This is a genomic window from Methylobacterium nigriterrae (assembly GCF_037106235.1).
GTDB classification, from domain to species: Bacteria; Pseudomonadota; Alphaproteobacteria; order Rhizobiales; family Beijerinckiaceae; genus Methylobacterium; species Methylobacterium nigriterrae.
In genome coordinates, this window is sequence record NZ_JBAWTG010000017.1 from 1 (window position 1) to 93028 (window position 93028).

General features: G+C 72.3%; 95 protein-coding genes and 1 pseudogene. 45 read left to right on the top strand and 51 right to left on the bottom strand.

All coding sequences use genetic code 11. The annotated features are described in order from the left end of the window. The coding region (locus tag WDW90_RS11495) for a beta/alpha barrel domain-containing protein (RefSeq protein ID WP_488803307.1) at positions 1 to 438 on the bottom strand (438 nt) is incomplete at its 3' end. Then, complete coding sequence (locus WDW90_RS11500; protein WP_336487517.1) at positions 435 to 1628, bottom strand: CaiB/BaiF CoA transferase family protein; 1194 nt, start codon at positions 1626 to 1628, stop codon at positions 435 to 437. The genes WDW90_RS11500 and WDW90_RS11495, both read right to left, overlap by 4 nt. A gap of 276 nt (positions 1629 to 1904) precedes the next feature. On the opposite strand from WDW90_RS11500, the gene WDW90_RS11505 reads away from it, so the two are divergent. The 4 genes from WDW90_RS11505 (at position 1905) to WDW90_RS11520 (ending at position 6801) form a co-directional block, all read left to right on the top strand. Continuing rightward, positions 1905 to 2729, top strand: a complete 825-nt coding sequence (locus tag WDW90_RS11505; RefSeq protein WP_336487518.1) for a DeoR/GlpR family DNA-binding transcription regulator — start codon at positions 1905 to 1907, stop codon at positions 2727 to 2729. Positions 2730 to 2821: 92 nt separating this feature from the next. Continuing rightward, positions 2822 to 4354, top strand: a complete 1533-nt coding sequence (glpD, locus tag WDW90_RS11510; RefSeq protein WP_336487519.1) for a glycerol-3-phosphate dehydrogenase — start codon at positions 2822 to 2824, stop codon at positions 4352 to 4354. A 73-nt stretch (positions 4355 to 4427) separates the two neighbouring features. Beyond that, entirely contained in the window at positions 4428 to 5933 is a 1506-nt protein-coding gene (gene glpK, locus WDW90_RS11515; RefSeq protein ID WP_336487520.1) for a glycerol kinase GlpK, read from the top strand. Positions 5934 to 6069: 136 nt separating this feature from the next. Further along, positions 6070 to 6801, top strand: coding sequence for an MIP/aquaporin family protein (locus WDW90_RS11520; RefSeq protein ID WP_336487521.1), 732 nt, complete (start codon positions 6070 to 6072; stop codon positions 6799 to 6801). A 102-nt stretch (positions 6802 to 6903) separates the two neighbouring features. On the opposite strand, the gene WDW90_RS11525 is transcribed toward WDW90_RS11520, so the two are convergent. Next, positions 6904 to 7122: a molecular chaperone-like protein gene (locus WDW90_RS11525; protein ID WP_336487522.1), complete on the bottom strand. Its 219-nt coding sequence runs from the start codon at positions 7120 to 7122 to the stop codon at positions 6904 to 6906. 300 nt (positions 7123 to 7422) lie between these two features. On the opposite strand from WDW90_RS11525, the gene WDW90_RS11530 reads away from it, so the two are divergent. Beyond that, complete coding sequence (locus WDW90_RS11530) at positions 7423 to 9138, top strand: AMP-binding protein (protein ID WP_336487523.1); 1716 nt, start codon at positions 7423 to 7425, stop codon at positions 9136 to 9138. Between the two features lie 156 nt (positions 9139 to 9294). Here the strand turns inward: WDW90_RS11530 and WDW90_RS11535 are convergent, their stop codons facing one another. Beyond that, complete coding sequence (locus WDW90_RS11535) at positions 9295 to 10545, bottom strand: EAL domain-containing protein (protein WP_336487524.1); 1251 nt, start codon at positions 10543 to 10545, stop codon at positions 9295 to 9297. Between the two features lie 179 nt (positions 10546 to 10724). Here WDW90_RS11535 and WDW90_RS11540 point away from each other — a divergent pair, with 179 nt between their 5' ends. The 3 genes from WDW90_RS11540 (at position 10725) to WDW90_RS11550 (ending at position 16454) form a co-directional block, all read left to right on the top strand. Further along, positions 10725 to 12935 carry a CHASE2 domain-containing protein gene (locus tag WDW90_RS11540; protein ID WP_336487525.1) on the top strand — a complete coding sequence of 737 codons (2211 nt, stop codon included), beginning with the start codon at positions 10725 to 10727 and terminating at the stop codon, positions 12933 to 12935. A gap of 320 nt (positions 12936 to 13255) precedes the next feature. Further along, complete coding sequence (locus WDW90_RS11545; RefSeq protein WP_336487526.1) at positions 13256 to 16042, top strand: matrixin family metalloprotease; 2787 nt, start codon at positions 13256 to 13258, stop codon at positions 16040 to 16042. Positions 16043 to 16202: 160 nt separating this feature from the next. Further along, a complete protein-coding gene (locus WDW90_RS11550; RefSeq protein WP_336487527.1) occupies positions 16203 to 16454 on the top strand; it encodes a hypothetical protein in 252 nt (83 codons plus the stop codon). A gap of 82 nt (positions 16455 to 16536) precedes the next feature. On the opposite strand, the gene WDW90_RS11555 is transcribed toward WDW90_RS11550, so the two are convergent. After that, complete coding sequence (locus tag WDW90_RS11555; RefSeq protein WP_336487528.1) at positions 16537 to 17922, bottom strand: AcvB/VirJ family lysyl-phosphatidylglycerol hydrolase; 1386 nt, start codon at positions 17920 to 17922, stop codon at positions 16537 to 16539. Beyond that, positions 17919 to 20549, bottom strand: a complete 2631-nt coding sequence (gene mprF / locus WDW90_RS11560) for a bifunctional lysylphosphatidylglycerol flippase/synthetase MprF (RefSeq protein WP_336487529.1) — start codon at positions 20547 to 20549, stop codon at positions 17919 to 17921. The genes WDW90_RS11555 and mprF overlap by 4 nt, the downstream gene beginning before the upstream one ends. Before the next feature lie 406 nt (positions 20550 to 20955). On the opposite strand from mprF, the gene WDW90_RS11565 reads away from it, so the two are divergent. Beyond that, on the top strand, positions 20956 to 21702 hold the full coding sequence (locus tag WDW90_RS11565) for a hypothetical protein (RefSeq protein WP_336487530.1): 747 nt from the start codon (positions 20956 to 20958) through the stop codon (positions 21700 to 21702). A gap of 12 nt (positions 21703 to 21714) precedes the next feature. Here WDW90_RS11565 and WDW90_RS11570 read toward each other — a convergent pair whose 3' ends face one another. From WDW90_RS11570 to WDW90_RS11580, 3 genes are all read right to left on the bottom strand, one after another. Next, the gene (locus WDW90_RS11570) at positions 21715 to 24282 is read right to left on the bottom strand and encodes a sensor domain-containing phosphodiesterase (RefSeq protein WP_336487531.1); all 2568 of its coding nucleotides are present in this window, start codon (positions 24280 to 24282) and stop codon (positions 21715 to 21717) included. 327 nt (positions 24283 to 24609) lie between these two features. Further along, positions 24610 to 25419, bottom strand: coding sequence for a Crp/Fnr family transcriptional regulator (locus WDW90_RS11575; protein WP_336487532.1), 810 nt, complete (start codon positions 25417 to 25419; stop codon positions 24610 to 24612). A gap of 163 nt (positions 25420 to 25582) precedes the next feature. Further along, positions 25583 to 26449: a Crp/Fnr family transcriptional regulator gene (locus WDW90_RS11580; protein WP_336487533.1), complete on the bottom strand. Its 867-nt coding sequence runs from the start codon at positions 26447 to 26449 to the stop codon at positions 25583 to 25585. A 741-nt stretch (positions 26450 to 27190) separates the two neighbouring features. Between WDW90_RS11580 and WDW90_RS11585 the strand changes: the two genes are divergently transcribed. Then, entirely contained in the window at positions 27191 to 29323 is a 2133-nt protein-coding gene (locus WDW90_RS11585; protein WP_336487534.1) for a TonB-dependent receptor, read from the top strand. Positions 29324 to 29512: 189 nt separating this feature from the next. Here WDW90_RS11585 and WDW90_RS11590 read toward each other — a convergent pair whose 3' ends face one another. Next, on the bottom strand, positions 29513 to 29893 hold the full coding sequence (locus tag WDW90_RS11590) for a DUF6481 family protein (RefSeq protein WP_336487535.1): 381 nt from the start codon (positions 29891 to 29893) through the stop codon (positions 29513 to 29515). A gap of 812 nt (positions 29894 to 30705) precedes the next feature. Between WDW90_RS11590 and WDW90_RS11595 the strand changes: the two genes are divergently transcribed. Together WDW90_RS11595 and WDW90_RS11600 are read left to right on the top strand one after the other, a co-directional pair. Next, the gene (locus WDW90_RS11595) at positions 30706 to 32658 is read left to right on the top strand and encodes an autotransporter assembly complex protein TamA (protein WP_336487605.1); all 1953 of its coding nucleotides are present in this window, start codon (positions 30706 to 30708) and stop codon (positions 32656 to 32658) included. Next, positions 32658 to 37010, top strand: coding sequence for a translocation/assembly module TamB domain-containing protein (locus WDW90_RS11600; protein WP_431311021.1), 4353 nt, complete (start codon positions 32658 to 32660; stop codon positions 37008 to 37010). Before WDW90_RS11595 ends, WDW90_RS11600 begins: the two co-directional genes overlap by 1 nt. An 84-nt stretch (positions 37011 to 37094) precedes the next feature. Here the strand turns inward: WDW90_RS11600 and lanM are convergent, their stop codons facing one another. Both lanM and WDW90_RS11610 read right to left on the bottom strand, forming a co-directional pair. Next, entirely contained in the window at positions 37095 to 37508 is a 414-nt protein-coding gene (gene lanM / locus WDW90_RS11605) for a lanmodulin LanM (RefSeq protein ID WP_336487607.1), read from the bottom strand. 205 nt (positions 37509 to 37713) lie between these two features. Next, positions 37714 to 37959, bottom strand: a complete 246-nt coding sequence (locus WDW90_RS11610) for a hypothetical protein (protein ID WP_336487536.1) — start codon at positions 37957 to 37959, stop codon at positions 37714 to 37716. A gap of 182 nt (positions 37960 to 38141) precedes the next feature. Here WDW90_RS11610 and WDW90_RS11615 point away from each other — a divergent pair, with 182 nt between their 5' ends. The 6 genes from WDW90_RS11615 to WDW90_RS11640 all read left to right on the top strand — a co-directional run bounded on the left by WDW90_RS11615 (position 38142) and on the right by WDW90_RS11640 (position 41379). Then, positions 38142 to 38648, top strand: a complete 507-nt coding sequence (locus WDW90_RS11615) for a peptide deformylase (protein WP_336487537.1) — start codon at positions 38142 to 38144, stop codon at positions 38646 to 38648. Between the two features lie 72 nt (positions 38649 to 38720). Continuing rightward, a complete protein-coding gene (locus tag WDW90_RS11620) occupies positions 38721 to 39143 on the top strand; it encodes a hypothetical protein (protein ID WP_336487538.1) in 423 nt (140 codons plus the stop codon). Positions 39144 to 39230: 87 nt separating this feature from the next. Continuing rightward, on the top strand, positions 39231 to 39590 hold the full coding sequence (locus tag WDW90_RS11625; protein ID WP_336487539.1) for a hypothetical protein: 360 nt from the start codon (positions 39231 to 39233) through the stop codon (positions 39588 to 39590). Positions 39591 to 39928: 338 nt separating this feature from the next. Then, positions 39929 to 40198 carry a hypothetical protein gene (locus tag WDW90_RS11630; protein WP_336487540.1) on the top strand — a complete coding sequence of 90 codons (270 nt, stop codon included), beginning with the start codon at positions 39929 to 39931 and terminating at the stop codon, positions 40196 to 40198. 115 nt (positions 40199 to 40313) lie between these two features. Next, a complete protein-coding gene (locus WDW90_RS11635) occupies positions 40314 to 40760 on the top strand; it encodes a dCTP deaminase (protein ID WP_336487608.1) in 447 nt (148 codons plus the stop codon). Positions 40761 to 41064: 304 nt separating this feature from the next. Then, on the top strand, positions 41065 to 41379 hold the full coding sequence (locus tag WDW90_RS11640) for a hypothetical protein (RefSeq protein ID WP_336487541.1): 315 nt from the start codon (positions 41065 to 41067) through the stop codon (positions 41377 to 41379). Positions 41380 to 41439: 60 nt separating this feature from the next. On the opposite strand, the gene WDW90_RS11645 is transcribed toward WDW90_RS11640, so the two are convergent. Further along, complete coding sequence (locus WDW90_RS11645) at positions 41440 to 42213, bottom strand: VOC family protein (RefSeq protein WP_336487542.1); 774 nt, start codon at positions 42211 to 42213, stop codon at positions 41440 to 41442. A 300-nt stretch (positions 42214 to 42513) separates the two neighbouring features. Further along, on the bottom strand, positions 42514 to 42927 hold the full coding sequence (locus WDW90_RS11650; protein WP_336487543.1) for a VOC family protein: 414 nt from the start codon (positions 42925 to 42927) through the stop codon (positions 42514 to 42516). A 70-nt stretch (positions 42928 to 42997) separates the two neighbouring features. On the opposite strand from WDW90_RS11650, the gene WDW90_RS11655 reads away from it, so the two are divergent. Beyond that, a complete protein-coding gene (locus WDW90_RS11655; protein WP_336487544.1) occupies positions 42998 to 43687 on the top strand; it encodes a winged helix-turn-helix transcriptional regulator in 690 nt (229 codons plus the stop codon). Positions 43688 to 43766: 79 nt separating this feature from the next. Here WDW90_RS11655 and WDW90_RS11660 read toward each other — a convergent pair whose 3' ends face one another. From WDW90_RS11660 to WDW90_RS11690, 7 genes are all read right to left on the bottom strand, one after another. Continuing rightward, positions 43767 to 43964 carry a hypothetical protein gene (locus WDW90_RS11660; RefSeq protein ID WP_336487545.1) on the bottom strand — a complete coding sequence of 66 codons (198 nt, stop codon included), beginning with the start codon at positions 43962 to 43964 and terminating at the stop codon, positions 43767 to 43769. Positions 43965 to 44191: 227 nt separating this feature from the next. Then, complete coding sequence (locus WDW90_RS11665) at positions 44192 to 44872, bottom strand: HAD family hydrolase (RefSeq protein ID WP_336487546.1); 681 nt, start codon at positions 44870 to 44872, stop codon at positions 44192 to 44194. A 17-nt stretch (positions 44873 to 44889) separates the two neighbouring features. Next, entirely contained in the window at positions 44890 to 45177 is a 288-nt protein-coding gene (locus tag WDW90_RS11670) for a hypothetical protein (RefSeq protein ID WP_336487547.1), read from the bottom strand. Between the two features lie 167 nt (positions 45178 to 45344). Further along, positions 45345 to 45761, bottom strand: coding sequence for a DUF2934 domain-containing protein (locus WDW90_RS11675; protein WP_336487548.1), 417 nt, complete (start codon positions 45759 to 45761; stop codon positions 45345 to 45347). 142 nt (positions 45762 to 45903) lie between these two features. Beyond that, positions 45904 to 46164, bottom strand: coding sequence for a hypothetical protein (locus tag WDW90_RS11680; RefSeq protein ID WP_336487549.1), 261 nt, complete (start codon positions 46162 to 46164; stop codon positions 45904 to 45906). A gap of 209 nt (positions 46165 to 46373) precedes the next feature. Continuing rightward, positions 46374 to 46778, bottom strand: coding sequence for a hypothetical protein (locus WDW90_RS11685; protein ID WP_336487550.1), 405 nt, complete (start codon positions 46776 to 46778; stop codon positions 46374 to 46376). Beyond that, complete coding sequence (locus WDW90_RS11690; protein ID WP_336487551.1) at positions 46775 to 47203, bottom strand: hypothetical protein; 429 nt, start codon at positions 47201 to 47203, stop codon at positions 46775 to 46777. The genes WDW90_RS11685 and WDW90_RS11690 overlap by 4 nt, the downstream gene beginning before the upstream one ends. A 491-nt stretch (positions 47204 to 47694) precedes the next feature. Between WDW90_RS11690 and WDW90_RS11695 the strand changes: the two genes are divergently transcribed. Beyond that, entirely contained in the window at positions 47695 to 47949 is a 255-nt protein-coding gene (locus tag WDW90_RS11695) for a hypothetical protein (RefSeq protein WP_336487552.1), read from the top strand. Between the two features lie 56 nt (positions 47950 to 48005). After that, positions 48006 to 48176 carry a hypothetical protein gene (locus WDW90_RS11700; protein ID WP_336487553.1) on the top strand — a complete coding sequence of 57 codons (171 nt, stop codon included), beginning with the start codon at positions 48006 to 48008 and terminating at the stop codon, positions 48174 to 48176. Between the two features lie 428 nt (positions 48177 to 48604). Here WDW90_RS11700 and WDW90_RS11705 read toward each other — a convergent pair whose 3' ends face one another. The 8 genes from WDW90_RS11705 to WDW90_RS11740 all read right to left on the bottom strand — a co-directional run bounded on the left by WDW90_RS11705 (position 48605) and on the right by WDW90_RS11740 (position 54538). Then, the gene (locus WDW90_RS11705) at positions 48605 to 49918 is read right to left on the bottom strand and encodes an NTP/NDP exchange transporter (protein WP_336487554.1); all 1314 of its coding nucleotides are present in this window, start codon (positions 49916 to 49918) and stop codon (positions 48605 to 48607) included. 220 nt (positions 49919 to 50138) lie between these two features. Continuing rightward, positions 50139 to 50873 (bottom strand): NADPH-dependent F420 reductase, encoded by a 735-nt coding sequence (locus WDW90_RS11710; RefSeq protein ID WP_336487555.1) that lies wholly within the window; start codon positions 50871 to 50873, stop codon positions 50139 to 50141. Then, positions 50863 to 51798: an aldo/keto reductase gene (locus WDW90_RS11715; RefSeq protein ID WP_336487556.1), complete on the bottom strand. Its 936-nt coding sequence runs from the start codon at positions 51796 to 51798 to the stop codon at positions 50863 to 50865. The genes WDW90_RS11710 and WDW90_RS11715 overlap by 11 nt, the downstream gene beginning before the upstream one ends. A gap of 130 nt (positions 51799 to 51928) precedes the next feature. Next, positions 51929 to 52267, bottom strand: coding sequence for a hypothetical protein (locus tag WDW90_RS11720; protein WP_336487557.1), 339 nt, complete (start codon positions 52265 to 52267; stop codon positions 51929 to 51931). 52 nt (positions 52268 to 52319) lie between these two features. After that, entirely contained in the window at positions 52320 to 52553 is a 234-nt protein-coding gene (locus WDW90_RS11725; protein WP_336487558.1) for a hypothetical protein, read from the bottom strand. Between the two features lie 234 nt (positions 52554 to 52787). After that, complete coding sequence (locus WDW90_RS11730) at positions 52788 to 53744, bottom strand: collagen-like protein (RefSeq protein ID WP_336487559.1); 957 nt, start codon at positions 53742 to 53744, stop codon at positions 52788 to 52790. A 158-nt stretch (positions 53745 to 53902) separates the two neighbouring features. Beyond that, positions 53903 to 54079, bottom strand: coding sequence for a hypothetical protein (locus WDW90_RS11735; RefSeq protein ID WP_336487560.1), 177 nt, complete (start codon positions 54077 to 54079; stop codon positions 53903 to 53905). 189 nt (positions 54080 to 54268) lie between these two features. After that, positions 54269 to 54538, bottom strand: a complete 270-nt coding sequence (locus WDW90_RS11740; protein ID WP_336487561.1) for a helix-turn-helix domain-containing protein — start codon at positions 54536 to 54538, stop codon at positions 54269 to 54271. 275 nt (positions 54539 to 54813) lie between these two features. On the opposite strand from WDW90_RS11740, the gene WDW90_RS11745 reads away from it, so the two are divergent. The 4 genes from WDW90_RS11745 (at position 54814) to WDW90_RS11760 (ending at position 58025) form a co-directional block, all read left to right on the top strand. Next, on the top strand, positions 54814 to 55308 hold the full coding sequence (locus WDW90_RS11745) for a DUF992 domain-containing protein (RefSeq protein WP_336487562.1): 495 nt from the start codon (positions 54814 to 54816) through the stop codon (positions 55306 to 55308). Between the two features lie 58 nt (positions 55309 to 55366). Continuing rightward, positions 55367 to 56257, top strand: a complete 891-nt coding sequence (locus tag WDW90_RS11750) for an NAD(P)H-hydrate dehydratase (RefSeq protein ID WP_336487563.1) — start codon at positions 55367 to 55369, stop codon at positions 56255 to 56257. 204 nt (positions 56258 to 56461) lie between these two features. Beyond that, complete coding sequence (locus tag WDW90_RS11755; RefSeq protein ID WP_336487564.1) at positions 56462 to 57772, top strand: alpha-amylase family glycosyl hydrolase; 1311 nt, start codon at positions 56462 to 56464, stop codon at positions 57770 to 57772. 73 nt (positions 57773 to 57845) lie between these two features. Then, positions 57846 to 58025, top strand: coding sequence for a hypothetical protein (locus WDW90_RS11760; protein ID WP_336487565.1), 180 nt, complete (start codon positions 57846 to 57848; stop codon positions 58023 to 58025). On the opposite strand, the gene WDW90_RS11765 is transcribed toward WDW90_RS11760, so the two are convergent. Continuing rightward, positions 57984 to 58397: a DUF4186 domain-containing protein gene (locus tag WDW90_RS11765; RefSeq protein WP_336487566.1), complete on the bottom strand. Its 414-nt coding sequence runs from the start codon at positions 58395 to 58397 to the stop codon at positions 57984 to 57986. The two genes, WDW90_RS11760 and WDW90_RS11765, sit on opposite strands and share 42 nt — an antisense overlap. Positions 58398 to 58492: 95 nt before the next feature. Here WDW90_RS11765 and WDW90_RS11770 point away from each other — a divergent pair, with 95 nt between their 5' ends. Then, positions 58493 to 59230, top strand: coding sequence for a DUF72 domain-containing protein (locus tag WDW90_RS11770; protein WP_336487567.1), 738 nt, complete (start codon positions 58493 to 58495; stop codon positions 59228 to 59230). Positions 59231 to 59399: 169 nt separating this feature from the next. Here the strand turns inward: WDW90_RS11770 and WDW90_RS11775 are convergent. Next, positions 59400 to 59885, bottom strand: a pseudogene (locus tag WDW90_RS11775) (Ros/MucR family transcriptional regulator); the annotation flags it as partial. Positions 59886 to 60657: 772 nt separating this feature from the next. Here WDW90_RS11775 and WDW90_RS11780 point away from each other — a divergent pair. The 3 genes from WDW90_RS11780 to WDW90_RS11790 all read left to right on the top strand — a co-directional run bounded on the left by WDW90_RS11780 (position 60658) and on the right by WDW90_RS11790 (position 61613). Further along, a complete protein-coding gene (locus WDW90_RS11780) occupies positions 60658 to 60906 on the top strand; it encodes a hypothetical protein (protein WP_336487568.1) in 249 nt (82 codons plus the stop codon). Positions 60907 to 61116: 210 nt separating this feature from the next. Continuing rightward, entirely contained in the window at positions 61117 to 61269 is a 153-nt protein-coding gene (locus WDW90_RS11785; RefSeq protein ID WP_336487569.1) for a hypothetical protein, read from the top strand. Between the two features lie 80 nt (positions 61270 to 61349). Beyond that, positions 61350 to 61613, top strand: coding sequence for a hypothetical protein (locus WDW90_RS11790; RefSeq protein WP_336487570.1), 264 nt, complete (start codon positions 61350 to 61352; stop codon positions 61611 to 61613). A 35-nt stretch (positions 61614 to 61648) separates the two neighbouring features. On the opposite strand, the gene WDW90_RS11795 is transcribed toward WDW90_RS11790, so the two are convergent. Then, complete coding sequence (locus tag WDW90_RS11795) at positions 61649 to 62545, bottom strand: amidohydrolase family protein (RefSeq protein WP_336487571.1); 897 nt, start codon at positions 62543 to 62545, stop codon at positions 61649 to 61651. Positions 62546 to 62549: 4 nt separating this feature from the next. Then, positions 62550 to 63839 carry an MFS transporter gene (locus WDW90_RS11800; protein WP_336487572.1) on the bottom strand — a complete coding sequence of 430 codons (1290 nt, stop codon included), beginning with the start codon at positions 63837 to 63839 and terminating at the stop codon, positions 62550 to 62552. 263 nt (positions 63840 to 64102) lie between these two features. On the opposite strand from WDW90_RS11800, the gene WDW90_RS11805 reads away from it, so the two are divergent. Further along, positions 64103 to 64840, top strand: a complete 738-nt coding sequence (locus tag WDW90_RS11805) for a Crp/Fnr family transcriptional regulator (RefSeq protein ID WP_336487573.1) — start codon at positions 64103 to 64105, stop codon at positions 64838 to 64840. Positions 64841 to 65175: 335 nt separating this feature from the next. Here the strand turns inward: WDW90_RS11805 and WDW90_RS11810 are convergent, their stop codons facing one another. The 5 genes from WDW90_RS11810 to WDW90_RS11830 form a co-directional block, all read right to left on the bottom strand. Continuing rightward, complete coding sequence (locus WDW90_RS11810) at positions 65176 to 65385, bottom strand: hypothetical protein (RefSeq protein ID WP_336487574.1); 210 nt, start codon at positions 65383 to 65385, stop codon at positions 65176 to 65178. 410 nt (positions 65386 to 65795) lie between these two features. After that, complete coding sequence (locus WDW90_RS11815) at positions 65796 to 65957, bottom strand: hypothetical protein (RefSeq protein ID WP_336487575.1); 162 nt, start codon at positions 65955 to 65957, stop codon at positions 65796 to 65798. 95 nt (positions 65958 to 66052) lie between these two features. Beyond that, a complete protein-coding gene (locus WDW90_RS11820; protein ID WP_336487576.1) occupies positions 66053 to 66289 on the bottom strand; it encodes a hypothetical protein in 237 nt (78 codons plus the stop codon). Between the two features lie 408 nt (positions 66290 to 66697). Then, a complete protein-coding gene (locus WDW90_RS11825; RefSeq protein WP_336487577.1) occupies positions 66698 to 66970 on the bottom strand; it encodes a hypothetical protein in 273 nt (90 codons plus the stop codon). A gap of 103 nt (positions 66971 to 67073) precedes the next feature. After that, complete coding sequence (locus tag WDW90_RS11830; RefSeq protein ID WP_336487578.1) at positions 67074 to 67382, bottom strand: hypothetical protein; 309 nt, start codon at positions 67380 to 67382, stop codon at positions 67074 to 67076. 376 nt (positions 67383 to 67758) lie between these two features. Between WDW90_RS11830 and WDW90_RS11835 the strand changes: the two genes are divergently transcribed. From WDW90_RS11835 to WDW90_RS11850, 4 genes are all read left to right on the top strand, one after another. Further along, positions 67759 to 67932 carry a CsbD family protein gene (locus WDW90_RS11835; RefSeq protein ID WP_336487579.1) on the top strand — a complete coding sequence of 58 codons (174 nt, stop codon included), beginning with the start codon at positions 67759 to 67761 and terminating at the stop codon, positions 67930 to 67932. Between the two features lie 584 nt (positions 67933 to 68516). After that, positions 68517 to 69089 carry a response regulator gene (locus tag WDW90_RS11840; protein WP_336487580.1) on the top strand — a complete coding sequence of 191 codons (573 nt, stop codon included), beginning with the start codon at positions 68517 to 68519 and terminating at the stop codon, positions 69087 to 69089. 509 nt (positions 69090 to 69598) lie between these two features. Next, complete coding sequence (locus WDW90_RS11845; protein ID WP_336487581.1) at positions 69599 to 69916, top strand: DUF6894 family protein; 318 nt, start codon at positions 69599 to 69601, stop codon at positions 69914 to 69916. Between the two features lie 147 nt (positions 69917 to 70063). Then, positions 70064 to 70327, top strand: a complete 264-nt coding sequence (locus WDW90_RS11850) for a hypothetical protein (protein WP_336487582.1) — start codon at positions 70064 to 70066, stop codon at positions 70325 to 70327. A gap of 98 nt (positions 70328 to 70425) precedes the next feature. Here the strand turns inward: WDW90_RS11850 and WDW90_RS11855 are convergent, their stop codons facing one another. Beyond that, positions 70426 to 71229, bottom strand: a complete 804-nt coding sequence (locus WDW90_RS11855; protein ID WP_336487583.1) for an IclR family transcriptional regulator — start codon at positions 71227 to 71229, stop codon at positions 70426 to 70428. A 212-nt stretch (positions 71230 to 71441) separates the two neighbouring features. Between WDW90_RS11855 and WDW90_RS11860 the strand changes: the two genes are divergently transcribed. Next, the gene (locus WDW90_RS11860; protein ID WP_336487584.1) at positions 71442 to 72734 is read left to right on the top strand and encodes an ArgE/DapE family deacylase; all 1293 of its coding nucleotides are present in this window, start codon (positions 71442 to 71444) and stop codon (positions 72732 to 72734) included. Positions 72735 to 72781: 47 nt separating this feature from the next. Then, positions 72782 to 74092 carry an MFS transporter gene (locus WDW90_RS11865; protein WP_336487585.1) on the top strand — a complete coding sequence of 437 codons (1311 nt, stop codon included), beginning with the start codon at positions 72782 to 72784 and terminating at the stop codon, positions 74090 to 74092. Positions 74093 to 74102: 10 nt separating this feature from the next. Here WDW90_RS11865 and WDW90_RS11870 read toward each other — a convergent pair whose 3' ends face one another. The 5 genes from WDW90_RS11870 to WDW90_RS11890 all read right to left on the bottom strand — a co-directional run bounded on the left by WDW90_RS11870 (position 74103) and on the right by WDW90_RS11890 (position 75801). Beyond that, positions 74103 to 74504 (bottom strand): hypothetical protein, encoded by a 402-nt coding sequence (locus WDW90_RS11870; protein WP_336487586.1) that lies wholly within the window; start codon positions 74502 to 74504, stop codon positions 74103 to 74105. A 142-nt stretch (positions 74505 to 74646) separates the two neighbouring features. Then, a complete protein-coding gene (locus tag WDW90_RS11875) occupies positions 74647 to 74778 on the bottom strand; it encodes a hypothetical protein (RefSeq protein WP_336487587.1) in 132 nt (43 codons plus the stop codon). A gap of 178 nt (positions 74779 to 74956) precedes the next feature. Continuing rightward, positions 74957 to 75145, bottom strand: coding sequence for a hypothetical protein (locus tag WDW90_RS11880; protein WP_336487588.1), 189 nt, complete (start codon positions 75143 to 75145; stop codon positions 74957 to 74959). A 126-nt stretch (positions 75146 to 75271) separates the two neighbouring features. Continuing rightward, positions 75272 to 75445 carry a hypothetical protein gene (locus tag WDW90_RS11885; RefSeq protein ID WP_336487589.1) on the bottom strand — a complete coding sequence of 58 codons (174 nt, stop codon included), beginning with the start codon at positions 75443 to 75445 and terminating at the stop codon, positions 75272 to 75274. Between the two features lie 170 nt (positions 75446 to 75615). Further along, the gene (locus WDW90_RS11890; RefSeq protein ID WP_336487590.1) at positions 75616 to 75801 is read right to left on the bottom strand and encodes a hypothetical protein; all 186 of its coding nucleotides are present in this window, start codon (positions 75799 to 75801) and stop codon (positions 75616 to 75618) included. Between the two features lie 195 nt (positions 75802 to 75996). On the opposite strand from WDW90_RS11890, the gene WDW90_RS11895 reads away from it, so the two are divergent. Further along, positions 75997 to 76179: a hypothetical protein gene (locus WDW90_RS11895; RefSeq protein ID WP_336487591.1), complete on the top strand. Its 183-nt coding sequence runs from the start codon at positions 75997 to 75999 to the stop codon at positions 76177 to 76179. Between the two features lie 43 nt (positions 76180 to 76222). Here WDW90_RS11895 and WDW90_RS11900 read toward each other — a convergent pair whose 3' ends face one another. Next, complete coding sequence (locus WDW90_RS11900; protein WP_336487592.1) at positions 76223 to 76537, bottom strand: hypothetical protein; 315 nt, start codon at positions 76535 to 76537, stop codon at positions 76223 to 76225. Positions 76538 to 76801: 264 nt separating this feature from the next. Here WDW90_RS11900 and WDW90_RS11905 point away from each other — a divergent pair, with 264 nt between their 5' ends. Beyond that, positions 76802 to 77395, top strand: coding sequence for a BA14K family protein (locus WDW90_RS11905; protein WP_336487593.1), 594 nt, complete (start codon positions 76802 to 76804; stop codon positions 77393 to 77395). Between the two features lie 78 nt (positions 77396 to 77473). On the opposite strand, the gene WDW90_RS11910 is transcribed toward WDW90_RS11905, so the two are convergent. Next, positions 77474 to 77650, bottom strand: coding sequence for a ribosome modulation factor (locus WDW90_RS11910; protein WP_336487594.1), 177 nt, complete (start codon positions 77648 to 77650; stop codon positions 77474 to 77476). 401 nt (positions 77651 to 78051) lie between these two features. Between WDW90_RS11910 and WDW90_RS11915 the strand changes: the two genes are divergently transcribed. Together WDW90_RS11915 and WDW90_RS11920 are read left to right on the top strand one after the other, a co-directional pair. Continuing rightward, positions 78052 to 78831 carry a bestrophin-like domain gene (locus WDW90_RS11915; protein WP_336487595.1) on the top strand — a complete coding sequence of 260 codons (780 nt, stop codon included), beginning with the start codon at positions 78052 to 78054 and terminating at the stop codon, positions 78829 to 78831. A gap of 308 nt (positions 78832 to 79139) precedes the next feature. Further along, positions 79140 to 80243, top strand: a complete 1104-nt coding sequence (locus tag WDW90_RS11920; RefSeq protein WP_336487596.1) for a tlde1 domain-containing protein — start codon at positions 79140 to 79142, stop codon at positions 80241 to 80243. A gap of 81 nt (positions 80244 to 80324) precedes the next feature. On the opposite strand, the gene WDW90_RS11925 is transcribed toward WDW90_RS11920, so the two are convergent. The 3 genes from WDW90_RS11925 to soxC form a co-directional block, all read right to left on the bottom strand. Continuing rightward, a complete protein-coding gene (locus WDW90_RS11925) occupies positions 80325 to 81167 on the bottom strand; it encodes a TIGR01458 family HAD-type hydrolase (protein WP_336487597.1) in 843 nt (280 codons plus the stop codon). Between the two features lie 109 nt (positions 81168 to 81276). Next, positions 81277 to 81831, bottom strand: coding sequence for a c-type cytochrome (locus tag WDW90_RS11930; RefSeq protein WP_336487598.1), 555 nt, complete (start codon positions 81829 to 81831; stop codon positions 81277 to 81279). Further along, positions 81812 to 83101 (bottom strand): sulfite dehydrogenase, encoded by a 1290-nt coding sequence (soxC, locus tag WDW90_RS11935; RefSeq protein WP_336487609.1) that lies wholly within the window; start codon positions 83099 to 83101, stop codon positions 81812 to 81814. Before soxC ends, WDW90_RS11930 begins: the two co-directional genes overlap by 20 nt. Positions 83102 to 83375: 274 nt before the next feature. Between soxC and WDW90_RS11940 the strand changes: the two genes are divergently transcribed. Next, positions 83376 to 84497, top strand: coding sequence for a carboxylate-amine ligase (locus WDW90_RS11940; RefSeq protein WP_336487599.1), 1122 nt, complete (start codon positions 83376 to 83378; stop codon positions 84495 to 84497). A gap of 830 nt (positions 84498 to 85327) precedes the next feature. Then, positions 85328 to 86245: an outer membrane protein gene (locus WDW90_RS11945; protein WP_431311022.1), complete on the top strand. Its 918-nt coding sequence runs from the start codon at positions 85328 to 85330 to the stop codon at positions 86243 to 86245. 486 nt (positions 86246 to 86731) lie between these two features. On the opposite strand, the gene WDW90_RS11950 is transcribed toward WDW90_RS11945, so the two are convergent. Then, a complete protein-coding gene (locus WDW90_RS11950) occupies positions 86732 to 87127 on the bottom strand; it encodes a hypothetical protein (RefSeq protein ID WP_336487600.1) in 396 nt (131 codons plus the stop codon). Positions 87128 to 87428: 301 nt separating this feature from the next. Beyond that, a complete protein-coding gene (locus WDW90_RS11955; protein ID WP_336487601.1) occupies positions 87429 to 87818 on the bottom strand; it encodes a hypothetical protein in 390 nt (129 codons plus the stop codon). A gap of 365 nt (positions 87819 to 88183) precedes the next feature. Between WDW90_RS11955 and WDW90_RS11960 the strand changes: the two genes are divergently transcribed. The 3 genes from WDW90_RS11960 to WDW90_RS11970 all read left to right on the top strand — a co-directional run bounded on the left by WDW90_RS11960 (position 88184) and on the right by WDW90_RS11970 (position 92989). After that, positions 88184 to 89035, top strand: coding sequence for a S1 family peptidase (locus WDW90_RS11960; protein ID WP_336487602.1), 852 nt, complete (start codon positions 88184 to 88186; stop codon positions 89033 to 89035). Between the two features lie 529 nt (positions 89036 to 89564). Further along, complete coding sequence (locus tag WDW90_RS11965; RefSeq protein ID WP_431311023.1) at positions 89565 to 91274, top strand: arylsulfatase; 1710 nt, start codon at positions 89565 to 89567, stop codon at positions 91272 to 91274. A gap of 122 nt (positions 91275 to 91396) precedes the next feature. Next, positions 91397 to 92989: an arylsulfatase gene (locus WDW90_RS11970; protein WP_336487604.1), complete on the top strand. Its 1593-nt coding sequence runs from the start codon at positions 91397 to 91399 to the stop codon at positions 92987 to 92989. Positions 92990 to 93028 lie beyond the last annotated feature (39 nt).

The following is a 93028-nucleotide window of genomic DNA, read 5'->3' on the forward strand; positions in this document are numbered from 1 at the left end:
GGCGGTGGCGACCGTGGCGTTGGTGGAGACCGGCGCGCCCCGCACCGTCTCCATGATCCGGGCGAAGCCCTCGATCGAGGCGGCCGGGCTCATGCCCATATTGGCGCGGTTGTGGGTCTCGCTCACCGAGGCGACGAGGTTGATCTCGTCGACCTTGGCCGCCAGCGCCCGCTCGGCGCCCTTCGGGTTCGGCACGAGCGCCACGTAGACGGTGCCGGGGCGGCGCCCGATGCCGGCGAAGACCTCCGCCGCGTCGCGCAGGGCCGGCACGGCCTTCGGCGAGACGAAGGAGGAGACCTCGATGCGGCTGAAGCCCGCGGCCGAGAGCGCGTCGATGAAGGCGATCTTGTCGGCCGTCTCCACGTAGGCGGGCTCGATCTGGAAGCCGTCGCGGGGCGCGACCTCCTGGACGATCAGGCTGTCGGTATCGGGCGTCATCGCACCGCTCCCGCGTCGCGAAGGCGCCGAATCGCGGCCGGATCGTAGCCGAGATCGGCCAGCACCGCGTCCGTGTGGGCGCCGAGCGCCGGGCCCGGCCAGCGCACCGCGCCGGGGGTCTCGGACAGCTTCGGCACGATGCCGGGCATCCGCACATGCGTGCCGCCCGGAAGCTCGGTGTCGAGGATCATGTCGCGGGCGGCGTAGTGCGGGTCGTCCACGATGTCGGCCACCGAGTAGATGCGGCCGGCGGGCACGTCCGCGGCGTCGAGGGTGGCGAGCGCCTCCTCGATCGTGCGCCCCCGCGACCAGTCGCTGATCGCCCCGTCGAGGAGCGCCGCCTCCGCCGAGCGGCCGTCGTTGCTGCGGAAGCGCGGGTCCTCGGCGAGGTCCGGGCGCCCGATCGCGCCCATCAGGCGGCGGAAGATCGGGTCGCTGTTGCCCGCGATGACGACGTAGCCGCCGTCCCGCGTCGGGTAGGTGTTCGAGGGCGTGATGCCCGGCAGCGCGCCGCCCGAGCGGGTGCGGACATGGCCGAGCAGGTCGTATTCGGGAACGAGGCTCTCCATCACGTTGAACACGCTCTCGACGAGCGACACGTCGATGACCTGTCCCGTCCCCTGCCCCATCTTGACCCGCAGGAGCGCCATCAGGGCCCCGATCACCCCGTGCAGCGAGGCGAGCGTGTCGCCGATGCTGACCCCGACGCGGGCGGGCGCCCCGTCCGGCTCGCCGGTGGTGTAGCGGATGCCGCCCATCGCCTCGCCGATGGCGCCGAAGCCCGGCCGGTCGCGGTAGGGCCCGGTCTGGCCGTATCCTGAGATCCGCACCATCACGAGGTTGGGGTTGAGGGCCGAGAGGTCGGCCCAGCCGAGGCCGAGCTTCTCCAGGCCGCCGGGACGGAAGTTCTCGATCACGACGTCGGCGCTCGCCGCCAGCGCCTTCACGATCGCGGCGCCGTCGGGCGCCTTCAGGTCGACGGCGATCGACTTCTTGTTGCGCGATTGCAGGTACCACCAGAGCGAGGTGCCCTCGTGGAGCTTGCGCCACTTGCGCAAAGGATCGCCGCCCTCGGGCGATTCCACCTTGATGACCTCGGCGCCGAACTCCGCCATCAACCTCGCCGCGAAGGGCGCGGCGATCAGCTGGCCGAGTTCGAGAACGCGGATTCCGGCGAGCGGGCCGCTCATGGGCATCCTCCTGTGTGTCGCTGGTCCTCGATACCCGAGAACGGGGGACCGGATCCAACCGTCATTCGCCGATCCGCGTTCACGAAGCGCGCGAGCCGTCACTCCGTCCCCGCCGGCCGGGCCGGAGGGGAGCCGGGGCGGGGCGCCCCCGCCCTCGCGGTCCTGAGTTCGCGACGCGCGATCGCCGGGGAGAAAGGTTCGGAAACGAAAGAAGGCGCTGCCCACCGGGCGCCGTCGGCACTATCCTGCGGTTGTCCCGCCACGAGGCCGCCCGCCGTGACACGCGCATCCGACAAGAGCTTGCCCGACCGCAAACCCGCCGACCGCGCCGAGGCGACGGGGGTCGAGGCCCGCCGCGGCGCCATCGTGGCCGCCGTGCGCCAGCGCGGCTTCGTCACCATCGAGGCTCTGGCCGGCCAGTTCGGCGTCACCGTGCAGACGATCCGGCGCGACCTCAACGCGCTGAGCGCGGGCGGGCGCCTCGAGCGCTACCGGGGCGGGGGCGGCCTGCCCTCCAGCGTCGAGAACATCGACTACGCCGACCGGCAAGTCACCCTCTCGGCCGAGAAGACGCGGATCGGGCGGCTCGCGGCGAGCCGGATCCCGTCGCACTGCTCGGTCTTCATCAATATCGGCACCACGCCCGAGGCGGTGGCGCGCGAGCTGATGCGGCACGACGATCTGAGCGTCATCACCAACAACCTCAACGTGGCGATCTCGCTGGCCGAGGCCACGGATTTCCGCATCGTCGTGGCGGGCGGCACCGTGCGCAACCGCGACGGCGCGGTACTGGGCCAGCTCACCTGCGACACGCTCAGCCAGTTCCGGGTCGACGTCGCGGTGATCGGCACGAGCGGCATCGACGCCGACGGGGCCCTGCTCGACTACGATTACGAGGAGGTGCGGGCGACCCAGGCCATCCTGGCCCAGGCCCGCAGGACCTTCCTGGTGGCCGACCACAGCAAGTTCAGCCGCCGCCCGATGGTGCAGGTGGGGCGCCTCTCGCAGATCGACACCTTCTTCACCGACCGGCCGCCTCCCCCCGGGATCGCCGCCCTGCTGGAGCGGCAGGGGGTCGCGCTGGCCATCGCCGACGAATGATCGATACAGAAAATTGAGATTTTCGCTTGCGAAAATCTTGCGGGGCGCAATATCCTTCCGCTCGGCGAATCGATCGGGACGGGAGGTGAACCTTGGCGGCAGCTTCGCACGCGCGCGGTCCGTCCGACCTGCTCGACCTGCTCGTCATCGGCGGCGGCATCAACGGCACCGGCATCGCCCGGGACGCGGCCGGGCGCGGCCTCAAGGTCCTGCTCTGCGAGCGCGGGGACCTCGCGGAATTCACCTCGTCGTCGAGCACGAAGCTGATTCACGGCGGGTTGCGCTATCTCGAATATTACGAGTTCCGCCTGGTGCGCGAGGCGCTCGCCGAGCGCGAGCGCCTGCTCCGGCTCGCCCCCCACATCATCTGGCCGCTGCGCTTCGTGCTGCCGCACGACCGCGGCCTGCGCCCGGCCTGGATGCTGCGGCTCGGCCTGTTCCTGTACGACCACTTGGCGCGGCTGCGAACCCTGCCCGGCTCCAAGATGGTTCGCTTGCGAACCTCGCCCGAGGGCGCGCCCCTGCAGGAGCGCCTGACCCGGGGCTTCGTCTACTCGGATTGCTGGGTGGAGGACAGCCGCCTCGTGGTGCTGAACGCCATGGATGCGCGGGCCCGCGGCGCCGAGATCCGCACGCGCACGGGCGTCGAATCCGCCCGCCGCGAAGAGGGCGGCTGGACCGCCGTGATCCGCGACGCGGCGACGGGGCAGTCCGGGACGGTGCGGGCGAAGGCGGTCGTCAACGCCGCCGGCCCCTGGGTCGGCGCGACGCTCGGCGGCACGCTCGGGCTCGGCAGCCGGGCGGCGGTGCGGCTCATCAAGGGCAGCCACATCGTGGTGCGCCGGCTCTACGAGGGCGAGCAGGCCTACATCCTGCAGCAGCCCGATTCGCGCATCGTCTTCGCGATCCCCTACGAGCGCGACTTCACGCTGATCGGCACCACCGACGTGCCCTACGGGGACGAGCCCGGTCCCGTCCGGATCTCGGCGGAGGAGACGCAGTATCTCTGCGACTGCATCAACCGCTCCTTCGCGCGGCGCATCGGCCCGGCCGACGTGGTCTGGAGCTACTCGGGCGTGCGCCCGCTCTACGACGACGCGGCCGCGGACGCCTCGGCGGTCACCCGCGACTACGTGCTCGACCTCGATGACGCCGCCGGCCGGCTGCCCGCGCTCTCGGTCTTCGGCGGCAAGATCACCACCTACCGGCGCCTCGCCGAGCACGCGATCGAGAAGCTGCGGCCCTATTTCCCCGGCCTCGGGCCCGCCTGGACCGGCGCGGCGCCGCTGCCCGGCGGCGCGATGCCGGGGGCCGATCCCGAGGCCTTCCTGGCGGAGCTGTCCCGCGAGGCGCCCTACCTCCCGGCCGAGACCGCGCGGCGGCTCGCGCGCGCCTACGGCACCGAGGCCCGCACGATCGTGAGGGGCGCGCGCAGCCTCGCCGACCTCGGCGAGGCCTTCGACGGCGGCCTGACCGCGGCGGAGGTCGACTACCTCGTGCAGCGCGAATGGGCCCGCACCATCGACGACATCCTGTGGCGCCGCTCGAAGCTCGGGCTGCGCACGTCGCCCGAGAGCGTGGCCCGGCTCGCGGCCTACCTGACCCGCAGGGCGCAGGCCGCCTGACCCCGCGACCGGGAGCCGGCGCCAAGACCGGCCCCTCGACCCACACGACGAGCCTTCGAAGGGAGGGTGACCCATGAGCCAGTATGTCGGCGCCATCGACCAGGGCACGACCAGCAGCCGCTTCATCGTGTTCGACCGCGCCGGGCGCATCATCGCCTGCCGGCAGCGCGAGCACGCCCAGATCTATCCCCGCCCCGGCCATGTCGAGCACGACCCGCTGGAGATCTGGGAGAACACGCAAGGGGTGATGCGCGAGGCCCTCGACGCGGCGGGGCTGAGCCCGCAGAGCCTCCTGTCGATCGGCATCACCAACCAGCGCGAGACGACGCTGATCTGGGACCGGCGCACCGGCCGGCCGCTCCACAACGCCCTCGTCTGGCAGGACACCCGCAACGACCGGCTGGTGGCCGAGTTCGCCCGGGACGGGGGACGCGACCGCTTCCGGGCTCTCACCGGCCTGCCGCTGGCGAGCTACTTCTCGGGGCTGAAGCTGCGCTGGCTCCTCGACCACGTCGAGGGCGCCCGCGAGAAGGCGCAGGCCGGCGACGTCCTGTTCGGCAACATCGACACCTGGCTCGTCTGGAACCTCACGGGCGGGCCCGAGGGCGGGCTCCACCTCACCGACGTGACGAATGCGAGCCGCACGCAGCTCATGTCGCTCGAGAGCCTCGCCTGGGACGAGGGTATGCTCTCGGCCTTCGGCATCCCGCGCGCGATGCTGCCCGAGATCGTCTCCTCCGCGCAGGTCTACGGCGAGACCAGGGCGCCCTTCGCGGGCGTGCCGATCGCCGGGATCCTCGGCGACCAGCAGGCGGCCCTGTTCGGCCAGACCTGTTTCCGGCCGGGCGAAGCCAAGAACACCTACGGCACCGGCTGCTTCGCGCTGATGAACACCGGCGAGGCGCCCGTGCCCTCGACCTGCGGGCTCGTCACCACGGTCGGCTACAAGCTCGACGGCAAGCCCGCGGTCTACGCGCTCGAGGGCTCGATCGCCATCACGGGCGCCCTGGTGCAGTGGCTGCGCGACAATCTCGGGATGATCCGCGAGAGCGCCGAGGTCGAGTCGCTCGCCGCCACTGTCGAGGATAACGGCGACGTCTACTTCGTGCCGGCCTTCTCGGGGCTCTACGCGCCGCACTGGAACGAGGGCGCCCGCGGCCTGATCATCGGGCTGACCCGCTACGCCAACAGGGGCCACATCGCCCGCGCCTGCCTGGAGGCCACCGCCTTCCAGACCCGCGAGGTGCTGGAGGCGATGGAGAAGGATTCCGGCATCCCCGTGCGCGAGCTGCGCTCGGACGGCGGCATGGTCGCCAACACCACCCTGATGCAGTTCCAGGCCGACATCCTCGACGTCGCCGTCGTGCGCCCGCAGGTCACCGAGACGACGGCGCTCGGCGCGGCCTACGCGGCCGGCCTCGCCACCGGCTACTGGAACAGCCTCGACGACCTCGTCGGCAACTGGGGCGTCGACCGCCGCTGGGAGCCCGCGATGGATTCCGCGCAGCGCGGCCGCATCACGGCCGCCTGGGGCCGGGCGGTGAAGCGCTCGCTCGACTGGGCCCGGCCCGAGGATTGAGGGCGCCCCGGGGCGGGATCCGCGGCCGGCCCCCTCGCCCGCAGGCGCGAAGGGGGCGCCCGAGCCGGCATCGATACGGCGCCGGCCGGCCCCGCGCGAGCAACGACGAACCACACGGACAGCGGAAGGACAGGCCATGACGTCGCCGTTCCTGGGCGAGCTTCTCGGTACGATGGTGCTGATCATCCTGGGCAACGGGGTGGTGGCGGGCGCGCTCCTGCGCGGCTCGAAAGCCGAGGGGGCGGGCTGGATCGCGATCACGGCGGGCTGGGCCTTCGCGGTGCTCGCCGGCATCTTCGTGGCGACCGCGACGGGCAGCGCGGACGCCCACATCAACCCGGCCGTGACGCTCGCCGCCGCCATCACCTCGGGCGACTGGGGCAAGCTGCCGGTCTACGTGCCGGCCCAGATGATCGGCGCGTTCCTGGGCGCCACGGTGGTCTGGCTGCACTACCTGCCGCACTGGGACGCCACCGAGGACCAGGGCCTCAAGCGCGCCTGCTTCTGCACCGACCCGGCGATCCGGCGGGCGCCGGCGAACTGGCTCTCTGAGATCATCGGAACCTTCGTGCTGATCCTGATCATCAGCGCCCTGCTGTCGCGGGCGGTCGGGGCGGCGGGCAGCATCCCCACGGGCCTCGCCCCCTACCTCGTCGGCATGGTCGTCTGGGGCATCGGCCTCTCGCTCGGCGGCACCACCGGCTACGCCATCAACCCCGCCCGCGATCTCGGGCCGCGGCTCGCCCACGCGGTCCTGCCGATCGCCGGCAAGGGCCATTCGGACTGGGGCTATGCCCTGATCCCGGTCGCGGGCCCGGCGGTCGGCGCCGTGGCGGCCGCGCTGGCCGTGCGCCTCCTCGGGATCTGATCGGGATCTGAGCGGTCAGGGCGTGCGCGCGGCCTGCGGGCATTCGTGCAGGCATTCGGGGCTGGCCGTGCGCCCCTCGGGATCTGATCGGGATCGGACCGGTCAGGGCGTGCGCGCGGTCGGCGGCGCGGCCTGCGGGCATTCGGGGGAGCGCTCGCCCTTGATCTGGCCCGGCGGGTCGCAGGGGGCGATGGCCGGCTTGCCGGCGGCGTCCTCGGAGGCGCTGCGCAGGGTGCCGGCGGAGCGCAGCGTCACCGCCGCGACGATCACGCCCGCCAGGAGGACGACCGCCAGGAGCGCGATCCAGCGAAATCCGGTCATGGCGGCCTCCTCGGGCGATGCGGGCGTCGGGTCAGGAACGGAAACGCCCGAACCCGTCCGGCAGTGCCCGGGGCGGCCTCCCGCGACGTCCGGGCGGTCGCGGATGTCGGCCTCGCCCAAGCCCCCCAATTCCCCAGGGCTCCCAGGCCCCCGGGGCCCGCGCGCCGCGCAGATGTCGCGGGCGCCTTATACCAGTCTTTCGACGGCAAGGGGCCTCGATTGACAGTCGCTCGCGCGGCTGCCTTATCAGATCGTCGAGAACCGGAACGGTGCTTCGACCGGGCGCGAGGGAGGTTTCGCGTGGCGAGGAGCGCGGGCCGCGGACCGGAGCCGGACGCCGCGGCGCCCTGGCGGCGGCATTTTCCCGACGTGGCGGCCTGGGACGGCCCGATCGAGATCGCGACGATCCCCGGCCTGCTGGCGGCGGGCCTCGCGCGTGCGGGCGACCGGCCGCTCATCGCCTTCCGGGACCGCGCGATCGCCTTTCCGGACTTCGCGGCCCGCGTCGAGCGGCTCGCCGCCGGACTGATCGCCCTCGGACTGACCCCGGGGACCGTGCTCGGCCTTCACCTGCCGAACACGCCCTTGCACCCCCTCGCCTTCTTCGCCGCCGCGCGGGCCGGGCTCACGGTGATGCACCTGTCGGGCCTCGACGCGCCGCGCGAGCTCGACCACAAGCTGAGGGCGAGCGGCGCCCGCATCCTCGTCACCACGAACCTGCCGGGCTTCCTGCCCGCGGCGACGCGGCTCCTCGACGCGGGCGCGGTCGACACGGTCCTCATCGGCGACGACGCGGAATGGGGGCCCTCGGCGGTCGCCGAGCCCCTCCCCGTCCCGGAGCGCGCGGGGCTGGTCCCGCTGGCGCGCCTCCTCGCGGCCCCCGCCCCCGCGGCCTGGCCCGAGAGCCGGCCCGACGACGTGATGCTCCTGCAGTTCACCGGCGGCACCACCGGCCTGCCCAAGGCCGCGATGCTGACCCACGCCAACCTGACCGCCGCGGTCTCGATGTACCGCCTCTGGCACGGCGACCTCGCGCCCGGCGAGGACCCGGACGCGGCCGACGCCGCCGCCCGCATCCTCGGCGTGCTGCCGCTGTTCCACATCTACGCCCTCACCACGGTGCTGCTGCGCGCGGTGCGCGGCGGCAGCCTGATCCTCCTGCGCCAGCGCTTCGACGTGGAGGAGTTCGTCGCCGACATCGCCGTCGGGCGCGCCACCACCGTGCCGGCGGTGCCGACCATGTGGATCGCGCTCCTGAACCGGCCGGGCGTCGAGGCGGCCGACTTCTCCTCCCTGCGGAGCTGCATGAGCGGAGGCGCGCCCCTGCCCGCCGAGCTGCGCGAGCGGCTGTGCCGGCTCCTCGGCCGCGATCTCTCGATCGGCTGGGGCATGACCGAGACGGCTCCGGCCGGCACGCGCCTGCCCCGCGCCGCGCCGCGGCGCCCCGGCATCATCGGCGTGCCGCTGCCAGGCCTCGCCATGCGGATCGTGTCCCTCGACGATCCCGGGCGCCCCCTGCCCCCGGGCGAGACCGGCGAGATCGCGATCCGCGGCCCCAACGTCTTCGCGGGCTATCACGGCCAGCCCGAGGCGACCGCCGCGGCCTTCCGGGACGGCTGGTTCCTCACCGGCGACATCGGCCGGATGGACGAGCACGGCCTGTTCGACCTCGTCGACCGGCGCAAGAACATGATCATCTCCGGCGGCTTCAACGTCTACCCGGTGGTGATCGAGGGGGCGATCTACGAGCACCCGGACGTCGCCGAGGTCATCGTCATCGGCATCGCGGATGCCTACCGGGGCGAGGTGCCGAAGGCTTTCGTGACCCTGAAGCCCGGCGCCGAGCCCTTCGGCCTCGAGGCGCTGCAGGCCTTCCTGGCCGAGCGGGTGGGCCGCCACGAGGTGCCGCGCGCGCTCGAGTTCCGCGACAGCCTGCCCCGCAGCCCGGCCGGCAAGCTCCTCGCCAGCGCCCTCGTGGCGGAAGAGCGCGCGCGAGCCGGATCCGGGGCGCCGTGACCGCGAGGGGAGCCGGGGGCGCGTGAGAACGTTCCCGGTGCTCGTCGCGACGTTCGGGCGACGCTCGGGCGACGCGCGTCCGGCCCGGACAGGCCGTGCCTCCCGGGCGGGCTCCGGGCGGCGGCCACCCTGGAGGGGCCCCGCGCGGGGCCGGGCTCACCCGGCCGCGGCGCGCCGCGCTCCGGGCCCGGCATCGGCGGGCCGCCAGTCGCGGGCGACCTGCAGGGCCGTCAGGAGCGGCGCCGGGCGGCCGAATAGGAAGCCCTGGCCGCAGGCGCAGCCGAGCGCGGCGAGCTGCGTGGCCTGGGGCGCCGTCTCGATCCCCTCGGCCACCGCCGGGATCCCGAGATCGCGGGCGAGGCGGAGGATCGTGCCGACGATCCGGGTGCTCTTGGCGTCGCTGCCCAGCGCCTGCACGAAGGCGCGGTCGATCTTGAGGGTCGAGATCGGCAGGGTGCTGAGATGGCTCAGCGACGAGTAGCCGGTGCCGAAATCGTCGATGGCGATGCCGATGCCCCGGCGGCGGCAGGCGTCCAGCACCGCGCCGGCGCCGGCCGGGTCGCGCATCAGGATGCTCTCGGTGATCTCCAGGCTGAGGCCCTCGGGCGGCATGCCGGCCTCCGCGAGGATGCCCTCCACGCGCGCCGCGAAGGCGGGCTGCGACAGGTCGTGGCCCGAGACGTTGACGCTGACGACGAGCGGGCCCTCGGCGCCTCCGCCGAGCCGCGCGGCCGTGTCGAGGGCCGCGTAGGCGCGGGCGACCTCGCCGAGGCACCACTCGGTCATCCGGGTGATGAGGCCGCTCGCTTCCGCCACCCCGATGAAGCGGCCCGGCAGGATCAGCCCGTGCTCCGGATGGTGCCAGCGCATCAGGGCCTCGAACCCGGTGAGGCGCCCGCTGGCGAGGCTGACGAGCGGCTGCAGGAAGACCGCGAGCTGCCCCTGCTGCAGCGCCCGCGTCAGCTCGCGCTCCAGCCGCAGCACGTCGACAGCCGCCTGGAAGGCGGGACCGGGCGCCGAGGCGGGCGCCGATGGGTGCGCCTGCCCGCCCTCGCCCCGCACCAGGGCCAGGGTCTCGCGGCAATGGTCGATGACGATGCCGAGGCACATCCGCAGGATCGGGTCGGTCGCCGCGATGCGGCGCTCGATCTGCGCGGCGGTGATCGGCGTCAGGGCGCAATCGGCGGCGACCCGGGCCGAGGCCGAGCGCGGCCGCCGGTCGATGATCGCCATCTCGCCGATGATCTCGCCGGCCCCGCGGCGGGCCAGCACCACCTCGGCGCCGTCCTGCTCCAGGAAGATCTCGATTGTGCCGCGCACGATCTGATAGGCGGCATCCCCCGTCTCGCCCTCCCGGAACAGGAGCGCGCCGGCCGGCAGCAGCAGCAGATCGTCCGGATGTCCCATGGCGCGCGTCTCCGGCATCGCGCCTGGGTAGCATTCCGTCCCTTAAGCAAAGGTCAAAGAGAATAGTTCTGGTTGTAGAGCGGCCGCGTTTACGCAACGGTGCGAATTCGCGGCCCATGATCGCGCCGTCGACTGCATGGCGGCGGGGAAATCCAGTGACGGGACGGGCGGAGAGCGGGATGATGGCCCGGCGCGGACGCTTGCGCGCGCGGGCGCGGCGCCTGTCGCCCTTCGCGGCGGGCCTCGCCGTGGTGCTCGGCTTCGCCGCCCTGCGGGCCGGCGCCCCCGATCCCCTCGACCGGCTCCAGGCCTACGCCTTCGACACGCTGCAGCGCCTCTCGCCCCGGCCCGACGCGGATGCGATCCTGCCCGGCTCCGGCGTCGTGGTCGTCGACATCGACGACGCGAGCCTCGCGCGCCACGGGCAATGGCCCTGGCCGCGCAGCCGCGTGGCCGAGCTGGTGCGGACGCTGCAGGATGCGGGCGCGGCCGCGATCGGCCTCGACATCGTGTTCTCGGAGCCGGACCGGACCTCGCCCGCCCGCCTCGCCGAGCTGTGGGGGCGCGAGCACGGGCTCGGCGTCACGGGCGGCCCGGCCGGCGCCGCCCTGCCCGATTACGACCGGGCCCTCGCCGAGACGATCGCGCGCGGGCGCGTCGTCACGGGATTCGGCCTCGTGCCGGCCGGGAACGGGAAGAAGCCCGTGCAGGCGAGCACGGTGGTGCGCGTCGGCACCGAGGTCCCGGCCGGCTTCCAGGGCTTTTCCGGGGCGGTCACGAACCTGCCCGCCCTCGACGCGGCGGCCGCCGGCCAGGGCAGCTTCATGGTGGCGACCGGCGAGCGCGACGACCTGATCCGGCGCGTGCCGATGCTGACGACCCTCGAGGGCCGGCTCTTGCCCGCCCTGAGCCTCGAGCTTCTCCGGGTCGCCGCCGGGGCCGAGACCGCCGTCATGCTGCGCGCCGAGCGCCCGGACCCGGCCGGGCCGGCGATCGGCTACACGGTGCGGGCCGGGGATCATCGGGTGCCGCTCGCCCTCGACGGGACGCTGCGCCTGCGCCACGGCCGGCGCCGGCCCGAGATGACGCTGCCGGCCGCGACCGTGCTCGACCCGGCCGAGAGCGGGCGCGTCCGCGAGACGGTCGAGGGGCGCATCGTGCTCGTCGGCACCAGCGCGCTCGGCCTGTCGGACCTGCGCCCGACGCCGCTCAATCCCTACGAGCCCGGCGTCAACATCCACGCGGGCGCGATCGAGCAGATCCGCACCGGCCTCTTCCTCGACCGGCCGGCCGGGCTGCAGGAATGCGAGGGCGCGCTGGCGGCTCTCCTCGCCCTGCTCGTCGCCGGGCTCGTCACCCGGGGGCGGCCGCGCGGCGCGGCGCTCGTGGCGGCCGCGAGCGCGGCCGGCGCCGCGGGGGCGGCGGTGTGGGCGGACGCGGCCGGGCTGCTGATCGACCCGGTGCCCCTCGTCCTCGTGCCGGGGAGCGCCTTCTTCGCGGCGGTGCTCGCCCGCCACCTCGTCGCCGAGCGCGACGCGCAGCGCCTGCGCCTCGCCTTCCAGCAATACCTCTCGCCACCCCTCGTGGAATCGCTCGCGCGCGAGCCCGAGCGGCTGCAGCTCGGCGGCGAGGAGCGCGAGATGAGCTTCCTGTTCACCGACCTCGAGGGCTTCACGAGCTTCGCGGAGGCCGTGGCGCCCTCCGACCTCGTCGCGACGCTCAACCGCTACCTCGACGGGGTCTGCGGCCTCGCGATGGAGCATGGCGGCACCATCGACAAGATCGTGGGCGACGCGGTCCACGTCATGTTCAACGCGCCGCTCGACCAGCCCGACCACGCCGACCGGGCGGTGGCCTGCGCGCTCGCCATCGACGCCTTCGCGCGCGACTTCGCGGCCGCGACCGCGCGCGCGCGGGCGGACGGGCGGCCCTTCGGCACGACCCGGATCGGCGTCAACACCGGCCGCGCCGTGGTCGGCAATTTCGGCGGCGAGCGGCGCTTCGACTACACGGCCCACGGCGACGCCATCAACACGGCAGCCCGGCTCGAGGCGATCAACAAGCGCTTCGGCACCACGATCTGCGTCTCGCGCGCCACCGTCGAGGGCGCGGGCGGGGCGGGCCGCTTCCGGCCGATCGGCGCCGTGACGCTCAAGGGCAAGGCGCAGGCGACCGAGCTGTTCACCCCCGTGGCCGCGGCCGCGCCCGAGGCCGCCTGGCACGCGCGCTACGGCGAGGCCTTCGCGGCGCTCGCCCGCGGCGAGCCGGAGGGGCCGGCCCTGATGCTGGCGCTCGCGGCCGCCCATCCCGACGATCCGCTGCTCGCCTTCCACGCCCGCCGCATCGCCCGCGGCGAGGCCGGGGCCACGATCGCGGCCGAGGCGGCCTGAGGCAGGTGCGCGTATTCGCGGGCCGCCGGCCCGGTCTTCGGCCGGCCGCTCCGGGGCCGTGCCCGTCCTGCCGGGCCGGTCGACAGCCGATCTCGTCGTGATTTTCCTGTCGGCCCCTTGTGATTCTCGCGGATACTTCGGCGTTTCACGAGGTCGAATCCGAAAATCTTAACGCACGGCCGGCGAGGCTCGGGACATTCAGTGAGCGGGTGGCTCGCGGTGCAGAGCCGAGCCCGGCGGAATCGCCGGGATCCGGACCCGCGCGGCGGTGAGACCTCTCGCCATCGAGCGGGCCGTCGCCCGCCGGGAGGATGCCTGTGTTGAGTATCGCCGCCCTGGATCCCGCGGGCCTCGGCCCGAGCGCATCCGCTCCCGGCATCGAGGTGCGGGAGGTGGAGGCCTCGGCGGGCGGCAGCATCGAGGTCGCGGACGCGCATCTCCTGTTCGAGGGCCAGTATCACCGCGAGGGCGCCGACCTCGTCGTCAGCGACGCCGCCCACCGCCTCGTCGTCCACGACTACTTCACGCTCGACGCGCGCCCGACCCTGCAGACGCGCGAGGGCGCCGCGATCCCCGGCGCGATGGTGGCCGCGCTCGTCCGGGCCGGCGAGCCCCTGCGGGTCGCGGAGGCGGGGGCGCCCGAGGCCGCCAGGGCGATCGGGCGCGTCGAGTCCGAGACCGGCAGCGCCAGCGTCGTGCGCAACGGCGTCAAGGTCGCGCTCAACGTGGGCGACCCCGTCTACAAGGGCGACGTCGTGCAGACGGAGGCCGGCGCCACCCTGGCGATGACCTTCGTCGACGGCACCGCCTTCAACCTCGACGGCGGCGCCCGCATGGTGCTCGACGCCATGACCTACCAGCAGGGAGGCAACCAGAACGCCTCCCTGTTCAGCCTCGTCCAGGGCGTCATCACCTTCGTGGCCGGGCAGACGGCCAAGACCGGCGACATGAAGGTCGCGACCCCGACCGCCACGATGGGCATCCGCGGCACCGCGGTGCACGTCGAGATCGCGAGCGACAAGGGCGCGGTGACGTTCTCGGTGATGACCGAGCCGGACGGGCATACCGGCCGCTTCGACGTCTACGACAACGCCGACCCGGGCAAGGTGCTTTTCACGGTCTCGGACCCGAACGTCGTCACCACCGTGACGCCGACGGGCCAGGGCCAGCTCTCGATCCAGAACGCCGCGAAGACGGTCGTCGACGTGCAGCGGGAGGCCGGCCTCCTGAAGGGCGTGTTCGAGACCGTGGTCTCGGCCGCCAAGCAGCCGCTGGTGATCCAGCCCCCCTCCCCGCCCGAGCAGAAATCGGCGCCTGACGCGAAGTCGAATATCGAGAAGGCGCCCCTGCCCAGCGAACAGAAGACGGTCCCCAATCCGCAACCTGCTCCGGAGCAGAAGGCGGGCCCGGCCGCGCCCGGATCCTCGACCGCGCCGACGCTCCTGCAGCCCAGCCCCGCCCCGGTCGATCCCGGCAGCACGCGCCCGTCCGATGTTCAGGGCGGCCAGCCTGTCCTCGACCGCCAGGGCGGTACGGCCCTGCCTGTCCTCGGGCGAGCCGCGAAGGCGGATGGTCCCGGCAATGCCGCCCAGACCACACCGGGTGAGACCGCTTCGGACGTGCCGGGAAGCACGCCCTCGACCAGCGGCTCAGCCGGCGCAGCCACGCTGGCCAGGGACACCGGATCGTCGAGCCACCTGGGCGCTCGGGATGCGGGAAGCGGTGCATCTGCCGCGACAGGACAGAACAAGCCCGGTCCATCTCTCGGCAGCACGGGTACGGCACCGGGAAGCGCGGACGGGATCAAGGCTGGCGGCAGCAACGCGGGGGCCGCCGGCACGGATCAACCCGCTGCTGGGAACGGAGCCGGCAAAAGCAAAGCTGACTCTGCGGCATCCGAGGGCAGTCCGGGCAAGGACAAGCCCGATCCTGCGGGCCCTGGCGGGCCGGGCAAGGACAAGCCCGATCCTGCGGGCCCTGGCGGCCCGGGCAAGGACAAGCCCGATCCTGCCGGGCCCGGTGGCCCGGGCAAGGACAAGCCCGATCCTGCCGGGCCCGGTGGCCCGGGCAAGGACAAGCCCGATCCTGCCGGACCCGGCGGTCCGGACAAGGACAAGCCCGATCCTGCCGGGCCCGGTGGCCCGGGCAAGGACAAACCCGATCCTGCCGGGCCCGGCGGTCCGGACAAGGACAAGCCCGATCCTGCGGGCCCTGGCGGTCCGGGCAAGGACAAGCCCGATCCTGCCGGGCCCGGTGGCCCGGGCAATCACGACTCCTCCAAGAAGGACCTCCTGGCGGGTGATGGCGCTCCCCATGCCGGCGACGGCCATCCGGAGGCCTACGTCCTTGAAGGCCCACACTGGGAGACGGGCCACACCGGGGCGGGCGCGACGCTCGTGACCTTCGCCCTCGAAGCCTCCGTGCCGGCGGCCTTCGCATCCGTGATCACGGCCGCCTTCGCCGAGTGGGCCGCCCAGGCCAACATCGCCTTCCAGCAGGTCGCGGCGGACGGGCCGGCCGACATCCACGTCGGAACGGGCGCGATCGACGGGATCGGCGGCGTCCTCGGGGCGGCGCAGTACGCCGCCGTGGGCTCGGCCTTCACGGCCGCCGCCATCCTGATCGATGCCGGCGAGGGCTGGCACGAGGCCGGCGGGCGGATCGTGAGCCAGCAGGGCCACGACCTGTTCGCGGTCGCCCTGCACGAGATCGGCCACGCGCTCGGCCTCGACCACCAGGACGGGACGCCCTCGGCGATGAACACGGTCCTGGATGCCGGTCTGCACGGCCTGGCCGCGCCGGACATCGCGGGCATCCAGGCGCTCTACGGCGCGCCCGGGACGATCCTGGTCCAGGCGGCCGGGTCCGGCGGCGACAGCTTCGTGTTCCTGCCGCCGGCCCAGCAACCCGCCGACGCGCCGGCGCACGCGCCCTTCGACGGGGCGGCCTTCCTGGCGGCGTTCGCGGCCTCGGCCGCGACCGAGGCCGGGTTCCACGGCGCGCCCGATCCGCACGTCGTCCCGCACGATCCCGGTGCGGGCCTCGACGCGATGGCGCATTACGCGCAGGCCGGCGCGCTCGAGACGGTGCCGCTTCACCGCGCGTGAGGGGCATCGTCCCGCGCTCCGGCGGCCGCGCGGGTACGGGAAGACGGAACTTCTCCGCCCGTGCTCCGGGAGGGAAGAAACATCCAAGCTGCTGGGGAAAAACGCAAAACGCATCCATTGCTTTGCGGGCCGATTCCACGACATGACTGGGACAGATCCGATGCAGTCCCAGACCATGTCCGACACGCAGTTCGATCCCTTCGGCGAGCCCGTCACGCAGAGCCTGCGCGGTGAGGCACCGCGCGCGAATCCGGCCTCCGTGCTGCTCCTGCGCTCCGGCATCGGCCTGTTCTGGATGCTGGTCGTCGGCATCCTGGCGGCCCGGGTCGTCTATTTCGATCCGGACTTCGCCGACCGCTACGGCAGCCTGACGGCCCTCACGAACACGATCCGGGCGATCCTGAACGCCTGACGGTCGCCCTTCCCGGCAAGTCCCTTCCCGGCAAGTCCCGCCTCGGCAAGTCGCGTCCTGGCAAGTCTCCCCCCGAAAAGTCTCACCCCGGCAGGCGCGCCGCGTCGAGGATGCGGCGGGCGATGCCCGGGTAGTCGCCGTCGAAATGGTGCCCGCCCTCCAGCCGCAGCCTGGGCACGCCCGAGAGCAGCGCGTCGGTGCATCCGGGATCTTTCTCGGCCGAGCCATAGAGGCACAGGACCTTGGCCGGGGGGATCGCGGCGATCTGGGGCACCACGGCGTGCTCGCCGCCGAGGCCGAGCCAGCCCTTCACCGAGACGCTGAAGCCCGTGCTGCGGCCGGGCCCGAGCAGCGCCACCAGGGTGATGCGGTCCTGCAGGTCGGCGCCGAGATGCGGCCAGGCGAAGGGGAAGACGTCGGCCCCGAACGAGTATCCGAGCACCATGACCGGGAGCCGCCCCGACGGGTCGGCCGCCCGCACGATCGCGGCGGTGTCGGCCGCGATGGTCTGCGGGCTCTTGTCCGACCAGAAATAGCGCAGCGCGTCGACGCCGACCACGTGCACGCCCTGGCGCGCCAGCCACTCGCCGATGGTCTTGTCGATGTCGCGCCAGCCGCCGTCGCCGGAGTAGAACACCGCCAGCGCCCGGGCCGGACCGATGGCGGGATGGTCGACGAGGGGCAGGCCGCCCGTGCCCGCATCCTGCGCGGCGAGCACCGCGGCGGCGTCGACGGCGCGCGCCGTGCGCGCCTCCGGATCCGCCGCCGGCCGCGTCTCGGGCGCGAAGGGGCCGCGCCCGCTGCCCGGGACGGGCGCCCCGGCGGGCGCGCGCTCCGTCACGAAGACCATCGGGGCCTGCAGCCCCGCCCCGCGGTCGTAGCTGAAGCCGCCGCCGGGCGCGGGCGAGGCCGGGGCTCCGTCGCAGGTCGGGCGCGGCATGTCCAGACTGTCTGCTGGATCGAGCGCGACGCCGCCGGCGACCGTCGCCGACAGGGCCTGGCCCAGGATCGCGTGGACGAGGGTGCCGCCCTCCCCGAGGCCGATCAGGATGGGCCGGAAGTAGCGGGTGGACTTGAGGGCGCGCTGCGTCTCCTTCGAGAGATCCTCCACGTCCGACATCGGCCGGATGCAGGGGCCGGCGTCGCGGGCGAGCCCGGCCCGCCATTCGGCGAGGTCGAGGCTCAGCACCATCAGGCCGCGGGAGAGCAGCGCCCGGGCAAGCGCCTCCTGCCGCGCGCCCGGGCCGTCCCGGCCGGAGACCAGCATGGCGAGCCCGACCGGCGCGCCCCGGGGCATCGCGACGGCGACGTCCTTGAGGTGCGCCGAGGAGATCCGGACCGGCGTCGCGGCGGCGATCAGCGTCGGCGCGGGCGGGCGCCGGACGGCCAGGAGGGCGGCGAGGGCGCCGGCGAGGGACAGGCCCGCGAGGCCGGCGATCCGGACCGCCCGCCAGCCCCTCGGGCTCATCGGCGGATCAGCCCGAGGGGCGAGCCGCTGACGAGCGTCGCCACGTCGAGCAGCGCCTTCGGCGTGCCGAGGCCGCCCGGGCAGATCAGGTAGTAGGGGGTCCAGACCGGGTCGAACTTCTGCTTGAAGGCCCGGAGGCCGTCGAAGCTGTAGAGGTCGGCCCCGCGCCGGTACAGGAAGGCGCCGAAGCGGTTCCAGCGCGAGGCGAGGCGCCGGTCGGCGAGGCCCGACAGCGGGGCGGCGCCGAGGTTGAACCAGCGGTAGCCCTCCGCCTTGGCGGCGAGCAGGAGGTTGGCGAACAGCGCGTCCATGATGACCCGCGAGGCGTCGGGCGTGTAGCGGATCAGGTCGATCGCCATCTCGTGCCGCTCCGCGCCCCGCCAGAGATTGGCGAAGGCGACGATGCGGCCCTCCTTGCGCATCACCGCGACGTCGAAGCGGGCGAGGTAGGCCGGGTCGAAGTAGCCGAGCGAGAAGCGCTTCTCGCCGCCGGACTTCATCGCGAGCCACGCATCCGAGACGGTGCGCAGTTCCTCCATCGCGGCCGGCACCTCGGCGCGGGGCAGGATCTCGAAGGCGAGGCCCTCCTTCTCGGCCCGGCGGGCGCCGTAGCGCAGGTCGTGGCGGGCCGGGCCCTTGAGGGAGAAGTCGGCGAGCGGCACGCGGGCGACCTCGCCGAGCTTGAGGGCGGCGAGCCCCATGTCGAGGAAGAGCGGCAGGTTCTCGGGCCCGACCCCGTAGAAGACCGGCCGCGCGGCGGAGCGGTCCGCCAGCTCCCGGAAGGCCCAGGCGAGCTCGGCCTTGGCCGCGTCCGGGCCGACCGGCTCGCCGAGCGCCACGATGCTGCGGCCCGCGCGGGCATACATCACGAAGCCCCGTCCGTCGGCGGAGGCGAGGAACTGCTTGTCGCCGAGCAGCGCCAGCGCGGCGGCGGCGCCGGGCGCCCGCGCGACGGCCTCGACGACGGCCGCCGGGATCGCGGCCTCCTCGGAGGCCGCGCCGCGCCGGTTCACGGTCCGGTCGAAGCCGATCGCCGCCACGCCCGCCATCAGCGCGAAGGAGGCGCGCAGCAGCCTTGGGGCGTCGCCGTCCCAGGAGAATTGCCACCAGAGCGCGTCCGCGTCCGCGCAGTGGCGCCAGGCGAGGAAGCCGAGCCCGATCGCGCCGGCGAGGAGCGCGGTGGCGAGCGGCGCGTCCGTGAGCCCGGGACGGCTCATCGCGAACGGATTGTCGCGGGGGCACCGGTAGAAGGAGGCGCGGAAGGCCGCGAGCAGCGCCGCCAGGACGCCGAGCAGCGTCGCCTCCTCCCAGTCGAGCCCCTTGCCGAGCGAGAAGGCGGCGCCCAGGACCAGGAGCATCAGGGCGTAGCGCCAAGCCCGGGCGAGGCGCCGGTTGAGGCCCCGCGCCAGGACGATCAGCGCGAGGCCGACGAGGCTCGCGGAGAAATGCGAGGCCTCCACGAAGGGCAGCGGCACGACCTGCGACAGGATCTCGATGCGGTTCGCGAGGTCCCGGGTGGCGCCGGAGGCGAGCAGCATCATCCCGCCGCAGAGCGCGATGCCGGCCGCCGCCCGCGGCACCATGGGCTCGAGGAAGCGGCCCGCCGCGCGCAAGGGGCGCGCGATGGCCCGGCGCCGGCGCAGGATCTCGGCGGCGGCGATGCCCAGCACCGCGCCCGCGAAGGGAAGGAGCGTGTAGACGATCCGGTAGGCGAGAAGGCCGCCCATCACGTCGGCCCGGCCGCCGAGGCCGAGGCTCGCGATCAGCGTCGCCTCGAAGGCGCCGAGGCCGCCGGGGGCGTGGCTGACGATGCCCACCACGGTCGCTGCCACGTAGATCAGCGCGAAGGCCGGGAAGCTGCCGACCGCGTCGGCGGGCAGGAGCACGTAGAGGGTCGCGGCCGCCGCCGTCAGGTCGACGATGCCGGCCCCGATCTGGACCAGGGCCGCCCGCCGCGTCGGCAGGCGCACCGTGAAGCTGCCGAGGCGGATCAGCCGCTCGCTGCCGCCGAGCCAGACCACGAGGCCCGCGACCAGCCCGAGGATCGTCGCCCCCGCCGCCCTGTGAAGGGCCTCGTGCAGGCCCGGCAGGCCGGGCAGGTTCGGCGGCCCGAAGAGGAGCGCCAGCGCCGTCATGGTCACGAGGGAGACGAGGAGCGCGAACCAGGAGGCGCCGAGCACCCGCCCGACATCCGCGATCGCCACGCCCCGGCGGCCGTAGAGCCGGTAGCGGATGGCGGCCTGCGTCAGCAGGGGAAAGCCCAGCGCGTTCGAGACCGCGTAGCCCGCCGCGCCCGTCGCGGCGGCGAGCGGGCGCGGCAGGCGCCCCGGCGCCACCGTCTCCACCGCCACGAGGTCGTAGAGGCCGATCGCCGCGAAGCTGAGGGCGGTGAACAGGAGACCGAGCGCCAGCGCCCCGGCGGGAATCTGCTCCAGCGCCCCCGAGACCGCCGCGAGGGTCACGCCGCCGAGGGTACGGTGGATCACCGCGAGGGCGAGGAGCGTGCAGCAGAGCCCCGCCATCGGGGCGATGACGCGCTTGAGCTGTCGCTTCAGGCCCGGCGCGGCGCTCGCCGCGACGCCGAGGTCACCCTCTCGCAGGGGCAGGGATTCGGAGCTCGTCGGCATGCGCGTCGTCAAGGTCGGCTGGGCTCGATCCGGAGTCCGAGGGCGGTCAGCGGGTGGTGCCGGCCGGTCGGCTCGCCCGCGGCGGTCGCGGGCGAATCATGCATCCAATGTCATCGGAAAAGCTGGATATTGCCTGAACGGAGTTCATGAACTGTTCCGTTTGGCGGCACCGAACGAAACCCTGTCGACCGTCCCCGATGGCCGGCCCGTGTCTGCGCGTTCTTTGGCGAAAATCGGGCGCCTGGACCGCAGGCCGGGCGCCGCGGCTCGCGCGATTCGTGGCGTTTGCAGGGCGGGTCAATCTCGGTCGAGGCGCCGGACCCATGCCCGGAATGCGCGAGACTGCGACCGTGCCGAGGGCTTATACGGCGCCTCCCGAATCACCCTGGCACAAGGCCCCCGAAGGATGACCGACGCGTTGTGGACGGACAAGACGACCGAGACGGCGGTCGCGATGTGGATCGCGGGCCGCGATCCCGCCGAGATCGCCGCCGCCCTCGGGACCTCGCCCGAGGACGTGGTCCGCCGCGTGGCGCAGGCCGCCCTGGCCACGCCGAAGGCCGCGAAATCCGGCGCAGCCGAGCCGCAGGCCGTCAGGCCCGAGCCGGCCGCGCCGCGTGCTGCCGGCCCGCAACCGAGCGCGGACCCTCGGTCCGTCGCCAAGCCCGCGGTCGTTGCACCCAGGCCCGCGGCCAGCGCACCCAAGCCCGCGGTCAGTGCACCCAGGCCCGCGGTCAGCGCACCCAGGCCCGCGGTCAGCGCACCCAGGCCCGCGGTCGTCGCCCCGCCTCCCGCGGCGCTGGCACCGGTGACGCAGCCGCGCGTGCACTCGCCGACTCCCGTCCCACCGGCTCCGCCCCGTAGCGTCGCGCCCCACCAGCCCGCGCTGCCGGTTGCCGCGGCACCGACCGGCCCGGTCCTGCCGACGCCGCTTCCCCGGCGCCCCCTCGTCGCGGCCGATGGCGGCGAGGGCATCCCGTTCATGAAGGCGGGCCTGCTCGACTGCGTCTTTCCGCTCTGGTCGGACCATGAGCCGGTCTCGATCGAGAGCAAGCGCGTCTGCGGCTGCCGCGCCATCACGGGCAAGCGCTGGTGCGCGCAGCACTACGCCGTGGTGTTCGAGCCGATGAAGAAGCCCCTGCGGGCGGCCTGAGGCGGGACCGCCTCAGCAGGCGCCCCTCGCGATCGGCCAGGCCGTATCGATGTGCTCGCGCCAGTGCCGCACGAGCCAGGGGATGCGCGAGCCGATCATGGGCTTGGCGTAGAGGTAGCCCTGGGCGAAGTCGCAGCCCATCGCGCGCAGGCGCTGGGCCTGGCCCTGCCTCTCGACGCCCTCGGCGGTGACCTGCGTCTTCAGGGCTCGACCGAGCCCGATCACCGCCGCCACGATGGCGGCGTCGTCCCCGTCCTGCTCGAGGCCGCGCACGAAGCTCTGGTCGATCTTGATGTGATCGACGGGAAACTGTTTCAGATGCGTCAGCGAGGCGTAGCCCGTCCCGAAATCGTCGAGGGCCACGATCGCACCGCTCTCGTGGAAGCGGCCCAGGATCCCGGCGACACAATCCGAGCCGCGTCCCAGGAAGACAGTCTCGGTCACCTCGACCTCCAGGCGGCAGGGCGGCACGCCGGCCGCCGCGAGAACGTCGAGCATCGCCTCGGCGAGGTCGGGCTGGTGGAACTCGGCGGAGGAGAGGTTCACGGCGACGCGGCCGAAATCGAGCCCGCAGTCGAGCCACGCGCGCATGTCCGCCGCCACGTGCCGGATGATGCAGCGGCCGATCGCCTGGGCCAGCTCCGGATCCTCGAAGGCGGAGCCGAAATAGCCGGGGGCCAGCACGCCCTCGCTCGGGTGCTGCCAGCGCGCCAGCGCCTCGAAGCCGACGATCCGGCCCGTCGCGAGGCACACCTTCGGCTGGTAGAACGGGATGATCTGCCGCCTCGCCAAGGCCTCCTGCAGCTCGCCCGCGATGGCGACGCGTCGCTCGGTCAGGGCGCGCATCTCGGGGGTGTAGACCGTCATCCGGTTGCGGCCGGCGGACTTCGCCCGGTAAAGGGCGATGTCGGCATCCTTCATCAGTTCGTCGGGCAGGCGGTGGTGATCGGGATAGGCCGCGATCCCGATGCTGGCCTTGCTGGCGAGCGGGCGCCCCTGGTAGCGGAAGGGCTGGCGCAGCCGCTCGATCACGCGCTGGGCGAAGGCGGCGGCCTCAGCGAGCCCGAATGGCGCGACCACGATCACGGCGAACTCGTCCCCGCCGAGGCGGGCGACCGTGTCGCATGGCCGTATGAGCTCGGAGAGGCGCGCGCCCATCTCCTTCAGCATCGCGTCGCCCGCATCGTGCCCGAGGGTGTCGTTGACGTCCTTGAAATCGTCGATGTCGATGAGGATCAGGCAGACGCTGGTGCCGGCACGATCCGCCTCGCCGAGGGCCACCCTGAACCGGTCCTGGAACAGGGCGCGGTTCGGCAGACCGGTCAGCGGATCGTGGTTGGCTGTCCGCCATAGCTGCGCCTCGGCCTCCTTCCGGTCGGTGATGTCGAAGGTGATCCCGACGATTCGGTGCGGCTCGGCCTGCTCGGCCCGCATGCAGAGCCACATCTGCGGCCCCGTGGGCGGCCGGTAGCGGAATTCCACCGCGTCGAGGGAGCCGCCATAGGCACTGAAATTCTCGACATGGGCCCGATCCTCGGGATGCACGCCGTCGAGCAGGTACGAGATCGGTCCCGATCCGATGCCCAGGAGTTCGAGCGCGTTGTCGGAACGCGTCGCCAAGCCCGTCGTGAGGTCGCGCTCCCAGGCGACCATGCGGCCCGCCCGCAGCGCCAGCCGCAGGCGCTCCTCGCTGGCCCGCAGGGCCGCCTCGGACTTGCGGCGCTCGGTGACGTCGTGCAGAGCCCCGACCATGCGGATCGCGGCTCCGGCCTCGGAGCGGATTACGAAGCCGCGGTCGAGCACCTGCGCGTAGGTTCCGTCGCCGCGCCGGAAGCGATACTCGCCCGCGTAGTGCGCCTCGCTCCCGTCGATCACCCGGTCGATCGTCCCGGCCGCGCGCTGGCGGTCCTCCGGATGGATGCGCTTCATCCACTCAGCACCGGTCGCGCGGGCCTCGCCCGCCGCGCAACCGAACAGGACCTGAGCGGAATCGCTCCACTCGATCCGGTCCAGGACAAGATCCCAATCCCAGATCGCGTCCTTGGTGGCGTGGGCGGCGAGGCGATAGCGCTCCTCGCGCTCGCCAATCTCGCGCTCGGCCTTGTGCAGGCGCAGCTGCGCGACCACGATGGCGGCGAGGTCGCGCAGCTGGTCGCGCTGCGCGGCTGAGAGGCTGCGCGGCACGGTGTCCTTGAGGCAGAGGGTGCCGACATGAAGGCCCGGCTCGAGGGTCAGGGGAGCGCCGGCGTAGAAGCGGATGTGGGGCTTGCCGGCCACCATCGGATTGTCGGCGAAGCGCGGGTCCTCCGCGGCGTCCTCCACTACCATGACTTCGTCCGAGAGGATCGCGTAGCTGCAGAAGGCGATCTCGCGGGAGGTCCGCTCGAGATCGAGGCCGCATCTCGCCTTGAACCATTGCTCGTCCGCCTCGACCAGGGAGACGAGGGCTATCGGCACCGCGAAGAGGGCGCAGGCCGTCCGGCAGATCGCGTCGAATTGCGGCTCCGGCATGCTGCCGACGATGCCGAGGCTCCGCAGAGCCCGGAGTCGGTCCGCCTCCTGCGGCGCAACGGAAACCATGGCGACCCCCTTACCGACCGGCCTGTCGCGGCCTCGCCCCGATCGAAGCCGTCCCCAGGTGAGCGCGTCCCGCCCGTCCGGGCGATGCAGCTTCTGCTTGCTCGGAATCTACGTCGCAGATTCTTAAGAACTTCTGCGCCGGGCGAGGCCGGAGCACGGCGTCGCGTCCGAGCGGTCCGCAGGCTGGTTCCGGCTGGACCGGGAGGCGTTCTTCCATGCGCGCGACACGGGGCGCGATGCCATGCGCACGCGCCATGATCTCCCGATCAGGGAATGCTATCCAACGGGCCGCAATTGCGCATGTTCTCGCGCCGGTTCGGCCGCCGCCTACCTAGTGTCGCGGAGCGGGCCCACCAGCCGCTCATACTCGGACTCGGCGAAGCCATAGCTCGTGCCCGCGAGGTTCACGAGCTTGTCGCGGTCGAGGATCGTGATCAATCCGCGCTTCGTCGCGATCATCCCGCCGCTCTCCAGTTCATGCACCGCAACCGTCACCCCCGGCCGGTGAACGCCGAGCATCGTCGACAGGGTTTCGTGCGTGATCGCGAGCTCGTCGCCGTCGAGGCGGTCGTGGACGAGGAGCAGCCAGCGCGCGAGGCGCTCCTCGGTCTTGTGCCGGCGATTGGAGAGGGCTGTCTGGCTCGTCCAGAGGGTCACGGCCTGTACGTAGCGCAGAAGGTGAGCGCGCAGCGTCTCGCTCCGGACCATGGCGTTGCGCAGGGTATCGGCCCCGAGCCGCAGGGCATGGCCCGGCACGCGAACCTCGGTGTCGAAAGGCGTGCGATCGACCCCGAGGATGAGGGCCGGGCTGACCAGGCCGTCGCGTCCCACGATCGCCACCTCGAGCCGCCCGCCTTCCGCGGTCGTCAGGCTGACGGAGGCGAGGCCGCTTTCCAGGAAATAGATCTGCGTGATCGGTGCATTGGCGGCGACGATATGGGCTCCGGCATCGAGCGGAACACTCTCCAGATGCGGCCGGAGCAGGTCGAGATCGTCCGGCGCGAGCGCGCGCAGCAGCCGGTTCTGGACCGTCGGTGCGGCTGCTGCGACGGAGGGCGGAGGCGAGTCCTGGGGCACGAGCGCGTCCATCGCGTTGAGCCGCCCTCCACTCACCCGCAATGCCCTGAGCGCGGGCATCGCGCAGAACACCGGGCCGGGATCGTCCCGCCGGGCTCGTCTCACTAAGCCGGCCGGCCCTCTCGGTGGGCATTCACCAAAGTTAAGGCCCGGCGCGTTGGGACGAGTCTGTACAGTGCAAGACCTGCTTGGCCCCGCCGCTGCTTGCTACCGCCTGCCGGATTCAGAAGCCCGGATGAGCTCCGATCGCGCCGGCGTCGATGGTCCGCTTACCCTGCGGAAGGTGCAGGTAGTGTCCATCGAACATCGCCGCGCTCTGGAGGGCGGGCAGGTCCAGGATGGTGAGCTCCCGTCCCCGCAGGCAGATCAGGCCGTCGCTGCGCAATTGCTGGACGGTGCGGTTGATGTGCACGGCCGACAGACCGAGGGCGTCCGCGAGTTCGCCTTGCGTGAGAGGCAACTCGCAACGGTTCCCCTGGGTGAGCCCGACCGCGCTGAGCCGGACAAACAATTCGCAGAACAGGTGCGCGATGCGCTCGTACCCCGTGCGCTGGCCGATGTTGACGATCCATTCCCGATGAACGGCCTCCTCCACGAGGGCATTGTAGGCGAGCGCACGGAACAACCGCGGGTGCTCGTCGATCAGGGCCGCGAAGGCTTGGCGGGGGATGATGGCGACGGTGGCCGACGTGAGGGTGACGACGGATTCGTCGCCGAGATCGAGATCGGGCAGGCAGCGTCCGCACAGGTCTCCGGGGATGAATAGGGTCAGGATCTGGCGGCGTCCGTCCGGGAGGATCTTGTAGCGGCAGGCATTGCCCTCAAGGATGAGCGGCACCGAGCGCGAGAGACCATTTTCCAGGCTCAAGTGCTCGCGCGCGCCGTGATGGCGCTGCTGGCGCCCCAACTCCTTCAGAGCGTCCCGTTCCGCGGCCGAGAGCTCGACGTAATTCCCGAGCTTGCGGGCCAGGATCCCGCCTGCCGCCTCTCCCGCGGAATCCGGCGAGACCCCGGCGCCGCGCCGGCCCGCCATCACCCCCTGTGTGCCCGAGCGGAGGGGCGAAACCGCGTAGCGCGGCAAGGTTTCCATGAACGCCTCCTGCGCCCGCTTCCCGCCCCAGGCCGGCCTTGCCGCCTGGAACGGATCTCGGGCTCCCGCCGCGACCGCAGGCTCTGCCCCACGGTCACGGCCTTGGTCCCACGGCTCCCGTGCCGGCTCTTCCGGCACGGGACTGGCGAGGCTCCCCTCCTCGTGCTCGACCTGCTGAGGTTCTCGCTGACCATCGGACGCTCGCCTGTACTTCGCGGCGTCCGGGTACGACCTGTCGGCAATCGATTCCAATTCAACCGCGATAGGGGCAAACCCCATGGCGGGCATCAAGCGATACAGGCGTATGTTAGCAATAAATCTGATGGTTTCAAACACCGGTTGCGAATTTTCAGCTCATGAGGCGGAAGCGATATTTCTTCCCACCGAATTGTGCACAAGTTTGGTGGAGTTTGATTGTCCCGAGGCCACTATTGTACGGAAAGTGACTTTCAGGCGCGTGTCGGAGGCGTTCGTAGAGTCCGAGTCTTCGGGGTGCGCGCGCGACCTGTGATGTCCGTCGCGCCTTCGCGACGATGGTCCGCCGGCCCATGGGACTTGGCGGATTCCCGGATTTCCTGGCCCGGCCCGGCCGAATTCTCGAATGATCACCGCGGCGACCGCACTCGGCGCAGCTGATGCGCTCGCGCCACGCCGGGGCCCTCCGCATCCGCGCCTCGGATTATCTCTTGTAACAGTATCACGTCTGCGCAATGAAACAGTATAACGTTATGGAGCGGCGTGATGCGAAGCGGACGGGCAGGTCATGCATGGGCCGTGGCCGTGCTGACCGGCGCGGGATACCTCTGCGGTCCCGCCGCGGCCGAGCCCGCGGAGGCGACGCTGCCGGAACTCAGCGTGACCTCGGCAAGCCCGATCCAGGCGCGGGCAGGCCTGGGCTCCGCCCCGGCCTACGGCATGCTCCCGGTCGTCACCGACACCTTCGCGCCCGTTACGCTGGTGACCCGGGACGAGCTCCTCCGCGCACAGCCGCGGACGCTCGGAGATGCTCTGATGGACCGGCCCGGCATCTCGGCCTCGACCTACGCGCCGGGTGCGGCGAACCGGCCGATCATCCGCGGCCTCGACAATGCCCGCGTGCGCATCCAGGAGAACGGCGTCGGCATCCAGGATGTCTCCGAACTCGGCGAGGACCACGCGGTCCCGATCAATCCTCTCGTTGCCAACCGCATCGAGGTGATCCGCGGTCCGGCCTCGCTGCGCTACGGAAGCCAGGCGATCGGCGGCGTGGTGAGCGCCGAGAACAACCGCGTCCCGAGCTTCATCCCGGTCAGCGGCTACGCCGGCCAGGCCACCACGGGCTACTCCTCCGTCGACAGCGGACGGCTCGCCGCGGCGATCGTGGACGCGGGCGGCGAGCACGTCGCCTTCCATGCCGACGGATTCCGAACCGCCGCCGACAGCTACGCGACGCCGCTCGGTATCCAGCGCAACTCGGCCAACGAATCCCAGGGCGGCGCGGTCGGTCTCTCCTACGTGTTCGACCGCGGCTTCGTCGGCATCTCGTTCAGCCACTACGATGCGCTCTACCAGATCCCCGGCGGCGAGGCGGCCACGAGCCGTACGCGCCTCGACCCGACCCAGGACCGCGTGCTCGCGCGTGGCGAGTACCGGCCGCTCGACGGACCCCTGGAGGTGATCCGCTTCTGGGCCGGCGGCTCGGTCTACCGGCATAACGAGATCGGCATCGGAGAGGACGGCGTCGACGGCATCCAGGCGACCTTCAAGAACCGGGAGGCGGAGGGGCGGGTGGAGCTTCAGCACGTGCCCGTCGCCGCGGGGCTCGGCACCCTCACGGGGACGCTCGGCCTGCAGGCGAGCCGGCGCGAGATCGGCACCTCGGGCGAGGCCGGCACGCTGCTCGCGCCGACCGATTCGCGCAGCGACGCCGCCTACCTGTTCGAGGAGCTGAATGCCGGCAACGGCCTGCGCCTGCAGGCGGCGGGACGCCTCGAAGGCGCGCGCGCCACGGGAACGGCGACGCAGTTCCCGGCCGATTATCTGCCCGCCGCGGGCGAGGATCCGCTGTCCTACGGACGGCGGCGCAGGTTTGCTCCGAAGAGCCTGTCGCTCGGGGCCCTGCAGGACCTGCCGAGCGGCTTCGTGACGAGCCTCAACGGGGCCTATGTCGAGCGCGCGCCGACCGCCTTCGAGCTGTACTCACGCGGCGCGCACGACGCCACGGAAACCTTCGAGATCGGCAATCCGGACCTGAAGAAGGAGAGGGCTCGTACCATCGAGGCCAGCATCCGGCGCGCCGATGGGCCGCTGCGCCTCGATGCCACCGGCTACTACACGCGCTATACCGGCTTCATCTACAAGCGCGACACCGGCAACCGCTGCGGCGACGACTTCGCCTCCTGCGGCAGCGACGACGCATTGCAGCAGGTCGTCTATTCGCAGCGGAATGCGACCTTCTTCGGCGCCGAGATCGGCGCCCAGCTCGATGTGCTCCCGGTCGGAAACGGCTTCGTCGGCATCGACGCGCAGTACGACTTCGTCCACGCGCAGTTCGACGACGGGACTTACGTACCGCGCATTCCGCCGCACCGGATCGGAGGGGGGCTGTTCCTACGGGCCGACGGGTGGTCCGCCCGCGTGAGCCTCCTGCACGCCTTCGCGCAGACCGAGGTGGCGCCCCTCGAGACCATCACGCCGGGCTTCGACGATCTGCGGGCCGAGATCAGCTACACGAGGCCTCTCGATCCCGCGCTCTACGGCGCGAGCGAGATCTCCCTCGGCCTGCAAGGGCGTAATCTCTTGAATGACGAGATCCGCAACTCGGCGTCGTTCAAAAAGGATGAGATCCTGTTGCCAGGGCGCAGCTTCAAGCTGTTCCTAGCAGCCCGCTTCTGACGCGGCGGCATGCGGTGGAGGCGCCCCGACGGGCTTCCCCGACTCGTCAGCAGGCCCGGCGGAAAGGGGCGCGGGCGGCCGGGCCGCCCAGCAAGGCCGGTCCTGTGCCGCGTGATGCAACGACGCCGGATACGGCGACGGGGCCGTCAGGACGGCCCGGCGTCCGGTGAACGCCGGTGAGCCCCTCCCTTATCGACGTGTTTTGGCCTTGGCCTTGCGGGCTGCGTAGCGGGCGTCGCGCAGGGCCTTCTTGGCCTCCAGCTCGGCGGCCTTGCGCTCCTGGGTGGCAGCGGCCTCGGCTTCCTCGCGGGCGATCTGGGCGGCGAGCTCAGCCTCCTCGCGCGCACGCTTCTCCTCCGCGGCCTTCTTCTCGGCAGCGATGCGGGCGGCTTCGCGCTCCCGGATGCGCTCTTCGCGGGCGCGGGCGATCTCCTGGCGGGCCTTGGCCTTGGCGATCATCTCGGGGTCGTCGACAGCGGGGCGGGCCTTGAACTTGGCGAGCAGCGCTGCCTTGGCGTTGGCGGAGTTCTGGCGGCGGTCGTCGAAATTCCTAAAATCGAATGCGCTCATCTGGCCTTTCTCGTTCAGTGTCTCGTTTTGGTGCTTCGCGGGATAGCCGCCGACCGTCTCAGCAAGAACGGGACCGGCGGAAATGCATGTTCACAACAGAACCCATCGAAACCGGGACTGCCAATGCCTCAGCATCCTGTTCGAAGCAACCGGAGCCACCCCGATCCAATGCGGCTTCGGTCTGGATTGTCATCGCCAACCCGAAAAGAATGACGACGGTCTCTCAAAAGCCTCATACGGCCAGTCGCTCTCCGGCCGGCCGCTTGCCGGCGCGGCGCTCGCTCCCGTCGGAGATCTGCGGCCCCGGATGTGGCGAGCGCCGAAGCGCGTCGGCAGTAGCTACGAGGGTCGGGATGATCGAGAGGTAGGTCTCGGGTAGCCTTCTGACAAGACGTGGGGGCCGCTCGGCCTGTTGCGGCGCACCCTGCGGGAAACCTGGCGCAGCATCTCTCGAATCGGCCAGGAACGGTAGGATCTTAGCGACTCCCCAAGGCGTGGCGTGGCGAGGTCTCCCGCGCGGAACGGCCCTCGAAGGTTGCTCCGGCAAGGATTGGCGGCTAGGGTCCGAGCATGCGAGCGCGGCGTGCCGGGCATGGCTCCCAGGAGCCTGGGGCATGGGTCGACCCGGCGGGCACCCGCGGCACCCGGTCTCTCGCATAGGCCGGCGTCGACGCGGGGGATTCGATGACGCAGACCCATCCTTGCATGCCGGCCGCCTGCGAGGCTCCGGGCGAAGCGCACCGCTGCCGTCCCTGAGCAACGAGCATCGTTCGCGCGTGCCTTTCGTAACCCCGAAAAGGGGCTGGTTCCCGATATCCGCACGGACCCGTGCTGCCTTCGCGGCGGCCGGGCTGCTGCTCGGCGCGCCTGAGCCCGCCGCGGCCTTCGACCCATTCGGCCTGTTCGGGGCCGAGGAGGAACCGCCGCCTCCGAGCGCGGCCGCCCTGCCCTACGCGGTGAAGATCTCGGGCGCGGACGATGAGGACCTCCTCAAGGCTCTGCAGGATACCTCGACCCTCTACCGTCTGCGCCGGGAGCCGCCGCCCGATGGCGAGGGCCTCGTGCGCCGCGCCGAGGCCGATCTGCGGCGCCTGCCCGAAATCCTCTCGGGGTACGGCTACTATGCGGGGCGGGTCGCGATCCGGGTCGACGGCGTCGGAATCGGCGGCGAATCCTCGCTCGCACCGGCCGCTCGCGCGGCAGAGACCTCCCGTAACCGCGCCCTGGTTCCGGTCAGGATCGTGCTCGACCCGGGGCCCCTCTACACGCTGCGCAGGATCACGGTACGCGACCCGAGCGGGCGTCCGTTCCCGGCGGAGGTGCTGCCGGGCCGCTTCACGCAGGTGGACGAGGCGACGCCCGCCCGCTCGGTAACCGTGCTCGCCCGCGAGGCACGCATCGTCGACCGCTTCCGAAGCCTCGGCTCTCCCCTCGCCAGGATCGTCTCGCGCGATCCCGTGGTGGACGATACGGCCCACGTGATGGACGTGACCTTCACGGTCGATCCCGGTCCCGTCGCGGGCCTCGGCGAGGTCACGTTGAGCGGCACGCAGGGCCTCGATCCCGCGGTGGTTCGTTCCTTCATCTACACGGAGCCCGGCGACCCCTACGCGCCGAAGGCCGTCGCGGATATCCGGCGCTCGGTCGCCAAGGTGGAGGGCCTCGGCTCGGTGCGGGTGCGCGAGGGACAGGCCCTCGACGCGGCGGGCAACGTACCGGTCTTCGTCGAGGTGACGGAGCGCGAGCGCAACCTGATCGGCGTGTCGGCCCGCTACTCGACGGTCGATGGTCCCGGCCTCCGGGCGTACTACGCCAACCGCAACCTGTTCGGCGGGGGCGAGACGCTGCGGCTCGATGCTGACCTCTACTATCTCGGCAACGATCTCTACGCGACGCAGCGCAAGCTCGCGGGCATCAACTCGAACGGCCTCGGCGGCCGCCTCTCGGCGACCTTCGTGAAGCCGGCCCTGTGGGGCACCCGCAACGACCTCGTCGCCAACATCTTCGGCGGGCGCGAGGCGCAGCAGAGCTACGTCGTCGACGCTGCGGGCGGCACCGTCGGCATCCGCCACCGCTTCTCCGACACGGTCTTCGCGCAGATCGGGATCGACGGGCAGGTGGGCCGCTCGCAGGATGCCCTCGGCACGATCGACTATCGCCTCGTCGGCGTGCCGCTGTCGGTCTCCTACGACTCGACCGACAACCTGCTCGATCCGACCGAGGGCGTCCGGCTGACCGCCTCGGCCACGCCATACCCGAGCTTCCTCGGCTCCGATCCCGGCATCTTCGTCGCGAAGGCGCAGGGCTCGACCTATTACGCCCTCGACACGGACGCCAACTACATCCTGGCCGGCCGGGTCGGCTTCGGCTCGATCTCGGGCGCGCCGCTCGCGGACATACCAGCCAATATCCGCTTCTTCGCCGGCGGCGGCGGCTCGGTGCGCGGATATCCCTACCGGACCCTCGGCCCCCGCGGGCCCTACAACCTGCCGATCGGCGGCCGGAGCCTGCTCGAGGCCTCGCTGGAAGCCCGTATCAAGGTCACCGACACGATCGGCGTTGTGCCGTTCCTCGATGCGGGCACGGCCTTCGCCGGATCCCTGCCCGATCTCAGCGAGAGGATCCGCACCGCGGCCGGTCTCGGCCTGCGCTACTACACGGGCATCGGCCCGATCCGCGTCGATCTCGCCTTCCCGCTCGACCGGATCAAGGGCAATCACGAGCGCCCAGTTGCCCTCTACATCAGCCTGGGGCAGGCCTTCTGATGCGCGCTCTTCGGGACGGCTTCCGAACCCCGGCGATCCGCGGCCTGACCGCGGCGCTGTGCGCCCTCGCGCTCGCGATGCTGATCGGCACCGCCGGCCTGACGCGGGCGGCCGAGGAGGGCGAGAAGACGGTGCTGGGCGGGCTCCTCTCGAAGGCTCTCTCGACGCCGAGTTCGCGCGTCGCCATCGGGGCGGTAGACGGTGCCCTCTCATCGGACGCCACCATCCGGGACGTGGCGGTCAGCGATCGCGACGGGGTCTGGCTGCGGCTCGACCGGGCCCGCATCGTCTGGCGCCGCCTCGCCCTGTTGTCGGGCCGGCTCGAGGTCGACAGCCTGGAGCTCGGGCGCCTCGAGGTGCTGCGTCGCCCTCTGCCCTCCCCCGTAACCGACGCGCCAGAACCCGACGGCTCGCTCCTGCCGGATCTGCCCGTGAAGGTCGAGGTCAAGGCCTTTCGGCTGGCCGAGCTCGCGCTCGGCGAGGCCATCGCCGGCCAGAGCGCGCGCCTCGACGCGCAGGGAAAGGTGAAGCTCGGCGCGCCCTCGGAGGGCCTCGATCTCGATCTCGGCGTGCGCCGGCTCGACGCGGCCGGCCAATTCGCGGCCCGTCTCCTGTTCGTCTCGAAGGGCGAGCGCCTGGAACTCAAGGCCACTCTGACGGAGCCTGCGGGCGGCCTGCTCTCCAAGGGGCTGAATGTTCCCGGCACGCCGCCGATCAATCTTGACCTCGACGGGCGCGGTACGCTGGACGCCTGGCACGCCCGGCTCGACTTCGATGCGGGTGAGAGCATCGGCGCTAAGGGGGAGGCACGCATCTCGCGCATCGGTGCCGAGCGGCGCCTCAGCCTCGATCTCGCATCGCGCATCGAGGGGCTGCTGCCCGGCCCCGCCGCCGCGGTGTTCGCGGGTACGACCAAGCTCGACGGCACGCTGCGCTTCGCCGACAGCGGCAGCTTCGGGATCGACCGGCTCGAGCTGGCCTCCCGCACCGCCCGCCTCGACGTACGCGGCGGCCTGACCTCCGACCGGGTCGCTGATCTCACGGTCGCGGCCCGCGCCGTCCCGACCGAGGACGGGGTGACGAGGGCCGCCGAGACCGAGTTGCGGAGCCTCGTCTTCGACGCCAGACTGAGGGGGCCTCTTGCCCGGCCGCAGGTGCAGGGCGCGCTCCGGGCCGAGGGCCTGCGCACCCGCGACAGCGGGCTCGACCGCGTCGAGGCGAGCCTGCAGGCCGAGCCCGCGGGCACCGACAAGGCCGGTCGTGTCGCCCTCAGTGCCGATGCGCGGGTCGAGGGCCTCTCGCTCGCCGACCCGGCCCTAGCCCGCGCCATCGGCACGCGGGCTTCCCTCACATTCCGGGGCGCGCTCGAGCCCGACAACACGGTCGAGGTCGCGAGCCTCCGGATCGAAGCCCCGAACGCGCAAGCCGCCTATGCCGGCCGCATCGGCCAGAACATCCTGACCGGCAAGCTCGATGCGCGGCTGAGCGATCTCGGCGACTATTCGGATCTCGCCGAGCGCCGGCTCGCCGGCAGCCTCGCGGCGAGCGCGACCCTGACGGGCGATCCGGCCCGCGGGGCGGTCAGCGCGGATGTGGACGTGCAGACGCGGGGCCTCGCTCTCGGAACGCCTGTCCTCGATCGGCTGCTCGGGCCGGCGCCGCGCTTCGCCGGGCGCCTCTCCCGGATCTATGACGGCTACGCGTTTGAGGGCGTCCGCCTGGACGGGGCCGAGATGAGCGCGCGCCTCGACGGCCGCGCCACCGCGCGGCTCGCGGATGCCCGGCTCGACCTCGACCTCAGGGACCTTTCCGCTCTCGACGGGAAGCTGGCGGGCCGCGCTGGCCTGGCCGGTCGCCTCGCCGGGACGCTGGTCCGGCCCGATCTCACGGCGACGCTGACCGCACCCGAGGCTGCGGCGCTCGGGCGCCCCGTGCGCGACCTGCGCCTCGACACGGTGGCGACCGACCTGACGGGGGCGCTCGACGCCACGGTTCGCCTCGGCGGCGAGATCGGAGGCAAGGCCCTGCAGGGCGACCTGCACCTCGCGCGGCCGGCCGCGCGGGGCTGGTCCCTCGACCGCCTCGTCTTCCGGCTCGGCTCCGTCGCGCTCGATGGCCGGGCCGCGATCGAGGCCGCGACGGGCTTGACCGAGGGCGTGCTCACGCTCACGGCGGCCAATCTCGACGACCTCTCGGCGCTTGCCCTGACGCCGCTGGCCGGACGACTTGAGGCCGCGATCACCTTCGGCCGCGGGGGCAGGCGGCAGGACGCAGCGATCCGCGCGAAGGGCACCTCCCTGCGCGCCGGCGAGATCGGGCTCGCAGGGCTCGATGCCGATCTGAAGGGCCAGGACCTCCTCGCCCGCCCGGTCATCGACGGCCGCCTCGAGGCCGATCGCCTCGTCGCGGCGGGCGAGAGCCTCGACACCGTGCGGCTCGCGGCCGTCGGCACGCCGAGCGCCAGCGACGTGACGCTGCGGGCGAAGGCCCGCGGCTTCGATCTCGACGGGGCCGCCCGGATCATCCCCGCCGAGCGCCTGCGCGTCGAGCTCTCCCGCTTCGCCGCCGCGCGCGGCCCCGACCGGCTCGCGCTGGCGCGTCCCGCCGCGATCACGCTCGACCAGGGCACGGCCGTGATCGACGGCTTGAGCATCGCGGCCGGCAACGGACGCCTCGACCTCGCGGGCCAGGTCGGCCCGCGCCTCGACCTGCGGCTCGGCATCCGCGCCCTGCCCCTGTCGCTCGCCCGCATCGCCAGCCCGAGCCTCGCGCTCGGCGGCAGCCTCGATGGCGACGCAGAACTGCACGGCGCGCCCGGTCGACCCGATGGGCGCTACGCCGTCACGGTCGGCCGCCTCGTCACGCCGGAGACCCGCAGAGCCGGCCTCCCCCCGATCGAGGCGCGGGCGAGCGGCACCCTGGCGGATGGCCGAGCCGGCCTCGACGGGCGCGTCACGGCCGGGCGCGGCGTCGAGGCGACCGTGACGGGCTCGATTCCGGTCGAGCCCGGCGGCGCGCTCGCGCTCAAGGCCCGCGGTACGTTCGAGGCGGCGCTTGCCAACGCGCTCCTGAGTGTGGGCGGGCAGCGTGTCACGGGCCGCGTCGTCCTCGATGCCGCGGTCGGCGGCACCCTCGCGGCCCCGCGCGTCGAGGGCGGCGCCACGCTGTCGGCCGGCAGCTTCACTGATCCGGTCCAGGGCATCCGATTCATGAATATCGAGGGACGCGCGAGCGGTCGTGGCGACACGATCGTGCTGGAGCGGCTCACCGCCGCGACCCGCAACGGCGGGACGCTCAGGGCCGAGGGCCGGGTCTCGATCGCGCCGGAAGCGGGGTTTCCCGGCAGTCTGGCGCTCTCCGCCGAGCGGGCGGAGCTGGTCTCGAGTCCGCTGATGAATGCGGTCGCGAGCCTCGATGTCGCGCTCAGCGGGCCGCTCGCACGCACGCCGCGCGTGACGGGGCGCGTCGACGTGGTCTCGATCGACGTCTCCGTCCCCGACCGCCTGCCCGCGACGGTGCAGCCGCTGCCGGGCATCCGCCGGGTCAACACGCCGCCGGAGATCCGCGCGCGGCTGAACCAGGGCGCCGAGCGCAAGGCGCCGGTCGCCGCCATCGGCCGCCGCCGGGGCCGCGCGGCCGCGCCCTTCGACGCGACCCTCGACATCGCGGTTCACGCGCCGAACCGCATCTTCGTGCGCGGGCGCGGCATCGATGCCGAACTCGGCGGCGACCTGACGTTGACCGGCTCCTCGCGCGACCCCAGGGCGACCGGCGCCTTCGAGATGCGCCGCGGGCGCCTCAGCCTCGTGGGACAGCGCCTCGACTTCACCCGCGGCCGCCTCGCCTTCAGGGGCGAGCTGACGGCACCCGACCTCGACTTCGCGGCCGAGACCAAGGCCGCCGAGGTGACGGTCAGGGTTGCCGTGACCGGGCCGGCCTACCAGCCGAACTTCGCTCTCTCGTCCGATCCGAGCCTGCCGCAGGACGAGGTGCTCTCCCGCCTCCTGTTCAAGAAGGCCGCCGGGAAGCTCTCGCCCTTCCAGGCCCTGCAACTCGCGCAAGGGGTGGCGCAGCTCTCGGGCGGCGCAGGTGGCGTCGACGCGTTCGAGCAGGCTCGCAAGGGGCTCGGCCTCGACAGCCTCGACGTCTCGACCGGCGCGAGCGGCGGGCCGGCGGTCGGCGCCTCGCGCTATCTCAGCGACCGCCTCAGCGTCGGCGTGAAGGCGGGCGCGAAGCCGGCCGACACAGCCGCCACCATCGATTACGACGTCACCCGGCGGGTGAAGATCCAGGGCGAGGCCGGCAGTGACGGCCGCACGGCGGTCGGCGTCGGAGCGGAATGGGAATATTGAGGCACGAGCCGAGACAGAGGCCGCTCCCGCGATCGGCGGGAGCGGCCTTGACCGCTGCCGGCGGCAGGAGCCGGCGGGCCGGGCTTACTTGATCAGCGCGAGGAGCGCCTTGCCGGCCGGGGACTTCAGCTCCTTGGCGTCGAGCGTGCCGTCGTTGTCGGGATCGGCCGCCTTGAAGCGCTCGGCCACGGCCGCGAGATATTCCTTCTTGTCGATGGTGCCGTCGTTGTCGGGGTCGGCCTGCTTGACGCCGGCCTTGCTGAGGCGGCCCTTGAGCTCCTTCGCGTCGAGGGTGCCGTCGGCATCCTTCTCGAGGCGGTCGAAGGTCGCGGAGGCGATCGCCTCGACTTCCTTCATGTCGATGGTGCCGTCATTGTCGGTGTCGATCATCTTGACCGCGCCGGCGCCGCTCATCGGCTTGGCGAGGACGGCAGGGGCGGACAGACAGGACAGTGCCAGGGCAAGCGCGGCGAAGCTACTGGAAACACGTAAGGTCATTGCCACTTTCTCCCGATTGAATTGCGAAAACTTCCCTATCCTCGACGTCTCGATTGCGCAAGGGGTCGGAAACGCCTGCTGGCCCTCGCCAAATGGGGATCCGGACAGGAAGCCGCACATGACACGGAAACGTGATGCCGCAACGCAAGAAAGGGGCCGGTCCCCCGGCCCCTTCAGCGCTCCGAAACGTTGCGCTCCCAGCGAATCAGTAGCCGTAGCCGCGGCGCTCGTAGCGGTCGCGGCGGTCGTCGAAACGCTCGCGGCGGTAGAGGCGACGATCATCATCGCGGTCGCGGCGGTATTCCTCGCGGCGGAAGTCGCGCTCGCGCTGGGCGCGGGAGCGCAGGTCGATGCTGGGGCCTCCGGGGCCGACGTCGATGCGCTGTGCGGCGGCTGGGACCACGCTGGCGATGGAGGCGGCGATCACTGCGCCGGCGAGCAGGGTCTTCATGAGAATCTCCCTCGAATGTCGGGGAGCCAACACGGCGCGGCGCCGATCGTTCCCGGAACATTTCATGTACTTCCGGCGCAGACTCCCTCGATTTCCGGGGTTGAATTGTTCCATGCTCCCGCTTTTCACGGCCTAGTTGTGAAAATCCTTGCCGCTCCACTTCTCAAACCGGAAGCCCGCCTGTGCCCGTCTGCCCGCTGACCTTCTATCCGGACCCGCTGCTTCGGCGGCAGGCCGAACCGGTGTGGGCCTTCGACGCGGCCCTGCGCGACCTCGCCGGCGATGTGCGCGACACCCTCGACGCGGCCCGGGCCGCCGGGCTCACGGCCCCGCATATCGGACGGCTCAGCCGGCTCGTGGTGCTGCGGCTGGAGCCGGGCGAGCCGCACGAGGTCCTCGTCAATCCCGAGATCGCCTGGGCCTCGCCCGAGCGGGCCGCCGGGACCGAGGGTAGCGTGCTGATGCCGGGCATCCACGAGAGCGTCGAGCGGGCCCGCGCCGTCCGGGTCCGCTACCGCGACCTCGACGGAGCCGAGCGGGAGACCGAGGCCGAGGGATTCCGCGCCGCCTGCCTGCAGCACGAGATCGACCAGCTCGACGGGATCTTCTGGCTCGAGCGCCTGTCGCGCCTTCGGCGGGAGCGGGCGCTGAAGCGCTTCGCCAAGCTCGGGCGCAGCCCGGCACGGTGAGGAAGCTCGGGCGCAGCCCGGCGCGCTGAAGGCCGATGGCGGCGGTGCGGCGGGCGGTGTAGCCTGAAGGCCATGCGCATCTCCGCCCCGGCGCTCCTCCTCTGCCTCGCGGCCGCCCCGGTGCGCGCTCAGGCGCCGGCCCCGAAGCCCGCCGCCAAGGCGCTTCCGCCGCCCGCCGCCGCCCCGGCGCCGGTGGTCGGCTGCCCGTCGCTCGCGAACCTGCGCCTCCTCCTGCGGCAGGCGCGGGGGGATGCCGGGGCGGCGGCCGCGCGCCTCGCCGACGAGCGGGCGGACCATCTCGGCTGCGCGCTGGTCGCCCGCGACCGGGTGGAGGGGCTCGCCGACCACGTCACGCTCGACGGCGAGACCTACGATTGCCTCGGCCTGCAGGGGACGGCGATCTGCCAGTGGACGCTCGCCGGGGCGGTCAGGCCGGCCGGGCCGGCGAAGGCCGCCGCGAATCCGCCCCGGCCCGCGGAGAAGCCGCGCCGCTGAGGCCGCCGGCCCGCGGCATCGCGTCGAGGCCCCGGCCGCACCTCGGATCGCGTAGGATCGGAATCCGACATCCCGGAGCCCGCCCGCATGACGAAGCGCCCGACGACTCGAATCGCGCCCCCGGCCAGGGCCGCCTTCTTGACCTTGGCCCGGGCCGCCCTTGCGGGCGTGGGCCTGCTCGCCGTCCTGCCGGGCGCCGTGCCGGCCGCCCCGGCCGAGGGGCCGGAGCCCGGCGTGGTCGCCTGCGACTCGCTGGTCGGCCTGCGCCAGCTGATGGCGCGCGCCGGCGAGGACCGCGCCGCCGTGCCGGTCCACCTCGCCGGGGCGCCGGGCTGCCGCACGGTGCCGCGGGCGCGGCTCGGGGCCGTCGAGCGCCGCGCCATGGTCGGCGGCGCGCCCTACGAGTGCCTGACGGCGGAGGGCGCCTGCCTGTGGGTGCTGCCGTGACGGGGCCGGATCCGCGGACCCGGGCCCCGCGGCGGGCCGGGCTCGGCCGCTCGACGCCTCGCGGGCGCGAGCCGGGTACCGTCCGGACGGACGGCCCCACCCGCACGCCCCGGATCCTCACGTCGTGGACAACGCCTGCAACCACCTGATCCGCAAGCGGAGACGGGACGTCCGCCGCGATGGCGAATCAAGTATGTTCCTGATATATTCTATATTCGCCCTGTGCAGACGTTCACTTTGTCCGCGCCGAGCAGGCGAGGACGAATGGCCAAGCTCCGGAAACGCGGTACTCTCGCCGCGTAACGGCTCAATGAGCGGGCGTGAGGTCGGAGATTCAGATGATGCGCGTCGCTGTAGTTGAGGTCGGCTCGGGTCTGCATCCTGAAGAGGTGGTCGTGTCAGTCTTGACCCGTGACGGGGAAGCTAAGCTCGCTGTTGACAAGGAGGCTATTCATGGGAAAACTCTCCGGGTCGGTTATCCGATTGGCCGGGAGGGGGATTTCTACCTCATCGAATTGCCGCGAGAGAGTTTCCAGGGCACGTGGCGCGTCTGGGTGTCGAAGGATCATCTCACGCATGTTGAGGAGAAGTCGACGGTGTATGCTTGATCCTCACTGATCGTGAAATAAGGCACTCCTTGAGCAGCGGCTTGATCTCGATCACGCCGCCCCGGAAAAAGAAGCGTATTCCCCGACGAGCGTCGACCTGACACTTGCCTCCGCGATCCGGATCTACCGGAAGCCGACTTTCGGCCTGGACTCCGCGATCGATCCCGGCATCCCGGGGTTCGATGTCACGAGCGTGATCAAGAGCCTTTCGGATGAGATCCAGATCGATCCGGAGAAAGGCTACATCCTCGAGGGAAAATCCCTCATCCTGGCTTGGACGCGCGAACGTGTTCAGTTGCACGAGCACGGGCGCGTCGCCGGGCGCGTGGAAGGCAAGAGCTCGCTCGCGAGACTGGGACTCGCGGTCCACGTGACCGCGCCCACGATCCATTGCGGCTTCAAGGCGCCGTCCATCCAATTGGAGATCATCAATCACGGGCCCCTGCCGATCAGGCTCAAGGCCGGCATGAGGATATGCCAGCTCATCTTCGAGCAGACGCTGGGAATGCCGGAAAGCGCCTATCAGGGCCAGTTTGCCCAGCAGGGACCCGTGGTCGCCTGAACGTCCCCGCCCCGCCGCAGGTCACCGCCTCGGCGGGACCGCCCGCCCGGCGCCGGCCTCGCGCCTGCCTGCACGGCGGGCCGGCATGATCCGGCGAGGCCGGGCCCCGGGATGCCATGCGGATCCGGGCCCGACGGCGTTCCGCCCGGCCCGCCGGGCGTCCTGGCGCGTCGTGGAGCGGCCCTAAACCGGGCGGAGGCCGGCGAAATCGCGCCGCCGGCCGCCCGGGCGCTTCGCCGCGGAGGAAACCGCCCTATGTCCGTGCAACCGGGTCCGGCCGTGCCGGGGCCGCCTCGGACAACCCATGAAGGAATCCGCGATGCGCGATACCGCCCGAACGAGCCGCCGGTCCCTGTCCTCCTGGTTCGCGCCGGGCCTTCTCGGCCTCGGCCTCGTCCTGGCGGCCATGGGCGCGGGTGACGGCGCGCGGGCGCAGGAGCCGCCGATCAAGAGCGCGCAGGATGCCGCTTGCCGCAACGAGGCACGCGGCCGCGTCTTCGCCACTCCGGATCCGCGCGGCCTCGGGCCCCACGCGATCGGCCGGCAGATCTACATGGCCTGCATGCAGCGCGCCGCCCATCACGGCCGCAAGGCCACCCGCCGCCGCCGGCACCGCTGAGGGGAGCGCAGGAATCGCGGGTGGCTCGGCATTCGGGCCCGCGACGCGCCACCTTCCTGCTCAGGCTCGCGGCGCGGCGACGAGCGCGAAGGCGGCGCCCTGCGGGTCGCGGCCCTGCAGGATCCAACTGCCGCCCGGGACCTGATGGGGCTCCATCAGGACCGTGCCGCCGGCCTCGCGCACGCGCGCGGCGGCCGCCTCGATCTCCACGACGTTGATGTAGAACTGCCAGGACGGGGTCGGCTGGGACGGGAACTTGTTCATCATGCCGCCGACCGGCACGCCGCCGGCCGCGAAGAGCTGGTAGGTGCCCATCGGGCCCAGGTCGATCGATTCGGCCTTGGTCCAGCCGAAGCGCTCCGCGTAGAAGGCGAAGGCGGCGGGCCAGTCCGCCGCGTAGAGCTCGTGCCAGCCCACATGGCCGGGCGTGCCGGCCGGCACCGGGGCCGGCACCTCGCCCCGGGGCGTGAACAGGGTGAAGAGCGCCCCCTGCGGGTCGGTGACGACGGCGAAGCGCCCGATCCCCGGGATGTCGGCGGGCGCCCGGTGTACGGCGCCGCCGGCCCGGGCCACGGCCTCAGCCTCGGCATCGACGTCCGCGGTGCCGATGTAGCCGACCCAGACCGGCGGCAGGCCACCGGCGCGGGCGTCCTCGGGGAGCGGCATCAGGCCCGCGACCCGGGCCTCGCCCGCGCGCATCACCCGGTAGGGCCGGCCGGGGCCGCCCGCCTCCTCCGCCTCCCAGCCGACCACGGCGCGGTAGAAGGCTTCCGCCGCCGCCACGTCCGTCGTCATCAGCTCGTACCAGACGAAGCCCTTCGCTACCTCGGCCATCGCTCTCGCTCCTCTTCGGGTCCGTTGTCGTGCGGGAATCGGGTCCGCGTCATCGCGACGACCGCGATTCAGCCCTCATCATAGGCCCGCTGCAGGGCGGCCAGGTCGAGCTTGACCATGCCGAGCATCGCCTCGGTCATGCGCCGCACCCGCGCCGGCTCGCCCGCCCTCATCGGCGCCAAGCGGCGGGCCGGGCAGGAGCGAGACGTAGAAGCGGGCTACCTCCTCGGCCGCGCCGTCGAACCGGATTCAAGGGGCTACGGAGCCGGTGGCGGACGGGGTGACCCCGCGGCTCCCGGCTCAGGCGGCGGGCGGAACGGCCGCGGGATCCATCCACATCACCTCCCAGACATGCCCGTCCGGGTCCTCGAAGCTGCGGCCGTACATGAGGCCGTGGTCCTGCACCGGCCCCGGATCCGCGGTTCCGCCGGCGCCCGCGGCCCGCGCCACCATGTCGTCGACCTCCTGCCGGCTCTCGGCCGAGATGCAGATCAGAACCTGGCTCGTGCGGTGGGCGTCGGCGATCTCCTTGACGGTGAAGTCGCGGTAGCGCGCATGGGTCAGCAGCATCGCGTGGATCGTGTCGGAGAAGACGAGGCAGGCGGCGGTCTCGTTCGAGAAATGCGGGTTCCTGCGGGCGCCGACGGCCTCGTAGAAGGCGGTCGACCGGGGCAGGTCGGTCACGGGCAGGTTGACGAAGATCAGCTTGGTCATCGGGCTCCCCTCGCGATCCGCTCACGGCCGCGTTTGCCCAACCTGCCGGCCCATGTTACAAAAAGCAACCATGAAGTTAGAAAAAATAACTGAAGCCGAGACGCCGTTGCGCCGCCGCTACGACGACGCCTGCGGGGCGGCGCACGCCCTCGACCTCGTCGGCGAGCGCTGGGCGCTGCTCGTGATGCGCGAGCTGCTGCTCGGGCCGAAGCGCTTCGGCGACTTGCGGGCGGATCTGCCGGGCATCAGCGCCAACGTGCTGACGCAGCGCCTCGCGGGGCTGGAGGCTGCGGGCGTGCTGGTGCGGCGCCGGCTGCCGCCGCCCGCCTCCGCGCAGGTCTACGCGCTGACGCCGTGGGGCTACGAGAGCGAGCCGATCTTCCAGGCGCTCGGCCGCTGGGCGGCGCGCTCGCCCCTGCACGACCCGAGCCGGCCGCTCAGCGCGACCTCGCTGTTCCTGTCGTTCACGACGATGATCGACCCGGGCCGCGCCGCGGGCCTGATCGCCCGGATCGGCTTCCGGATCGGGGGCGAGGGCTTCGTGGCGGAGCTGGCCGAGGAGCGGATCGCGGTGGCGCGGGGCGAGCCCGCGGGGGCCGACCTGATCCTGTCGGGCACGGCGCCCGCGATCGCTGCGGCGGTCTATGGCGGCCAGCCGCTCGACGTCCTCGCGGCCACGGGCGCCCTCGCGATCGAGGGGGACCGGGCGCTCGCCCGGCGTTTCGTGACGCTGTTCCCCCTGCCGCCGAAGGCCGGGTGAGGCCGGCCGGAGGCGCGCGTCGCCTCTGCCGCGCCCGGATGGAGACGCCGGGCCCGAGGGGCAGGGAGAACGGTGCCGATCAGGCGGTGAGCGGTGCGCCGATCCGGGCGCGCAGCTGCAGGCGCAGGTTCTCGTTGGCGGTCGTGTCGGCGTCGAGCGCCGACATCAGGCGCAGGAGCTGGCTGATCGGGGTCGCCCGGTTCTGGACGGCCTCCGAGATCTGCTGCTGGAGGGATTTCGGTTCGGTCTTGAGCGTCGACTGGGCCGGCTGGGGCATGATCCGCGCGTGTCCTGGCAGGGCGTCCCGGGGGATTAAAAGGTTTCCGCGCGGCTCGCTACGCTGTTCGGACGCGCCGCGCCAGCCATTTCCGCGCGGATTGGTAGCCGGCCCATTACCGGCGACGCATGGCGGCCACACCGCCTCTGGATCCCGGGGATATCCGCCGGCCGGGCCGATTCTCCGCTTGCCGCCCGTCCCTCGCCGCCCGCCGCTCGGGCGTCCCGTCAGGCCCCCCTCGGGTGGCCTCGCCCGAGCGGAGAGCCGTCGAACCCGTCGAGGAGGTCCTGAGGGTCGCGGTAGATCGCGATGCAGCCCGCCGCCGATAGGTCGGCCTCGGGAAAGCCGCCGCAGAGCACGCCGATCGTGGGCAGTCCCGCCTTGGCGGCGGCCTCGGCGTCGTAGGGCGTGTCGCCCACCGCCAGGATCGTGCGGGCATGCTTCGGCCTGAGCTTCGCGAGGGCCGCCTCGAAGATGTCCGGATGCGGCTTCGAGCGGTCGGCATCGTCCGCGCTCGTGGCCACGTCGACGAGATCCCGGATGCCCAGGATCTCCTGGTAATGCGCAACCTCCGACGCCTTGCCCGAGGAGGCGAGCGCGATGGCGTGCCCCTCCCCCCGGATCCGCTCGAACAGGGCGCGCACGCCCGGGAAGGGCCTCACACCGGGCAGGTAGTCGCGCCGGAACAGGTCCGAGCGGTAGGCCTCGATCGTCTTGCCCTCGCGCGCGACGCGCTCGGCCGGCAGGAAGACCGGCATCAGCTGGTCGCCGCCCTTGCCGATCTGGCGGCGCACGGCCGCCTCCTCGACGGCGACGCCGAAATGCCGGAAGGCCGCGACCCAGGCCCGGGCGTGGAGATCCACGCTGTCGAGGAGCGTGCCGTCGATGTCGAAGATCACGGCCTTCATGGGCCCTCCGCCCGCGCTCAGCGGGGGAACAGGTGAAGCCCGTCGTCGGGCAGGAGGTTGCGGGCGGGGCCGCCGGTCTGCTGGCCGCGGCCCTGCTGGTAATATTGCAGCTCGGGCCGGTGGTCGTTGTCGCCGCCCGAATCGTACTCCCAGGGCTGGTTCCAGGGTGCGCGCCCGCCGACCGTGATCGGCACCTTCGGGCCGAGGAGGCCGGGCGCCGGGTAGCCATAGGGGGAGCCGGCCCGGGCGGAGGCGGGCAGGAGCGCCGCGGCTGCGACGAGAAGGGCGAGCGGTCCGGGGCGCATGGGCTGCCTCGCTGGAGGGTTCAGGGCCGGGGCATCCGGCGGTGAAGCTTTGCCACACAACCCCGAACCGCGCCGCTCCGTTCCGGGCAGAGCCCGGAAACGGGAAGGGCCCGCCCCGTCGCCGGGGGCGGGCCCTTCCCGCCTCACCTCTCGCGAGGGAGCGCCGTTCAGTGCAGCGCCGCGCCGCGGGCCGTGGTGCGGGGCGCCTTCTTGCCGGCCGTGATCTCCGCGACCGCGGCGGCCTCGGCCTTCGTGGCCTTCGCGCCGGCCTTGGCAGGCTTCTCGGCCTTGGCGGCCGGCTTGGCGGCAGGCTTGGCAGCCGACTTTGCAACCGACTTGGCGGCGGGCTTGGCCGCCGGAGCCTTCGCAGCCGGAACCTTCGCAGCCGGAACCTTGGCCGCCCGCGCCGGCGCGGCCTCGGCCGTCACCGCCTCGGTTCTCACCGAATCGGACCTGGCGTACTCGGTCCGGGCGAACTCGGCCTCCGCCTGCAGCCAGTGCGCCTCGGCCCGGCCGAGGACCCGGCCCTCGCCTTCCCAGATGTAGTAGGCGCGCTCGCGCACCTGCTGTTCGATGGATTTCATGCACATCCTCCTGATCCGTCCTGCGCCCGACGATGGGAGGGTGTGGTTAACGACCCGTTAAAGGCAGTTGTAGGGCTGTAGCAGCCTCATCTCCCGCGTGTATTACGCGCGCGTCAGCCGCGCAGGGCCCCGCGCGAGGGCCTCAGACCTTGCTCAGGCGGCGCGCATTCGCCCGCACCTTGCGGCGATAGCCCGCCACCACCCGGGCGGTGGAGCCGCCAGACGCCACGAGGAGCGCGGCCTCGCCCGCCGCCGTGATCTTCTCGCTCACCATCCGGTGCGCCTCGGCCTGGGCGGCGGTGCCGCCCGCCGAGAGCATCATCAGCCGCATGCCGATCACCTGCTGGGACTCGAGCGCCAGCATCGTGGCGTCGACGCCGAGCTTCCACCATGTACCGAACATTCAGCCGCTCCTTGGGCGCCCCGCCGGGACGAGGATCTGGGGGCGAGGGTCTGCGTCAAGCTACGCGCCGGCCCCGGGGTTCCCGGGGGGCGGCGCCAAGCCGGCGCCATGCCGGCGCCCGAGCGGGCCGCGCCGACGGCGGCCCGCTTCTGTCACGGGCGCCGCCGGATGTCTCCCGGCAGCCGGGATCCGCGTTGCCGCACCGGCCCTCAGTCGAAGCTCCGGCCCTTGGCGGCCGAGCCGCCGAGGCTGATCTTCTTCGCGCCGGAGCCGCCGAGGCTGATCTTCTTCGGGGCGCCCGCGGCCGCGGCGGGCTCGGGGGCGGCCTTGGGCGGCGGGAGGCGCGACTGGCCGTGGATCACGGAACCGATCTCTCCGGCGGCCCGGACGAGGTCGTCCCGCTCGCAGGCGCGCGCCACGGTGAGGCCGAGCTGGTGCATGTGACTCTTGCCGTAGAGATAGGCGGCGAGCTTCGCCCGTGTCAGCGGCGGGATCCGGGCGAGGATCTCGGGCAGGTCGTAGGCGTCGGCGCGGTAGACCTCGCCCAGGAGGTCGAGGGAGACCGGGCAGTCCGGGTCGGGCGTGGCGCCGCTGGTCGGATGAGCTTGCGTCATGGATCACCTCGGGTGCTGGGTTCGGACGAGGGGCCGGAGATGGAGGCGAGGCTGCCGGGCCGCGGGCCGGTCTCCGGCGCGGCCGGCTCGACGCCAATCGCGCCGGTCCGCGCCGGTTCCGGTCCGAGGCAGCCGGTGCAGATGGAGGCGATGGCGATGCGCGCGCGGGACGCCGCCCGCTGCCAGACGGCCTCGCGGGCCGCCCGCGCCCGCGCGGCGGCCTCCGCGTCCGACAGGGAGCCCCCGGCGGCGCCGAGCGCCTCGGCGCCCTGCGGCCGGATGCGCAGGAACAGCGGCTCGGCCGCCTGCGCGCCGCCTTGCGGTGCGTGCAGCACCCCCGGCCCGGCCTCCTGCGCGGGGGCCGGGCCGACGATCGCCGCGGCGAGAAGGCCGAGGCAGCCGCCGAGGCGCAGGCGGGTCGTCATGCCTCGAATCCCCTGTCGTCGGATGCGGCGTCGTGCGGTCGGGCAGGATCGGGGCCTCATGGTTAATCGCGGCTTAATGCGCGCATCCCCCGTCTAGGCGAGTCGCGGCCGGATCGGAAGCGCCCGGCCCCGCACGCCGGGAACCGAACCGGGACGGCGCCGGTTCGACGCACGGGGTTGCTCTGCGGGCGATCCTGGCTAAGCTTGCGTCCGCGCCGGCATCCCGGGGCCGATTCGGCCGGGACGCCTTCCCGAGGGACAGGGACCGCGCGCGACGGCACCGCGCGGTGCCCCCGGGCCTCGACCCACGGCGTCGAACCCACCCCGCTGGATGAACCCGATCGCCAGGCCGCCGGGAGCTCGAGAGCGCGGCCACCATCGGACGGACGCTTCGCCCGCCTGCCAGCGGCGGGCAGGCCGTCGCCCCGCAAGCATCCCGCGGGCGGCCCCGGCCGCCCCGTCTCGCCCGACCCCTCTCGCAAGGAGCTGCCATGCAGCGTCACGAACGCCGCCTGCTGGGCAAGGCCGCGATCTCGATCGAAGGCCGCATCTCGATCAAGCAGAGCCCGGACCGTGCCTGGCCGCGCGATCACGCGCGGCTGCGCATCCTCGAACGCGCCGGCAGCCTGCAATGGGTCGGCACCCAGGCCGGACCGCATATCGGCGGCACCTTCGCGGTCTGGCAGATCACCGAGCGCGGCCGCGCCCGGCTGGAGGATCTGAACCCGCCCGAGGGCGATCGTTAACGGCGCGTTAACCCTGCGGGACCAGGCTCCGTCCCAGGCATTCGGAGGGCTGTTCCATGACGATCTCCATGATGGTCTCGACGACGACCCCCGCCGTCGCCGAGGCGCTCAGCGACGGCCTCGTCGCGGCCTCCGTCGTGGCCGCCCTGGGACTGGCCGGCTGGACCGTCGGGGCGCGCCGGGCGCCCGCCCCGGTGCCGGCCCGCATCCGCGCCGCGCGGCGCTGAGGAGCCTGACGGCCCCGGACCGCGCGGGAGGCTCCTGCGTTCGGGCCGACACGGTTCACGCATCGCGACCCGCGCCAGCCCCACGAGCGCCGCGCTCCCTCTCCCGTGCGGGAGAGGGTTGGGGTTACGGGTGCGACCTCTCCGGACACGGCGAACCCCTCACCGGTCCGCGTCCCGCGGACTCGACCTTTCCCGCACGGGAGAGGTGGGGCGGCGCGCTGACTCCGCCGGCAATACGAGGACGTCGGTACAGGGCTCGATGGTTCGCAAGGCCGGGCGCGGGTCCCCTCTCCCGTGCGGGAGAGGGACAGGGTGAGGGATGCGACCTCTCCGGACCCGGCGCACCCCTCACCCGGTCGGCTTTCGCCGACTCGGCCTCTCCCGCACGGGAGAGGCGGGCGCGTCGGGTGTCGGCCCGGGATCCCCGCTCAGCGAGGCGCGTCCGCGCGCTCCGAGGCGGCGGCCGCCTCCTGCGCCCGCCCGAGCCAGAGGCTGTTCACGAGCCAGGCCAGCGACAGCGGCACCGCCGTCAGGGCGACGGCTTCCGCCCCGAAGCCGAGCGCCGCGATGCCCGTGTAGGACCACGCCCCGACCTGGTCGCCGAGCCGGTAGACCACCGTGTCGATGAAGCTCTTGGCCTTGTAGCGGTCCTCGCGCGGGACCACCGTGAACAGCACCTCGCGGATCGGCCGCGCCACCGCGAAGTTGCCGGCCCGCCGGAACACCTGGAAGGCGACGATGGCCGTGATCGTCGGCGCGAGGGCGAGCGCCGCGAAGCCGAGCACGCTCGCCGCGGGCAGCAGCGCCAGCGTCCGGCCGACCCCGAGGCGCGCCACGATGCGTCCCGTGAGCAGGAGCTGCACCCCGAGCGTCAGCACGTTCACGAGGAGGTCGACCTGGGCGAAGAAGGCGGTCTGCGCGCCCCGGTCGGGGAAGCTGCGCTTGGCGATGCCGGCCTGCTCGAAATACAGGAAGGTCGCGGTCACCGAGAACAGGAGCAGGAACAGCCCGATATTGAGGAGATAGGGCGAGGCGAGCGTGCGGGTGAGGCCCGCGAGCGCGCTGCCCCCGATCGTCGCGCCGGCCGCGCTCGCCTGAGGGACCTGGTGCAGCTGCCGCGACAGGCGCGCGAGCCCCCGCATGCTGAACACCGCCGCCTCGAGCAGCACGACGGCGCAGACGAGGAGCGCCCAGGTCGGCACCGAGCGGGCGAGGAGCGCGGTGGTGGCCGAGCCCGCGATGGCGCCGAGCGTGGCCCCCGCCGCGATGAAGCCGAACAGCCGCTTGCCCTGCTCGGTCGAGAACACGTCGACGATCGTCGCCCAGAAGATCGAGACCACGAACAGGTTGAAGATCGACAGCCAGACGAAGAAGACCCGCCCGATCCAAAGGTCGGCCTCCGGCGGCGCGAGGTAGAGCGCGAGCGAGAAGAGCAGGATGTTGAGGGCGAAGAACCGGTAGGTCAGCGGCACGAAGCGCGCCCGCGGCAGCGTCTTCACCAGCCAGCCGAACGGCAGGTTGAGGGCGAGCATGCCGAGAAGCGTCGCGGTGAACAGCCAGGGCAGGTTCTCGATCCCGCCGGCCACCCCCATCTGGTCGCGGATCGGCCGCAGCACGTAGTAGGCGGCGAGGATCGAGAAGATGTAGGCCCAGGACCAGGCCAGCGCCGGCCCCTCCCCCGCGCGCATGCCGACGAGCCGCGCCAGGGCGTTCGGGGCGGGAGCGGATCCGGTGCCGGTCATGCGGCTGCGTGGGCGCCGGCGCCGGCCCTGCACCGTCTCGTATTGGCCGGTCCGGCCGAGGCCGGCACCGCTCCCGGCTCAGGCCGGGGTCCCCTCTCCCGTGCGGGAGAGGGACAGGGTGAGGGGTGCGACATCTCCGGAAAGGTCGCACCCCTCACCCGGTCCGCTCTCGCGGTCGTGGCCTCTCCCGCACGGGAGAGGCGGGCGCGTCGCGGACCCGTCACCGGTCGAGGCCGAGCTTCGCCCGGAGCTCAGGGGCCGGCAGGTCGTGGCCGAAGCCGGGCGAGCCCATCGCGAACCTGTCCGCGTCGCGGATCGGGCCGACCACCACGGGGTCGAAGCCCGCGTCGCTCACGAGGCGCTTCACCGTGTCGAGGGCGCCCGCATCGTCGCCCGCGATCGGGATCGCCATGCGGGGCGCCGGCCGGTTCGCGTTCGTGGCGAAGACCCGGTAGTTCGCCGCGCTGAAGGCCCGCACGAGGTGCGCGCCCGGCCAGTACTTCGCGCTCGTCGCCCCGATGCCGTTGGCCTTGACCTCGGCATAGACCGCGCCGTCGCGGGCCTCGGTGGCGTTGCCGGCGTCGATCACGACCCGGCCCTTGAGGGACTCGGCGTAGTCCCGGCTGAGCTGCGGATAGGCCCCGTAGGGAACGGCGATCAGGACCGCCTCGCCGAACCGGATCGCCTCGGCCGGCGTGCCGGCCCGGGCGTTGGCGCCGAGGCTCTCGACGAGTCCCCGCAGCTCCTCGGGATGGCGGGAGGAGAACATCACCGCGTGCCCGGCCTTCACCCAGAGGCCCCCGATGGTGCCGCCGATATGGCCGGCCCCGATGATGCCGATGCGGATGGACCTCGCCTCCTCGGCGCGGGCGGGGCCGGCCAGGGCCGCGGCGGCGAGGCCGAGCGCCAGGGCGGCGCGGCGGGTGGGGCGGCGGTTGGGGCAATCAGAGCGCATCGATCAGGGCCTCCATCCTGGCGCGGGCGGCTTCGTCCGGCAGCCGCCCGCGGGCGGCGCCGAGATTGTCCTCGACGTAGGAGGCCTTGGCCATGCCGGGGATCGGGCAGGTCACGGCGGGGTTCGCCAAGACGTATTTCAGGAAGAACTGGGGCCAGCTCGCGCAGTCGAACTCGGCCGCCCAGGGCGGCAGCTCGCGCCCCTGCACGGCCTTGAACAGGCGGTCGCGCCCGAATGGCACGTTGACCATCACGGCCATGCCGCGCTCGGCTGCCAGCGGCAGCACGCGCTCGGCCGCGGCCCGGTTGTCGATCGCGTAGTTCACCTGGATGAAGTCGAGGGGCTCGCGGCGCATCACCGGCTCGAGCTCGCCGAACTGCCCGTCCCGCCAGACCGTGACGCCGACGTAGCGGATGCGGCCCTGGCCCTTGAGGTCGCGCAGCGTGGCGAGGTTCGTCCCCGTGTCGATCAGGTTGTGCACGGCCACGAGGTCGATCCGGTCCGTGCGCAGGCGCTCGAAGGAGCGCGCGATCTGCGCCGCGCCCGCCTCGCGGCCGGGCTCGCTGACCTTGCTGGCCAGGAACACCCGCTCGCGCAGGCCCCCCTGCAGGATCTCCCCCAGCACGTCCTCGGCGGTGCCGTAGCTCGGGGCCGTGTCGATGACGCGGCCGCCGAGCGCCACGAAGCGCTCGACCGCCTCCTTGAGGGGGGCGATCTTCTCGGGCGTCGGCTCGACCTCGTACCGGCGCGAGGTGCCGATGCCGATCGCGGGCAACGCTTCGCCCGAGGACGGGATCGGCCGCCGGATCAGCGCCGCGCCCTCGGCCGCCCGCGTCTCCGCGGTCCGTGTCTCGGAAAATCCTGCGCCCGGCGCCAGGGGCAGCAGCGCGGCCCCGGCCAGGACGGAGCGTCGGGACGGGAGCATGGCGGGCCTCCTCGCGCGTGTCGGCCCGCCCTCAGCTAGGGCGCGGCCGGCGGTTTGGAGGCTCGGGCGGCCCGGGAAATTCGTTGCCGATCGTTTCCGGGCGCGCGCCCCGGCACGGAAGCGGACCCGGTCAGTCTTCCTCGGGCGGATCCTCGAACGCCGCGCCCTCGGTGTCCGGGGCGATGCGGAAGCGGTACTCGTCGATGGCGAGGAACGCCCGGTGGGCGGCCTGCGGGTCGATGCCGTCGCGTACCACCAGGGTGTTGAAGTCGATGAAGAGCCGGGCGATGCGCTGCTCCTCGGGCAGGGCGTGCAGCGCCGAGGAGCTGGCGCCGGCGCTCATCATGAAGCGCCTGGCGTGCCCCTCCGGATCGGGATGGGGCAGGATCGCGACCTGTCCGGCGGTGTCCGGGCGCAGGTCCGCCCAGCGGGCCGGCGTCCAGGCGATGATGGCCTCGAGCTGCTTCATGGCGCCACTCGTGCGCGAATGGCGGGCGCGGCGCAAGGTGCCGGGCGCGCGCTCAGCCGCCCATCGCCCTCGGCCGGAGCGCGACCACGTTGGCGGCCGCTTGGGCCGCCGCGGCGGGCTCGGGGCCGGCCTCGGCGGCTTCGCCGCGGCCGCCCCCGAAGGCGATCCAGCGCATCGCGCGCGCGCTGCCGTACCGGGCGAGACGCCGCTCGATCCGTCGCGCCATCCAGAGCGGGTATTTGCAGAGCGGATATGTGACGGCCGTCCGCTTGTCGAACCTCTGCATCCTCGCCCCCCGGCACTGTCACGCCCGCTCCGCGCCGCCCCCGCTCGCGGCGGTGCGCGCGCGGGGGCGGCACGCCGAGTGAGCCGCGATGCGCCGGGCGGCGCATCCCCCAAACGGATGATCCCGATGACGGCGATCGCCCCGGCGGCCCGGGAGCGGCCGGGCATCCCTTCGGGACGCCCTCAGGGATGGTCCTCAGGGATCGTTCTCAGGGATCGTTCTCAGGGATCGTTCTCAGGGATTCTTGGGCCGCTCCCGGCCCTGCCCCTCGCGGCCCGGCGGGCGGGTCGCTGCGTAGGGCGTCGACGGACGGGACGGTTCCTGCGCGCCCTCGACTCCTGCCTCCTGCACGAGCTGCTTCTTGGCGCAGATGGCGCGCGCGGTGATCGGGCGGGGCGCGGCGCCGATCGCCAGGCAGTAGATGCTGGTCTCGTCCATGCCGGGCCGGTCGCCGGCGCTGCAGGTGCCGCTCACCGCGAACTCATCCTCCGCGCAGGTGGCGACGCAGCGCCCGCCCTCGCCGCAGCTCGCGGCCTGGATCCGCAGACCCGCCACCGCGGCGGACTTGCCCTCAGGCCCGGTCGGACCGGCGGGGCCGGGCGGCCCCATCGCGCCCGCGGGTCCCGGCGCGCCGGCCGGTCCCGCCTCGCCGCGGTCGCCCTTGATGCCCGGCTCGCCCTTGGCACCCTGCTCTCCCTTGGCACCCTGCTCGCCCTTGGCGCCATGCTCTCCCTTGGCGCCCTGTGGTCCCTCGGGGCCCTGCGGCCCGGCCGCGCCCTGGGGTCCGCGCGGGCCCACCTGCGGGGCGGGCTGCGCGGCTGGCTGCGCCGGTGCCGCGGCGGCGGCCCGGGCCGGGAGCGCGGCGGTCGCGGCAGGCGCGGCCGTCGCCATCCCTTCCGGCCCGCGCTGGCCGCAGAAGCCGATCACGGCCTGGCGGCTCTCGCTGCCGGACTTCACCGTCACGATGCAGCTCGCCGGGTGGTAGACGAGGCGGAACAGGAAGCGGCCGTCCTTGTCGGCGACGATCTGGTTCTTCTCGTCGAGGGTGACGGTCGCCGCGTGGGCCGGACCGACGCGCCCGCTCACCCGCAACTCGCCGCCCGTGATCATCGCCTGATCGATCAGGAGTTCCGCCTGCGCGGGCGCGCAGAACAGCAGCATCAGAGCGAGGAGCGAGGCGAGGATCGGCATCTGCGGGCTCGTGATGACCGGGTTGAACTACTTGGTACTCAAAGAATACTTGCCTCTGCTTCCAGCGTCCATGAAGGGTGCGAATTCATACGGACGGCGCGGGCCGGGCAGCCGGACCCTCCGCCCGGGCCGGTCGCGGCAGCGCGTCGCGGTTGGGCCTATTGCAGCCCGTTGGTGATCAGCCAGCCGAGCCAGAGCAGGATGGTGATGGCCACGAGGTTGAGGAAGAGGCCCGCCGCGAGCGGCCCCTGCGTCCGCGCGAGGCCCTTCCACCAGCCGAGAGCGTCGCCGTGAAGGTGTCCGGCGGGCTGACGGTGAAGCAGTTTCCAGGTCATGAGCGTCCCCATTCAGGCGGGGAATATCACTGAATTCATAGCACATCGCGCCGTGGCCCGGCGAGATTTTTCGGGATTCCGCGCAGACTCAAGCCGGAAGACAGAAGCATCGCAAGGCTTTATTGCCAAGCCTTAGGATTGATTTACGGATTTAACGATGCGTATTGACGAATACACAAGATCTCTCGGTCAATGCTCCAGCGGCACTTCAGGCGCTCGATCCGGTGCGTCGTGGGCGCTGAGCTCGCGCGGGCTGAGGCCGAGCACCGCGCCCACCGTCTCGATCACCCGGGGGTCGATCGCCTCCGTGCCGCTCTCGATGGCGCGGATCCGGGCCGGCGCGACGCCCGAGAGCCTTGCCAGGGTGTCGACGCTGTAGGCGCAGCTCAGGCGGCGCGCCTGGAACCGGGTCGCGAGGTTGCGGGCGAGGCGGCCGGCGGGGTCGGTGGCATCCGTCATGGGCGCCGGTACGAGACCATACGCTCGGAAGTTTCAGGGTGCGGGTGAACGCGAGCGGACCGGCGGGCGGCCGTTCACCGGCTCGCCGCTGGCGATGTGGTTGAGGGTGGAGGCGCCGCGGGGCTGCAGGCCCGCGCCGCCGACGCGACCGCGCACGCAACATTCGACGGAATACGCCTGCAACGCAGCGTTGCGATGGATACGGCAACGCTTCGGTCCGGAGCGCGGGGGCGGCGACGTTCCCGGTCCCTCTCCATCGAACACGAGCGCACATCATGGCTCCGCGCGCCACCACCCTCGCCCTCTCGGCCGCCCTCCTGGCCGCCGGCCTCGCCACCGCGCACGGCGCGCTGACGCGCCCGCAGGACCGGACCGCCGGCACCCTGACCTGCGTCACCCGGAAGGCCGGCCTCGTCTTCGGCCTGACGCCCGTGGCCGAGTGCCTGTTCGTGTCCGAGCGCGGCGACTTCCAGCAGAGCTACGCGGCCCTGTTCTCGGCCGGCCGGGGGCGCGGCGCCGCCGGCGTCGAGACGGTGCGCTGGCGCGTCCTCACCCGGGGCGGGGCGAGCGAGGCCGGGATGCTCTCCGGCGCCTTCGCGTTCTCCCCCGAGGAGGCCGCGCGCCTTGGCGGCGGCCGGGTGGCGCCGGCGCTCAACGGTCCGGGCGGCAGCCTGGAACTGCTCAGCCATTCCGGCCAGACCAGCGCGGCCTTCGCGCAGGCCCACCCGCGCATCGCCCTCGCCCCCCTCGCCCCGGCCGTGCGGCGCTGATCCCTTCGCGGGCCACGGGCGTTGTCGGCCGCAGGACCGACGACGCCCGAGGACATCCATGCGCGAACCGGCCGACCTCACCCCCGAAGCCCTGCGGCGGATGCCGCTGCCCCGCCCCGAGGGCGGCGGCAAGGAGGAGCGCGGGCGCATCCTCCTCGTCGGCGGCAGCCCGGAACTGCCCGGCGCCGCGCTCCTGGCCGGCACCGCCGCCCTGCGCGCCGGCGCCGGCAAGCTGCAGGTCGCGACGGTGGGGAGCCTCGCGCCCGCCCTCGGGCTGGCGCTGCCGGAGGCCCGGGTGGTCGGACTCGACGAGACGCGGGACGGCGGCATCGCGCCCTCCGCGGTCGACGGGCTCGTCGCGCGGGCCAGGGCCTGCGCCGCCCTCCTGATCGGCCCCGGCCTGATGGACGGGGCGGCGACCGCAGCCCTGGCGCGCGGCCTGCTCGCGGGCCTCGACGGGCCGGCCCTCGTCCTCGACGCGGCCGCGATGATGAACCTGCGGGCGGAGGCGGAGGTGCTGCGCCGGCACGGCGGCCGCGCGATCGTCACGCCCCATCCCGGCGAGATGGCGGGCATGCTCGGCCTCGACAAGCGGGAGGTCGAGGCCGACCCGGCCGGCATCGCCCGCCGCGCCGCCGCGGAACTCGGCTGCGTCATCGTCCTGAAAGGCGCCTGCACCCGCATCTGCACGCCCGACGGCGAGAGCTGGGCGAGTGCGCACGGCCCCGTGGGGCTCGCGACCTCGGGCTCGGGCGACACGCTGGCTGGGCTGATGGCGGGGCTCCTGGCGCGCGGCGCCGCGGCGCTTCAGGCCGCGCTCTGGGCGGTCCACGTCCATGCCGAGGCCGGCCGCCGCCTCGGCCACCGGGTCGGGCCGCTCGGTTTCCTGGCGGGCGAATTGCCCGGGCTCTTCCCCGCCATCCTGTCGGATCTCGCGCCGGCGGGCTGATACGCTGGCCGCTCGATCAAAGCGGCGGGCGTATCAGCAAGCCCGCGCGGCGTGTGACGCGAAGACAATTCTGCCGTCGCGAAGCGATCAACCCGCGACTGTATTGCGGAGCAGGCCCGCTGCCGCCGCGGGCACCATCGGGGCGCCGGCACGTTCCCCCCGTCCCGGCGCCGCTTCCGCGCCCCGCACCCGAGAGGAGCGACGGTGCCGTCCTGGATCGAACACGCCGTCTGGTGGCAGGTCTACCCGCTCGGCTTCCTCGGCGCGGAGGCGGAAGCCCGGCCCGGCGCCCCCGTCATCCACCGCCTGCGCCGGCTCGAACCCTGGCTCGACTACGCCGCGGAGCTCGGCGCCTCGGGCCTCGCGCTCGGGCCGGTCTTTTCGGCCTCGACCCACGGCTACGACACGATCGACCATCGCCGGATCGACCCGCGCCTCGGCGACGAGGCCGATCTCGACGCGCTGATCGCCGCCGCGCATGTGCGCGGCCTGAGGGTGCTGCTCGACGGGGTGTTCAACCATGTCGGCCGCGACTTCCCGGCCTTCCGGGAGGTCCTGCGCGACGGGCCGGGCGCGTCCCGCGCCTCCTGGTTCCGCCTGTCCTGGCCGCGGGGCACCGGCCCCGGGACGGAGCCCGACTACGCGACCTTCGAGGGGCATCCCGGCCTCGTCGCGCTCGACCACGACGAGCCGGAGGTGGCCGCCTACGTGGCGGGCGTGATGGACTACTGGCTCGCCCGCGGCGCCGACGGCTGGCGGCTCGACGCGGCCTACGCGGTGCCGAACCGGTTCTGGGCCGGGATCCTGCCGGGCCTGCGCGCCGCCCATCCGGAGGCCTACTTCGTCGGCGAGGTGATCCACGGCGACTACGCGGCGATCGTGCGCGAAACGGGCCTCGACGCGCTCACGCAGTACGAGCTCTGGAAGGCGATCTGGAGCGCGCTCAACGACCGCAACCTGTTCGAGCTCGCCCACGCGCTCGCGCGCCACAACGGCTTCCTCGACGCCTTCGCGCCGCTCACCTTCGTGGGCAACCACGACGTCACCCGGATCGCGAGCCGGCTCACGGACCCGCGCCTCCTGCCGCACGCGCTCGCGATCCTGTTCGCCTGCGGCGGCACGCCCTCGGTCTATGCCGGCGACGAGCAGGCCTTCCGGGGGATCAAGGAGGAGCGCGCCGGCGGCGACGACGCGGTCCGGCCGGCCTTCCCGGAGACGCCCGCCGGGCTCGCGCCCTACGGATGGCCGGTCTACCGCCTGCACCAGGAATTGATCGGGCTGCGGCGCCGCCACCCCTGGCTGCACCGGGCCCGCAGCGCGCCGCTGCATCTCGCCAACGAGGCCCTGGTCCTCGAGAGCCGGGGCGAGGGGCGCCTCCTGGTGGCGCTGAACCTCGCGGGCGCCGGCGCGGAGCTGCCGGCGCCCGGCGCCCGCCTGGTCGAGGCCGGCGACGGCCGGCTCGTGGGCGACCGGGTTAGCCTGCCGCCCTACGGCTGGGGGATCCTGGCGGCCTGAGGACACGGCGTTTACGGTTTCTTAACCACGCCGGGCGCATCACCGTCGAACCGGAACAAACCATGAACACGCGATGTCCCGCACCCACCTTACCCCCTCGCCGCACCTCTGCCCGGCCGCCATCGCGGGCATCGGCGCGCGGCTGCGCAGCGCGTACGCCGATCTCGCCGGCCAGGGCCTGCCGCCGCGCCATGTCGAGCTGATCCTGCAGCTACGCTGGAAAGAGCGGGAGCTGGCGCGGCGCCTCGGCTGATCCGCCCTCCCGGGTCCCGGGCGGCGCCTGCGCCCGCAGCCAGCGCTCGATCGCCCGCACGACGTGGTCCTGCTCGAGGCCGCCGAGGGGCCGGCCCGCCGGGATCCCGTGCCACTTGGCGAGGCAGGCCCGGCAGCAGGTCGCGGTGGCGTGCTGGGCCACGAAGACGGGATGGCCCGAGACCGGCGTCTGGCGCCCGTCGCGGGCGGGCGCGGCGGGGGCGAGGCGGCGGGCGACGATGTCGCGGGCGTGATCCCGCATCACGGCGAGGCCCTTCGCGCCGAGCGCCGCCTCATCGCGCGGGCCGAGGCGGAAGCGCTGCCGGAAGGCCGAGCGCGGCAGGCGGTCGAACACGTCGTCGAGGCTTCTCATCGCGCCGCGAGCATCGCCCCCTTCGCCCGCGCGGGAAAGCCCCCGCCGGGCTTGCCGGGCTTGCCGGGCGCGCGCGCGGCCCTCTCTGAGCCCGGATGGAGACGGGCAGCCTCATCGCGATCGGGACGGCCGGCTGGAGCCTGCCGAGGGTCCATGCCGACGCCTTCCCGGGCGAGGGCAGCCATCTGGAGCGCTACGCGCGGCGCCTGCCGGCGGTCGAGATCAACTCGTCCTTCTACCGCCCACACCGCCCCGCGACCTATGCCCGCTGGGCGGCGAGCGTCCCGGCCGGGTTCCGCTTCGCCGTGAAGATCCCCCGCACCGTCACCCACGAGCGGCGGCTCGCCGCCTGCGACGAGCCCCTCGCCCGCTTCCTCGCCGAGGTCGCGGCGCTCGGCGACCGGCTCGGGCCGCTCCTGCTGCAGACGCCGCCGAGCCTGCCCTTCGAGGCCGGCCGGGCCGGCGCTTTCCTGGAGGCGCTGCGGCGGGCGCATCCCGGCGCCCTCGCCTGCGAGCCGCGCCACCCGAGCTGGTTCGCGCCCGCCGTCGAGGCGTGCCTGGCGGATCTGCGCATCGCCCGGGTCGCGGCCGATCCCGCGCCGGTGCCGGGCGCGGGCGAGCCCGGCGGCTGGCGGGGCCTCGTCTATCGCCGCCTGCACGGCTCGCCCCGCACCTATCACTCCCCCTACCACCCGGCCGCCCTCGACCGCCTCGCCGCGGACCTCGCCGAGACGGCGCGGCGCGGGATCCCGGCCTGGTGCATCTTCGACAACACGGCCGATTTCGCCGCGGCCGGGGACGCGCTCGCGACCCGGGCGCGGCTGACGGGTTAGGTCAGGCCACGGCCGGCTTGCGGCGGCCGCGGGACTTCGGTGCGGGCGCCTCGTCCGCCTGCCCCGCCGTCTCGGTCCGCGCCGCGCCCTTGCGGGCGGGCTTGGCCGAGGCCGGAGACTTCGCCACCGCGGACTTCGCTGCCGCCGGCTTCGCTGAGGCCGGCTTGGCTGAGGCTGCCGCGGGCTTCGCCGGGGCCGCCGCGGGCTTCGCCGCCCCGGCTTCGGGCGCCGGCTCGGGGGCGGACTTGCGGCGCTGCTGGCCGAGACCGAGGCTCTTGGCGAGCGACGAGCGCTGCTCCGAGTAGGAGGCGGCCACCATCGGGTAATCGACCGGCAGGCCCCACTTCATGCGGTAGGCCTCGGGGGTCAGGCCGCGGATCGTCAGGTGGCGGCGCAGCGTCTTGTAGGGCTTGCCGTCCTCGAAGCTGACCAGCGCGTCGTGCGTGACTGATTTCTTGATCTGCGCGGAGGTGAGCTTCTGATTCTGTTCGCTGGCCGGAGCGACTGAGGCGAGCCCGGCCAGGGCCGCGTGAATGCCGCCGAGCAGTGCGGGCAACTCGGTCACGGGCACAGAATTGTTGGATACGTAGGCGGAGGCGATTTCTGCTGCGAGTTCGATGTAGTCGACCTGCAAAGTTTCGGCGGACTCTTCCATTTTTTATTCCTCTTCGAGGGCACAGCTGCTCAGTTCATTGTCTCGGCGTACACGTCAAGTGGCTTCAAGCTGAAATCCACTGTTGCCAAGAAAATTCAGCTGAAAACACGTATTATTCCCGCGAAGAAGATGCGCAATCGGGCCCCGACCTGGCCGGCAGGGCAGCTGCGGCCGAGTTGAAACGCGCCCGATGCGGCCCGGGAACCGGTTCAATCTGAGGGGGGTTGCTTTATCGGAGCACGGCTCCACCGCGAAACCAGCCTCGGAGGTGAAGCGATGCAGCGTCACGATCGGTCCGACGGTGAGGAGGCTCCGCCGAATCAGGCGGCGGCATAGGTTCTAGCGCGATCGCGCACCTGGAGGCGGGACGGAAGTCCCGCCTTTCTCATGCCGGCGGCCCTTCCGCGGAAGGATTGCCGGGGCCCGCGCCGCACGGCTGCGCGCGCTGAAGCATTGTCCGTGATCCTTGGATCGCGGAAAATGCTCCAAAGCATTGATTTTGCCTGCTTTCTGATCGCCAAACCGGCAATCGCCCCGGCGGAAGGCGCGCTAGCGAACGGTTCGCCCCGGACGAACGACAAGGGCGTGGCCCGCCGCTAGGCTTCCGGGGCCGGAGCGCGCCCGTCCTGCCGGGATGGATCCCGGGCCGCGGCCGCCCAGGCCGGACAGGCGCGTCGTCGCGGCGCGTTCCAGGACGATCCGATCCGGGAAGATCCGCGAGGAACGAGGATCCATGAGGAACCCTGACATGACATCAGCCATGACATCCGCCATGACATCAGCCGCGAAATCAGCCGCCATCCCGTTCGCCCTGGCTCTCGCCCTGCTGGCCGGGCCCGCGCTCGCCCAGGGCAACTCGCCCTACAACCAGTCCGGCTCCCAGGCCGGCGGCCCGCTCGCCGGCCAGGAGCGCGAGATGGGCGCGCGGGGCGGCACGCCCTCGGTCGACCCGGCCCGGCCCGGCAAGCCGATGGCCAAGGCCAAGAAAGCCAAGAAGATGGCGCCGCGCGGGGCCATGTGAGGGCAACCGCCGCCCGGCATCGGGGGGCGGCCCGTCCGGATGCCGCGCCCGCGCGAGCGGGCCGCGGCTCTCCCGGCCGGGGCGCGGGCCCCGCGCCCGCGGCAAAGGCCCGCTCTCGCGAGATCGCCGGGCGGTTTCCCGCTTGACCGGGCCGGGTCCTTGCGGGCAGGCGGCGGGCTCACCCTCATGGGACACGCCGTGGGACACGCCATGAACCCTGTCGCAGCCGCGACCATGCTGGGCATCACCGCGGCGCTCGCCGCCCTCGTCCTCTACGCGGTCCTCGACGGGCATCCGTGGCTGCTGGCCGGTCTCGTCATCCTGCTGATCGCGGGCTTCGTGCGCTGGGGCCGGCTCGGCTGACCCGGCCGCACCGAACGCTTTCGGCCCCGCCGGCGTTGTGGGGGTCCGGAACCGGACCGGCGAAGCGTTGGAGGCGAGCGATGGACGATTGGAGGCTGATGGGCCGGGCCCCGCGCGACGGCCGCTGGATCATCGCCATCAACCGGCACGATCCCGACCGGCGCGCGGTCGTCCGCTGGGACCCCGACCGGCACGGAGACGCGCGGCCCTGGCACGTGGCCTCCTGCGACCACGGCTTCGCGGAGGACGCCTTCACGGACTGGATGCCCTTCCCGGCCTGCCCGCAATGCGACGCGGCGCGGCTGCAGGCCCTGGCGGAGGCCGTCGAGGGGGCGCCGCGCTGAAGGCGCCGCCTCAGGCCGCCGCGTCAGCCGCCGCGTCAGGCCGCGCGCGCTGGCGGGAAGCCGTAGAGCGCCTGGGCGTTGCCGGCCAGCACCCGGTCGCGGGCCCCGGCCTCCGGCACCCACTCGGCCAGGAGGTCGAGGAGGTCGCCGACATTCATCATCGGCCCCCAATGGGCGACGTGCGGCCAGTCCGAGCCCCAGACGCAGCGCCCCGGCCCGGCCGCGTGGAGGGCCCGGGCGAAGGCCACCGTGTCGTCGTAGGGCGGGCCGGCGACGCTGTTGCGGTAGGCGCCCGAGAGCTTGACCCAGGCCCCGTCCGCCACGAGCGACACGAGGGTGCGGAAGCCCGGGTCGTCGAGCCCGCGCGAGACCGGGAAATGGCCCCAATGGTCGATGCAGAAGGGCACCGGCAGCCGCCCGAGGCGGGGGGCCAGGGCCACGAGGTCGGCCGCGTCGATCAGGAACTGCAGGTGCCAGCCCATCTCGCGGGCGAGCGCCCCGTAGCGCTCGAGCGCCTCGAAGCCGACGCCGCCGCCGTAGAGCACGTTGAGGCGCAGGCCCACGACGCCCGCCTCCTTCAGGCGCGCGAACTCGCGTCCGGGGCAGTCGGGGGGGATCACCGCGATGCCGCGCAGGCGCTCGGGCCGGGCCGCGAGCGTCTCCAGCATCAGCCGGTTGTCGGTGCCGTGAACGCTGACCTGGACGAGCACCCCGAAGGCCATGCCGGTGGCGTCGAGCATGGCGAGATAGGCGTCGGCCGCGGCCTCGGGCGGCGTGTAGCTGCGCGCCTCGACGAAGGGATAGGCCGGCGGCAATCCGATCACGTGGGCGTGGGTGTCGACCGCGCCCGGCGGCACGGCGTAGCGGGTCGGCCCCCGCGGGCGCGGATGCGGGCCGGGGCAGTCGCGGATCGTGCCCTCGTCGAGTCCCATGGTGTCAGCCCTCCGCCTCCAGCACGCGGCCGCGCGTCTCGGGGAGCGCGAAGGCGGCCAGGAAGAACACGCCGTAGGCGGCGCCTGCGAAGACCGCGATGGCCGAGGCGAGCCCGACCTGGGCCGAGAGATAGCCCACGAAGGTCGGGAACAGCGCGCCGACGCCGCGCCCGAAATTGTAGCAGAAGCCCTGGCCGGAGCCGCGCAGCCGCGTCGGGTAGAGCTCGGTCAGGAAGGCGCCCATGCCGGAGAAGTAGCCGGACGCGAAGAAGCCGAGCGGGAAGCCCAGCACCCACAGGACCGCGTTCGAGAGCGGCAGCTGCGTGTAGGCCAGGATGACCGCGATGGCGCCGAGCGAGAAGATCAGGAAGAGCGGGCGCCGCCCGAGCCGGTCGGCGAGCCAGGCGCCGACGAGATAGCCCGCGAAGGAGCCGACGATGAGCGCCGCCAGGTAGCCCGTCGAGGAGACGACCGAGAGGCCCCGCTCGGTGGTGAGGAAGCGCGGCAGCCAGGTGGTGACGGCGTAGTAGCCGCCCTGGCAGCCGGTGGCCGCGAGGGCGGCCAGAACCGTGGTGCGCAGGAGCGGGCCGGAGAAGATCTCCCAGATCGCCGGGTCGTCGCCCGCGGCCCGCGCCTTCGCGCGGCTCTCGGCGGCCACCGTCGGCTCCTCGACATAGGCGCGCAGGTAGAGGACGAGGAGCGCCGGCAGGGCGCCCACCGCGAACATCCAGCGCCACGCCGTCTCGGGCGGCAGCCACGAGAACAGCACCGCCTGGGCCAGCACCGCCAGGCCCCAGCCGACCGCCCAGCCCGACTGCACCGAGCCGACCGCGCGGCCGCGATACTGCGCCCGGATGGTCTCGCCCATCAGCACCGCGCCCGCCGCCCACTCGCCCCCGAAGCCGAGGCCGAGCAGCGCGCGGGCGATCAGGAGCTGCGTGAAGTCCTGCGCGAAGGCGCAGACGAGCGAGAAGGCCGAGAACCACAGGATGGTGAGCTGCAGGGTGCGGACCCGGCCGATCCGGTCCGCGAGATAGCCCGCGAGCCAGCCGCCGAGCGCCGAGGCGAGCAGCGTCACGGTGGCGGCGAGCCCCGCCGTGCCGGCATCGACGCTCCACAGCTTGATGATCGTGCCGATCACCAGCGGGTAGATCATGAAGTCCATGCCGTCGAGCGCCCAGCCCGTCGCGCAGGCCCAGAAGGTGCGCCGCTCCGGCGCCGTCATGTCGCGGTAGAAGGCCGCGAGGCTCGCATCCTCGACCGCGACCGCCCGGGGCTCCGTGGTTGCGCTCATCGTCGTCCTCCTGCGCGGCCCGCCGGCGGGATGCCCTCGGCCCGATGATGGCATGCCGGCCCGGCTCCGGCACAGCGTTCCCGCGCCCGTCCACAGCGCGCCCTCCCGGCAGCACCTTCCTCGCCGAGGCGCCGTTCGCGCGCCGCGCCCGGAATGACGCCGGATTGTCCGCAGATCTATTTACCTGAGGTTGAAATGATCGCGCTACTTGTGTTCGCAACCGGAATATGGACGATACTACTGCTGGAGGTGGTTGAGACCCGATGATGGACAACCGCCTGATCAGACGGCTGGAGCATGCCGGCCCTCTCTCGGCAACGGAGCGCGAGGCGCTGCACGCCCTGACGCTGCGCACGCGGCCGGTCCCCGCGCGCACCGACATCGAGACCGGCGGGGCGCCCCAGAGCGTGCACCTGATCCTCGGCGGCATCGCCTGCCGCTACAAGATCTGGTCGGGCGGCGCGCGGCGCATCATCTCGCTGATCCTGCCGGGCGACCTCTGCGACGGCCACCTGCCGCTGCCCTTCGCGCTCGGCAACACGGTCGGGGCGCTGACCCCCTGCATCGTCGCGGACATCCCGCGCCAGGCCATGGCGGACCTGATCGAGACCTACCCGCGGATCGGGCGCGCGCTCTGGTGGATGACGCTGGTGAAGCTCAGCATCACGCAGGAATGGCTCGCCAGCACCGGGCGCGGCGCCGACAAGCAGCTCGCCCACATCTTCTGCGAGCTCATGGTGCGCCTGCGGGCGGTCGGGCTCGCCGACGAGAACTGCTTCGAGTTCGGCCTCACCCAGGGCGACATCGCCGACGTGGTCGGGATCTCGCACGTGCACGTGAACCGCGTGCTGCAATCCCTGCGCAGCAGCGGCCTGATCGTGTTCAGCCAGTACCGGCTGACCATCCCCGACCTCGCCAGGCTCCACGCCTTCGCGGAATTCGACCCGGCCTACCTGCACGTGCAGGACGGGGCGCGCGCGCCCGGCGCGCTGACGGGATAGGGCGGCGCCTTCCTGCGGGCCCGTTCATCCACGCCTCGTCCCGGGCGCTCCGCGCGGGACAGGGCCTCGACGCCGGCCTGCCTCTCCCGTGCGAGCCCGGCGGCTCGCGGATCGATGCCGGCGAGGATCCGACCGCCACAGGAACGGGCGCACATCACCTCTCCCGTGCGGGAGAGGTCGAGTCCGCGTCACGCGGACCGGGTGAGGGGTTCGACCTTTCCGGAGAGGTCGCACCCCTCACCCCAGCCCTCTCCCGCACGGGAGAGGGGGCGCGTCGCGGATCGGGGCCCGTCCCGGTCGAGCCGGGTCACGCCTGGCCCGTCACGCCTGGCCCGTCACGCCTTGCCCGGGACGACGTAGGACAGGGGGGCGGCGACGCTCTCGGCGAAGATGGTGCGGCTCGTCACGCAGCGCGGGCAGACCTCGAAGCGGGAGGCGGCTTGGGTGCTCCAGCCCCGCTCGCGCAGGCGCGCGACGAGATCCGGCGGCCAGGCTGCGGGCTGCCACGCGTGAAAGCCGAACCAGCATCGGGGATCGTGGGTCATGAGCGCCTCCCGAGTTTTGTGGAAGTATAATACGGGAGTTGCGCGAGGCAATACCTTTAAAGTGTTATAAGTAACTGATAAAATTGTAGAATTCGTTCGTGTCGAGCAAACAAAGAGCCTGGACAGCGTTGGCTGGCCAGGCTTAAACAGGATTTACGCAGATCAAACAAAATCGCCTGTCAGAAGGGCTTCGGTCGGAACCAGGCAAGATATTCGATCGGCCACCATCCTGCGGAAACTAATCCGGCGGCTTGTCCTGATCTTCGCCGTCTCGGGCGGATGCATGAGGTTTGCTGCAATGGACCTGCATGGCCAGCCTCCTCATCTACGGGAAGACATCGTGCAACGCGTCCACGAGGGCGTCAAGCCCGATTCTGCGGGCGTCGCCGCATAGCAACGGGCCCGCCGGCTCAGTTCATCGCCCAGACAAAGAATCCCAGCATGCCCATCATCAGCACGGCGGCCGTGCTGATGATCAGGGTCGCGGCCCGGTCGTCGAGGCTCGGGCTCGGCCCGTCGTCGTCGCCGGCGAGCGCGGAGGCGCGCGGCAGGGAGCGGGTCTGGACAGGCACGGCATTTCCTCCCGAGGTCTCGGCCAGATCGCGCGTCAAGCCTTGGTGTCGCGTCGTCTCGCGCCGAGCCGGCGACCGCCTCGGCGGACCCTGCTTCAGCGGGGGTGGCCGGCCCGGCCCTCGCCCGGGGCGGGCTGCGCCAGCGCGGCGATCCCGCCTTCGAGCGCGTCCAGCACGTCGCGCAGCTGCGCGCTCGGGTTCGGCCCGGCGACGAGGCGCATGCGGCTCTGGTGATCGCGCAGGCAGGCGGCCGGGCGCTCGCCCGCGCGCCGCGCGCGGCTCACGAGGATCTCGACGTATTCCTGAGCCACGGCCCGGCTGCCTGCACCCATGATCCTCAGCCTCTCGATCCGGCGATGGTCCGGGCTGGCCGCTCCTCGGGACGGGATCGCTGCCGCGACGGCGGGAACGCGCCCGCCCGGCGCCCGGCCTCGCGGCGCGAACGGAACCTCATCGCGATGCGCTCGGAGCCCCCTCCAAGGACCGGCCGGCGATGCGCCGCGCCCGGTCGCAAGGGTGTAGCTGTACCAAGGTCCAATTGACAAGCCGCGGACACGGCGAGGGCGCAATTTAAAGTAGATAAATCTATACCAATGAACGTTCAGATCGTCGCTCTCCGGCGCGGCGCGGGTTCGGTGCGGAATCGGACGAAGCGAGGCCGCGCCGCCGGAAGCCGGCCGCGGCCACGTGCCGGGCCGGCTGTTCCCGCGATCTCGGGCGGCGCGGGTCCGCCCGCGGGATCAGGCCGCGAGGCTCGCCGGCCCGAGGAACTGGACCCAGAGCCGCGCCCCGTTCTCCCCCTGCTTGCGGCAGGTCACGCGCGCGAGCCGGTCCTCGCCCTCGGCGCCGACCGTCAGCACGAAATGCTCCGGGATGCCGGCCGCGCTCATCAGCTCGAGGCAGGCGCCCGCCGCACCGTCCTCGCGCATGTGGCAGCCGACGACCTCGGAGCCGAGCAGGATCTTGGCGGTGGTGGGGGCGCTGGCACGCAAATCGGTTCGGTGTGGCTGCATGCGCAGGCTCCTGTCCGGTCTGGGTGGCGGCACCCTCATGGACCAGGAGCGTGACGAAAGCTTGACCGTTCGCGCGGGGACCGGCGAACCCCGCCGGCGCGCCTCAGCAGGTGCCCTGGATCTGCCGCGGGAACCGGGCTGGGAGGTCCGGGGCCGGCCGCTCCCGCAGGATCGCCTGCACCTTGCGGTTGGCGGTCACGAGGATCTCCCGACCGACCGACTGGGTGGCCGGCTCGACCGCGTGGCTCTCGACGAGGGCGGAGATCAGCGTCTCGACGGAAGCCATGGCTTCCAATGTCGCCGCCGCGTCCGCCTGAAGAAGCATCTCGGCCAGCTGGAAATAGGCGCGTCGCAGAAGATCGAACGCGATCATGTCCGCGACGTCTGCTTCCACCGCACTCAACCCGCGCACCTCAGTTCCCCCGTGCGAGCCGAATCACCTGCAGGCCGAATGTATTTCGCATCCATCAATGCCGTCGAGAGAATTGTTTGCTTTCGCACGGACTTGGCGCGCCGCCGGCCGGGCCCGGTCCGATCCTGGCCCGGGTGGCTCGGCGAGAGCCGGCCCGCGTCGGGCTATCGCTGCGCGCTTCCCCGAGGATCCGACAGAACAGAGCCGGAGGCCGGCAGGATCGGCGGCGCCGGGCATGGTCTTCGGCTCGGCATTGCGATGCAGACCGACGCCATCCGGCCCGATCGCGCGGAGATCGTCCGGAACGTTTTCGCGTAAGGCCCCGTTTGTCTTGTCTCTGTGCCCGACCAGGGCGGACGAATATTCGGAGGACATCGTGAACGACGATCGCATCGAGGGTTCCGCGACGAATATGGGCGGCAAGCTGAAGGAAGGTGTCGGCCGCGCCACAGGTGATGAGAAGTTGAAGAACGAGGGCCTTGCCGACCAGATCAAGGGCAAGGTCCAGAACGCCATCGGGGGCATCAAGGACGCGCTCAAGGGCAAGTAGGCTCGGGCAAGAAGGCCCGGCGGGGCGCGCCGCGCCCGCCCGCCGTGAACCTGCCGCCCGGTCGGGACTTAACGGGTGTGGGCCGGGCAGCGCGCACGGCCCGCCGCGTCCCGCAGGGAAGGAGACAGACGATGAGCTTGGTGTTTTTCCTGGTCTTCGTGGGCCCCTGGCTGGGGCTGGCGGCGTTCAGCTATCTCGGCATGAAGAAGACGCAGCCGCTCTGACGGCGCACCGCCGCAGGGCGCGCAGCCCCATCCTGCCGGGCCGGCGCCGCATCCGCCGGCCCGCACCCGTGCGCGCCGCCGCGGGGCCGTCCTGCGAGCCCCCTCGCCGCACGCCCCGCGGGCGGGCGCGCACTTGATTTCGCCGGCGGCGACCGGCTAACCATGGCCCGCTCTCGCCGGGCCAGGGCGTTCGCCGCGATCGGGGCGGGTCTCTGCCCGATGGCAGCACGTTCAGGTTTTCTCGCGCGGCTCGCATCCCCCGGAGCGATCCGGCGACGCAGGTCCGAAGCCGGGCGCTTCGTGCGGGCGCTTTCTGGCAGCGTCCGATCCGCGCCGGCACCGACAGGGGAATGGGCTGCCTTGACGCGATGTGCTGCCGACCTGCGGGCCACCGCCTTCGTCGACGAGGCGGTTGCCTTCGAGCTGAACGCCGCCGCCGCCTATTTCGAGCGGCAGGGGCAGCGCGCGGTGGCCGAGGCCCTGCGGGAGCAGGCCGAGGCGCTGCTGGCCGACGCGGGCCTGCTCGCGGCGCAGGCCGAGGCGGCGCCGCGCCGGGCCGCGGCCGGCGAGACCCCGACGATCCTCGTGGTCGAGGACGAGGCCGCCCTCCTCAAGGTCGTCGCGGCCGAGCTGCAGGATGCGGGCTTCAACGTGCTGCCGGCGACGACGTACGAGGGGGCGGACGCGCTGCTGACCTCGCCGACGACGATCGACCTGCTCCTCACCGATATCCGCCTGCCCGACCGCTTCACCGGCTGGGACGTCGCCGAGCGGGCCCGCAGCCGCTTTCCCGGGCTGCCGGTCATCTACGTGACCGGCTACAGCGTCGAGGAGCCGCGGCCGGTCGACAACAGCCTGCTGCTGATGAAGCCCTGCCGGCCCTCCGCCCTCATCACCGCCATGCAGCAGCTCGGCGTCACATCGCCGCCCTGAGCCTCCATCCCGTACCATAGCGTACGGCAGGGTGCTGAACCTTTGCGGCTCCGGCGCGCTCCACTAGTTTCCTGCTCCCAAGTGATTCGCCGCCTCGTCTCGCCGGTCCGGAGGCTATAGGGCCGTCGTTTCGATGCGTGCGAGCCAAATTCTCTCGTCTAGCCTCATCGTCGTATGGCTGGATGCGCTGCTTTATTCTGGCGCAGTGCCGGATTTTGCTTGAAGGGAGCGGAAATCTTGGGTCGTCGGGGCGCTTCGGCCCGCGATGCCTGCGGGCCGGACCGCGGATCCACTGGGCCGGAGCGCACGCCCGACATGCGGACGTCGGGGCTCACGCTCGCGCCGGCCGCCGATCGCGCCCCCTTCGACCTGGGGCGGGGCGGCCGGGCCGGACCTCCTCCGGCTGCACCGTCCCGATCGGTACGTGTCCCCGCATCCCCTGCGACCATTTACTTGCTGGCGCAACGATGCGAATTATTGTTCAAGACTTTGGGCTGGGAGTCTGCCGGATGGCGCGCTACTACTTCGATCTCCGTGATGCCTGCTTCGCTGTGTCCGATTCCGTCGGCGAGGAGCACCTCAGCCCGCAGGCGGCGAGCGAGCGCGTCGCCCAGATTCTCTCCCAGGTTGCCGGTGACCTGCCCCTCGAACAGGGGTGCAAGTCCATCCTGGCGAGCGTCCGCGACGAGGCGGACCGGGTCGTGTTCACCGCGGCGCTGAGCATCGCGGGACATTGGCACGACCACCCCGAGCCGGACGCCGCGGGCGCCCACGACCGCGTCGCCGAGCTGCTGTCCATGGGCGCGTCCCGCCCGGTCGCGGCCTGATCCGCCCGCTGGCGCGCAGGCCGGCCATCCGGGGCCGCGCGCGGTGACACGCGCCCTGATAGAAATATCCGCACAGATGCAATCGGCCCGAACCATTCCCAGCCTTGGCGGTTGTCCAGGGCGAGGGGCTTGTGAATGGGTGTGGCCATGTCCCTGACAGGACGGTTCTGGTTTCGGAAGACGTGGACCGGGAAGCTCGTTCTTCTCGTCGAGGAGAAGAAGGCGCGCTCGCGCCTCTTCGGGGCCGAGGGCGAGTTCAGGCTGCGCTGGCGCGATGCCCGGCTCCTCGATCTCGCCGAGGTCCCGATGCAGCCCCTGATGGATCTCGGCCGCATCGGCCGGCCGGGCTTCGCCGGTTCGCGCGCCGCGGGCCTGCGCGTCGTCGAGCCGCCGGTCGCCAAGGCGTCCTGACGGCGCGGCGTGCTCCCGCCACTGGCATCCCCGCTGCCCGCGACGGGGCGGGGTGCCTTCTCGGGCGGGAGCGCCCTCCCCGCCCGGCGCCGGCCGCCTCAGACCAGCCTCGGCCCGATCTCGGCGGCCGCCCAGCGCAGATGCGCGAGCGGCTCGGCCGGCGTCGACCGCGTCAGCGCCTCCGTCGGCGTCGTGATGCTGAGCGCGCCCGCGAGCGCGCCGCTCCGGTCGAAGACCGGCACGCCGAGGCCCGACAGCCCCATCACGAAATCGTCGACGGCAAGCTCGAAGCCCTGCTCCCGCATCCGCCCGGCCTCGTCCCGGAGCCGGTCCGGATCCGTCTGGCTCGCGGGCGTGCGGCGCGGCAGGGGCCGCGCCAGGGCCGCGTCGCGCTCGCCCGGCGGCAGGTGGGCGAGCAGGATCCGCGGCCCGGCGCCGCTGTTCATCGGGACGCGGGTCCCCACCGTCGACCAGGTCGCCTCGACCCCGGGCGTCGGCATCCGGACCCGGCCGACGCAGAGCGCCGCCGCGTCGTGGTGGATCCACAGGAAGGCGGTGGCCCGCGTGCGCTCGGCGAGTTCCGCGAGGAAGGGCGCGGCGACCTCCTGCAGGTCGCGGCCGGTCTCGACCGCCGCGGCGAGCTCCAGCACGGTGATCGTCAGGCCGTAGAGGCCGGTGCGGGGATCGTGCGTCACGAAGCCCGCGCGCGACAGGGTGTGGAGGAGGCGTCGCGCCGTGCCCTTGTCGAGGCCGGACGCGGCCGCGAGCTGCGTGAGCGTCTGGCGCGGCCTGTAGGCGGTGAAGGCGCGCAGGAGCGCCAGGCCCCTGTCGAGCGCCCGCACCACGGGCAGACCGGGCTTCGACGGCACCTCCCCGACCAGCACATCCTCGCGCGCGTCCATGTCGGCTCCCCCCGGCTCGCATCCGGCTCCGCTTACGGGAAAACGGGCTTGCTCAAAAGTATCATGGAGTGACACTCAAAATCATCTGTTGACACGCCGAGAGCCCTTGGTTGTTATCGCGCCACCGCCACCGCCGCCGCGCGCCTCGGCCAAGGACCGCGCGAAGCAGAAGGGCCGCGCCGGCATCCGGACGCGCGCGAGGGATTTCAGCCATGCCGTGCGACGACACGCTTCGGGACAGGATCGGGCAGGCGGTGGCGGAGGGCTTCGCCGATCAGGTCGCCTTCACGCAGGATTTGATCCGCATGCCCTCCCTGCGCGGGTCCGAGCACGCCGTGCAGGACTTCGTGTTCCAGGCGCTCAAGCGGCGCGGCTTCGCGATGGAGCGCTTCGCCATGGACCGGGCCGCGATCGAGCGGCATCCCGGCGGCGCGGCCTTCACGCCGGAGCACTCGGACGCCCCGATCGTCGTCGGCATCCATCGGCCGCGTGCCGAGACCGGCCGCTCGCTGATCCTGCAGGCCCATGTCGACGTGGTCCCGCCGGGCCCGGCCGAGATGTGGACGCACCCGCCCTTCGACCCCGTGATCCGGGGCGACTGGCTGCACGGGCGCGGCGGCGCCGACATGAAGGCGGGGCACGCCGCCAACATCTTCGCCCTCGACGCCCTGCGCCGGCTCGGGCTGCAGCCCGCCGCAACGCTCTACCTGCAATCCGTTGTCGAGGAGGAATCGACCGGCAACGGCGCCCTGATGGCGCATCTGCGCGGCTACAGGGCGGAGGCCGTGCTCATCCCCGAGCCCGAGGACGAGAAGCTCGTGCGCGCCAATACCGGCGTGCTCTGGTTCCGGGTGGAGGTGCGCGGGCAGCCCGTCCACGTGCGCGAGATGACCACCGGCTCGAATGCCATCGACGCGGCCTACCGGATCGTCGCGGAGCTGCGCGCGCTCGAGGCCGAGTGGAACGCCCGCAAGGGCGCGCACCCGCACTTCGCCGAGGCCGAGCACCCGATCAACCTGAATATCGGCCGGATCGAGGGCGGCGACTGGGCCTCCTCGGTGCCGTGCTGGTGCCGGATCGACTGCCGCATCGCGCTCTATCCGGGCGAGCGGGCGGCCGACGCCGCCCGGGCGATCACCGAGCGGGTCGCCGCCTTCGCGCGGGCCGACGGCTACCTCGCCAACAACCCGCCGAGCGTCACCTTCAACGGCTTCCACGCCGAGGGCTACGTGCTGGAGCCGGGCTCGGAGGCCGAGGCCGCGCTCGCCCGCTCGCACCGGGCGGCGACGGGCGAGCCCCTCGAATCCTTCATGACGGCCGGCTATCTCGATACCCGCGTCTACGCCCTCTACGACCGCGTCCCGGCCCTCTGCTACGGGCCGGTCTCCCGCAACATCCACGGCTTCGACGAGGCCGTCAGCCTCGCCTCGCTCCGGCGCATCACCACGGCCATCGCGCTGTTCGTCGCCGAGTGGTGCGGCCTCGAGGCGGTGGCCGACGCCTGATCCGGCCGATCCGTCCGAGAGCCAGAGACGACAGAGGGGTCCGGGTCATGCAGATCGCCACCGCGGCGCCGCCCGCCGAGCGCACCGGCCAGCACCGGCGCGCGGCGCTGGCCTCCTTCGTCGGCACCACGATCGAGTGGTACGACTTCTTCATCTACGGGACCGCGGCCGCCCTCGTGTTCGGGCCGCTCTTCTTCGCGCAGGCCTCGCCCTTCGTGGCGACGCTCGCGGCCTTCGGGACCTTCGCGGTCGGCTTCCTGGCCCGCCCCCTCGGCGGCCTCGTCTTCGGGCATTTCGGCGACCGGTTCGGGCGCAAGCGCGCCCTCGTGGTCACGCTCGTGATGATGGGGGTGGCGACCACCGGCATCGGCCTCCTGCCGACCTACGCGGCGATCGGCTTCTGGGCGCCGGTGATGCTCGTCGCCCTGCGGCTGCTGCAGGGCATCGCGGTCGGCGGCGAGTGGGGCGGCGCGGTCCTGCTCGCGGCCGAGCACGCGCCGAAGGGGCGGAGCACCTTCTTCGCCTCCTTCGCCCAGCTCGGGAGCCCCGCCGGCCAGATCCTGTCGCTCCTCGCCTTCCGGCTGGCCTCGCTTCTCGACAAGCAGGCCTTCCTCGACTGGGGCTGGCGCCTGCCCTTCCTGGTCAGCGCGGTGCTCCTCCTTGTCGGGCTCGCGATCCGCCTCGGCGTCGCCGAATCGCCCGACTTCGAGCGCAGCCGGCGCGAGGCCGGGCCCGCGCAGGCCCCGATCCGCGAGGTGCTCGCCACCAGCCTGAAGCCCCTCCTGCTGGCGGCGGGCGCCAACACGATCGGCATCGCCTCGGTCTACCTCTTCAACACCTTCATGATCGCCTACACGACCCAGTATCTCGGCATCGAGCGGGCGACGATCCTCGACGCCCTGCTGATCGGGGCCGTGGTGCAGCTCGTGATGACGCCGGTCGGCGCGCGCCTCGCGGAGCTGATCCGCAACGAGCGCCTGTTCCTGCAGGGCGCGCTGGTCTGGGCGATGGTCGCCCCCTACCCGCTCTTCCTCCTCGTCGGCACCAAGGCCGCCCCGGCGATCATCCTCGGCCTCTGCCTCAACATCGTGGGGGTCGCGACCTTCTACGCCGTCATCGCCGGCTACGTGGCGGGGGCCTTCCCGACCCGGGTGCGCTACACTGCCATCTCGATCGCCTACCAGTTCTGCGGCGCCATCGCGGGCGGGCTGACGCCGATCGTCGGCACGATCCTGGCCGAGCAGTTCAAGGGGCATTGGTGGCCGATCGCCGCCTTCGGCTCCGCGATGGCGGCGCTCTCCTTCGTCTGCGTCACCGCCCTCGACCGGCACCGCCGGGCCGCCGGCGCGGTCCGCTGAGGGGCCTGGCTCAGCGCGCGGCGTCGGGGTTCGGATAGGCGGCGGGCAGCGGCCCCGCGCGCCGCGGATCCCGGTCGGGCCGCGCCTCCTCGTCCGCGGCCGGCAGGCTCCCGCGCCGGAGCATCGCCTTGAAGGCGCGGGCGGCCGAGGCGTAGCTCGTGATCCGGCGGCCGGTGATCCGCTCCATCTCGCAGGCTTCGAGGCCCGGCACGAGGTCGCGGCAGTTCCACAGGAGGCCGCACAGGGCGGAGAGCGGCACGGCGCGCTCGTTCACCTCGGCGATCGGCTCCAGCATGCCGGGGCGCCACGGGCCCATATGCTCGATCACCTCGAGCAGGGCCTCGCGCAGATGGCAGGGCGCGTGGCCGCCGCGGCCGGGATTGTAGCGGCACGGGATCAGGCTGCTTGTCACGCGTCGATCTCCAGCGGTCACGCGGATGCGCGGATGGCCGAGAGGTCCCGGCACGGGCCTCGGCCGGGGCCCGGGTCGGGGATGGGGGCGGGCCCCGTCGGGCGAGGCTGGGCGGGGGTGCGGGCCTGCCGGCGCGCCGGGATCAGGCGGCTGCCGGATTCGCCTGTCGCGGCCGGGCCCCGGCGGCCTGCGCGGCGGAGATGCCGGCGACCGGATCGGGATGCGTGCGGGAGGGCGTCGAGGAATGGTCGGGCGTGGCCTTCACTGGGATCATGGCGATCTCCGCTGTGGGCACCGGACGCAAGGGACTGTGCGGCAACTTATCGACTTGTCGATTCCGCACAAGGGCCGGGATGCCGGTCGCCGCACCCGCGGCCGGCCGGCCGTCCGGTGCCGGACGGTGCGGGCCCGAGCGCAAGGATCGGGCGCGGGTCGGGTACCGGGATCGGGACTCAGCCCCGCGGCGGCAGCGCCCGGGTCACGGCCATGTAGGATTCGCCGGCCGCGAGCCCGCGCAGGCGGATGGCCTCGACGCGGTGCGAGCGCGCCTGGCCGCGGACGGCGCGAGAGGCAGCCTCGTCGCCGTCGAGATCGAGATGGGCGGCCGCGGCCAGCAGCTCCTCGGCCGCCGACTCGCTCATCTCCGCGGCCCTGATGAGCCTCGTCGACCTGTCGTGTTGCATGGGAACGGCCTACGCGGTCTTTCGCTGCACTGCAATATCGCGGCGGGCCGCCGCGCGTCGCCGGCCGCGCCGAGGTGCGCCCGCTCACACGGCGAGCATTTTCCAGACGATCCAGGCCGTGACGCCGGCCCAGGCGGCGGTGGCGCACAGGGCGAGGGCGATGAAGGTCCAGATCACCAGATCGCGCTCGTCGGCCCGCACGGGGTTGCCCCGCGTCGCGGGGCTCGGCGCCAGCGTCGTCTCGTCGTTCTTGCGCATTCGTCGGCCTCCCGTCGGGCGGACGGCCAGCCTGCCGCCGCCCAGGTCGTGCTCTCGCGTCGTGGCGCGTCTCGTCTCCGAGCATCCGTGACGCGGCGCTGTAAGCCGAGGCCGACCCGAACTCTGTGCGGCACGTCACAGGCGCCCGCCGCCCCTGGGCGGCCGGCCGCTCAGAAGGCCATCCGCTCGAGCGGCCAGACCGCGTTCATGGCCATGGTGCCGCCGAGCCCGACGGTCAGCCCGACCGCGAAGAACAGGGCGGCGAGGACGAGCCTGTCCCACCACCGGTCCAAATCCCATCGCGGGTCGGTTCCCACGTCGATCTTCCTGTCCATTTCCATGTCGATTCGAGACATCGCCCTCGCCCTCGATCGTCGTGACCGCAGGTGTCGCAAGCTCGGGGCCGGGCCGACAACCGCCTATGCGGATGCGGTCTCGGCAATTGCGGACTAGGGCGGCCCGGACGCGAGCGGCTCTGCGTTCGCGGGCGGCTCGAAATCAGGATCCTGAACTGCTATTCTGCGGGCGCTGATCTTCGATACGGATCTTCGATGCCCGAACATGCGCAATTCACCGACCTGATGGGCCTCGCATGTCTCGTGTTCGCGCTGACCGTCGCGTGCCTGGCGAATACCGGCAAGATTCCCCGCCTGGGGGGCGAGGCCCGCGAGCTCCTTGCCGGCGGCTCGGTACTGCTCGCGATCCTCGGCACCGTCTTCGTGCTGTCGGAATAGGCGGCCGCCGGCGCCCCGCCCGCGGCCAGGCGGGCGTTCGCCCTCACGGCTTGCGGGGCTTGCCGCTCCCGCGCTGCGCCTCGTCGCGCCGTTCCGACGGCTTCGCGCCCGCGCCGCGCGCCTCGGACGCGCCGACCCGCGGAAAGCGCGCCGCGTCGCCGAGGGCGGGCAGCACCCCGTCCAGCTTGGCCTGAAGACGTGCCGCCTCGGCGAGCAGATCCGCGGCACGGGCGCGCAGCGAGCGCGCGACGGCGACATGGCCGAGCGCCTCGAAATAGGCTGCCGCGGCGCCGAGATCGAAGGCGATGGTCGCATTGACCTGCGCCGCGACCGCCGCTTCGGTGTCGCGCTGTTTCATGGCCGCGTTTGTTGGCCGCGTTTCATGGCCGCCTCGCCGAGACGAATCGGGTTTCGGTACAACGTAGTACGCGGACCATCCGATCCGGCTGTCCACCGGTCTTCGCCGCCGCGGCGCCCTGGAGGCGGCGCGGAGCGAATTCTCGCAACTTCGTGACCGTATGGCCACGCTCCAGCGGCTGCGACCGGACGCGGCAGGTACCCGCGCGAACCAATCGGGCCGGAACGCATTCTCGAAATGAGGCTCTAATCCAGCGAGATCCACATGTTGCGCGCCCTGATCGCCGCGACCACTCTGGCCGGCGCCCTTGCGATGATTCCCGCCACGGCCGACGCCCAGCGCGCCGGCAGCTTCCGCGGCACGAGCGCGTTCGGCACCGGCGGGTTTGGCAGTTCGACCGGTGTCGTCACGGGCGGCGCCTTCCGCGGCGGCGGCGGCTTGCGCGGCGGCGGCGTCGGGCTCGGCGGCGGCGGCTTCCGCGGCGGCACCGTCGCCACTGGCGGCTACCGGGGCGGCTTCGGCGGCTATCGCGGCGCCGGATTTTCCGGCAACCGCGGCTTCTACGGCGGGCGCGGCTACGGCTACCGGCGCGGCTACGGCTATGGCGGCCTCGCCGCGGGCGTCGGGCTGGGCCTGGCCGCGGGCAGCCTCGGCTACGGCTATTACGGCGGCTACGGCCCGGACTACTACGACGGCGGCTACGCGCCCGTCGCCTACGGCTACGAGACCGAGGCGGTGCCGGCGGCGCCGGTGCCGGCCGGCGATCAGACCGCCTATTGCGCCCAGCGCTTCAAATCCTACGACCCGCGCTCGGGCACCTATCTCGGCTACGACGGGCAGCGGCATCCCTGCCCGTAACGGCCCTGCCCCGAACCCTGAGCGGCCCCGCAGCCTCGCGGCTCGCGGGGCCGTTTCATGTCCGGGGCCGGCGGGCCCCTAACCCTCGCCGGGTTCGGGCCGGTCGAGATTCTGCTCGCGCTCGTCGTGGACGTAGCCCGCGAGCCAGTCGGCGCTCTCCTGCGAGCCGGCCCGGTAGGGATTGGCCGAGACGGTCTTGCCGGCGGCCTTCGCCGCCATGCCCTCTCGCATGGCCGGGGTGGGATCGACTGCCATCGGTGCCTCCTTCCGGTGCCTTGCCGCCGGTGCCTTGCCGCCGGTGCCTTGCCGCCGGTGCCTTGCCGCCGGTGCCTTGCCGCCGGTGCCTTGCCGCCGGTGCCTTGCCGCAATGCCGGATGAGGATATCGCAGCGGCGGGACGAGCGCGAGAAGGCCGGGGCCGGGCAGGACGCGGCCGCCGCCTGCCGGTCCGTTCTCTCCGTGACCAAGGGCGGATCGGCGCCGAGCGGGATGGTAAGAGCAGCCCACGGAGCGCCCGATCACCGGGGGCCGTCCTCTGTCCCCGACGGCGCGGCGGCGCCGGGACAGGCTCCTGGGCGTCCGCCGGGGCCGGGCGCTGGCCGGGCGCCCGTTCGCGCGCGAGCCGGCTCCCGCGCACGTATCCGAAGCGGGGACGCGATGTTGCTGACGAACCTTCCGCTGTGGCTGTCCGGCCTGCTCCTCGTCGGACTGCCGACGCTCATCGCCATGTTCGGCCCGATCCTGATCCGCCGGCAGGTCAGCTTCGCCAAGCTTCGCACCAACAACGAAGTCGCCGGGTTCAAGTTCGCGACCGTCGGCGTGCTCTACGCGGTGCTGCTGGCCTTCGCGGTGGTCGTCGTCTGGGAGAAGTTCAGCGAGGCGGAGCGGAAGGTCGCGCAGGAGGCCGGCGCCCTGGCTGCGCTCTACCGCCTCGGCGACGGCGTCCCGGCCGCGGCGCGCAAGGCGCTTCGCGACAGCCTGACGCGCTACATCCGGTCGACGATCGAGGAGGATTGGCCCGCGATGGAGCGCGGCGGGGCCAGCGCCGCGGCGCGGCAAGCGCTCGACGACGTCTACGCGGCAACCCTCTCGATCGAGCCGGGCGACGCGCGCGGCGGGATCTTCCTCGCCGAGATCCTCGATCAGCTCGACACGGTCACGCAGGCGCGGCGCGACAGGCTGATCATGGCCTCCGGCACCGTTCCTTCGATCCTGTGGCTGGTGCTCGTCAGCGGTGCCGCGCTGACGGTCGGGTTCACCTTCTTCTTCGCGGCCGAGAACCTCCGGGTTCAGACCATCATGACGGGCATGCTGTCGATCCTGATCTTCTCCGGCCTGCTCGTCATCGTGGCGATCGATCATCCCTTCGCCGGCACGGTGCGGGTGCCGCCCGAGCCCCTGCACGCCGTGCTCGAGAGTTTCGGCGCGCCGACCTGAGCCCGCCCGGAGCCTCGTCCGCCGAACGAGCGGCCGCCCCTGCCCGAAGACATCCGCGGCCTGCCGGGTTCCCGACCCTGCGGCGGGCCGTGCGAGCGAATTCGCGCCGCCCCAGCCCGCCGAGGCACCGGATTTACCTCGGGCCGACCATGATGTTGCCCAACAAAAGCCCGCTGCGTTCGGACTTTTGCTGCATAGCGAAACGGATTCGACCGGTTCTTCGCTCGCGGCTCGTCTGTACAAGTTCCGACGACCGGGGCGATGACCGGCCCTCATCCGTTCGGTGAGAAGGATCCGAGTGGCGTCGCATGGCACAGACCCTCCTGCAGATCGGCGGCCTCGCCACACGCGCTCGCCGGATCGGAGGCCAGGTCGGAGGGACCGGCCGCGCCCCGCTCACGGTCGCCCTCGCGGCCTTCCTGACCCTTGCTCCGCCCGATGAGCTCTCGGTCCCGCGCGACGTCCCGGCCGCCGCGCTCGTGACGGAGGATCCGCCTCCGGCCCCGGCGCAGCAGGGCGCCGAGGCGCCGGGAGCCGGCGAGACGCCCGATGCCGCGCCGTCGCTCGGGCCCGACGCGCTGCAGGCCTGGCGCAGCGCTCTCCTCGGAGCCATTCCCGACTGGCCCGCCGCGCCGCCCGACGACGCGGCCGGACCGTCCGCGTCCTTCGCCCGGCAGGAGCCGGCGCCGCCGGCCTCCTCGCCGGATCCCGAGACGGCCCCGGCCGCGCGGATCGTGCCGCTGCCGGTGCCGCGCCCGCGGGACTTGCGGAGCCCGGCCGCTCAGGAGCCGGCGCGCCGGGCGAGCCGGCAGGCAGCGAGCGCGGCGGCGCCCCCCGCGCCGGAGGACACGCGCTCCTTCTTCGAGAAGCTGTTCGGCGTCGAGCGCTCGGCAGGCCCCGCCCTGGCCTACGCCGCGCTGGAGAGCAAGCCCATCGAGGCGCCTCCGCGCCGGCAGATCAGCCCCGTGCCCTTCCCGGATTCCGGGGGCGGCACGGCTGTCTACGACATCACCGCGCGCACCGTCACACTGCCGAGCGGCGAGCGGCTCGAGGCGCATTCCGGGCTCGGCGCCAGCATGGACGACCCGCGCTCCGTCCACGTCCGCATGCGCGGCGCGACGCCGCCGGGCACCTACGACCTCACCGAGCGCGAGGCCCTGTTCCACGGCGTGCGGGCGATCCGGCTCACCCCCGTCGGCGGCAGCGAGGCCGTCCACGGCCGCGTCGGTCTCCTGGCCCACACCTACATGCTGGGGCCGAGCGGCGCCTCGAACGGCTGCGTCTCGTTCCGCGACTACAACCGCTTCCTGCAGGCCTACCTGCGCGGCGAGGTCCGGCGCCTCGTGGTGGTGGCCGGGAGCGGCGATGCCCTGCCGCGCTTCGCCAGCCGCCTGTTCGGCCGGTCCGAGTGATCGGCCGATGCGGGCGGCGGTGACAGGTCGTTCATCCGCGCCGCCGCCGCAGCGTCCCGGCCGCCTCGCCGGGGCGGCGGCTCATCGCCGTTCGAGCACCCAGTCCACCGCCTGCCGGAGGTCGGCGAGCGTCGCGGTCGGGCCCGGATCGATCCGGCCCTCGTCGCCGTGCTTGTACTTCCCGGTCCGGACGAGCAGGCCGGCCATCCCGGCCTCCAGGGCACCGGCGACGTCCGCCTCCACGTCGTCGCCGATCATCGCGGTCTCGCGCGCGGCCGTGCCGAGATCCGCCACGGCCGCCGCGTAGAACGCGGCCGAGGGCTTGCCGATGAGGAGGGCGTCGCGGCGGGTCGCGTATTCCAGCGCCGCGACGAAGGGGCCGGCATCCAGGCTGAGCTGCCCGTCCGCGTCCTTGAAGGTGCGGTTGCGGGCGAGCGCGATGAACGCGGCGCCGCCCTCGATCAGCCGGAACGCCTCGTTGAGCGCCTCGTAGGAGAAGGCCCGGCCGGCATCGCCCAGGATCACCGCATCGGCCGGCCGCGCCGGCGGGGGGGCGAAATCCTCGAGCAGGTCCGGGTGAACCACGAGGCGGGGCGACAGGCCGCGCTCCCGCACGAGCCTCCGCGCGGCGGTCGCGGGCGTGACGATGTCCCGGCTCCCGGCCTCGATCCCGAGCCGGCGCAGCTGTTCCAGCAGGGCGCGGAGCGGCTTCGAGGTCGTGTTGGTGACGAAGCGGAGCGGCAGGCCGCTCGCCCTCAGGTCCCGCAGGCTCGCGACCGCCTCCCCGATGGCGGCGTCGCCGACGAACACGACGCCGCTCAGGTCCAGGAGGACGCCGGCGATCCGGCCGGCGGGCTTGGGGGCTGCCTTCGGGGCGGTCTTGGGGGTGGTGTTGGGGGCGGTCTTGGAAGCGGCCTTGGGCATGGTCCGAGACGGTCCTCCCACGCGAGAACAGCGGTCCGGTCGGGCGGGGCGGCGTCCGGCGACCGCGCGGCGGTCGAACGCCCGGATTTGGGCCGCGCGGCCCCGCCCGTCAGTCGGGTGCCTTCGCGCGCGGCGCGTCCGGCCGCGGATCCGGCACGAAGCCGTCGCGGTTCGGCATCCTGATCGCGGCGAGCGAGCCCGCGTCGAGGGTCGCGTCCTCCGGCACGAGGCCGTTCAGGTGGAGGATGTAGGCCGAGACGGCGTAGACCTCATCGGCGCTCAACGATTGCGGCGCGGTCATCGGCATGGCCCGCCGGATGTAGTCGAACAGCGTCGGCGCGTAGGGCCAGAAGCTGCCGACCGTCTTGATCGGATTGCCCGAGGCGAGGCTGCCCCGGCCGCCGGCCAGCCGGTCGCCGCTGCCGCCCTCGCCTCGGGCGCCGTGGCAGGACGCACATTGCGCCTCGAACACCCCCCGGCCCTGCGCGACGCTGCCGCTTCCCGGCGGCAGCTTGCGGCCGTCGCGGTCGACGTCGATGTTCCAGGCCGCGATCTCGGCCTCCGTCGCCCGGCGCCCGAGCCCGTAGCGCTCGCCGGCCTCGGCGCCCGCGGCGAGCGCCGCGAGGGCGGCGCCGGCCAGCAGCCTAAGCCTTGACGAAGCCATTCGTGACCTCCCCGCTCGCCGCGATGCGCCAGGGTATGATCGCGTTGTTGTGGTAGAAGGATTTCAGGCCGCGCACCGCCGTGAGGTCGGCGAGGCTCGGCTGCACGTAGCCGGTCTCGTCCGTGGCCCGGCTCAGGATCATCGTCGGCCGGCCGTCCCAGGTCCAGGGCAGGCGGAAGCGGGTCAGCGCCCGCGTCAGCACCGGGTCCTGCAGCTGCGCGGCGGTCCAGGTCCCGCCATCGTCGACCGACACCTCGACCTGGCGGATGCGCCCGCGGCCGCTCCAGGCGATGCCTGAGATCTCGTTGAAGCCCCGCGCGATCCGCTGCGTGCCCGAGGGCCGCGTGATGACCGACTTCGCCTCCATGGTGAAGGTGAACTGGCGCGCCGTGCCGTCCGGCATCGAGTCGGTGTACTTCGCGGTCTCCTCGCGCGAGTAGGCGGGCTCGTCCGTGACGTTGAGGCGGCGCAGCCACTTCACGCTCATGTTGCCCTCGAAGCCGGGCAGGAGCACGCGCAGCGGGTAGCCCTGCTGCGGGCGCAGCCGCTCGCCGTTCTGGCTGTAGACCAGCATCGCGTCGTCGAGGCACTTCTCGATCGGGATGCTGCGCGTCAGCGCGGCGGCATCCGCGCCTTCCGCGACGACCCAGCGGGCCTCCGGCCTGAGGCCGGCCTCTTGCAGGACCGTCCTCAGCCTCACGCCGGTCCACTCGGCGCAGCTCACGAGCCCGACGAGGTCCGAGGCGGTGCGCCCGTTGATCGCCTCGAAGCCCGGATTGCCCGAGCATTCGATGAAGTGGATCCGCGACTCGGACGGGAAGCGCCGGATCTCCTCCATCGTCAGGATGAGCGGCGTCTCGACGAGCCCGTGGATCATCAGGCGATGCTGGGCCGGGTCGATCTCGGGGATGCCGCCGTGGTGGCGCTCGTAGAAGAGGCCGTTCGGCGTGATGATGCCGTCGAGATCCTGCAGCGGCGTGCGGCTCGACGCCGAGGTGTACTGCTTGAGGTTCTTCGGAACGTTGCGGACGACGTTCCTCTCGAAGCGCGACGGCGTGCCGTAGACCTCGCTGCCGACATCGGCGCCGGGGCTCTTCATCCAGTCCGGGACGGCGGGCGGGCCGTTGCCGGCCGCCGTGCCCTCGGCGCGCGCGCCGCCCCCCGCGAGGCTTCCGGCCAGCGCACCGCTCACGAGAGCCGCGCCCTGGCCGAGGAACTGCCTGCGCGCCCGCGAGGCGCCGTTGCCGCCGCGGCTCCCTCCGCCCTGCATCGTCATGGCTCCTCCGCGCCCGGCATCCGCGACGGGCCTCGCGGGCGATTATGCACCAGGACGGGCGTCCCTGTCCCCGGACCCGCGGGTCTCGGTTCGCGAGGAACGGTCCGGGCGTTCCCGACCCGCGCCTCGTCGAACCACCGCCTCCGCACAGGATATTGCCGGCACTCGCCGCGACGAGCCTGCAGTGAACCCGACCCCCTCCTCGTTCGTCATCTGGCAGCGGGGCGGGCCGGTCCGTTCCCGCGGCCTGGGCGGACGAGGGGGCGGCGTGGCTCACGACTTCAAGTTCGGCATCGAGGAGGAGATGTTCCTCGCCGGCGCGCGGACGCGGGCCGCCCCGCGGCGGCCCGTCTCGGCCTTCCACGAGGCCGCGCGCAAGGAGCTGAAGGCCGTCGAGCGCGAGCTCCTCCGCAACCAGGTCGAGATCTGCACGGCACCCTCGGCCAGCTTCGCCGAGGCGCGCGGCAGGCTCGCGGATCTGCGCGCCGGCCTCGCGCGGATCGGGCGCCGGCACGGGCTCCTCGTCTTCGCCGCGGGCACCCACCCGACCGCGCTGTGGCCCGCGCAGCGGGAGACCGGGAAGGCGCGCTACGCGGAGATGATCGACGATCTGCAGATCGTCGGGCGTCGCTCGGTCGTGTGCGGCCTGCACGTCCATGTCGAGGTCCCGCGGCCGGGCGCGCGCGTCGACCTGATGCGGCGGCTGATGCCCTTCCTGCCGCTGCTGCTCGCGCTCTCCACCTCGTCCCCGTTCTGGGAGAAGCGCCGCACCGGCCTGGCTGGCTACCGCCTGCGCGCCTATGCCGAGCTGCCGCGCACGGGATTGCCCGAGCTGTTCGACGACGCCCGGGACTACGAGCGCTACGTCGCCGGGATGGTCGAGGCCGGGGCCGTGAAGGATCCGACCTATTTCTGGTGGCAGATCCGGCCCTCCAGCCGCTATCCGACGCTGGAGCTGCGCGTCGCCGACAGCTGCACGCGGCTCGAGGACACGCTCACGATCGCCGCCCTCTACCGCTGCCTCGTCCGTCTCGTCGACCGTCGCCCGGACCTTCACGCGACGCTCACCGGCGCCTCGCGCGGCTTCGTGCAGGAGAACCTCTGGCGGGCCGAGCGCGAGGGCGTGCGGGCGAGCCTGATCGACGAGGCGCGGGGCGTCGCCGTGCCGGTGCCCGAGGCCGTCGACGCGCTGCTGAACCTCGTCGCCGAGGATGCCGCCGCGCTCGGCTGCGCCGCCGAGGTCGCCAACGCCAAGGTCATCGCCCGCAACGGCTCCAGCGCGGACCAGCAGGTCGGGATCTTCGACGCGGCGCTGGCGCGCGGCGCGCGTCACGCGGACGCCCTGCGCGCGGTGGTCGACTGGCTCGCACGCGAGACCGCCGCCGCCTGAGGGGCTCCCATTCCGGGACGCGGCGCCCCGGCGACCCTGAGGCGCCGGTTAACCGCCCGCCTTCATCCTGCCCGTGAGCCGCGTTGCGTATCGGCTCCGTCGCGGGGTCCGCGACACGCCCCGCTGCCGCGGCCCCGTCCGGCAGCGGGGCCGCCCGGGGCCCTTGCCCCGCGGAGATATCGGTCGGATCGGTGAGCGCTGGGACCCGAGCCCGGCGCCTAGGGATGAGAAGCCCACGACATCGGCCGATCCGTGGGTACGCTGGCGCCGATGACGTGCGCGTGCGATTGCGAACACACCGTACCGCTGCCTCGTCTCCGCCCGATTTCGGACGCACCGATTTCGTGGGCGGAGACCCAGCATTCCTCACCTTCCCTGCCCGCACCGCCGGCTGGAGTGCCGATTCACAGTGTAACTCCGGCCGGTGGTGGCCTTGCTGTTGTGCAGAGCATCTCGCTTCGCGCTCAAACATGCACGTATTGCTTGCGACAGCGCCGGATGCGCATAAGGGTACGCACTTAGCATTTTCAAACAGCCAGATCTCCACTTGCCGCCTCGCACGCGATCAATTTAAATGGCAGCGTAGCTTCCTGGACTGGTCCTCTGGATTGCTATAAGCAACCTTGCCTCGCAAATCTTAGGGTTTGCGGGGCTTTTCCATTCTCGATTTGCCAATTCCTGCGTAGATATTCTTCGGCGAGGGGGTAAGGCTGTTCCCTTCGTGGGAACGTACGTTTACAACCAAACCTAGTGGGTTGCGCCACGGTCCTAGGCAGACGACGCGCGCCTCGCAAGCTTGGCCGGACTTCCACCCAGGAAGCGAGGACCCCATGATCAGAAAACTGCTTCTCACTAGCACCGCCACGGTGCTCCTCTGCGGCGCTGCCGCCGCGGCGGATCTGCCCAAGCGCGAGCCGCCGCCGATCTTCACGCCGGTTCCGGTGTTCACCTGGACGGGCTTCTACGCCGGCTTCAATCTCGGCTACGCCTTCGACACGCAGGGCAACCGCGCCCCGACCGTGGTCTCGGTGGCACCCGGCCCGACGCCTGGCACCAGCCTGTTCCTCACCGCTGCCGGCGCGCCGGCCCCAGGCACCCTGGCCTTCGGCAACAACACCAACACCTTCAACGGCTTTTCGGGTGGCGGCCAGATCGGCTACAACTACCAGTTCACGCCGGGCTCGGGCTTCGTGATCGGTTTCGAGGCCGACGCGCAGTACGTCGATTTCGGGCGCAACCGCAACCGCTTCGCCTTCGCCACGGTGCCCGGCGGCTTCCTCAACCCGGGCGTCCTGGCCTTCAACCCCAACGGCATATCAGGCCTCGACTTCTTCGGCACGGTGCGCGGCCGGATCGGTTATGCCTGGGATCGAACCCTGGTCTACGGCACCGGCGGCTTCGCCTACGGCTCGGGCGGCGGCCGTCAGTTCGGCTTGCCCAACAGCACGACCAATGATTTCGCGACCGGCTGGGCGGCCGGTGGCGGCATCGAGTACGCGCTGGCCGGGGACAGCTGGCTGAACTTCTTCCGCGCCTCGGCGGTGACGTTCCGGGTGGAGGGTCTCTACGTGAACCTCGACCGCGGCAACCGCAACACGGGGGCCTTCGCGGTCACCCCGAACGGCACGGTCCTGTCGGCGTTCTCGCCGGGCGTGACCCTGGTCTCGGGACCGGGCGGTGGCCTGCGCCGTCCGATCGAGTTCGCCGTCGTCCGCGCCGGCGTGAACTACAAGTTCGGCACGTACTGAGCGTCCGCGCGACTGCGGCGCATCAAGGGCGGCCTCGACATCCGATGGACGGCTGCTTCGCTAGAGCATTTTCCGTGATTTTTGAATCACGGAAAATGCTCCAAGCCATTGATTTAGCGCGCTTTCTGATCGCCAAACCGGCAAGCACTTTGGCGGAAAGCGCGCTAGGCGATGCCTCGGGAGGAGATCCCGGGGCATGTTCGATCCTCGACCGCAAAGCAGGCTATGGGACATGGTGCGGGCGCAGCGCTGCCCGCGTTGCCCCGCGTCGCGCGGGAAGGCCGGCGGTCGACCCGCCGTCGCCCGACAGCCGCTCGGCTTCGAGACGCTTGGTTCAGGCTCGTTTTGACGGTGCCCGTGAGCGCTTGTTCGAGACGTCGCGCCCGCGAGGCGTTCCGTCCGAGGTCGCGACCTGACGCGAGCGCCACGGCACCGCTTCCGTGCCATGACCTCCAGCGCGCATCGGCCCGGCATGGCGGGCTCAGCCTACCGGCCTCGTCGCTCGGCGTTCCAGTAGCCGCCGCAGCGCCACGTGCCGGAGCTGGCCCAGGCTCCGGCTCCGTAGTCGCCGCGAAGCCGCCCGACCACGTTCGCCCGGTCGAGGCCGCGCACGATGCTGCCCCGGACCGCGCCGCTCGGCTGGACACGCCCCGAGATCACGAAATCGCCTCCACCGGCGTAATTGATCTGCCCGCCGCGAACGACGACGCCGTAGCGGTAGGCCCGGTCGCAGCTGCCCTGCTCGGTGACCACCGCCACGCTCCAGGCGCCGTCGAACTGGGCCACGCCGTGCGGCCTGCGTGCCGCCTGGGCCGCACGTGTCGCGCCGGCGAGGACCGGCGCACTCGCGAGGGCGATAACGGCGATCATCAGACGCTTCATGACCCTTCCTCCTGCCGTTCAAGGGCCGGGTCACGTCGCTCGGCGGCCAGGTCGGCTGCACCTTCGAGCTCGGCGAGATCCCGGCCTCGACGAATCTCCGGGTCTTTCGCGAGTTCGATGTCCGCAACCGGCTCACCGGCACGGCGACCTACCTGACGATCTCGGCCCCGCTCCGGGCCGCACCGAAGGCTGCGCCCGAGCCCGACATCATCGTGGCGAGGAACTGAGCGGAGAGCGGTCGGCCAGCTGCGCCGGGCCGGCAGACGATTCGCCCAGTCCGTCGTTGTTGGGCGCCGCGACCTCAGCGCGGTATGACGCGAACGACCCGGTGGGAATCGAGGTCGATGATCACCGCGCGGTCATCGGGGGAGATGTAGTACCCGTAGTACCCGGTCGGGTTCAGCCCCGTGACCGAGACGTTCTGGAACGAGCCCATCTGCACCCAGCCTGGGATCAGGGATCCGCGCCCGACGCGCACGCCGCTCGGCTCCTGATAGCGGGGCCCGGTCTCGAACAGGGTCCCGACCGTGGCGCTGTCGTTGCCGGACATGAGCAGGCCCTGGTCGGCCAGATGCGGGTTGACCCGCAGCACCAGCGGCTGCGCCAGCGCTGCGGAGCCGGCGAGCACGCCCGCCGCCGCCAGGCCGATGCGGATGACCGAATGCGTCTTGCGCAGGACATGAGCTGACATTGTTGTCTCCCATGGCTTTACGTTGCAGGCAGAGACGTGCCCGCAGAGTATCCACTACCACCGTCCCCACTGCACTTGCTTGATCAGTCGGGACGCATTTTCAAAATAAGTATAGACGGCAGGCTGGGATGGGACCGGCGATCGGGTCGGTGAACCGGTCCGGAGCGGACAACCGATCCCGGGGCGGGACAGCCCGATAAGTGCCGGTACAGTCTAGGTTTTCCTCGTGCGGCGCGCCCGGTCGCACGGCCGCTGCGCCAGGAACAACCGGCAGCTACCCAGGGTTGAAAGCGTACTCCTGGACCTGTGTCGGTCAGCGTCGTCCCGATGTTCCGCAGCTCCAGCAGCGGAAGATTGGGAACTGCATGGTCACGCCACGGCGGGTCCGAGGAAAGCTCTGCGCCTTCGGCCTGGCGCTGATGCCCATCCTGCTCTGCCTGCACGCGCCTCCCGGCCGGGCCGTCTCTCCGGACAGCGCCGGATCCTGTATCGATCCCGCGGCCTCCGCCCGAGCCGTCGTCAGCGTGTTCTGGCGCTTCGGCGAGCCCCGGCGCGAGGGGTGGGACGAGATCATCGGGGAGCGGGCCACCGCCTGGTTCTACACCTCGCCCCGGCTGCTGGTGACCGCCGCCCACTTCGCGAACGAACTCCCGGCCGAGGGCTGGCAGGACGCCGAACTGCATCAGGCGACGCGCGAGGGCGAGCCGGACCTCAGGGTGGGGGTCCGGCTTCGCGTCGCCGTCAGGGGCAGGCTGCCCGGCCGAGGCGAGGGCGGCACGGGACGCGCCGCCGGCCTGGCGGACGACGTGGCGATCATCGAGCTGCAGGAGCCCTTCCCGAACGCGACCGTGCTCGATCTGCAGCCGCAACCGCCCGCTGAGGACGCGCCGGTCCTGGTCCTCGGCTATCCGGGCGGGCGGATGGAGGCGGCGCAGGGTGTCGTCCGCAGGAGCAGGGAACTCGCCGACCGGTATGCCGGCCTGGCCCTCTTCGAAGTCCAGGGCTCGAACCGCCTGCTTCTCGACGGCGGCGCCTCCGGCGCGCCGGTGCTCGATTGCGGGCAGGGCCGGGTCGTGGCGGTGCTCAACGGGCTCCTGACCAGCCCGTCCCTGCCGTTCCTGCCGCCGAACAGGGTCGTCCCGACGCCGTGGGGCAGCCCGACCAACACCGCCGTCCCGGCTTCCACCCTGGCGGCGATCCGGAACTGCATCCCGTGAGGAGCTGCCGATTCCCCGCGGTCGCGAGCGGCTCCGGATGGCTCGCCGCACGTGCCCTCGTGCCGTCGGGCAGCTCGACGCTGCGGCCTCGCTGCCTCATGCGCTCCCCACCGATATCGATGCCGGCTCGGCGGCAGGGCGTAGGCCAAGGCAATCGGCGGGGTGTGGTCCCGGCCCCAGGAGCTTCGGGCGCGGATCCGGCGTAATCCATAGATGACACGGTCGTCCGCGTCGTCCTCACCGCTGGTCATCAAGTGAACATTCGAGAGCGGTCTCGCACAGTTGCCAAGTCTGCATGGCGCAGTGCAGGCTTGTTCTGTAAGGTCGGCGCCGGGGCGAGCCTTCAGTCAGTAAAAGATCAGCCGACCTGCTGTATCAGTCCGGTTTTGAATATTTAGGCTGGGCGTGCTCGGCCGGCCCGACGCTGACAGCGCAGCGGCTCCCGCGGGGGCGGTGCCCGTGAAGCTTGCCGGTGCCGCCGACAGCGGTGCCGGGAGCCGCGCGGCAGAAAACCTGAAGGAGTGCCGCCATGAGAACGAGCCGTTCTGCGTGGTTGGGCTTGGCCGCGTTGAGCGCCGCTTCGGCGGCGGCACCGGACCCTGCGTTGGCCCAGTCCCAACAGAAGCCCAACATCCTCTTCGTCATGGGCGATGACATCGGCTTCATGCAGCCGAGCATCTACCATCGCGGCTTGATGGTCGGGGAAACACCGAACATCGACCGGATCGGACAGGAGGGCGCGATCTTCATGGACTACGTCGCCATGCAGAGCTGCACCTCCGGCCGCAACGCCTTCTTCACCGGCATGTACCCGCTGCGCACGGGCATGATTCCTCCGCAACTGCCGGGCAGCCCCTCCTACCTGCGCCCCGGCACCCCGGCGCTCGCCAAGTTCCTGCGCGATCTCGGCTACAACACCGGCGAGTTCGGCAAGAACCACCTGGGCGACCACACCGAGTCGCTGCCGACGGCGCACGGCTTCCAAGAATACTGGGGCTACCTCTATCACCTCGACGCCATGCAGCAGGTGAGCTTCCCCGACATCAACAAGACCGCGTCGGACCAGGGGATCGCGCCGCCCTGCCAGAACACGCCGATCCCGGGCCTGGCCGAGGTGCCCGGTGCCGTCGATCGCAGGACGACGCGCTGCCTGACGCCCCCGCGCCCGATCCTGTCCTGCCGCTCGTCCGACGGGACGGCCAAGAACCAGACCTGCACGGATGAAGGACCGCTGACGCTCGAGCGCTCCAGGACGGTGGACGAGGAGATCTCCGCCAAGGTCGTCGACTTCCTCGACCGCAACGATCCGAAGAAGACCAACAAGCCGTTCTTCGTCTGGTACAACCCGGCGCGCATGCATGTCGTGACCGTCCTGCCGCCGAAGTACGAGGCGATGCTGGGTGAGCGTGGCGGCAAGGATTGGGGTGTCAACGAAGCCGGCATGAAGCAGCTCGACGACAACATCGGCCTTGTCCTCAAGAAGCTCGATGACATGGGACAGGCCGGCAACACCATCGTCGTCTTCACGACCGACAACGGCGCCGAGGCCATCAGCTTCCCGGACGGCGGCGTCACCCCGTTCAAGGGCCAGAAGGGCGAGGCCTGGGAAGGCGGCTACCGGGCGCCGATGGTGATCCGCTGGCCCGGCGTGATCCAGCCGGGAACGGTGAAGAACCAGCTCTTCGCCGCACTCGACTGGGTGCCGACGCTGGTCGACATCGCCGGCGGTCCCAAGGGCGAGGGGCTGAAGCAGAAGATCGAGGCCGGCCAGTATCCCGACATCGTCAAGACGACCCTCGACGGCGTCGACCAGCGCAGCTACCTGGAAGGCAAGTCGGACAAGTCTGCGCGCGACGTCTTCTACTACTTCTCGGGCGCGACCCCGTCGGCGGTGCGCTATAAGAACTGGAAGATGTACTACACGATGTCCCAGCCCGGCCCGGCCGGCTGGGTTCTGCCGCTTGTGCCGTTCCACTTCACGCTCGTGCAGAACATCAAGCGCGACCCCTTCGAGCAGGCAGTCGGCATCGATCAGAAGAGCGCCATGAGTGTGGGCGGAGCCCTGGGCGCTCCCTCGACGGCCTTCCAGTACGACTGGAACATCCTGCCCCTCGGCCAGCAGCTGTGGCTGGAACATCTGTCGAGCTACGAGAAATTCCCGCCGCTGCAGCCGGCCGAGAGCTACAACCTCTCGCAGGTTCTGGAGCAGGTGAAGCAGGGGCGGCACGGAAGCGACTAGCCGCCGGGACGCGGGCCGTAGCGTTACCACGCAAGCCCGGGGCACTGCGCCGCCGCGGCGCCACCGGGCGGGTCCGCCACGGGCGGCCGCGAGGGCTTCATCCGACCTCAGGGAGAGCGGCGATGCGCAGGATCGGCATGATCGGGCTCGGCCTCCTGGCGTCGCTCGCCTCCCTGATCGCTGCGTCCGCATCGGCGCAGCCGCAGTCGAAGCCGAACATCCTTGTCATCATGGGCGATGACATCGGCTACTGGAACATCAGCGCCTACAATCGCGGCATGATGGGCTACCGCACGCCCAACATCGATCGCATCGCCGACGAAGGTGCGATCTTCACAGACTATTACGGCCAGCAATCCTGCACCGCCGGCCGCGCGGCCTTCATCACCGGTCAGAGCCCGATGCGCACCGGACTTCTGAAGGTCGGCCTGCCGGCCGCCAAGGAAGGCCTGTCGGAGAAGGACCCGACCCTTGCTGATCTGCTCACGGCGCAGGGTTACGCCACGGCACAGTTTGGCAAGAACCACCTCGGCGACCGCAACGAGTTCCTGCCGACGGTGCACGGCTTCGACGTGTTTTTCGGCAACCTCTACCACCTGAATGCCGAGGACGAGCCCGAGCATCCTGATTATCCGAAGAGTCCCAGCTTCCGCGCGCAATTTGGTCCGCGCGGCGTCCTGAGATGCGTGGCGACAACGTCCGACACTCCCGGCAGCGACCCGCGCTTCGGCCCCTGGGGCAAGCAGAGCTGCGAGGACACCGGCCCACTCACCCGGAAGCGCATGGAGACCATCGACGCGGAATTCCTTGCCGCCGCCAACGACTTCATCGACCGGGCGAACCGGGACAAGAAGCCCTTCTTCATCTGGTTCAACTCCACCCGCATGCACATCTGGACCCGGCTCGCGCCCGAGGCGCAGGGTAGGACCGGGCTCGGCATTTATCCGGACGGCATGGTCGAGCACGATGGGCAGGTCGGCCAGCTTCTCAGGAAGCTCGACGACCTCGGCATCGCCGACAACACCATCGTGGTCTACACCACCGACAACGGCGCCGAGACCTTCTCCTGGCCCGACGGCGGCGCCACCCCGTTTCGTGGCGAGAAGAACACCAACTGGGAAGGCGGCTATCGCGTGCCCGCGATGGTGCGCTGGCCCGGTCTGGTGCCGGCGCGCGTCGAGATCAACGACCTCTTCTCCGCCGAGGACTGGCTGACCACGCTCGTTGCGGCGGCCGGCGAACCGGACATCAAGACCAAGCTCCTGCAGGGCTATGAGGCTGCCGGCAAGACCTTCAAGGTTCACCTCGACGGCTACGACCAGCGCGATCTGCTGGCCCGCAGGGGCGAAGATAAGCGGCGTGAGTTCTTCTACTGGACGGACGACGGCAACCTGGCCGGTCTGCGCTTCGAACAGTGGAAGGCTGTGTTCCTGGAGCAGAAGGCGCACGGGCTCTCGGTCTGGATGCAGCCGATGGTGCCGTTGCGCCTGCCCCTCCTGTTCAACCTGCGCTCCGACCCGTTCGAGCGTGCCGAGCACGAGTCGGGCGACTACGTGCGCTGGTTCGTCGAGCACGCCTTCGTGCTGGTCCCGGCCCAGGCGCTGGTCGCGCAGCATCTGAAAAGCTTCCAGCAGTTCCCGCCGCGGCAGCGCCCCGGCAGCTTCTCGATCGAGCAGGCGATGGAGAAGCTCAGGCTGCCGCCCTCCAGCAATTAGCCCTGGCGTCGTTCGGAGGAGAGCGCATGGGACCGAATG

What these genes read in the sequence shown, in the direction of transcription:
- WDW90_RS11500 (WP_336487517.1), bottom strand. Translation starts at nt 1,628, where the DNA reads ATGAGCGGCCCGCTCGCCGGAATCCGCGTTCTCGAACTCGGCCAGCTG.
- glpK (WP_336487520.1), top strand. Translation starts at nt 4,428, where the DNA reads ATGAGCCAGTATGTCGGCGCCATCGACCAGGGCACGACCAGCAGCCGC.
- WDW90_RS11520 (WP_336487521.1), top strand. Translation starts at nt 6,070, where the DNA reads ATGACGTCGCCGTTCCTGGGCGAGCTTCTCGGTACGATGGTGCTGATC.
- WDW90_RS11525 (WP_336487522.1), bottom strand. Translation starts at nt 7,122, where the DNA reads ATGACCGGATTTCGCTGGATCGCGCTCCTGGCGGTCGTCCTCCTGGCG.
- WDW90_RS11535 (WP_336487524.1), bottom strand. Translation starts at nt 10,545, where the DNA reads ATGGGACATCCGGACGATCTGCTGCTGCTGCCGGCCGGCGCGCTCCTG.
- WDW90_RS11540 (WP_336487525.1), top strand. Translation starts at nt 10,725, where the DNA reads ATGATGGCCCGGCGCGGACGCTTGCGCGCGCGGGCGCGGCGCCTGTCG.
- WDW90_RS11550 (WP_336487527.1), top strand. Translation starts at nt 16,203, where the DNA reads ATGCAGTCCCAGACCATGTCCGACACGCAGTTCGATCCCTTCGGCGAG.
- WDW90_RS11555 (WP_336487528.1), bottom strand. Translation starts at nt 17,922, where the DNA reads ATGAGCCCGAGGGGCTGGCGGGCGGTCCGGATCGCCGGCCTCGCGGGC.
- mprF (WP_336487529.1), bottom strand. Translation starts at nt 20,549, where the DNA reads ATGCCGACGAGCTCCGAATCCCTGCCCCTGCGAGAGGGTGACCTCGGC.
- WDW90_RS11565 (WP_336487530.1), top strand. Translation starts at nt 20,956, where the DNA reads ATGACCGACGCGTTGTGGACGGACAAGACGACCGAGACGGCGGTCGCG.
- WDW90_RS11570 (WP_336487531.1), bottom strand. Translation starts at nt 24,282, where the DNA reads ATGGTTTCCGTTGCGCCGCAGGAGGCGGACCGACTCCGGGCTCTGCGG.
- WDW90_RS11575 (WP_336487532.1), bottom strand. Translation starts at nt 25,419, where the DNA reads ATGCCCGCGCTCAGGGCATTGCGGGTGAGTGGAGGGCGGCTCAACGCG.
- WDW90_RS11580 (WP_336487533.1), bottom strand. Translation starts at nt 26,449, where the DNA reads ATGGAAACCTTGCCGCGCTACGCGGTTTCGCCCCTCCGCTCGGGCACA.
- WDW90_RS11585 (WP_336487534.1), top strand. Translation starts at nt 27,191, where the DNA reads ATGCGAAGCGGACGGGCAGGTCATGCATGGGCCGTGGCCGTGCTGACC.
- WDW90_RS11590 (WP_336487535.1), bottom strand. Translation starts at nt 29,893, where the DNA reads ATGAGCGCATTCGATTTTAGGAATTTCGACGACCGCCGCCAGAACTCC.
- WDW90_RS11600 (WP_431311021.1), top strand. Translation starts at nt 32,658, where the DNA reads ATGCGCGCTCTTCGGGACGGCTTCCGAACCCCGGCGATCCGCGGCCTG.
- lanM (WP_336487607.1), bottom strand. Translation starts at nt 37,508, where the DNA reads ATGACCTTACGTGTTTCCAGTAGCTTCGCCGCGCTTGCCCTGGCACTG.
- WDW90_RS11610 (WP_336487536.1), bottom strand. Translation starts at nt 37,959, where the DNA reads ATGAAGACCCTGCTCGCCGGCGCAGTGATCGCCGCCTCCATCGCCAGC.
- WDW90_RS11620 (WP_336487538.1), top strand. Translation starts at nt 38,721, where the DNA reads ATGCGCATCTCCGCCCCGGCGCTCCTCCTCTGCCTCGCGGCCGCCCCG.
- WDW90_RS11625 (WP_336487539.1), top strand. Translation starts at nt 39,231, where the DNA reads ATGACGAAGCGCCCGACGACTCGAATCGCGCCCCCGGCCAGGGCCGCC.
- WDW90_RS11630 (WP_336487540.1), top strand. Translation starts at nt 39,929, where the DNA reads ATGATGCGCGTCGCTGTAGTTGAGGTCGGCTCGGGTCTGCATCCTGAA.
- WDW90_RS11640 (WP_336487541.1), top strand. Translation starts at nt 41,065, where the DNA reads ATGAAGGAATCCGCGATGCGCGATACCGCCCGAACGAGCCGCCGGTCC.
- WDW90_RS11645 (WP_336487542.1), bottom strand. Translation starts at nt 42,213, where the DNA reads ATGGCCGAGGTAGCGAAGGGCTTCGTCTGGTACGAGCTGATGACGACG.
- WDW90_RS11650 (WP_336487543.1), bottom strand. Translation starts at nt 42,927, where the DNA reads ATGACCAAGCTGATCTTCGTCAACCTGCCCGTGACCGACCTGCCCCGG.
- WDW90_RS11655 (WP_336487544.1), top strand. Translation starts at nt 42,998, where the DNA reads ATGAAGTTAGAAAAAATAACTGAAGCCGAGACGCCGTTGCGCCGCCGC.
- WDW90_RS11660 (WP_336487545.1), bottom strand. Translation starts at nt 43,964, where the DNA reads ATGCCCCAGCCGGCCCAGTCGACGCTCAAGACCGAACCGAAATCCCTC.
- WDW90_RS11665 (WP_336487546.1), bottom strand. Translation starts at nt 44,872, where the DNA reads ATGAAGGCCGTGATCTTCGACATCGACGGCACGCTCCTCGACAGCGTG.
- WDW90_RS11670 (WP_336487547.1), bottom strand. Translation starts at nt 45,177, where the DNA reads ATGCGCCCCGGACCGCTCGCCCTTCTCGTCGCAGCCGCGGCGCTCCTG.
- WDW90_RS11675 (WP_336487548.1), bottom strand. Translation starts at nt 45,761, where the DNA reads ATGAAATCCATCGAACAGCAGGTGCGCGAGCGCGCCTACTACATCTGG.
- WDW90_RS11680 (WP_336487549.1), bottom strand. Translation starts at nt 46,164, where the DNA reads ATGTTCGGTACATGGTGGAAGCTCGGCGTCGACGCCACGATGCTGGCG.
- WDW90_RS11685 (WP_336487550.1), bottom strand. Translation starts at nt 46,778, where the DNA reads ATGACGCAAGCTCATCCGACCAGCGGCGCCACGCCCGACCCGGACTGC.
- WDW90_RS11690 (WP_336487551.1), bottom strand. Translation starts at nt 47,203, where the DNA reads ATGACGACCCGCCTGCGCCTCGGCGGCTGCCTCGGCCTTCTCGCCGCG.
- WDW90_RS11695 (WP_336487552.1), top strand. Translation starts at nt 47,695, where the DNA reads ATGCAGCGTCACGAACGCCGCCTGCTGGGCAAGGCCGCGATCTCGATC.
- WDW90_RS11700 (WP_336487553.1), top strand. Translation starts at nt 48,006, where the DNA reads ATGACGATCTCCATGATGGTCTCGACGACGACCCCCGCCGTCGCCGAG.
- WDW90_RS11705 (WP_336487554.1), bottom strand. Translation starts at nt 49,918, where the DNA reads ATGACCGGCACCGGATCCGCTCCCGCCCCGAACGCCCTGGCGCGGCTC.
- WDW90_RS11710 (WP_336487555.1), bottom strand. Translation starts at nt 50,873, where the DNA reads ATGCGCTCTGATTGCCCCAACCGCCGCCCCACCCGCCGCGCCGCCCTG.
- WDW90_RS11715 (WP_336487556.1), bottom strand. Translation starts at nt 51,798, where the DNA reads ATGCTCCCGTCCCGACGCTCCGTCCTGGCCGGGGCCGCGCTGCTGCCC.
- WDW90_RS11720 (WP_336487557.1), bottom strand. Translation starts at nt 52,267, where the DNA reads ATGAAGCAGCTCGAGGCCATCATCGCCTGGACGCCGGCCCGCTGGGCG.
- WDW90_RS11725 (WP_336487558.1), bottom strand. Translation starts at nt 52,553, where the DNA reads ATGCAGAGGTTCGACAAGCGGACGGCCGTCACATATCCGCTCTGCAAA.
- WDW90_RS11730 (WP_336487559.1), bottom strand. Translation starts at nt 53,744, where the DNA reads ATGCCGATCCTCGCCTCGCTCCTCGCTCTGATGCTGCTGTTCTGCGCG.
- WDW90_RS11735 (WP_336487560.1), bottom strand. Translation starts at nt 54,079, where the DNA reads ATGACCTGGAAACTGCTTCACCGTCAGCCCGCCGGACACCTTCACGGC.
- WDW90_RS11740 (WP_336487561.1), bottom strand. Translation starts at nt 54,538, where the DNA reads ATGACGGATGCCACCGACCCCGCCGGCCGCCTCGCCCGCAACCTCGCG.
- WDW90_RS11745 (WP_336487562.1), top strand. Translation starts at nt 54,814, where the DNA reads ATGGCTCCGCGCGCCACCACCCTCGCCCTCTCGGCCGCCCTCCTGGCC.
- WDW90_RS11750 (WP_336487563.1), top strand. Translation starts at nt 55,367, where the DNA reads ATGCGCGAACCGGCCGACCTCACCCCCGAAGCCCTGCGGCGGATGCCG.
- WDW90_RS11760 (WP_336487565.1), top strand. Translation starts at nt 57,846, where the DNA reads ATGTCCCGCACCCACCTTACCCCCTCGCCGCACCTCTGCCCGGCCGCC.
- WDW90_RS11765 (WP_336487566.1), bottom strand. Translation starts at nt 58,397, where the DNA reads ATGAGAAGCCTCGACGACGTGTTCGACCGCCTGCCGCGCTCGGCCTTC.
- WDW90_RS11770 (WP_336487567.1), top strand. Translation starts at nt 58,493, where the DNA reads ATGGAGACGGGCAGCCTCATCGCGATCGGGACGGCCGGCTGGAGCCTG.
- WDW90_RS11780 (WP_336487568.1), top strand. Translation starts at nt 60,658, where the DNA reads ATGACATCAGCCGCGAAATCAGCCGCCATCCCGTTCGCCCTGGCTCTC.
- WDW90_RS11785 (WP_336487569.1), top strand. Translation starts at nt 61,117, where the DNA reads ATGAACCCTGTCGCAGCCGCGACCATGCTGGGCATCACCGCGGCGCTC.
- WDW90_RS11790 (WP_336487570.1), top strand. Translation starts at nt 61,350, where the DNA reads ATGGACGATTGGAGGCTGATGGGCCGGGCCCCGCGCGACGGCCGCTGG.
- WDW90_RS11795 (WP_336487571.1), bottom strand. Translation starts at nt 62,545, where the DNA reads ATGGGACTCGACGAGGGCACGATCCGCGACTGCCCCGGCCCGCATCCG.
- WDW90_RS11800 (WP_336487572.1), bottom strand. Translation starts at nt 63,839, where the DNA reads ATGAGCGCAACCACGGAGCCCCGGGCGGTCGCGGTCGAGGATGCGAGC.
- WDW90_RS11805 (WP_336487573.1), top strand. Translation starts at nt 64,103, where the DNA reads ATGATGGACAACCGCCTGATCAGACGGCTGGAGCATGCCGGCCCTCTC.
- WDW90_RS11810 (WP_336487574.1), bottom strand. Translation starts at nt 65,385, where the DNA reads ATGACCCACGATCCCCGATGCTGGTTCGGCTTTCACGCGTGGCAGCCC.
- WDW90_RS11820 (WP_336487576.1), bottom strand. Translation starts at nt 66,289, where the DNA reads ATGGGTGCAGGCAGCCGGGCCGTGGCTCAGGAATACGTCGAGATCCTC.
- WDW90_RS11825 (WP_336487577.1), bottom strand. Translation starts at nt 66,970, where the DNA reads ATGCAGCCACACCGAACCGATTTGCGTGCCAGCGCCCCCACCACCGCC.
- WDW90_RS11845 (WP_336487581.1), top strand. Translation starts at nt 69,599, where the DNA reads ATGGCGCGCTACTACTTCGATCTCCGTGATGCCTGCTTCGCTGTGTCC.
- WDW90_RS11850 (WP_336487582.1), top strand. Translation starts at nt 70,064, where the DNA reads ATGTCCCTGACAGGACGGTTCTGGTTTCGGAAGACGTGGACCGGGAAG.
- WDW90_RS11855 (WP_336487583.1), bottom strand. Translation starts at nt 71,229, where the DNA reads ATGGACGCGCGCGAGGATGTGCTGGTCGGGGAGGTGCCGTCGAAGCCC.
- WDW90_RS11860 (WP_336487584.1), top strand. Translation starts at nt 71,442, where the DNA reads ATGCCGTGCGACGACACGCTTCGGGACAGGATCGGGCAGGCGGTGGCG.
- WDW90_RS11865 (WP_336487585.1), top strand. Translation starts at nt 72,782, where the DNA reads ATGCAGATCGCCACCGCGGCGCCGCCCGCCGAGCGCACCGGCCAGCAC.
- WDW90_RS11875 (WP_336487587.1), bottom strand. Translation starts at nt 74,778, where the DNA reads ATGATCCCAGTGAAGGCCACGCCCGACCATTCCTCGACGCCCTCCCGC.
- WDW90_RS11880 (WP_336487588.1), bottom strand. Translation starts at nt 75,145, where the DNA reads ATGAGCGAGTCGGCGGCCGAGGAGCTGCTGGCCGCGGCCGCCCATCTC.
- WDW90_RS11885 (WP_336487589.1), bottom strand. Translation starts at nt 75,445, where the DNA reads ATGCGCAAGAACGACGAGACGACGCTGGCGCCGAGCCCCGCGACGCGG.
- WDW90_RS11890 (WP_336487590.1), bottom strand. Translation starts at nt 75,801, where the DNA reads ATGTCTCGAATCGACATGGAAATGGACAGGAAGATCGACGTGGGAACC.
- WDW90_RS11895 (WP_336487591.1), top strand. Translation starts at nt 75,997, where the DNA reads ATGCCCGAACATGCGCAATTCACCGACCTGATGGGCCTCGCATGTCTC.
- WDW90_RS11900 (WP_336487592.1), bottom strand. Translation starts at nt 76,537, where the DNA reads ATGAAACAGCGCGACACCGAAGCGGCGGTCGCGGCGCAGGTCAATGCG.
- WDW90_RS11905 (WP_336487593.1), top strand. Translation starts at nt 76,802, where the DNA reads ATGTTGCGCGCCCTGATCGCCGCGACCACTCTGGCCGGCGCCCTTGCG.
- WDW90_RS11910 (WP_336487594.1), bottom strand. Translation starts at nt 77,650, where the DNA reads ATGGCAGTCGATCCCACCCCGGCCATGCGAGAGGGCATGGCGGCGAAG.
- WDW90_RS11915 (WP_336487595.1), top strand. Translation starts at nt 78,052, where the DNA reads ATGTTGCTGACGAACCTTCCGCTGTGGCTGTCCGGCCTGCTCCTCGTC.
- WDW90_RS11920 (WP_336487596.1), top strand. Translation starts at nt 79,140, where the DNA reads ATGGCACAGACCCTCCTGCAGATCGGCGGCCTCGCCACACGCGCTCGC.
- WDW90_RS11925 (WP_336487597.1), bottom strand. Translation starts at nt 81,167, where the DNA reads ATGCCCAAGGCCGCTTCCAAGACCGCCCCCAACACCACCCCCAAGACC.
- WDW90_RS11930 (WP_336487598.1), bottom strand. Translation starts at nt 81,831, where the DNA reads ATGGCTTCGTCAAGGCTTAGGCTGCTGGCCGGCGCCGCCCTCGCGGCG.
- soxC (WP_336487609.1), bottom strand. Translation starts at nt 83,101, where the DNA reads ATGCAGGGCGGAGGGAGCCGCGGCGGCAACGGCGCCTCGCGGGCGCGC.
- WDW90_RS11945 (WP_431311022.1), top strand. Translation starts at nt 85,328, where the DNA reads ATGATCAGAAAACTGCTTCTCACTAGCACCGCCACGGTGCTCCTCTGC.
- WDW90_RS11950 (WP_336487600.1), bottom strand. Translation starts at nt 87,127, where the DNA reads ATGAAGCGTCTGATGATCGCCGTTATCGCCCTCGCGAGTGCGCCGGTC.
- WDW90_RS11955 (WP_336487601.1), bottom strand. Translation starts at nt 87,818, where the DNA reads ATGTCAGCTCATGTCCTGCGCAAGACGCATTCGGTCATCCGCATCGGC.
- WDW90_RS11960 (WP_336487602.1), top strand. Translation starts at nt 88,184, where the DNA reads ATGGTCACGCCACGGCGGGTCCGAGGAAAGCTCTGCGCCTTCGGCCTG.
- WDW90_RS11965 (WP_431311023.1), top strand. Translation starts at nt 89,565, where the DNA reads ATGAGAACGAGCCGTTCTGCGTGGTTGGGCTTGGCCGCGTTGAGCGCC.
- WDW90_RS11970 (WP_336487604.1), top strand. Translation starts at nt 91,397, where the DNA reads ATGCGCAGGATCGGCATGATCGGGCTCGGCCTCCTGGCGTCGCTCGCC.